This window comes from Streptomyces sp. SLBN-8D4 (assembly GCF_049739545.1).
Taxonomy (GTDB): Bacteria; Actinomycetota; Actinomycetes; order Streptomycetales; family Streptomycetaceae; genus Streptomyces; species Streptomyces canus_C.
The window spans coordinates 344,034-459,376 of the sequence record NZ_JBMGQC010000001.1 but is presented as its reverse complement, the minus strand read 5'-3'; the positions used below and the strand labels follow the sequence as shown (position 1 = coordinate 459,376).

Annotated in this window: 81 protein-coding genes and 5 pseudogenes (1 of these 86 only partly in view); 41 read left to right on the top strand and 45 right to left on the bottom strand. The window is 70.4% G+C overall.

Annotated features, from left to right (window positions below; genetic code table 11):
* A protein-coding gene (locus RKD20_RS01995) for a SulP family inorganic anion transporter (RefSeq protein ID WP_424876088.1) crosses the window boundary here: on the bottom strand, positions 1-1,232 show its 5' portion. It extends 481 nt beyond the left edge of the window; 1,232 of the gene's 1,713 nt are visible here — the first part of the coding sequence; the start codon lies at positions 1,230-1,232; its stop codon lies off the left edge, out of view.
* A gap of 235 nt (positions 1,233-1,467) precedes the next feature.
* Here RKD20_RS01995 and RKD20_RS01990 point away from each other — a divergent pair.
* Together RKD20_RS01990 and RKD20_RS01985 are read left to right on the top strand one after the other, a co-directional pair.
* A pseudogene (locus RKD20_RS01990) lies at positions 1,468-2,169 on the top strand (universal stress protein); the annotation flags it as partial.
* 29 nt (positions 2,170-2,198) lie between these two features.
* Positions 2,199-2,702, top strand: a complete 504-nt coding sequence (locus tag RKD20_RS01985) for a universal stress protein (RefSeq protein WP_424876087.1) — start codon at positions 2,199-2,201, stop codon at positions 2,700-2,702.
* On the opposite strand, the gene RKD20_RS01980 is transcribed toward RKD20_RS01985, so the two are convergent.
* Both RKD20_RS01980 and RKD20_RS01975 read right to left on the bottom strand, forming a co-directional pair.
* Complete coding sequence (locus RKD20_RS01980; RefSeq protein WP_424876086.1) at positions 2,587-3,420, bottom strand: PIG-L family deacetylase; 834 nt, start codon at positions 3,418-3,420, stop codon at positions 2,587-2,589. The two genes, RKD20_RS01985 and RKD20_RS01980, sit on opposite strands and share 116 nt — an antisense overlap.
* Before the next feature lie 349 nt (positions 3,421-3,769).
* A complete protein-coding gene (locus tag RKD20_RS01975) occupies positions 3,770-5,455 on the bottom strand; it encodes a ribonuclease J (RefSeq protein WP_424876085.1) in 1,686 nt (561 codons plus the stop codon).
* An 81-nt stretch (positions 5,456-5,536) separates the two neighbouring features.
* On the opposite strand from RKD20_RS01975, the gene RKD20_RS01970 reads away from it, so the two are divergent.
* The 4 genes from RKD20_RS01970 to RKD20_RS01955 all read left to right on the top strand — a co-directional run bounded on the left by RKD20_RS01970 (position 5,537) and on the right by RKD20_RS01955 (position 7,968).
* A complete protein-coding gene (locus RKD20_RS01970; protein WP_424876084.1) occupies positions 5,537-6,025 on the top strand; it encodes a GNAT family N-acetyltransferase in 489 nt (162 codons plus the stop codon).
* 367 nt (positions 6,026-6,392) lie between these two features.
* A complete protein-coding gene (locus tag RKD20_RS01965; RefSeq protein WP_424876083.1) occupies positions 6,393-7,016 on the top strand; it encodes an RNA polymerase sigma factor in 624 nt (207 codons plus the stop codon).
* Positions 7,013-7,684 (top strand): hypothetical protein, encoded by a 672-nt coding sequence (locus tag RKD20_RS01960; RefSeq protein ID WP_424876082.1) that lies wholly within the window; start codon positions 7,013-7,015, stop codon positions 7,682-7,684. Before RKD20_RS01965 ends, RKD20_RS01960 begins: the two co-directional genes overlap by 4 nt.
* Before the next feature lie 110 nt (positions 7,685-7,794).
* A complete protein-coding gene (locus RKD20_RS01955) occupies positions 7,795-7,968 on the top strand; it encodes a hypothetical protein (protein WP_424876081.1) in 174 nt (57 codons plus the stop codon).
* A gap of 52 nt (positions 7,969-8,020) precedes the next feature.
* On the opposite strand, the gene RKD20_RS01950 is transcribed toward RKD20_RS01955, so the two are convergent.
* Both RKD20_RS01950 and RKD20_RS01945 read right to left on the bottom strand, forming a co-directional pair.
* Positions 8,021-9,487, bottom strand: coding sequence for an APC family permease (locus tag RKD20_RS01950; RefSeq protein ID WP_424876080.1), 1,467 nt, complete (start codon positions 9,485-9,487; stop codon positions 8,021-8,023).
* Between the two features lie 77 nt (positions 9,488-9,564).
* A complete protein-coding gene (locus tag RKD20_RS01945; protein ID WP_424876079.1) occupies positions 9,565-10,299 on the bottom strand; it encodes a FadR/GntR family transcriptional regulator in 735 nt (244 codons plus the stop codon).
* A gap of 709 nt (positions 10,300-11,008) precedes the next feature.
* Between RKD20_RS01945 and RKD20_RS01940 the strand changes: the two genes are divergently transcribed.
* Positions 11,009-12,463, top strand: coding sequence for an amino acid permease (locus RKD20_RS01940; RefSeq protein ID WP_424876078.1), 1,455 nt, complete (start codon positions 11,009-11,011; stop codon positions 12,461-12,463).
* 259 nt (positions 12,464-12,722) lie between these two features.
* Here RKD20_RS01940 and RKD20_RS01935 read toward each other — a convergent pair whose 3' ends face one another.
* The 8 genes from RKD20_RS01935 to RKD20_RS01900 form a co-directional block, all read right to left on the bottom strand.
* Positions 12,723-13,430, bottom strand: coding sequence for a phosphotransferase (locus RKD20_RS01935; protein WP_424876077.1), 708 nt, complete (start codon positions 13,428-13,430; stop codon positions 12,723-12,725).
* 259 nt (positions 13,431-13,689) lie between these two features.
* The gene (locus RKD20_RS01930) at positions 13,690-14,589 is read right to left on the bottom strand and encodes an NAD-dependent protein deacetylase (RefSeq protein WP_424876076.1); all 900 of its coding nucleotides are present in this window, start codon (positions 14,587-14,589) and stop codon (positions 13,690-13,692) included.
* Positions 14,590-14,637: 48 nt separating this feature from the next.
* Positions 14,638-15,285, bottom strand: a complete 648-nt coding sequence (locus RKD20_RS01925) for an HAD family hydrolase (protein WP_424876075.1) — start codon at positions 15,283-15,285, stop codon at positions 14,638-14,640.
* Positions 15,286-15,471: 186 nt separating this feature from the next.
* A complete protein-coding gene (locus RKD20_RS01920) occupies positions 15,472-16,668 on the bottom strand; it encodes an MFS transporter (protein ID WP_424876074.1) in 1,197 nt (398 codons plus the stop codon).
* Between the two features lie 124 nt (positions 16,669-16,792).
* Positions 16,793-17,137, bottom strand: a complete 345-nt coding sequence (locus RKD20_RS01915) for a DJ-1/PfpI family protein (protein WP_424876073.1) — start codon at positions 17,135-17,137, stop codon at positions 16,793-16,795.
* Between the two features lie 336 nt (positions 17,138-17,473).
* The gene (locus tag RKD20_RS01910) at positions 17,474-18,691 is read right to left on the bottom strand and encodes a metallophosphoesterase (protein ID WP_424876072.1); all 1,218 of its coding nucleotides are present in this window, start codon (positions 18,689-18,691) and stop codon (positions 17,474-17,476) included.
* Positions 18,692-19,288: 597 nt separating this feature from the next.
* Positions 19,289-20,110 (bottom strand): MerR family transcriptional regulator, encoded by an 822-nt coding sequence (locus tag RKD20_RS01905; protein WP_424876071.1) that lies wholly within the window; start codon positions 20,108-20,110, stop codon positions 19,289-19,291.
* A 136-nt stretch (positions 20,111-20,246) separates the two neighbouring features.
* On the bottom strand, positions 20,247-20,369 hold the full coding sequence (locus RKD20_RS01900) for a hypothetical protein (protein WP_424876070.1): 123 nt from the start codon (positions 20,367-20,369) through the stop codon (positions 20,247-20,249).
* A 1,263-nt stretch (positions 20,370-21,632) separates the two neighbouring features.
* Here RKD20_RS01900 and RKD20_RS01895 point away from each other — a divergent pair.
* The 13 genes and pseudogenes from RKD20_RS01895 (at position 21,633) to RKD20_RS01835 (ending at position 42,281) form a co-directional block, all read left to right on the top strand.
* Entirely contained in the window at positions 21,633-23,048 is a 1,416-nt protein-coding gene (locus RKD20_RS01895) for an arabinofuranosidase catalytic domain-containing protein (RefSeq protein WP_424876069.1), read from the top strand.
* 197 nt (positions 23,049-23,245) lie between these two features.
* Entirely contained in the window at positions 23,246-25,693 is a 2,448-nt protein-coding gene (locus RKD20_RS01890) for an RICIN domain-containing protein (RefSeq protein WP_424876068.1), read from the top strand.
* A gap of 84 nt (positions 25,694-25,777) precedes the next feature.
* Positions 25,778-26,911, top strand: a complete 1,134-nt coding sequence (locus RKD20_RS01885) for a ricin-type beta-trefoil lectin domain protein (protein WP_424876067.1) — start codon at positions 25,778-25,780, stop codon at positions 26,909-26,911.
* 51 nt (positions 26,912-26,962) lie between these two features.
* A pseudogene (locus RKD20_RS01880) lies at positions 26,963-28,435 on the top strand (endo-1,4-beta-xylanase); the annotation flags it as partial.
* A gap of 358 nt (positions 28,436-28,793) precedes the next feature.
* Positions 28,794-30,236 (top strand): arabinofuranosidase catalytic domain-containing protein, encoded by a 1,443-nt coding sequence (locus RKD20_RS01875; RefSeq protein ID WP_424876066.1) that lies wholly within the window; start codon positions 28,794-28,796, stop codon positions 30,234-30,236.
* A gap of 52 nt (positions 30,237-30,288) precedes the next feature.
* Positions 30,289-31,890 (top strand): glycoside hydrolase family 27 protein, encoded by a 1,602-nt coding sequence (locus RKD20_RS01870; RefSeq protein WP_424876065.1) that lies wholly within the window; start codon positions 30,289-30,291, stop codon positions 31,888-31,890.
* 30 nt (positions 31,891-31,920) lie between these two features.
* Positions 31,921-33,450: an arabinofuranosidase catalytic domain-containing protein gene (locus RKD20_RS01865; protein ID WP_424876064.1), complete on the top strand. Its 1,530-nt coding sequence runs from the start codon at positions 31,921-31,923 to the stop codon at positions 33,448-33,450.
* Between the two features lie 29 nt (positions 33,451-33,479).
* Positions 33,480-35,312 carry an RICIN domain-containing protein gene (locus RKD20_RS01860; RefSeq protein WP_424876063.1) on the top strand — a complete coding sequence of 611 codons (1,833 nt, stop codon included), beginning with the start codon at positions 33,480-33,482 and terminating at the stop codon, positions 35,310-35,312.
* A 56-nt stretch (positions 35,313-35,368) separates the two neighbouring features.
* Positions 35,369-37,777, top strand: coding sequence for a ricin-type beta-trefoil lectin domain protein (locus RKD20_RS01855; RefSeq protein ID WP_424876062.1), 2,409 nt, complete (start codon positions 35,369-35,371; stop codon positions 37,775-37,777).
* A gap of 57 nt (positions 37,778-37,834) precedes the next feature.
* Positions 37,835-39,817 (top strand): alpha-L-fucosidase, encoded by a 1,983-nt coding sequence (locus RKD20_RS01850; protein WP_424876061.1) that lies wholly within the window; start codon positions 37,835-37,837, stop codon positions 39,815-39,817.
* 55 nt (positions 39,818-39,872) lie between these two features.
* A complete protein-coding gene (locus RKD20_RS01845; protein ID WP_424876060.1) occupies positions 39,873-41,159 on the top strand; it encodes a ricin-type beta-trefoil lectin domain protein in 1,287 nt (428 codons plus the stop codon).
* 63 nt (positions 41,160-41,222) lie between these two features.
* Positions 41,223-41,627, top strand: a complete 405-nt coding sequence (locus tag RKD20_RS01840) for a PaaI family thioesterase (protein ID WP_020121529.1) — start codon at positions 41,223-41,225, stop codon at positions 41,625-41,627.
* Positions 41,628-41,651: 24 nt separating this feature from the next.
* Positions 41,652-42,281 carry a TetR/AcrR family transcriptional regulator gene (locus tag RKD20_RS01835; protein ID WP_424876059.1) on the top strand — a complete coding sequence of 210 codons (630 nt, stop codon included), beginning with the start codon at positions 41,652-41,654 and terminating at the stop codon, positions 42,279-42,281.
* A 35-nt stretch (positions 42,282-42,316) separates the two neighbouring features.
* Here RKD20_RS01835 and RKD20_RS01830 read toward each other — a convergent pair whose 3' ends face one another.
* From RKD20_RS01830 to RKD20_RS01815, 4 genes are all read right to left on the bottom strand, one after another.
* Positions 42,317-44,068, bottom strand: a complete 1,752-nt coding sequence (locus tag RKD20_RS01830) for a cellulase family glycosylhydrolase (RefSeq protein WP_424876058.1) — start codon at positions 44,066-44,068, stop codon at positions 42,317-42,319.
* A 99-nt stretch (positions 44,069-44,167) separates the two neighbouring features.
* A complete protein-coding gene (locus RKD20_RS01825) occupies positions 44,168-45,676 on the bottom strand; it encodes a glycoside hydrolase family 43 protein (RefSeq protein ID WP_424876057.1) in 1,509 nt (502 codons plus the stop codon).
* Between the two features lie 18 nt (positions 45,677-45,694).
* Complete coding sequence (locus RKD20_RS01820; protein WP_424876056.1) at positions 45,695-47,830, bottom strand: alpha-galactosidase; 2,136 nt, start codon at positions 47,828-47,830, stop codon at positions 45,695-45,697.
* Positions 47,831-48,430: 600 nt separating this feature from the next.
* Positions 48,431-48,967 (bottom strand): cysteine hydrolase family protein, encoded by a 537-nt coding sequence (locus tag RKD20_RS01815; protein ID WP_424876055.1) that lies wholly within the window; start codon positions 48,965-48,967, stop codon positions 48,431-48,433.
* A 354-nt stretch (positions 48,968-49,321) separates the two neighbouring features.
* Here RKD20_RS01815 and RKD20_RS01810 point away from each other — a divergent pair, with 354 nt between their 5' ends.
* From RKD20_RS01810 to RKD20_RS01790, 5 genes are all read left to right on the top strand, one after another.
* Complete coding sequence (locus RKD20_RS01810; protein WP_424876054.1) at positions 49,322-51,589, top strand: M4 family metallopeptidase; 2,268 nt, start codon at positions 49,322-49,324, stop codon at positions 51,587-51,589.
* Between the two features lie 545 nt (positions 51,590-52,134).
* Positions 52,135-53,559, top strand: coding sequence for a non-reducing end alpha-L-arabinofuranosidase family hydrolase (locus RKD20_RS01805; protein ID WP_424876053.1), 1,425 nt, complete (start codon positions 52,135-52,137; stop codon positions 53,557-53,559).
* 132 nt (positions 53,560-53,691) lie between these two features.
* Positions 53,692-53,835 (top strand): hypothetical protein, encoded by a 144-nt coding sequence (locus RKD20_RS01800; protein WP_424876052.1) that lies wholly within the window; start codon positions 53,692-53,694, stop codon positions 53,833-53,835.
* 90 nt (positions 53,836-53,925) lie between these two features.
* Entirely contained in the window at positions 53,926-54,951 is a 1,026-nt protein-coding gene (locus RKD20_RS01795) for a DUF4232 domain-containing protein (protein WP_424876051.1), read from the top strand.
* Complete coding sequence (locus RKD20_RS01790) at positions 54,948-55,523, top strand: hypothetical protein (protein ID WP_424876050.1); 576 nt, start codon at positions 54,948-54,950, stop codon at positions 55,521-55,523. Before RKD20_RS01795 ends, RKD20_RS01790 begins: the two co-directional genes overlap by 4 nt.
* A gap of 31 nt (positions 55,524-55,554) precedes the next feature.
* Here RKD20_RS01790 and RKD20_RS01785 read toward each other — a convergent pair whose 3' ends face one another.
* The 3 genes from RKD20_RS01785 to RKD20_RS01775 form a co-directional block, all read right to left on the bottom strand.
* A complete protein-coding gene (locus RKD20_RS01785) occupies positions 55,555-56,445 on the bottom strand; it encodes an aminoglycoside phosphotransferase family protein (protein ID WP_424876049.1) in 891 nt (296 codons plus the stop codon).
* A 69-nt stretch (positions 56,446-56,514) separates the two neighbouring features.
* Positions 56,515-57,030 (bottom strand): DinB family protein, encoded by a 516-nt coding sequence (locus RKD20_RS01780; protein ID WP_424876048.1) that lies wholly within the window; start codon positions 57,028-57,030, stop codon positions 56,515-56,517.
* 108 nt (positions 57,031-57,138) lie between these two features.
* Positions 57,139-57,597: a MarR family winged helix-turn-helix transcriptional regulator gene (locus RKD20_RS01775; RefSeq protein ID WP_424876047.1), complete on the bottom strand. Its 459-nt coding sequence runs from the start codon at positions 57,595-57,597 to the stop codon at positions 57,139-57,141.
* Positions 57,598-57,660: 63 nt separating this feature from the next.
* On the opposite strand from RKD20_RS01775, the gene RKD20_RS01770 reads away from it, so the two are divergent.
* From RKD20_RS01770 to RKD20_RS01740, 7 genes are all read left to right on the top strand, one after another.
* On the top strand, positions 57,661-58,029 hold the full coding sequence (locus RKD20_RS01770) for a VOC family protein (protein WP_424876046.1): 369 nt from the start codon (positions 57,661-57,663) through the stop codon (positions 58,027-58,029).
* 91 nt (positions 58,030-58,120) lie between these two features.
* On the top strand, positions 58,121-58,867 hold the full coding sequence (locus RKD20_RS01765) for a phosphotransferase family protein (RefSeq protein ID WP_424876045.1): 747 nt from the start codon (positions 58,121-58,123) through the stop codon (positions 58,865-58,867).
* Between the two features lie 203 nt (positions 58,868-59,070).
* Positions 59,071-59,865 (top strand): alpha/beta hydrolase, encoded by a 795-nt coding sequence (locus RKD20_RS01760; protein ID WP_424876044.1) that lies wholly within the window; start codon positions 59,071-59,073, stop codon positions 59,863-59,865.
* A gap of 45 nt (positions 59,866-59,910) precedes the next feature.
* Entirely contained in the window at positions 59,911-60,075 is a 165-nt protein-coding gene (locus RKD20_RS01755) for a hypothetical protein (protein ID WP_424876043.1), read from the top strand.
* A gap of 454 nt (positions 60,076-60,529) precedes the next feature.
* Positions 60,530-61,027 carry a winged helix-turn-helix transcriptional regulator gene (locus RKD20_RS01750; protein WP_007379427.1) on the top strand — a complete coding sequence of 166 codons (498 nt, stop codon included), beginning with the start codon at positions 60,530-60,532 and terminating at the stop codon, positions 61,025-61,027.
* Between the two features lie 109 nt (positions 61,028-61,136).
* A complete protein-coding gene (locus RKD20_RS01745; RefSeq protein WP_424876042.1) occupies positions 61,137-61,661 on the top strand; it encodes an SRPBCC family protein in 525 nt (174 codons plus the stop codon).
* Positions 61,661-62,740, top strand: coding sequence for an LLM class flavin-dependent oxidoreductase (locus RKD20_RS01740; RefSeq protein WP_424876041.1), 1,080 nt, complete (start codon positions 61,661-61,663; stop codon positions 62,738-62,740). Before RKD20_RS01745 ends, RKD20_RS01740 begins: the two co-directional genes overlap by 1 nt.
* A 137-nt stretch (positions 62,741-62,877) precedes the next feature.
* Here the strand turns inward: RKD20_RS01740 and RKD20_RS01735 are convergent, their stop codons facing one another.
* A complete protein-coding gene (locus RKD20_RS01735) occupies positions 62,878-63,411 on the bottom strand; it encodes a MarR family winged helix-turn-helix transcriptional regulator (protein WP_424876040.1) in 534 nt (177 codons plus the stop codon).
* 246 nt (positions 63,412-63,657) lie between these two features.
* On the opposite strand from RKD20_RS01735, the gene RKD20_RS01730 reads away from it, so the two are divergent.
* Both RKD20_RS01730 and RKD20_RS01725 read left to right on the top strand, forming a co-directional pair.
* On the top strand, positions 63,658-66,762 hold the full coding sequence (locus RKD20_RS01730; RefSeq protein WP_424876039.1) for an FAD-binding and (Fe-S)-binding domain-containing protein: 3,105 nt from the start codon (positions 63,658-63,660) through the stop codon (positions 66,760-66,762).
* Between the two features lie 54 nt (positions 66,763-66,816).
* Positions 66,817-68,640, top strand: coding sequence for a thiamine pyrophosphate-requiring protein (locus RKD20_RS01725; RefSeq protein WP_424876038.1), 1,824 nt, complete (start codon positions 66,817-66,819; stop codon positions 68,638-68,640).
* 36 nt (positions 68,641-68,676) lie between these two features.
* Here the strand turns inward: RKD20_RS01725 and RKD20_RS01720 are convergent, their stop codons facing one another.
* From RKD20_RS01720 to RKD20_RS01685, 8 genes and pseudogenes are all read right to left on the bottom strand, one after another.
* Positions 68,677-69,120, bottom strand: coding sequence for an SRPBCC family protein (locus tag RKD20_RS01720; RefSeq protein ID WP_424876037.1), 444 nt, complete (start codon positions 69,118-69,120; stop codon positions 68,677-68,679).
* 14 nt (positions 69,121-69,134) lie between these two features.
* Positions 69,135-69,491, bottom strand: coding sequence for an ArsR/SmtB family transcription factor (locus tag RKD20_RS01715; protein ID WP_424876036.1), 357 nt, complete (start codon positions 69,489-69,491; stop codon positions 69,135-69,137).
* A complete protein-coding gene (locus RKD20_RS01710) occupies positions 69,488-69,955 on the bottom strand; it encodes an SRPBCC family protein (protein ID WP_424876035.1) in 468 nt (155 codons plus the stop codon). Before RKD20_RS01710 ends, RKD20_RS01715 begins: the two co-directional genes overlap by 4 nt.
* A gap of 200 nt (positions 69,956-70,155) precedes the next feature.
* Positions 70,156-71,403 (bottom strand): MFS transporter, encoded by a 1,248-nt coding sequence (locus RKD20_RS01705; protein ID WP_424876034.1) that lies wholly within the window; start codon positions 71,401-71,403, stop codon positions 70,156-70,158.
* 332 nt (positions 71,404-71,735) lie between these two features.
* Positions 71,736-72,080: pseudogene (locus RKD20_RS01700) on the bottom strand (NADPH:quinone reductase); the annotation flags it as partial.
* A 500-nt stretch (positions 72,081-72,580) separates the two neighbouring features.
* Complete coding sequence (locus RKD20_RS01695; protein WP_424876033.1) at positions 72,581-73,708, bottom strand: GH12 family glycosyl hydrolase domain-containing protein; 1,128 nt, start codon at positions 73,706-73,708, stop codon at positions 72,581-72,583.
* 191 nt (positions 73,709-73,899) lie between these two features.
* Positions 73,900-74,922 carry a LacI family DNA-binding transcriptional regulator gene (locus RKD20_RS01690; RefSeq protein ID WP_424876032.1) on the bottom strand — a complete coding sequence of 341 codons (1,023 nt, stop codon included), beginning with the start codon at positions 74,920-74,922 and terminating at the stop codon, positions 73,900-73,902.
* A 272-nt stretch (positions 74,923-75,194) separates the two neighbouring features.
* Complete coding sequence (locus RKD20_RS01685) at positions 75,195-75,503, bottom strand: hypothetical protein (RefSeq protein WP_424876031.1); 309 nt, start codon at positions 75,501-75,503, stop codon at positions 75,195-75,197.
* A 366-nt stretch (positions 75,504-75,869) separates the two neighbouring features.
* Here RKD20_RS01685 and RKD20_RS01680 point away from each other — a divergent pair, with 366 nt between their 5' ends.
* Positions 75,870-76,232 (top strand): ACT domain-containing protein, encoded by a 363-nt coding sequence (locus RKD20_RS01680; RefSeq protein ID WP_424876030.1) that lies wholly within the window; start codon positions 75,870-75,872, stop codon positions 76,230-76,232.
* Positions 76,233-76,899: 667 nt separating this feature from the next.
* Here RKD20_RS01680 and RKD20_RS01675 read toward each other — a convergent pair.
* The 9 genes and pseudogenes from RKD20_RS01675 to RKD20_RS01635 all read right to left on the bottom strand — a co-directional run bounded on the left by RKD20_RS01675 (position 76,900) and on the right by RKD20_RS01635 (position 100,876).
* Positions 76,900-79,515 carry a non-ribosomal peptide synthetase gene (locus RKD20_RS01675; protein ID WP_424876029.1) on the bottom strand — a complete coding sequence of 872 codons (2,616 nt, stop codon included), beginning with the start codon at positions 79,513-79,515 and terminating at the stop codon, positions 76,900-76,902.
* A gap of 40 nt (positions 79,516-79,555) precedes the next feature.
* The gene (locus tag RKD20_RS01670; RefSeq protein WP_424876028.1) at positions 79,556-80,380 is read right to left on the bottom strand and encodes an SDR family oxidoreductase; all 825 of its coding nucleotides are present in this window, start codon (positions 80,378-80,380) and stop codon (positions 79,556-79,558) included.
* 18 nt (positions 80,381-80,398) lie between these two features.
* Complete coding sequence (locus RKD20_RS01665; RefSeq protein WP_424876027.1) at positions 80,399-81,109, bottom strand: thioesterase II family protein; 711 nt, start codon at positions 81,107-81,109, stop codon at positions 80,399-80,401.
* A 38-nt stretch (positions 81,110-81,147) separates the two neighbouring features.
* Positions 81,148-81,360 carry an MbtH family protein gene (locus RKD20_RS01660; RefSeq protein ID WP_329257549.1) on the bottom strand — a complete coding sequence of 71 codons (213 nt, stop codon included), beginning with the start codon at positions 81,358-81,360 and terminating at the stop codon, positions 81,148-81,150.
* 42 nt (positions 81,361-81,402) lie between these two features.
* Positions 81,403-85,410, bottom strand: coding sequence for an amino acid adenylation domain-containing protein (locus RKD20_RS01655; RefSeq protein ID WP_424876026.1), 4,008 nt, complete (start codon positions 85,408-85,410; stop codon positions 81,403-81,405).
* Positions 85,411-85,448: 38 nt separating this feature from the next.
* The gene (locus RKD20_RS01650) at positions 85,449-87,830 is read right to left on the bottom strand and encodes a condensation domain-containing protein (RefSeq protein ID WP_424883122.1); all 2,382 of its coding nucleotides are present in this window, start codon (positions 87,828-87,830) and stop codon (positions 85,449-85,451) included.
* Between the two features lie 106 nt (positions 87,831-87,936).
* Positions 87,937-91,755: pseudogene (locus tag RKD20_RS01645) on the bottom strand (amino acid adenylation domain-containing protein); the annotation flags it as partial.
* 6 nt (positions 91,756-91,761) lie between these two features.
* Complete coding sequence (locus tag RKD20_RS01640) at positions 91,762-99,474, bottom strand: amino acid adenylation domain-containing protein (RefSeq protein ID WP_424876025.1); 7,713 nt, start codon at positions 99,472-99,474, stop codon at positions 91,762-91,764.
* A gap of 76 nt (positions 99,475-99,550) precedes the next feature.
* Positions 99,551-100,876, bottom strand: a complete 1,326-nt coding sequence (locus RKD20_RS01635; protein ID WP_424876024.1) for a cysteate synthase — start codon at positions 100,874-100,876, stop codon at positions 99,551-99,553.
* 279 nt (positions 100,877-101,155) lie between these two features.
* Here RKD20_RS01635 and RKD20_RS01630 point away from each other — a divergent pair, with 279 nt between their 5' ends.
* From RKD20_RS01630 to RKD20_RS01620, 3 genes and pseudogenes are all read left to right on the top strand, one after another.
* A complete protein-coding gene (locus RKD20_RS01630; protein ID WP_424883121.1) occupies positions 101,156-102,268 on the top strand; it encodes a thiamine pyrophosphate-dependent enzyme in 1,113 nt (370 codons plus the stop codon).
* Between the two features lie 130 nt (positions 102,269-102,398).
* Positions 102,399-103,346, top strand: a pseudogene (locus tag RKD20_RS01625) (alpha-ketoacid dehydrogenase subunit beta); the annotation flags it as partial.
* Complete coding sequence (locus RKD20_RS01620) at positions 103,326-104,429, top strand: dihydrolipoamide acetyltransferase family protein (RefSeq protein WP_424883120.1); 1,104 nt, start codon at positions 103,326-103,328, stop codon at positions 104,427-104,429. The pseudogene RKD20_RS01625 and the gene RKD20_RS01620, both read left to right, overlap by 21 nt.
* A 49-nt stretch (positions 104,430-104,478) precedes the next feature.
* Here RKD20_RS01620 and RKD20_RS01615 read toward each other — a convergent pair whose 3' ends face one another.
* On the bottom strand, positions 104,479-105,531 hold the full coding sequence (locus RKD20_RS01615; protein WP_424876023.1) for a hypothetical protein: 1,053 nt from the start codon (positions 105,529-105,531) through the stop codon (positions 104,479-104,481).
* A 285-nt stretch (positions 105,532-105,816) separates the two neighbouring features.
* Here RKD20_RS01615 and RKD20_RS01610 point away from each other — a divergent pair, with 285 nt between their 5' ends.
* Positions 105,817-106,545: a flavodoxin family protein gene (locus RKD20_RS01610; protein WP_424876022.1), complete on the top strand. Its 729-nt coding sequence runs from the start codon at positions 105,817-105,819 to the stop codon at positions 106,543-106,545.
* Between the two features lie 129 nt (positions 106,546-106,674).
* On the opposite strand, the gene RKD20_RS01605 is transcribed toward RKD20_RS01610, so the two are convergent.
* From RKD20_RS01605 to RKD20_RS01580, 6 genes are all read right to left on the bottom strand, one after another.
* Complete coding sequence (locus tag RKD20_RS01605) at positions 106,675-108,183, bottom strand: glycosyltransferase family 87 protein (protein WP_424876021.1); 1,509 nt, start codon at positions 108,181-108,183, stop codon at positions 106,675-106,677.
* Complete coding sequence (locus tag RKD20_RS01600; protein ID WP_424883119.1) at positions 108,180-109,022, bottom strand: class I SAM-dependent methyltransferase; 843 nt, start codon at positions 109,020-109,022, stop codon at positions 108,180-108,182. The genes RKD20_RS01605 and RKD20_RS01600 overlap by 4 nt, the downstream gene beginning before the upstream one ends.
* Positions 109,023-109,105: 83 nt before the next feature.
* On the bottom strand, positions 109,106-109,342 hold the full coding sequence (locus RKD20_RS01595) for a hypothetical protein (protein WP_424876020.1): 237 nt from the start codon (positions 109,340-109,342) through the stop codon (positions 109,106-109,108).
* Between the two features lie 588 nt (positions 109,343-109,930).
* Positions 109,931-110,524, bottom strand: coding sequence for a hypothetical protein (locus RKD20_RS01590; protein WP_424876019.1), 594 nt, complete (start codon positions 110,522-110,524; stop codon positions 109,931-109,933).
* A gap of 89 nt (positions 110,525-110,613) precedes the next feature.
* Positions 110,614-111,015, bottom strand: a complete 402-nt coding sequence (locus tag RKD20_RS01585) for a hypothetical protein (protein WP_424876018.1) — start codon at positions 111,013-111,015, stop codon at positions 110,614-110,616.
* Entirely contained in the window at positions 111,012-112,148 is a 1,137-nt protein-coding gene (locus RKD20_RS01580) for a molybdopterin-dependent oxidoreductase (RefSeq protein WP_424876017.1), read from the bottom strand. Before RKD20_RS01580 ends, RKD20_RS01585 begins: the two co-directional genes overlap by 4 nt.
* A 208-nt stretch (positions 112,149-112,356) precedes the next feature.
* Here RKD20_RS01580 and RKD20_RS01575 point away from each other — a divergent pair, with 208 nt between their 5' ends.
* A complete protein-coding gene (locus tag RKD20_RS01575) occupies positions 112,357-113,613 on the top strand; it encodes a lactonase family protein (RefSeq protein ID WP_424876016.1) in 1,257 nt (418 codons plus the stop codon).
* 506 nt (positions 113,614-114,119) lie between these two features.
* On the top strand, positions 114,120-115,226 hold the full coding sequence (locus tag RKD20_RS01570; RefSeq protein ID WP_424876015.1) for a trypsin-like serine peptidase: 1,107 nt from the start codon (positions 114,120-114,122) through the stop codon (positions 115,224-115,226).
* The last annotated feature ends 117 nt before the right edge of the window (positions 115,227-115,343 follow it).

Here is a 115,343-nt window from a genome sequence, read left to right as displayed (position 1 = left end):
ACGCCGTACAGGATGTCCAGGGCGAGAACGCCGGCCAGGCAGCCGAGCGCCAGCAGGAGTTCCCGGCGGCGGAAGAACGCAAGGCGCCGGAATCCCGCCAGGTCGATCATGCGGACGGCCGCGTAGACCACGAGCGCGCCCAGTACCGCCGTGGGGGTGCGCGCGAGCAGTGGGCTCAGGAAGAGCAGGACCGAGAGCACGACTGCGCCGGCCATCAAGGAGTACGCCTGGCTGCGCGCGCCCGCCGAGGAGGCCAGCGCGGTACGGCTGGCGCTGCTGCTGACCGGGAAGCCGTGCAGGGTGCCCGCGCCGAGGTTGGCCGCGCCCAGTGCGAGGAACTCCTGGTTGGCGTCGAGTCCGGTGCCCTCGTCGTCGCGCTTGGCGAAGGCCCGCGCGGTGAGGACGAAGTCCGTGTAGCCGACCAGGAGGACGCCCAGGGCGGGGAGCACCAGGTGTGGCAGCTCGGCCAGATGCGGCAAAGACACGGTGGGCAGGCCCGACGGGACCTCGCCGATCACCTTGATGCCGTACCGGTCGTCGAGGTCGAAGACGGAGACGGCCGCCGTGCCGAACACCACGACGAGCAGGGGACCGGGGACAGCGGGCAAGAAGTGGGCCACCGCGAAAAGGACCCCGAGCGCCACCACGGCGAACAACACCGTGGCCACGTGGATCTGCGACAGGTGCCGTACGAAGGACCACAGTTGAGGAAAGAAGGCCGAGCCTGTCGTATGGACACCGGTCAGCTTGGGAAGCTGGTCGGCGATCATGATCAGTGCCACGCCCGCCAGATACCCGATCAGTACCGGCCGGGACAGCAGATCCGCGAGGAAGCCGAGCCTCATCGCCCAGGCCACCACGCACAACAGGCCGACCGTGATCGCGAGCGCGGCCGCCAGCGTCGCGTAGTGCGTCGGATCCCCGGCGGCGAGCGGGCCGACCACCGTCGCTGTCATCAGCGCGGTCGTCGACTCGGGGCCGACGGAGAGCAGGCGGGAGGAACCCAGCAGGGCGTACAGGCCGAGCGCGGGCAGGATCGCCCACAGCCCGGCGACCGGGGGCAGACCGGCCACGCCCGCGTACGCCATCACCTGCGGCACGAGATACGCGGCCACCGTCACCCCGGCCAGGGTGTCGCCTCTCAGCCACGAGCGCCGGTAGCCGAGCAGTGCGTCGAGCCCGGGCAGCAGACGGCGCCACCGCGCAGGAGGGCCGACCGCGCTCTGGGACATCATCCTCCTTGGGGCTGAGGTTCACATGATCCTCCGGGCCCGGGACGGCCGCGAGATGCCGAAAGGCCCTGCCGTACATCGTCTGCCGCGCCCCGCATCGCGGGTCGCCGCGCTGTCGGTTTCTCCGTTCGCCGATGGGGCCTGTCGGCCCCGGACGGGGACCTGTGGTCTCTGCACGGTGTCGTTCCCCTGCCACCACTCTGGGATCAGAACACCGATTGTGGAGGTGGGCGCCATGTCCCGCACCGTTCCCGTGGGCGTCGACGGTGCGTCCGAGAGCCGTGCCGCCGCCGAGTGGGCGGCCCGAGAGGCGAAGCTCCTGGCCAAGGCGGCGGAGGACGCCGAACTGATGGTCCTCGGCCCCCGCGGGCTGAGCGGGATCGGAGGATTCCTGATCGGGTCCGTGGGCATGGCGGTGATCGCTCGCACCGAGACGCCCGTAGTCCTCGCGCGATCGGGCGAGCAGGCCGCCGACGAGCACGAGAAGGACTCCGCGGCCATCGCGTCCGCCGCCACGCATGCCGGCCCGTGGTGCTCGGCCTCGGCACCGGCCGCCCCGATGACGAGGTGATCGCCTTCGCCTTCGAGGAGGCCGGCCGCCGCAGCACGACGCCGAAGATCGTCCACGGCTGGAACCTGCCGCGGCACTACGCCTACGACCTGCCCGGGGACCCCGGGCTCCCCGCCGAAGTGGGCCGACAGGAGGCCGCCGCGCCGGCCGAGGTGCTGCGTCCGTGGCGGCAGAAAGGCCCGGACGTAGAGGTCGCCGAGGTGTCGCGCTGCGGCAGCCCGGCCAACGAGGTCATCGACGCCTCCCGTGGGGCATCGCTGGTCGTCATCGGCCGCCGGATCCGCGGCAGCCCGATCGGGGCCCACACGGAGCCGTCACGCCTGCGGTGCGGCACCACGCCACCGCACCGTCGCCGTCGTCGCGCACGGGCGAACGATCCCGGAGGAGCGGAGATCATGGGCACATCGGTCGAACGAGCCCTCGTCGATCCCGTCGTCGTGGGCGTGGACGGTTCCGAACCGAGCCTGCGTGCCGCCGACTGGGCGGCTGACGAGGCCGTGCCGCGCGGGGTGCCCCTGCGGGTGGTGTACGCCTCGCTGTGGGAGCGGCACGAGGGCACCTCGCTCGCCCGGGATGCGGGCGAGCAGTCCGAGCAGGTGATGGCCGAGGACAGCGTCGACGTGTCCGTGGTCGGCGTGGTCGGTGTGGTCGAGAACGGAACGCTCGCCGACGCGGGTCGCGGTGCCAGCGCCTGCCACCGCGTTCCCTCATGGCGCATCGTTCCGGGCACGACGGGGGTCACGCCACCGCCGGTTCGTCGCGGGTCCCGGTCAGCCGGCCGGGTCAGCGCAGGCCGGCGAAGAGATCGTTCTCGGGGACGTCCGCACCGGTGGTGTCCTGGACACGTACGAAGGTCTCCATGCCCATCAACTCGCCGAACCTCTCCTTGCCCATCTTGAGGAAGAAGATGTTCTCACTCTGACTGGCATGGGCGGCCAACGAGTCGAACTTCTGACCACTGAACGCGGTGGTGTCCACCCACGTGGTGATCTCCTCGTCGGGGAGGCCGATCGCGGCCATCGCGGCGGCCTCCGCAGGATCCGGCTCCGGCATGTCCGGATGAAACTCGCGCATGATCTCCCCGAACCGCTGCATCCCTGAGCGGGGCACCGTGGTCCAGTACACCTTCGGCGACAGCTCCGTCATCTCCAGCGCCGCCATCGTGATGCGGTGGGCCTGGATGTGGTCGGGATGGCCATAGAAGCCGTTCTCGTCGTAGGTGACGACCACATCAGGTCGGTAGTGCCGGATGAGTTCCGCCAGTCGGGCCGCGCCTTCCTCCACGGGGGTCTGCCAGAAGGATCCGGGGGCGTCGTTGGTCGGCCAGCCCGCCATCCCGGAGTCGGCGTAGTCCAGCATCTCCAGATCGCTGATCTTCAGGACCTCACAGCTCGCCTCAAGTTCTTGACGGCGCATCGAGGCGACTGCCGCCGGATCGTGCCCGGGGTCGCCCGGCTTGACACCCCCCGGCCCGTCACCGCAACCGCCGTCGGTACAGGTCACGAGAACCGTACGAATGCCTTCCGCCGCGTAGCGTGCGAGGACTCCTCCTGTTCCGGTGGCCTCGTCATCGGGGTGGGCGTGCACTGCCATGAGCGTCAAGGGCCGGCCAGTCATCTAACAGTCCTCCTGCATGAATATGTCCTGGTCAATATGTATGGGTTCGAGAACGTGCCCGTGCGGCGCCGGTCCCTTGGTCGGTGCAACCGCGCCGGGCGGTCCGGCTGTTCCCGGTGCCGTCGTCCGACCTTCCAGGCGTCGGCGTTTCCACGTGACCGGGGCGGAGGGCGCCGCGGTCATCTCTCCGACCAGGTCGACGCGAAGCAGCTTCCCGCCCTTCTGGTCGTGCCACGTGCGCAGACAGGCCAGGACACCGCCGTGCGCTGCACACGGTCGGTGTCCTGGAAAAACCGGTCTGCGTCGACACGCCCACGGACCAGCCCGGCTTGTGCTGCCGGGCTGAGGCTCAGGCGTCGATGATGACCGGGATGATGAGGGGCCTGCGGCGGTGGGTGCGGAACGCCCAGTTCGCCACGGCGCGGGCGAGGAGCTGTTCGAGCTGGCGCGCGTCCCCGACGCCTTCCTCGGCCGCGGTGGCCAGGGTCTTCTCGATGACGGGGACGACCGGCTCGAAGGTGGCATCGTCGTGGACGAAGCCGCGGGCCAGGAAGTCGGGTGCCTCGGCGAGGGCGCCGGTGTCCGCGTCGACGATCGCCACCACCGTGACCACGCCTTCCTCTGCGAGGGTGAGGCGGTCCTTGAGGGACGCCTCGGTGGCGCCGCCGACCTCCATGCCGTCCACGTAGACGTTGCCGCAGGGGACCTTGCCGGTGATGGACGCGCGGCCGTCGACGAGGTCGACGACGACGCCGTCCTCGGCGATGACGACATGGTCGGGGTCGACACCGGTGCGGATGGCGAGGTCGGCGTTGGCCCGCAGATGGCGCCATTCGCCGTGCACGGGCATGACGTTGCGCGGTTTGACGATGTTGTAGCAGTAGACGAGTTCGCCGGCGCTCGCGTGCCCGGAGACGTGCACCTTGGCGTTGCCCTTGTGGACCACGTGGGCGCCCCACCGGGTGAGTCCGTTGATCACCCGGTAGATGGCGTTCTCGTTGCCGGGGATGAGGGAGCTGGCGAGCAGGACGGTGTCGCCCTTGCCGATGCGGATCTGGTGGTCGCGGTTGGCCATCCGTGACAGCGCGGCCATCGGTTCGCCCTGAGAGCCGGTGCACACGAGAGTGATCTTGTGGTCCGGGAGCTTCTCCAGCTCCTTCGTGCTCACGACCAGACCGGACGGGACCTTCAGGTAGCCCAGGTCACGGGCGATGCCCATGTTGCGGACCATCGACCGGCCGACGAAGGCGACCTTGCGGCCGTGCTGGTGGGCGGCGTCCAGGACCTGCTGGATGCGGTGCACATGGCTGGCGAAGCTGGAGACGATGACCCGGCGTGGCGCGGTGCGCATCACCTGCTCGATCGCCGGGTTCAGCTCCCGCTCCGAGGTGGTGAAGCCGGGTACCTCGGCGTTGGTGGAGTCGGTGAGGAACAGGTCCACGCCCTCCTCGCCGAGCCGGGCGAAGGCGCGCAGGTCGGTGATGCGGTCGTCGAGGGGGAACTGGTCCATCTTGAAGTCGCCGGTGTGCAGCACCATCCCGGCGCCGGTGCGGATCGCGACCGCGAGGCTGTCCGGGATGGAGTGGTTGACCGCGACGAACTCCAGGTCGAAGGGCCCGAAGCCGCGCCGGTCGCCCTCCCGGACCCGTACCGTGCGCGGCCGGATGCCGTGTTCCTTGAGCTTGGCCTCCAGGAAGGCCAGCGTCAGCTTGGAGCCGACGACGGGAATGTCGGACCGCTCACGCAGCAGGTACGGCACACCGCCGATGTGATCCTCGTGGCCGTGGGTCAGTACCACGGCCACGATGTCGTCCAGCCGGTCCCGGATCGAGGTGAAGTCCGGCAGGATCACGTCGACGCCCGGCTGGTTCTCCTCGGGGAACAGCACACCGCAGTCGACGACGAGCAGTTTGCCCGCGTACTCGAAGACGGTCATGTTGCGGCCGATCTCACCAAGGCCGCCCAGGGCGATGACCCGCAGCCCCCCTTCGGGAAGAGGCGGAGCGGCGTTCAGTTCGGGGTGCGGATGACTCATGGCTTGACGGTACCCGGAGAGCGCAACGAGATGATCCATTGCCCCGGTGATCTGACCGCCCCGGTGCGAGATACTGCCCGGATGAGTTCACGCACTTCCCCGGTCAGCCGGCCGGTCACCATACGGAGGGCCGTCGCTCGGGATGCCAAGCGGCTCACGCGGCTCGTGCGTGGCTCAGGCGCCTACCAGGGGAAATACGCGGCCGCGGTGGCGGGCTACCGGGTCGGTCCTGATTACATCGAAGCCCACCGCACCTTCGTAGCCGTGGGCGCCGACGAACATGAAGGCCGGGTGCTCGGGTTCTACTCGCTCGTCCTCGCTCCACCGGAGCTCGATCTGCTGTTCGTCGCCGACGAAGCACAAGGACGTGGGATCGGGCGGCTGCTCGTCGAACACATGCGGTCCGAGGCCCGTGCCGCCGGGCTCGACCGTGTCAAGGTCGTGTCGCACCGTCCCGCCGAGGACTTCTACCACCGCGTCGGTGCCGTACGGACCGGGACCGCGCCCGCGAACCCGCCCGCCGTGCCGTGGGACCGTCCCGAATTCGAGTTTCGCCTTCCTCCCGTGTGACACCGTGTGCCGGTTCACGTGGGTGGCGCGGGCGCCGGGTCGATGTCGGCGTGCGAGGGGTGGCGGGTGGGGTGTGATGCAGAACACGGTGAGTGTGCGCATGCGTGTTCGGCGCGTACTTCGTGTGGGTTGGGCCTGGTCAGAGCGCTACGGAGGGTGACTAGCGGCGCTTGTTGAAGGCTGCACAGTGCCTGTTCGGGGGCACGTGGGGAGGCTTTTTCAAACGGGCGTGAGTGTTCCGCCGGGCAAATCACTTAGCTAGGTCCCAGGCCCAACGGCCTTTCGGCGCGTACGAGTTGGCGCCGGGTCCCTGCTTGCCTCGATGGAGAGGATCTTTGCTCATGTCCCCTGCCGACAGGAGCCGGTCGTGAGGTACGACGACGCCCCGGAGGGCGCCTCGCCGGCGGAGCACCACGCCGGGCTCTCGCAGTCCATGTTCGTCGCCCTGGACTTGGAAGTGGACTTCGAGGCCTTTTACCTCGGTCACCACGAGGTCTTCCACGCGTACGCGGAGGTGCACTTCGGCAACCGCGAGACCGCGGAGGAGGTCATCCACGAGGTCTTCCTGGAGATTCACGCCGGCTGGTCGCAGCTGCTGAGCGCGGGCAACCTCGAACAGGGCGCGTGGGCGATCGTGCGGCGCATCGTCCACAACCGCCTCGATGCTGAGGGGCGGGGGCCGGCATTCGTCATCAACGGCCCCATCGCCCAGGCCCTCGACACGGCGCTCGTCACGGCCCGCGACAAGCTCCAGAAGATGGAGTCCGCCACCGGGCTGTACGAGGCGATAGCGGACCTGCCCGACCGGCAGTTCGAGGTGATCGTGCTGCGCTACGTGCTCGGCTACCCGACCGCCAAGGTCGCCTGGTACATCGGCATAGACGACCGGACCGTCGGCCACCACCTGCGCCGCGCCAAGGAACGCCTGCGCCTCAAGCTCGGCCTGCCCGAGACCCCGAAGAAGTCCAAGCACAAGGGAGTGGGAGCGTGAGCACCACCGTCAACGACCTTCTGGAGAGCGTCCGCCTGCCGGTCGCCCCGCGCAGCGGAGCCGACGTCGCCGCGGGGCTGCGCCGGCTGGCCGCCGACGCCTCCCGCCGCACTCCCGCCACCGAGGTCACCCGCGCCGCCCAGGCCGGACAGCGCCTCGCCGTGGTGTGCCGGTGGGTCCTCAACGAGCCCGACGCCGCCGCCCACGTCGCGAAGATCGCCGAGGGCCCGGACCGCGGGCCGCTGACCGAGGAGGAACTCGACGTCGACGGCGCCCTCGTCTACGCCTGCCTGCTGTCGCTGACCGGACACCCGGAATCCGCGCAGTTCTGGTGGCAGCTCGCCGCCGGCGCCGGCAGCCGTGCCGCCGCCTACTGCCTGCACCTGCACCACCTGTGCCTTGGTGAATCCCGGCGGGCCCGGCACTGGTTCCACCAGCTCACCCACTCCATGGCCGACACCGCCCCGCCGGACGCCGCCTTCCTCGACGGCCTGGAGATCTTCGCCCGGTACGTACGCGCCAGTGGCTCCGGAGCCCACGCGCCCACCGGCCGCCTGGAGAGCGAGATCGACCGGCTCGCCGCCCGTACTCCCCACTCCTCCGTCATCGTCGCCCGGCCCGACGGTCAACTCGTGGCCCGGCTCCAGGAGTTCAACCAAGGACGCTGATCTTCTCCCGGTACGACAACGAGCAGGGGAGTCCGTCACCGGCCACCGGTACCGAGGCCGCAGCCGGGCGGGCTCCCCGCCAGGACGCCATCCAGAAAGGGACGTAAGCCATGGACCCCAGCCTCCCTCCACCTCGCACGGGTCGGGAACGGCTCATTGCCGTCCGGGAGTGGACCGTACGACGGCGGCGGATCGCCCTCGCGCAGCTGCTGCGCGGCGCCTGTTACGGCGCCGGCACCGGAGCCGTAGGCCTGATCTTCGTGTGGGTCGAGCACCGCATGTGATCAAACAGCGGCATGATCCACGCCCGGGCGGTCGGCGCCTGGTCGGTCGCGTTCAGTCCGCGTCGGCGACGATGGAGCCGACGCGCTCGGCCAGGACCGGATCGCGGCGGACCAGGATGGTCGCGTAGCCGACGGCGACGAGCAAGGTGGCGATCGCCGCGTAGGGGAACCAGCTGTACGGCGCGGGCTGTCCGGGCTTGGCAAGGTAGTACAGCGGAACCAGGATGGCCACCGTGCCGAGCGTGGGCAGGAGAAGGTGCCGGACGACCCGGAACTCCTGCGGGCGGTACCTGCGGTAGTACAGCGGCAGGGCGATGTTGGAAGCGAGGTAGACGAGCAGGATCAGGATGGCGCCGAGCGTCGAGGACTCGGTGAAGAAGACCACCGGGTTCATCGGGCCGCCGTCCGGGCCCAGCAGGTGGCCAAGGCCCCAGCCGCCGATGATCAGCAGGGCGATGGCCGTGAAGGTGACGATCGCGTTGTTCGGAGTACGGCGGACAGGGTGGACGTAGCCGAAGAAGGCGGGCAGCAGACCCTCGCGTCCGGCGTTGAAGACCAGGCGCGCCTGGGAGTTGATGCCCGCGATCAGCACGCCGAGGGTGGAGGTCAGACCGCCGAGGTAGGCGAGGAACGCCAGCACGCCGAGGGTGTCGTGGGCCACCTCGATGAAGGGGATCCGGGTGGCCCCGAGTCGGGCCACGTCGTAGCCGAAGCCCGTCACCGTGGCGTAGGCGAAGAGGATGTAACTCACCGTCATGATCGCGATGGAGGAGAACACGGCGCGGCCGACGTTGCGCCGCGGATTCTCCGTCTCCTCGGCGAGTGCCGCCGAGTTCTCCCATCCGATGAACAGGTACACCGCCAGCGGGAAGCCGGCTGCCAGACCGTTGAAACCGCCGCTGATGTGGCTGGGCAGGAACGGGTCGACGGACAGCCGGCCGTGGTGTTCCACCAGTGCGGCGACCGAGACCACGATCAGTACCAGCATCTCCGCGCCGAAGAAGTAGCCGGCCCACTTGGTGGAGACGACCACCCCGCGCAGCATCAGTACGACGGCCAGCCCGGTGAGCAGTAGCGTCCAGATGATCCACGGCAGGTCGATGCCCGTGTAGTACTGCAGGGTGATCTGCACGAACCCGCCGGAGATCGAGATGACACCGGCCATCGCGATGATGTAGCCCAGCGCCGCCAACAGCGCCGTCGTCACCGCGCTGACCGGTCCGAACGTCTTGCCGACGAAGGTGATGAAGCTGCCCGCCGAGGGGTGTGCCCGGGAGAACTCGGCGAGCGTGTTGCCGAGGAGCGCCACCGCGACACCCGCGGCCGCGATGGTCAGGGGCGAGGCGACGCCCGCGGTGGTGGCCAGGAAGGCGAAACCGAAGAAGAAGCTCATGGCCGGGCCGACGTTGGCCATCGTGGCGGCGGCGATGTCCGCCATGCCGAGGACGCCGCCGCGCAGTCGCTGCGGCCCGCCGACGGGGCCCGGGGGCGACAGCGGATCTGCTCCGGGGTGGGGCATGGCGGCAACTCCTCGTGCGGTGTGGCGGCGTGGTGGGTGCGCGGGCTGTCGAAGGGCGGACGGGAACGGTCCGGGCGTCAGCGGTGCCGGGAACGCTGGTGTGCCTTCACCGCCTGTACGGCCGGTTCGGTCGCACCCCGCCCGAGCTCGGTGAGCAGTTCGGCGTGACAGCGGTTGCGCGCCCGTACCGCCTCGGGCAGCGGTGCGGGCAGGAGCAGGCACAGCCGGCCGAGCAGATCGGCGGCGAACTCGCGGATTCCGGCGCCGCCGAGCGCCTCCGCGAGGGCCAGGTGGAAGCGGGTCTCCAGCTCCGCCATGTGTGCTGGGTCGTCGGTTCGGTCCAGGTCCTCGACCAGTGCGCGAAGTTGGTCCAGTCGCTCGGCCGGCACCTCTCCCGAACCGTGCGCCACGAGGCCGCATTCGAGCAGAAGGTGGAAGGCGTCCAGTGACGCCGCCTCCTCCGCGTCGTGCATCAGGGCGACGACGGTGTCCCAGCCCTGCGCGACGAAGGTTCCGCCCGCCCGGCCGCGTCGGCGGTCGAGCAGGCCGTCCTGGCACATGCCCTCCAGCGCGCGGCGCACGGTGATCTCCCCGATCCCCAGTTCCTCGGCGAGGACGCCTGCGTCCGGCAGTCGGTCCCCCGGCCGAACGGACTGCAGGCGTACCCGCAGGGCGATCCGTGACCGGACGAGATCGGATCCGCTCTGGCCGCCCAGAGGCAGCGCGCGGGCGTGGCCCACGCCGATGACCGAGGTCGTGGGAGCTGAGCCCGGCTGGTTGTACGGCCCGAACTTGCCCGCTGCATTCACCACGACGTCACCCTAACGGCCTGCTGATCGCGGTCGTGGCCCCGAACGGGACGTCGTACGGCGGACCGTGGCCGGCAGCGAGGGCTCGACATCACGCGGGTCGGCAGCACGCGGGTCGGCATCCGGCGCCGGCCCCCGGTCGTGCGCCGCGTCCGAGGCGGGCTCGTACTGAGCGAGAAGGGCGGCAGGCGGTTCCCGCGACGACGTCTCGGGGTGGTGCATGGGAGCTCCCAGGGGGCGGGGCGCGGGAGGAGAGGATCGCGATGGAGGAAAAATTAGAGCAAGGTGAACAGTTAAACAAGACCTCGCCTCGGCCGGTCCGTGGGCGCCGTGCGAGGGCCGGCGTGGCAGCCCGCGCGGTACGGCGCTGAGCAGGGGATTCGCGTCTCCCCGGGCTTGTCGGTGAGGACCCGTCGGTGTCGTGCCACAGAGGGCGTTCGAGGCGTGGACCGGGAGGGGAAGCGCGGTGGGCGGGTCACCGGACCCCTTGTTTTTTTGGATCGCCCTGAACTATTTTCCTGAGCGCCACCGGCGTGACCGGTCCCACAGGACCGGGCTCGGAGGCCGCGGTCCACCATGCCCGCTTCACGACCGTGATCGCCACCCGCCCTGCCGCAGAACCCCCGATGCTCCCTCCTGCGCAAGCCAGGCGGCCACCCCGCCCGACCGCGCAGGCATCGTCCCTCGTCCCCACCTGTCCTTGGATGTCGAGATGACCACACGTCCCCCTGTTTCCGCCCCCGAGCCGGTCACCACCACCAAGAACGACCCCGATGGATCCGGCCTGCAGGCCGGCCTCAAGAACCGTCACCTGTCGATGATCGCGATCGGCGGTGTCATCGGCGCCGGGCTGTTCGTCGGTTCCGGATCCGGCATCGCCGCCGCCGGCCCCGGCATTCTCGTCTCCTACGCCCTCGTCGGCGTTCTCGTCGTCCTCGTCATGCGGATGCTCGGCGAGATGGCCGCGGCCAATCCGACCTCCGGCTCCTTCTCCGCCTACGCCGACCGTGCGCTGGGCCGCTGGGCCGGCTTCACCATCGGCTGGCTGTACTGGTTCTTCTGGGTCGTGGTGCTCGCCGTGGAAGCCACCGCCGGGGCCAAGATCCTTGCCGGATGGATCCCGGCCGTCCCGCAATGGGGCTGGGCCCTCATCGTCATGGTCGTCCTGACCGCCACCAACCTGGTCTCGGTCAGCTCCTACGGCGAGTTCGAGTTCTGGTTCGCGGGCATCAAGGTCGTCGCCATCGCCGCGTTCATCGTGGTCGGCGCGCTCGCCATCTTCGGTCTGCTGCCGGGCTCGGACCACCCGGCGTCCGGCTTCTCCAACCTGACCGCGCACGGCGGGTTCCTGCCGAACGGCCCGGGAGCGATTCTCACGGGTGTGCTGATGGTGGTCTTCTCCTTCATGGGCAGCGAGATCGTCACCCTGGCGGCCGGTGAGACCGCGAACCCGCGGGCCGCGGTCACCAAGGCCACCAACAGCGTGATCTGGCGGATCGCGGTGTTCTACCTGGGCTCGATCCTGATCGTGGTGTCACTGCTGCGCTGGGACGACCCGGCGATCCTCAAGGACGGCTCGTACGTGGCCGCACTGAGCTCCGTCGGCATCCCGCACGCCGCCCAGATCATGAACGCCATCGTGCTGACCTCCGTGCTGTCCTGCCTCAACTCCGGCCTGTACACCGCGTCCCGCATGGCCTTCTCGCTGGGCCGCCGCAGTGACGCACCGGCCGCCTTCGGAAGGACGACAGGCCGCGGAGTGCCGCAGTCGGCCATCCTGGCCTCGGTGGTCTTCGGCTTCGTCGCGGTCGCCTTCAACTACCTGTGGCCGGACACGGTCTTCCAGTTCCTGCTCAACTCGTCCGGCGCCATCGCTCTGTTCGTCTGGCTGGTGATCTGCTTCTCCCAGCTGCGGATGCGCAAGATCATCCAGCGTGAGTCGCCGGAGAAGCTGGTCGTCAGGATGTGGCTGTACCCCTACCTGACCTGGGCCACCATCGCCCTGATCACGTTCGTACTGGGCTACATGCTGACCGACACCGCCGACGGCGGTGGCCGTGACCAGGTGGTCCTGTCCACCCTGGTGGCTCTGGCCGTGGTGGCCTTCGCGGTGGCCCGGGGACGGCTGGCACGGAAGGTCCGGCAGGACGAGACCATCCCTTCGTAGCACCCCGGGCCGATCCACGGCCCCTCTCCCGCCCGCCGGTGACGCGGCTCTCCCACCGCGTCACCGGCGGGCGGGATGTCCTGCCCGAAATGCGGGGCGATCTCCGGCAAGGCGAAGTCCTCGGTGGAACGCCCCGAGGAGACGATCTCCGCGTCCGGGCTGCCACTTTCGGCCCCGCGGCTGCGGAGGACGGGCGCCGCCCGCCCTCAGTGCACCGCAGGCCATGTCGGCGATCGGAATCCGGTGCTCAGCCTGCCGTTCAAGGCTGGGCGGGCGCCAGTTCGAGCACCAGCCTCATGGCGTCATCGAGAAGAGATGTCTCGCTCTCGCTCATGGACGGGTCGGCCGCCCGCCTATTCCTGGCTTCCGTGAGGTATCCGCGGTCGGTGTTCCCCGCAGTGACCGCGGGGTCGAGGTGGGTGAGCAATGAGGCGAGTACAGCGCGGGCCGGTGCCGCCAGGGCGGTGGTGTCGACGGCGACCTGCGCCAGGATCAGGGACGACATCCCCCGGTCCAGTCCGGGTGGCCCTTCCTCGGTGTTGCACCAGTCGATCACCATGGGGCCTCCCGCTGTGAGCACCACGTTGTCCGGGTGCAGGTCGAGGTGGAGGATGCGGTGGGCCGGATCGGTGGAGGCCCGTGCGGGAACGGAGTGCAGGCGGTGCAGCAGGCCGGCGAGCGCCGATCCCGCTTCCTCGGCCGTGATCGTGCCCAGCAGCAGCGCCTGCAGCATGGTCGGGCCGTGCAGCCGCTGCATCACCAGGTCGGTTCGCGGTGTCGTGCCCTGCCTGGCGCCCGCAGGGCCCCGGACCCGTGGCACGGGGTATCCGCGCTCCGCGAGGTAGGCCAGCACGGCGGCCTCGGTGGTGGCGTCGCCGCCGTCCCGGTAGCGGCGAAGGACCCAGTGGTCATCGATGGCGAACACGTCCGCGGTGCGGCCGGAACCCAGTAACTCACCCGTCTGCATGCCCGGACCCTACTCGTCGGAAAGGCCGCCTTCTCCCTGGCGGGGTCCGGGGCCGGACTGTCTGACGAGCGTGCAGCCGAGGGACCGGGGCTGAGTCCCTTCTCGGACCGACGCCGGGAACGACAAGCTCTGAGGAGGGGGCTCCCGGAGCCCGATGTGCGCACCGTTCCCCTCGACGCGGGCGCCGCGACCGAGGCGGTAGGCCCACCGCATCGCTGAGGCGCTCGACCGCTAGGAGAGGGCTGCCGAACCGCCCGCCTCAGGGGGACGTCCGCCAGTCATCGGAAAGGTTCAACGCGTCTGCGACATACGACAGGGCGGTTCCCAGGGGGAGGCTGACGCGGGTGTGGGCGAGCTGGTCGCCTCGGGTGGGATCCCGGTTGATGATGAGGACCCGTTTGTCCGCCTGAGCCGCCTGGCGGACGAATCTGAGTCCGGACATCACCGTGAGCGAGGAACCCAGGACCAGCAGCGACGTCGCCGTACGGACCAACCGGCGGCAGTGCTCGATCCGCGCCGCGGGCACGGTCTCGCCGAAGAAGACCACGTCGGGCTTGAGGATGCCGCCGCAGTCCGCGCAGGGCAGCACGCGGAAGTCGGCGACCTGTTCGTCGGAGAGGTCGGCGTCACCGTCGGGGTTGATTCCCGCGGCCACCGGTTCGAAGGCGGCGTTGGCCTCTTCCAGTCGTACGGCGAGATCCCGGCGCGAGGTGATGGCGTCGCAGGCCAGACACCGCACTCTCCCCAGACTCCCGTGCAGTTCCACGACGCCCTCGGCGCCGGCGGCCCGGTGCAGACCGTCGACGTTCTGGGTGATCGCGCCCGAGAGCAGACCGTGCCGGGCGAACGTGGCGACGGCCCGGTGCCCGGCATTGGGGCGGGCGCGGCCGAAGGTACGCCACCCGAGATGGCTGCGTGCCCAGTACCTTCGCCGTGCCTGCGGGCCGGCGGTGAAGTCCTGGTACGTCATCGGCGTGTGCCGACTCAGGCTTCCGCCCTCGCCTCGGTAGGCGGGGATGCCCGACTCCGTGGAGATGCCCGCCCCGGTCAGCACCAGCACACCACCGGCGCTCAGCGCGTCGACCACCGGCTGGAGGTCGGTGGTGCCCGGCGGCAGGTCCGGGGGAGGGGTCCAGTGAAGTGTGGGACGGGTCCGCATGCGTGCCAGGGTACGAAACCGGCGGCGGGCCGGGAGCCGCCTCCAGGGCTATGCCGAGCCCTGGTCGAGCAGGTAGCCGATGGCTTCGACGACGTCACCGACCGTGTGGTGCGGCGTCACCAGTCCGTCGGGCCAGGGGCGGCCGGTGACCCAGATGGTGCGCAGTCCCGCATCGTGGCCACCGACGATGTCGGTCTCGGGGTTGTCGCCGGTCATCCAGTCCCCGCGAGTGAGCTGCGTCCCGCATCGCGCGGCGGCGAGCTCGAAGAGCCGCGGATCGGGTTTGCGGATGTCGACGTCGCCGGACGCGGCGATCCCGTCGATCAGATCGGAGAGGCCGGTGGCCTGGATCTTGGCCCGCTGAATGTCGCTGGCGCCGTTCGTGGCGACACCGATGCTCCAGCCGGCCTCCTTGAGACGCTCCAGGCTGTTGAGGACGGCAGGACGGCAGTGCATGGAGGCCGCCATGCGGTCGATGTAGACCCGCCACAGGTGGTCGGCGCTCTCGCTGACGGGGAAGGCGGCGCGCAACCGGTCGAAGTCACCGCGCTCGCCGTGGTCGGCCAGCTCGGTCAGCAGCCACTGCTCGATCTCGGGGCCGTAGCCGTGGTCATGGCTCAGGGAGGTGATGGCATCGGCGAAGGCACCGGTGCGGTCGACCAGGGTGCCGTCCAGATCGAAGATCGCGAGTCTCACGATGACGGACCTTACTTGGCGCGGCGAGTGACCGGTATGGGCCCGTCCTGCTCCGACCGGTGCGCCGTGAGTTGGCCGGGGTCGGACGTCAAGGGAGCGAACAACTCGTACCGCGGCAGGAGATGACCGCACGGGACATCGGCCCTGGCGCCACCGAGGCCCCGGCCAGGCCTCGCCAGGCCGGCCTCAGACGTCCAGCGGAGCGGCGGCGCGGTCGCGGGTGTCGGCGGCGGGGGTGATCAGAACGGCGGAGGCGACGAACACCAGAACCGCGACCATGGCCGTACGCAGCCCGTAGTGATCCCCCAGGAAGCCGAGGGCCGGCGGCCCGACGAGGAAGGCGACGTAGCCGATGATCGCGACCAGGGAGACGCGCGCGGTCTGGTCGGGGCCCGAATCACCGGCCGCCGACAGGGCCACCGGGAAGCCGAGAGAGGCCCCGAGACCCCAGAAGAGAACGGAGGTCGCCGCGACGGCCACGTGTTCGGAGAAGATCACGAGGACAAGCCCGAGGGCACCGGAGAGGGCGCTCGCTCGCAGAACGGTGGCGCGCCCGAAACGGACGAGGAAGAACGTCCCGCAGAAGCGCCCGAGTGTCATCGCGGCGGCGAACCCGACGTAGACGAGTGAGCCGGCTGCGGGGTCCAGGCCGTGGCCGTCCACCATGAGCAGCGGCAGCCAGTCGTTGGCCGCTCCTTCAGCCAGGGCCATGGCCAGCACGATGGCGCCGATGAGGAGCAGTTTGCGGTCCCTCCAGACCTGCGGTCCCGGTGGCTTGGCCGGGCCGGAGGTCCGAAGCCGCGTACTGAGGCCGACGCCGGCCGGCAGGGCGCGTGAGGCGTGGATCAGCATCCCTGTGGCGGCGAGTGCGATCACGGCCAGATGCCAGGGGACAGGGATCCCGGCGGCCGTGGCGGTCATTCCGGCGAGGCCTCCGACCACCGTGCCCAGGCTGAAACAGCCGTGCAGGGTGGGAAGAACCGGTGTCCCGGTGATGCGCTCGACGTCGGCGCCGTCCACGTTGACCGCTACTTCGCCCGACCCCATGCCCGCGCCGAAGAGGAAGAGCCCGGTCGTCACCAGGGGAGCGGACGAAGCGGCGCTGCCCGCGCCGATGACGATCGTGGCCGAGACGATCAGGGAGGTGCCGAGAACGATCACCGGCCGGGTGCCGAGGCGTTCCACGAAGCGGCCGGAACACAGGATGCCGATCATGGATCCCACGGAGAGGCCGAACAGGATCAGCCCCATCTCCGCGGTGGACACCTCCAGTTGGTCCCGCACGTCGGGGGTGCGCGTGACCCAGGAGGACATGGCGATACCCGGGAGGAAGAAGAACAGGTACAGGGCTTGGCGGCGCCGACGCACGGCGGGGTCTGTCAAGAGGAGGCTCCGCGGGGCTCGGAAGAATGGGCGGGCAGGCGGCGGGCCCCGCATCCATCGGGTATGTACAAATGTACATAATCGCCGGGCGTGGGAGAAGGCGAGGAGGCGCCCTCAGACGATCTCAGGAGTAACCGCGGCTCTCGACTCCTTGGCGCCCAGGCAAGCGGGTGGCGAGTTCGCCGGCGATCTTCCAGTGCGTGGTCGCTCGTCTGCCGTCCAAAAGGCCCGTCGCGCCCAGGACGAAGGCGCCGGAGCACACGGATGCGACGCGGCCGGCGCGGGCTGCCAGGTTCCCGGTCGCTTCGGTCAGGTCGCGCGTGACCGGGGTCCTGGGATAGACGTCCCCGCCAGGCACCAGGAGCGTGTCGGGGTCCGGGTGCGTGGCGGCGCTGCCGTCGACGGCGATCCGCATGCCGATCGAGGAGGTGACGTCGGCACCCGTCGTCGACAGCAGGGCGATCGGCATGCGGCGCCGAGAAGGTTCGTCTCCCCGAACACCTCGGCCGGGCCCGCGATGTCCAGCAGTTTCACCGCGTCGCAGACGAGGATCGCCACGCGGTGCGGGTCGGAGCTCACGGGCCCACCCTGGGATGACCGGATTCGAGGGGTTCATGGCCGGACCGAGGCGGCGCCGCGGGCCGCGTGGTCGGCACTGTGGACACCGGGCGCACCGGGCGCAACGGGCGCACTCATCCTGCGCGTGCACGCCGCGGGCTGATCTAGACGGCGCTCGCAGGGAGTTGCCCGGCCGGTCGGCGCTCACGGGGACAGGCCATAGTCCACGGAGGCGGACTCGTCCTGGCTACCGAGACCGCTGATGCGGGGAGCGGAGCACGAGCAAGGTGATCTCGCTGGGGGCGAAGACGCGGAACGGCGGGCCCCAGAAGCCGGTGCCGCGGCTGGTGTAGAGGAGGGTGCGGGGGCCATGGTGACTTAGGCCGGCGAGGGCGGGCTGGTCGAGGCGGACCAGGTGGTGGAAAGGCCAGATCTGGCCGCCGTGGGTGTGGCCGGAGAGCTGGAGGTCGATACCGGCGGCTGCCGCCCGGTCGACGAACTTGGGCTGGTGTGCCAGGAGAAGGACGGGCAGGTCGGGGTCGGCGCCGCTCATGGCCCCGGCGAGGTGGGCGCGGTGGCCTGCCAGGCCGGAGGACTCGGCCGTGACGTCGTCGACGCCGGCGACCACGAGGGTGTCGCCTCCGCGCTCGAGCAGCAGATGGCGGTTGCGCAGCGGCTCCCAGCCCAGTTCGTCCATCAGGTCGACCCAGCCCTGGGCCTCGCTGTAGTACTCGTGGTTGCCGGTGACGTACACACGGGCCCGAGTTGCCCAAACGGTGCCGAGTGGGGCGGCCTGGGCGCGGCGGCGTTCGGCCGTGCCGTCCGCGATGTCGCCGGTGTGACAGACCAGGTCGGCTTCCAGGGCGTTCACCGTCTCGCACACCCGTGCCGACCAGCGGGCGCGATCGAGCGGGCCGTAGTGGGTGTCGGTGATGAGGACGACACGGAGACCGTCCAACCCGGCACCCAGTCGCGGGAGTTGCACGTCCAGTTGACGGACGCGTGGCACGCGGCGGGCCTCGGCGTACCCCCAGACGAGCAGTACGGCGGTCACGCCGAGGACGGTCCAGGTGACGATGCGGGCCCGGTCCTGACTCTCGCCGACGCCGGCCACGGTCAGGGCGAGCCGCAGGAAGACGCCGAGCAGAACGGACCAGGTGAACAGAACCCAGCTGGTGCCCAGCAGGGTGTCACCGATGATCGCCGCCCGGTCCTGCTGGCGCCGACCGTGGCCGCGCATCATCGCGAGCGGCATGCCGACGAGGCCGAGGGCGAACAGGGCGGTGCCGGCCAGTGTGACGGGCAGCGGCCAGTGCTGGCCGCCGTACAGGAGCACCCAGCAGGGCACGGTCCACAGCAGAACGGGGGCGATCAGGGGGAGGTAGCGCAGCAGGCGGTTCAGTCGGCTCTGCCGCGCGGCTCGCGTTTCACCCTCGGCGGGCCGGGTGTTGCTGATGTCGGTCACGCTTGTCCTCCCTGACCGGGCTGCCGTCTCGCGCACTGTATCCGGTCGTCCTCGGGCCGGCCGGACTGGCGTTCATGGGGGCGGACCCTTGGCGCGAAGGGGCCCTGTGCGGGGCGGCAGGACTTCACCGGGGACACCTTCCTCGGCGTGAGTCGTCACCAGGGCGCTGTCTGCGGGGGCGCGGTGTTCATGCAGGCCCCACCTCTACGGGTTGACCGGCGGGTGCGCCTTGCGGCATCCGGCGCCGACGTTCGGCACATGATCCGCAACGCAGCCTCCTTCCGTGCGAAAAGGAGGCTGCACGGGCTGTCTCAGGTGCAGGGCACTCCGCTCGCCGTCGCGGTGGTCTCGGCGAAGGCGCACGTCGGTTTGACGTTGAAGGCCTCGATCCGCGGCATACCCGCCGTCCGTTCCAGACGAGGACCGCGTCGGCGCCGCCCGCTCAGACTCCGCGCTGACAACGGCTACCGGCGAGTGGCCGGCCTTCCCGTCCTTCCGACCTGCGATGAGAAGCGCTCAAGACTGAGGTCGGGCAGCGGGAGACCGTCGTGTCTCCCGCTGCTCAAGGTGATCAACCGTCGGGCTGGGCGCGATGGATCAGGTCCGGGTCACCGGTGCCTGCAGCTCTGTCACCCAGTCGTCCCGGTTCTCGGGGCACTCCAGGTTGATCTCACGCGGATATCCGGTCGACTGGTAGCCGTTGGCGTCGATCCAGCGGGCCAGAGTCTGGGCCGTAGGGAGCACGGTGTCCATCGAGCCGCGGTGCACGATGGTCGCCGCCCGGTCGAGGGGCGGCAGGTCGAGGATGCGGAAGGGGCCGTCCTGGAGAGGGGCACCGACCTGGACGGCGGCGTGCACGCTGATCTTGCCGCCGCCCTCCGGGGCGTCCTCGTAGTAGGCCACACCGGGCCCCGTGGGGGTGACTCCCGCCGAGCCCAAGCGCTGGAACAGTTCGTCGTAGAGCGGCCCGATGACCGGGCCGATGTCCTCGGGCTCGTAACTCGCGGCAGTTGCGGTCAGCTCCGCCACCCTGACGGCGGGGACGCTCTTGATCACAACGTCGTTCGTGGGCATGTGACCCTCGCTCTCGATCGCTCGGAGCCTCGCCTCGACCTGGACCAGCCTTGCGCCTGCGGCGGCCATGGCGGTCTCCAGTTCAGCCCGCCGCAGCCGCAGCATGCCGCGCAGTTCCTTCGCGCTGACCTTCTCCTCCACGATGTCTCGGACCTGCTGGAGGGTGAATCCGAGGTCTTTGAGCGCGATGATCCGGTTGAGGCGGGCGAGCTGGGCGGCGCTGTAGTAGCGGTAGCCACTGGCTGGGTCGACGTGGGCCGGACGCAGCAGGCCGGTCGCGTCGTAGTGACGCAGCATCCGGACCGAGACGCGGCCGTGCCGGGCGAAGTCTCCGATGGTGAACATGATGTCTCCAAGCTGATCGCCTGACACGGTGTGAGGGTCAAGAAGCCACTCGGGTCGCACTACGCGCCGCATGGATGGGTCTGCGCATGCGGTCGAGCAACTCAGGGGAGATCCAGGCCTGTTGGGCGGCCGTCAGTCAGCGGTCAGCTGCGCGCAGCAGCGCGGCTATGCCTACCTGGGCCTCGACGAAGTACTGGTAGATGTCCGCTCCGTTTTCACCCTGCTGCCATGGGGGTGCCGCCTCCATGGACAGATGCATACGAATCGCCGCGCCGTCCCCGCTTCGATCTACGAGGCTGAAGGCCAGGACAAGCCCAGACGCCCTCTGGAGTCGTCACCGAGCACCTGTTACCAGCCAGTTGTCATCGTACGGGTCGCCGCGGACCGCGGAGAACTGATTCCGCAACGGCCAGAGCTCCACACTGCCCGCGTGATCACCCAAGAGCACTGCCAAAGCGTGTCACGGACCTTCTCCATGCTGCACAGGCCCTCGCGACACGTCAGCTCGACCCCAGCCTTGACCAGGAGTGCCTGAGCTCGACCGGATCGGGTGGAGGCACCCCGCAGAGTCGCCCGCTGCCACCGTCACTGCCGCTGCCACCGAGGGCTTGCCTGGCCCCGCGGACTCGTCACCTTTGCGCCGCAGTGCCGTAGGCCCCTACTGCCGCACCGAAGCGGCGCCGAAGCCGGACACCCCGAACGCCCGAACGCCCGACCGCCATGAGTACGCGAGGGAGCTACACGCCAGGCTGCCGGGCCTGTCACGCCCCCGCGCCTCACACCTCCCGTGGAGGCCGGAATCGAATCGGTTCCGCGCAAGCGCTTCGACGGGATGCTACGACCGGCGGAACATGGGGTCAATGGCGTGCCGCACAGCGAAGGCGGTGCCCGCGCACGGGGTGAAGGACCAGCGCATCAGCCGATTCGGTGCGCGCTGACTCCTCGTCAGCCATATTCGACGGCCGCCTTCCTGCTCAGCGGCGTTGCAGGGGTGCGCCCGAGTGAGCGGGGCCCGGCCGTCGACCGGACCCCCGCGACCCGCCGCGCCGCCCCGCCGACAGCGCGCACCACCGCTCGTCCACCCTCACGCCGAACCTGCCTGAGCGGCCCGGTGGAAGGGAATCCGGGAAGATCGGCGATCGAACCGATTCCGCGCACGAGTCGGACGGAGGATGTCCGGACCCTTGACAGCCCTACGGAATCGGGAGCACCGTCTCCCCCCGAAACCTCTCTGCAATCCCACTGCAAGAACGGCACCTTCAAGCGCTGCCGCATGTGTCAGCGCTCCCAGCACAGAACCCGACTGGATCCGCCGGCACGGTAGGGAGATCGGATGGGAACGACAGGTACCACAGGGACCGAACGCCACGTGCTGTTCGGGCGCGGTGGCGTCCAACGACTGCTCGCTGCGATACGGCGCCGCGGAAGGCCGGAAAATGGGCCGGACCAGGCATCTGTCCGTTCGTGGGAGCGCTCCCGCACCTCTCGGCCGAAAACATTCGCCCGGGCGGGGGCCGCGGCCGTGCTCGCCGTCGGCGCGCTGGCCGGTGCCACGGCCACGACCGGGACGGCCCGGGCCGCCACCTCCGGACCGTGTGATCTCTACGCGGTCGGCGGAACGCCCTGTGTGGCGGCCCACAGCACGACGCGCGCGCTGTACGCCGCGTACAACGGGCCGCTCTACCAGGTCAGGCGCGCCTCGGACAACACCACCCGCGACGTCGGCGTCCTGAGTGCGGGCGGGTACGCCGACGCCGCCGCGCAGGACTCGTTCTGCTCGGGGACGACCTGTCTGATCTCGATCATCTACGACCAGTCAGGTCGCGGGAACAACCTCACCCAGGCGCCCGGCGGCGGTGCCGCGGGTGGTCCCGACAACCTCGCGAACGCGACGGCCGCGCCCACCACGGTGGGCGGTCACAAGGCCTACGGCGTCTTCGTGGCACCCGGTACGGGATACCGCAACAACCACACCAACGGCATCGCGACCGGGGACAACCCCGAGGGCATGTACGCGATCTTCGACGGCACGCACTACAACGGCGGCTGCTGCTTCGACTACGGCAACGCCGAGACGGACAGCAACGACGACGGCAACGGCACCATGGAGGCCATCTACTTCGGCAACATCAAGGTCTGGGGCTACGGTGCGGGCAACGGCCCCTGGATCATGGCCGATCTGGAGAACGGCCTGTTCTCCGGGGTGAACCAGCACTACAACGCGAACGACCCGACCATCAACTACCGGTACACGACCGCCATCGTCAAAGGCGGCCCGAACCACTGGGCGATCCGCGGTGGCAACGCGCAGTCGGGCAGCCTGTCCACGTTCTACGACGGTCCGCGCCCCAACGTCGCGGGCTACAATCCGATGCGGAAGCAGGGCGCCATCATCCTGGGCATCGGTGGTGACAACAGCAAGGGCGCCCAAGGCACCTTCTACGAGGGCGTGATGACCTCCGGCTACCCGTCGGACGCCACCGAGAACGCGGTTCAGGCCAACATCACCGCGGCCGGATACAGCAATGCGACCGGCGGCACGGGCACCGGCGCGCTGCACGCGGTGGGTGCGGGCAAGTGCCTGGACGTGCCGAACTCGTCCACCACGGCCGGCACGCAGCTGCAGATCTGGGACTGCAGCGGTGGCGCCAACCAGAGCTGGACGCGCACCTCCTCCAACCAGTTGACCGTATACAGCGGCAGCAGCCAGCTGTGCCTGGACGCGTACAACAACCAGACCACCGCCGGCACCAAGGTGGTGACCTGGCCGTGCAACGGCGGCGCCAACCAGCAGTGGCAGCTGAACTCCGACGGCACCGTCACCGGCATCCAGTCCGGCCTCTGCCTCGACGTCACCGGCGCCTCCACGGCCAACGGTGCCCTGGCCGAACTGTGGACCTGCAACGGCGGTTCCAACCAGCGATGGAACCTCAGCTGAGGGGAACGGCTCCAGCCCGTGGCCGGGTTCACCGCCGGCCACGGGCCTTCACCGACCCGACGTCCATGACCGGCTCCCCTGGCCCCGCCCGGAGGGTGCAGGTCATGCAGACGGACCCCGGCGGCCCCAGCAGCCCCGGCGGCCGAACGACCACTGGGCCCCACACCAGGCGCCACCGCCCCCACTGGAGGATGACGATGTCCGGAGCCAGAGCGCTCCGCGGCCTCTGGGCCGCCCCCGTAGCTCTGTTCGCCTTACTCGCCGGGAGCCTGCCCATGGCCGGGGCCGCGTTCGCCGTACCGGCCGAGCGCCAGGCAGCGGCCGCCGACCTGTACGTGTCCCCGGACGCGGCTCCCGGCGGGAACGGCACCGCCGAGCAGCCGTTCGCGACGATCGACCAGGCGCGGCAGCCCGCGCACCGGCTCTCGGCGGATTCGGACGTCGTGGTCCACCTGGCCGGTGGCACCTACCGGCAGTCCAAGCCGCTGACCTTCGGCTCCGGCGACGGCGGCCAGAACGGCCACACGATCACCTACCAGGCCGTCTCCGGGCAGCAGCCGGTCGTGAGCGGCGCTCAGCAGATATCTGGTTGGCAGGTGCATGATCAGAGCAGCAACATCTGGTCGGCCCACGTCGGCACCGGCGTGAACACGCGGCAGTTGTACGTGAACGGCAAGCAGGCACCGCGCGCGGCGATCCAGGTGCCCCGCTCCGGCTTCACCTTCACCCAGACCGGCCTGACCGTCACCGACTCCTCCCTCGACTACCTGGCCGGCCTCTCGGACCAGAGCCACATGGAGGTCGAGAGCCTCAACTCCTTCACCGACCGCTACGCGCCGGTCCAGTCGATCAGCGGCAGGACCATCACCATGCAGCAGCCCGCCTGGAACAACAACTCCTGGGGCTACGACACCATCAACTCGCCGTTCGCCGGCGGGACCATGTACCTGGAGAACAACTACGCGTTCCTCAAGCAGGCCGGGCAGTGGTACCTCGACTCGTCCACCGGCGACCTCTACTACCGCGCCCAGGCGGGACAGAACCCGAACAGCCTCGACGTGGAACTGCCCCGGCTGCAGAGCCTGTTGGGCATCAGCGGCAGCTACGGCTCGCCAGCGACCGGCCTGGGATTCACCGGCATACGGTTCACCGGGACCTCCTGGCTCGGCCCGAGCGGACCCGACGGGTACGCGGACCAGCAGAGCGGCGCGCACATCACCGGCGCCTACGCGATGCCCGCCAACTGGCTGAGCACCTGCAAGTCGGGCTGCACACAGTTCGAGGCCACCCGGAACCACTGGGAGCAGATGCCCGCGGCCGTCCAGGTCTCCGCCGCCACCGGCATCACCTTCTCGGGCAACACGTTCTCCGAACTCGGGCAGGCCGGACTTGGCGTGGGCAACGACGGTGTCGCCACGGCCTCCGGCACCGGACTCGGCGCGAACGGTGTGACCATCACCGGCAACACGTTCACCGACATCGCCGGCAGCGGCATCCAGGTCGGGGGCATCCAGCCGGACGCTCACCACCCCGCCAACCCCCAGATGACCAACCAGAACATCACCATCAGCAACAACAAGGTCAGCGGGGTGGGCACCGACTACAAGGAGACCGCGGGAATCCTGTCCACCTACGTCACCAACGCGACGATCACCCACAACCAGTGCGACCACCTGCCCTACGACGGGATCGACATCGGCTGGGGCTGGGGGATGAACGACCCGGGCGGCAGCCAGGACTACGCCAACCGGGGCACGTACAACTACCAGCCGGTCTACAGCACCCCCACGACGCTGAAGAACAACACCGTCTCCCACAACCTGGTCTTCGACACCAAGAACGCGATGTTCGACGGCGGCAGCATCTACAGCCTGTCCGCGGCCCCCGGCTCGGTGATCTCCGACAACTACATGTACGACAACAACCGCACCACGGCGCTGTACCTGGACGAGGGCTCCCGGTACCTGAAGGTGTCCACCAACGTGGTGCAGGACGCGGGCAACTGGGCGCTCACCAACGCCAACGCGAACAACCACACCGACGACAGCACGTTCTCCGGCAACTGGTACAACGGCGGCAACACGTACGTGGCGACCGGCCCTCCGCACAACAACGTCCTCACCGGCAACGTTCTGGTCAGCGGCACCAACTGGCCTCAGGGCGCCAGAGACGTCATCCAGCAGGCGGGCATCCAGTCCTCGGGCGGCGGCGGCTTCCCCACGGGCTTCCACCAGATGGTGATCGGCAGCAACAGCCTGTGCCTGGACGTGTACGGCAACTCCACCAGCGCCGGCGCCGCGATCGACCAGTGGACCTGCAACGGGCAGGGCAACCAGCAGTTCGAGTTCGTGCCGGTCTCGGGCGGCTACGGGCAACTGCGCGCGCAGCACTCCGGACAGGTCGTGGCGGTGGCGGGCGGCTCCACCACCGCCGGTACGCCGAACATCGTTCAGCAGGCCGCGGGGGGAGCGTCCAGCGCTCTGTGGCTGCCGGTACCGCAGTCCGACGGCTCGTATTCCTTCAAGAACCAGAACAGCGGCCTCTGCCTGGACGTCTACGGCGGCGGCAGCAACCTGGGCCAGCAACTGGACCAGTGGCAGTGCAAGAACGCACCCGGCACCAACCAGGACTTCACCCCCCGCTGACCTGCTCGCGCCTCTGGAGCGCCTGCACGGACCGGCGGTTCGTTCACCCCCCACCCACTGTCCCGCACCCAGTGAGGAACGCTGATGAAGAAGTACTGGGCACCTTTGGCCGCGGCGCTGGCGGCCACCCTCGGAATGGGCGCCGCATGGCCTGCCGCGGCCACCGCCGCCGAAGCGCCGACCTCCGTCACGCGGGCCGCCGCGCCCACACCCCTGCGGCTGATGCCGTTGGGCGACTCGATCACCTGGGGCGTCGGCAGCCCCTCCGGGAACAGTTACCGGAGCTTTCTGGCGAACAGGCTGACGGCCGAGGGGCACACCCTGGACTTCGTCGGCTCGGGGCGCAACGGCACCATGTCCGACCCGGACAACGAAGGCCACTCCGGCTGGCGGATCGACCAGATCGCCGGCATCGCGGACTCCGTGCTGGCCCGCTACCGCCCCAACGTGGTCACCCTGGAGATCGGCACCAACGACCTCAACGGCAACTACCAGATCCCGACCGCGGCCGACCGGCTCCACGCGCTCATCGACCAGATCACCAGGGCCGCACCCGACGCGACCGTGCTCGTCGGCACCGTGATCATCTCCACCAGCGGCACCGAGGAGGCCAACCGGCCCGCGTTCAACGCCAAGTTGCCCGGGATCGTCCAGGCCGAGCAGGCTGCAGGCAAGCACGTACGTCTGGTGGACATGAGCGCCCTGACCGCCGCGGACCTGTCCGACGCCCTGCACCCCAACGACAGCGGCTTCGGCAAGATGGCGGACGCCTTCAACGCGGGGATCCAGGCCGCGGACGCGGCAGGCTGGATCAAGCCGCCGGATTCCGCGGCCGGGCAGGTGCGCTCCGGGATCGCGGGGAAGTGCCTGGGGGTCAACGGCGGCAACAGCGCCAACGGGACCGCCGCGGAGATCCGGTCCTGCGACGGCTCCGCCGCGCAGACGTGGTCCGCGCGCTCCGACGGCACCCTGAGGGCGCTCGGGAAGTGCCTTGACGTCACCGGTCGCGGTACCGCCAACGGCACCAAGATCGAGATCTGGGACTGCAACGGCGGCACCAACCAGCAATGGCAGACGTACAACGGCGGCTACCGCAACCCGGTCTCCGGCCGTTGCCTCGACGACCCCAACGCGTCCACCACCGACGGTACGCAACTGGTCCTGTGGGACTGCAACGGCGGAGCCCACCAGCAGTGGACCGCCCTGCCCGTGTCCTGACCCACCTCGTGACCCCACTCTCACGCACCCGCACAAGGAGGTTGATCCTTCATGTCCTGGCTCAACGACGAGCCTCTGCTCCGCAGGGCCCTGGTCTCGGCCACCGGCCTCTTGGCCGGCACGGCACTGGCCCTGACCGGACCGGCGAGCCTCACCGCGCACGCCGCTTCCGGCACGCTGGGCGCGGCGGCGGCGGACAGCGGCCGCTATTTCGGTACGGCCGTGGCTGCCGGAAAACTGGGCAACTCGACGTATTCCACGATTCTCGACCGGGAATTCAACATGATCACCCCGGAGAACGAGATGAAGTGGGACACCACCGAACCGTCTCGCGGCAACTTCAACTTCGGCCCGGCCGACCAGATCGTCAGCCATGCCACCGCGCACGGGCAGCGGATGCGCGGCCACACCCTGGTGTGGCACTCGCAGTTGCCCGGGTGGGTCAGCTCCATCGGTGACGCAGGCACCCTGCGCAGTGTGATGAACAACCACATCACGACCGAGATGAACCACTTCAAGGGCAAGATCTACGCCTGGGACGTGGTCAACGAGGCGTTCGCCGACGGCGGCAGCGGTCAGCACCGCAGCTCGGTCTTCCAGAACGTGCTCGGCAACGGCTTCATCGAGGAGGCCTTCCGCACCGCCCGGGCCGCCGACCCCTCGGCCAAGCTCTGCTACAACGACTACAACATCGAGAACTGGACCGACGCCAAGACCCAGGGCGTCTACAACATGGTCAGGGACTTCAAGGCGCGCGGTGTGCCCATCGACTGCGTCGGCCTCCAGAGCCACTTCGGCGCGGGCGGCCCGCCGTCGAGCTTCCAGACCACCCTGTCCAGCTTCGCCGCCCTCGGCGTCGACGTCCAGATCACCGAACTCGACATCGCCCAGGCCTCGGCGACCGCGTACGGGAACACGGTCCGGGCGTGCATGAACGTCGCCCGCTGCACCGGCATCACGGTGTGGGGGATCAGGGACAGCGACTCGTGGCGGACGGGGGAGAACCCGCTGCTGTTCGACAACAACGGCAACAAGAAGCCTGCCTACGACGCGGCCCTTTCCGCGCTCGGCGGAGGTACGGGGAATCCAGGCGGAGGCATCGTCTCGGGCCAGGTGTACTCGCTGACCGACGTGGCCGCGGGCCGGGTGCTGGACGTGCCGTCCGGACAGACGGCGAACGGCACGCCCGTGCAGGTCTGGGATGCCAACGGCAGTGCCGCGAACCAGCAGTGGCGGGCGAGCCAGAACAGTGACGGCTCCTACACGCTGACGAACATCGCCAGCGGGCGGGTCCTGGACGAGCCCGGCGGCCAGACGGGCAACGGCACCCGGATGGCGATCTGGGACGCCAACGGCGGTGCGAACCAGCACTGGCGGGCGAGCGTCAACGGCGACGGTTCGTACACCCTGATCAACGTCGCCTCGGGCCGGGCGCTGGAGATCCCCAGCGGGCAGACCGGCAACGGCGCCCCGGTCCAGATCTGGGACTCCAACGGCGGCGCCAACCAGCACTGGAACCTCAGGTGAGGTGACCCGGAACGAACACCCCGCGTCCGGTACGGCGGCCGTCGCCGGACGCGGGTTCCGCATGCCCTCATAACGGACTGACCAGGGGCGATACATGGGATGGATCTGTATCCGATTGGGAGTGCCGAGCGTATTGACTCGCTGATGGACCTGTGGAATCACTATGACATGGGATGTCTGAGGGCTTCCTGTGGGTGCTCTCGATTGCCCCGCCACCATCCCGTTCGGCCAGGCACAGGACTCTCTGTCACCTTCCCCCACATCCCAAAGGAACAGAATGCGGCCTTCATCCTTTTCCCGTCGGAGTCCTACGGCTCGCAGACCACGCTTACTCGCGTTCGTCGCCGTAGGTGTGATGGCGCTGCTGGCCATGATGTCGGCGACGGCGCAGACGTGGTCGGCGCCGGCACCCGATCCGGCATCGACGCCGGCGCCCTTGATGAGTTCGGCGTCCGGGCGGTGTCTGGACGTCAAGGGCAATGTCGACACGCCGGGGACGGCGCTGGACATCCAGGACTGCGACAACCAGGCGAACCAGGCGTTCGAGTTCACCTCGGCGGGCGAGCTGAGGACGATGAGCGGCACCCGCTGTGTGGACGCCTACGACAACCGGACCGCGCCGGGAACCCCGGTGATCATCTGGTCGTGCAACGGGCAGTCGAACCAGGCCTGGCGACAGAACTCCGACGGGTCCGTCACCGGTGTCCAGTCCGGCCTGTGCCTGGACGTCAACGGGGCGGGCACGGCCAACGGCACCGCGGTCATCCTGTGGACCTGCAACGGTCAGAGCAACCAGAAGTGGACCACGTCGACACCTCCGCCCGCGCCCGGCGGGTCGGGCCCGTGCGACCTCTACTCCGCGGGCGGCACTCCGTGCGTGGCCGCGCACAGCACCGTGCGGGCGCTCTACGGGTCGTACAGCGGCAGCCTCTACCAGGTCAGGCGCGCCTCGGACAACACGACCAGGAACATCGGTGTGCGGGCGGCCGGCGGCTTCGCCGACGCGGCGGCGCAGGACTCGTTCTGCGCGGGCACCTCCTGTGTGATCACGGTTGTCTACGACCAGTCCGGACGCGGCAACGACCTGTGGTACCAGGGATCGGCCCAGGTACCGGGGTCGAGTCAGAGCAGTCCCGCGAAGGCGACCTCGGAGTCACTGACCGCCGGGGGCACCAAGGCGTACTCGCTGTACATCAATCCCGGGAACAGCTACTGGCGGGACGGTCATCTGACGGGCGTGCCGACCGGCAGCGCACCGGAAGGGGCGTACATGGTGACCAGCGGCACCCACGTGAACAGCGGCTGCTGCTTCGACTACGGCAACAGCGAGACGACCCGGAAGGCCGACGCGGCCGGGGCGATGGACGCGATCAACTTCGGCACCCAGTGCTGGTTCGGCGGCTGCTCGGGCAGCGGTCCCTGGGTCCAGGCAGACCTCGAATGGGGCCTGTACTCCGGTGGCAGCCAGTCCTGGAACGGCAACCAGCGGGCCTTCCCCGTCAAGTTCGTCACCGCGATGCTGAAGAACAACGGGACGTCGAGGTTCGCCCTGAAGGGCGGCAACGCGCAGTCCGGCAGCCTGACCACCCTGTGGGACGGCGGGCTTCCCGGCGGATACAGCCCGATGAAGAAGCAGGGCGCCATTGTTCTCGGCAGCGGCGGTGACTGCTGCAAGCCCGGTGGCGGCGCCAACCTGAGCGCCGGCACCTTCTACGAGGGCGCCATCGTCGCCGGCTACCCCTCCGACGCGACCGACAACGCGGTGCAGGCCAACATCACCGCGGCCGGATACCGCTAGTCCTTCTGTCCCACGGCGTGTTCTGCCGCAACCCGGCCCAGGAGTCAATGACATGCACATGATTACCCGGACGTTGGCGTTCGCCTTCTCCATCGCGCTGTTCTGTGTGGGCGTACCCCTCGTCTCCCTCGGCACGGCGCAGCCCGCCGTCGCGCTGGGCAACGGGCTGGCGCTGACCCCGCAGATGGGCTTCAACGACTGGAACGCGTACGGCTGCAACGTCTCCGAGTCGCTGATCAAGTCCACCGCGCAGGCGATGCACACCAACGGCATGCAGGCAGCGGGCTACTCCTACGTCAACATCGACGACTGCTGGATGACCCACAACCGCGATTCCGGCGGCCGTCTGGTGCCGGACCCGGCCAAGTTCCCCGACGGCATCAAAGGCACCGCCGACTACGTGCATTCGCTGGGGCTGAAACTGGGGATCTACGAGGACGCGGGCACCGCGACCTGCGCCGGGTATCCGGGCAGCCTGGGGCACGAGAGCACGGACGCCCAGTCGTTCGCGTCGTGGGGCGTGGACTACCTGAAGTACGACAACTGCAACAACAACGGGGTGTCCGCGCAGAGCCGGTACACCGCGATGCGGGACGCCCTGGCGGCCACCGGCCGGCCGATCCTCTACAGCCTGTGCAACTGGGGTCAGGACAACGTGTGGACCTGGGGCGCGGGCGTGGGCAACAGCTGGCGCACCACCGGGGACATCAGCGCCAACTTCGCCAGCATGCTGTCCATCTTCCACAGCAACGTGGGACTGGCCTCCTACGCGGGACCGGGCCACTGGAACGACCCGGACATGCTGGAGGTCGGCAACGGCTCGATGACGGCCACCGAGAGCCGCAGCGAGTTCAGCCTGTGGGCGGAGATGGCCGCGCCGCTGATCGCGGGCACCAACATCCCCTCCGCCAGTGCGGAGACCCTGTCCACGCTGACCAACTCCCGGGTGATCGCGGTCGACCAGGACCCCCTCGGCAAGCAGGGCACCATGGTCTCCTCCTCGGGCGGCCGGGACGTGCTGGCCAAGCCTTTGGCCAACGGGGACGTGTCGGTGGCGCTGTTCAACGAGACGGGCTCGACAGCGACCATCTCCACCACCGCGGCCGCGATCGGCAAGACCGGAGCGTCCGCCTACACCCTGACCGACCTGTGGTCGGGGGCGTCCTCCACCACCTCGGGCACGATCAGCGCCTCGGTCCCGGCGCACGGCACCGTGATGTACCGGGTCGCGGGCGGCACCAGCGGCGGCGGCACCAGCGTGACCGGCGCGGTGCACGCGGTGGGATCCGGCAAGTGCCTGGACGTACCCAACTCGACCACGACCGCCGGTACCCAGGTGGAGATCTGGAGCTGCAACGGCGGCGCCAACCAGACATGGACGCACTCCGCGTCCAACCAGTTCACCGTCTACTCCGGCAGCGCCCAGATGTGCCTGGACGCCTACAACAACCAGACCACTCCGGGCACGAAGGTGGAGATCTGGTCGTGCAACGGCCAGAGCAACCAGCAGTGGACCCTGAACGCCAACGGCACCATCACCGGCGTCCAGTCGGGCCTGTGCCTGGACGTCGCCGGCGGGGCCACCGCCGACGGAACCCTCGCCGAGCTGCGGACCTGCAACGGCGGCAGCAGCCAGCGGTGGACGTTGGGATGACTCCGCATTCGAACCCCGGAGGAGGTCTCCATGCTCGAACCAGCCGTTGATCGCCGACGCAGGCGATGGAAGGCAGTGCTCCTTGTCGCCCTGGCGATGGCCGTGGCGGCGTTCGGCGCACCGGCGTTCGCCACATCGCCGGGGGCCGGTACGGCGGCCGTCGCCCGCCCGGCCGCCCACAGCGCGGCGGACGCGTCGCTCCCTTGCGACCTCTACGCCGCGGGCGGTACGCCGTGTGTGACGGCACACGCCACGACCAGGGCGCTCTTCGCCGCCTACAACGGGCCGCTGTACCAGATCCAGCGGGCCTCCGACCACAGCTACCGCGACATCGGAGTGCTCAGTGCCGGCGGATACGCGGACGGCGCGTCCCAGGTGTCGTTCTGCTCGGGCACGTCCTGCACGATCACGAAGATCTACGACCAGACCGCCCGGCACAACGACATGCCGATCTCGTGGGGCGGCTACTGGAAGGGGCCCGGACCCAACGGTTCCGACGTCGGCGCGGACGCCATGGCCCTGCCGGTGACCGCCGCCGGCCATCAGGTGTTCGGCGTCAAGGTCACCCCCGGCGTCGGCTACCGGCTCGACCACGCGAACGGCGTGCCCACCGGGGCGCAGCCCGAAGGCATCTACATGGTGACCTCGTCGAACTACACGAGCCAGTGGTGCTGCTTCGACTACGGCAGCGGTGAGAACTCCCACACCGACACCGGCAACGCCACCATGAACGCCATCTACTGGGGCACCGCCTGCTGGTTCGGCGGCTGCACCGGCAGCGGCCCGTGGGTCGAGGCCGACCTGGAGAACGGCATGTTCCACACCAACACCGGCTCCAACAAGGACCCGAACAACCAGGGCGTGCACTACCCGTTCGTCAGCGCGTGGCTGAAGAACAACGGCACCAGCAACTTCACTCTCAAATACGGCAATGGCACGAGCGGCGGCCTGACCACCACCTACTCCGGCCCCCTGCCGAACGGCTACTCACCGATGAAGGTCGACAGTTCGGTCCTGCTCGGCACCGGGGGCGACAACAGCCCCAACGGCGTCGGCGAGTTCTTCGAGGGCGCGATCACGGCGGGCTATCCCTCCGACGCCACCGAGAGCGCCGTCCAGGCCGCCATCACCGCGGCCGGCTACGGCACAGGGGGCGGTGGCGGTACGTCGACCGCGCTGCACGCGATCGGTGCGGGCAAGTGCCTTGAGGTGCCGGGTGCGTCCACGACCCCGGGTACGCAGACGCAGATCCGCGACTGCACCGGAGCGGCGAACCAGACCTGGTCCCGGACCGACTCCCGCCAGCTCACCGTGTACTCCGGCAACAGCCGGCTGTGCCTGGACGCCTCCGACCAGGGCACCAGCCCCGGCACCAAGGTCATCACCTGGACCTGCAACGGCCAGGCCAACCAGCAGTGGAACGTCAACGCCAACGGCACCGTCACCAGCGCCCAGTCCGGCCTGTGCCTGGACGTGACCGGCGCCGCCACCGCAAACGGCACCCCCGTCGAACTGTGGACCTGCAACGGCGGATCCAACCAGCAGTGGTCACTGAACTGACCCCGTGACACGTGACGCAGGAGGACCGAATGAGGACGAGAGCGAGACCCGGCCGTCTGGTACTGGCCGTCGGCATCGTCTTGGCGTTCGTGCTGCAGCTGTCGGCCACGGCCGAGAGCCGGGCCGTCTCGGGCGAGGCGCTGAGCGTGAACCTGGCGTCGACGCGGGGCCCGTCGACCGGCGTCGGTGAGGGGTTCCTCTACGGTTTCACGCAGGACGGCAGCCAGCCGGCGGACCAGTTCATCAAACCGCTGGGAATCAACGCGTTCCGCGGCGGCGGCTGGTTCTCCGGCGGCTGGATCAAGGACAACTACCAGTACGGATCGGCCACTCGGGCCGACCTCGACTCGATCGTCGCGCAGGCGAAACGGCTCACCCAGCCGCCGTACCACGCGCAGTACCAGGTACTGGTCAGCGACATCTACGGCGCCAACGGCGGGCAGCCGTCCAACACGAGGTACCCGTGCGACAACGGCGACTGCTCCAACTGGATCAGCTTCATCGACTCCACGGTGGGGGCACTGCAGGCATCGGGGCTGAAGTTCGCCTACGACATCTGGAACGAGCCGGACATCTCCGTCTTCTGGACCCGGGGTGTGAACAGCGCCCAGTACTTCCAGATGTGGGACACCGCCTACCGGGAGATCCGGCGCCTCGCCCCCTCGGCGCAGATCGTGGGACCGTCGCTCGCCTTCACCCCGCAGAGCAACCCGGGTGAATGGCGGACCTGGCTCGCGCACGTGAAGGCGGCCGGAACGGTACCCGACATGATCACCAACCACGACGAAGGGGATGTCGACGACCCGGTCACCGTCTCCCAGTCCCTCAACAGCGCCCTGACAACGGCGGGCATCGGCCCGCTGCCGCTGTCCGCGAACGAGTACCAGCCCGCCGACCGGCAGACCGCCGGGGTGACGGCCTGGTACCTGGCGCGGTTCGCGCAGTCCGGATACACCAACGCGATGCGCGGCAACTGGGTCTGCTGCGTCACCCCCAACCTGACAGGAGTCCTCACCCAGAGCGGCGGCACCTGGCAGCCGACCGGCAACTGGTGGGCGCTTCGCGACTACGCCGACATGACCGGCACCCTCGTCGACACCTCCGGCCAGGTCGGCTCCACCGCGATCTCGGCCTCCGAGGACCCCGCCAACAAGCGCGCGGTCGCGATCATCGGCGACGCGAACGGCAACTCCGGTACCGCGTCCGTCACCTTCAACGGACTGCCGTCCGTACCCTGGCTGACCAACGCCGGCAGCGTGCACGTCACCGTGCACCGCATCCCGGACCAGGCACCGCTCGCCGCGCCACAGACCGTCTACGACCAGAACCTGAGCGCCTCGGGCGGCTCAATCACCGTCCCGTTGACGTACCAGGGCGCGCACGACGCGTTCGCCGTCTACCTCACCCCGGCCTCCTCCGGCGGCGAGAGCTTCCCGGCCGGCTACCACCAGCTCGTCGTCGCCAACAACAACTTGTGCCTCGACGTGTACGGCGCTTCAAGCAGTGCGGGCGCCGCGATCGACCAGTGGACCTGCAACGGGCAGAGCAACCAGCAGTTCCAGTTCGTGCCGGTCTCGGGCGGCTACGGCGAACTGCGCGCCCAGAACTCCGGCCAGGACGTGGCGGTCGCCGGCAGCTCCACGACGGCAGGCACCCCGAATATCGTCCAACAGCCCCCCGGCACAGCGGCCAACGGCCTCTGGCTGCCCGTGCGCCAGTCCGACGGCTCCTACGCCTTCCAGAACCGCAACAGCGGTCTGTGCCTGGACGTCTACGGCGCCGGCAGCACCGCGGGCCAGCAACTCGACCAGTGGCAGTGCAAGAACGCACCCGGCACCAACCAGGACTTCTTCGTCCGCTGAACCGTCCGCCGACCGCACCGGCCGTGGACACCCCCCACCTGCGAAAGGAACCCACCGTGTCAGCAATCGCACGGCTGTTACGGCGCCTGCGTGTCCCGACGGCCGTGGTCGCGGGCCTCGTCCTGGCCGCCGGCGGCGTCGTGGGCACAGCCGCCGCTCCGGCTCGGGCGGCCACCTCCATCACCCTCAACGGCGCGTCCGGCGGACGGACCTTCGACGGCGTCGGCGCGATCAGCGGGGGAGGCGGCAACAGCAGACTCCTGATCGACTATCCCGAGCCGCAACGCGGCCAGGTCCTCGACTACCTCTTCCGGCCCGGCTACGGCGCCTCCCTGCAGATGCTGAAGGCCGAGATCGGCGGGGACACCAACTCCACCTCGGGAGCCGAGCCCAGCCACCAGCACACCCGCTCCGACCTGAACTGCGACCGGGGCTACGAATGGTGGCTGATGGAGCAGGCCAAAGCCCGCAACCCCGACATCAAGCTGTACGGGCTCGCCTGGGGCGCCCCGGGCTGGATCGGCAACGGGAACTTCTGGTCCACCGACATGGTCAACTACCTGGTCTCGTGGCTGGGCTGCGCCAAGCAGCACGGGCTGAGCATCGACTACCTCGGCGGATGGAACGAGCGGGGCTACAACGTCTCCTGGTACCAGCAGCTGCGGGGCGCGCTCAACAGCAACGGCTACGGCAGCGTCAAGATCGTCGCGGCCGACTCGGACTGGTCCGTGGCGAACGACGTCAACTCCAACCCGGCGTTCGCCTCCTCGGTGAGCGCCATCGGCACGCACTATCCCTGCGGCTACCGGTCGTCCCAGTCCACCTGCTCGGTGCCGGCGGCAGCCATGTCGTCCGGCAAGCCGCTGTGGGCGAGCGAGAACGGCTCCGACGACTACAACGGCGGAGCGCAGGCCATGGCCCGCGGCATCAACCGCGGATACATCGACGGACGGATGACCGCCTACCTCAACTGGCCGGTGGTCGCCGCGCTCACCCCCAACCTGCCGTATCCCACCATGGGTATGTCCGTGGCCGCGCAGCCGTGGTCCGGCTCGTACTCGATCGGCAAGAACACCTGGGTGATGGCGCACACCAGCCAGTTCACCAGCCCCGGATGGCACTATCTCGACGCCTCCAGCGGCTACATCGGCGGCAACCGCGCCAACGGAAGCTATGTCTCGCTCAAGTCCACGAACAACTCCGACTACTCCACGGTCATCGAGACCATGGACGCAGGCAGCGCGCAGACGCTGAACTTCAACGTCACCGGGGGACTGTCCGCCGGAACCGTCCACGTCTGGTCCACCGACGTCGGGTCCGCCAACCCGGCCGACCACTTCGTGCACACCACGGACCTCACCCCGTCCGGCGGCGGATTCAGCCTGACCGTCCAGCCCGGCCACCTGTACACCCTGACCACCACGACCGGACAGGGCAAGGGCACCGCCACCGGTCCCGCCCGGAGCACCCTGAAGCTGCCGTACAGCGACTCGTTCGACGGCTACACCACCGGCACCGAGGCGAAGTACCTCATGGACTGGCAGGGCGCCTTCGAGACGGTGGGCTGCGGCGGCGGCCGCAGCGGAAAGTGCGTGCGCCAGATGAGCCCGCAGAAGCCGATCACCTGGGACTCGCTGACCGATCCGCACGCCCTGCTCGGTGACGTGGGCTGGGGCAACTACACCCTCACGTCGGACGTGCTGCTGGAACAGCCCGGATACGCCGAGCTGATCGGCCGTGCGGGCGGGCACGACTACGACCGCACCGGCGGTCAGAACGCCTACCGCCTGCGGGTGAGTGACACCGGGGCCTGGTCGATCCTCAACTCGAACACCAACGGCAACGTCACCACCCTGGCCCGCGGCACGACCGCGGCGCTCGGCACCAACCGGTGGCACACCGCGGCCCTCACCTTCTCCGGCACCACCATCACCGCCGTCATCGACGGCGCCACGGTCGGTTCCGTGAACGACGGCACCTGGGCCGCCGGGCAGATCGGCTACGGGACCAGCCAGGGCGAGACGGCACAGTTCGACAACCTGTCCATCACGCCCGGCAGCGGCGGGAACGACGGCGGCACGACCGGCGCGATCGTCGGGGTCGGCTCCGGCCGGTGCGTGGACGTACCGAACCAGTCGCAGACGGCCGGCACCCAGGTGGCGCTGTGGGACTGCAACGGCGGCAGCAACCAGCAGTGGACGAACACCTCCGCCGGTGAGCTGCGGGTCTACGGCAGCGACTGCCTGGACGCCGCGGGCCAGGGCACCAGCCCCGGCACCAAGGTGGACATCTGGGGCTGCACCGGCGGCGGCAACCAGAAGTGGACGCTCCACGCCGACGGCACCATCACCGGCGACCAGTCCGGCCTGTGCCTGGACGCCGCCGGCGCCGGAACGGCCAACGGCACCCTGCTGCAGCTGTGGACCTGCAACGGCAGCAGCAACCAGAAGTGGACGCGCGACTGATCCCGTGACCGGCGGCCGGACTTCCTCAGCCTCCCCGATCCCTCCGAAAGGCCCCACATGACTTCCTCGTCCCTGCCGATCAGCCGGCGCCGACTGCTGGCGGCGGCCGGCGCGTCGACGGCCGTCGGCCTGCTGCGGTTCGCCCCCGAGGCCGCCGCGACCGACGGCCCCGGAAGCTACACCGCGAGCTGGTCCTCCGTGGACCAGCACCCCCCGGCCCCGGCCTGGTTCCAGGACGCCAAGTTCGGCATCTACTACCACTGGGGCGTCTTCAGCGTCCCCGCCTTCGGCAACGAGTGGTATCCGCGCAACATGTACATCGGCGGCTCGTCCGAGAACAACCACCACAAGGCCACCTACGGCGACCCCTCGGCCTGGCCGTACAGCAACTTCATCGACGGCGCCCGGGACAAGGCGGGCAACTTCGTTCAGTTCGCCCCGAAACTGGTATCCCAGGGCGGCAAGTTCGATCCGGACGCCTGGGCCCGGCTGTTCAAGGCCGCGGGCGCCCGGTTCGCCGGCCCGGTCGCCGAGCACCACGACGGCTTCTCCATGTGGAACAGCCGCGCCAACCCGTGGAACTCGGTCCAGCACGGCCCCAGACTGGACCTGGTGGGGCTGCACGCGCAGGCCATTCGCGCACAGGGGCTGAAGTTCATGGCCTCGCTGCACCACGCCTACCACTTCAACGGCTTCTACGACCACGTGCCGAACCAGTCGGACCCGACGCTCCGCATCCTGTACGGCCAGCAGGGCTCGGCCGCGGAGAACAAGCTCTGGTACGACAAGCTGGTCGAGGTCGTCGACGGCTACCAACCGGACCTGGTCTGGCAGGACTTCGACCTGAACCTCGTCCAGGAGTCCTACCGGCTCCAGTTCCTCGCGCACTACTACAACCAGGCCGTCGCGTGGAACAAGGACGTGGTCGCGACCTACAAGGACGGCCTCAACAACAAGGGCGAGGTCTTCGACTTCGAGCGCGGCGGCCCGGCAGGTCTGCTCACCCCCTACTGGCTGACCGACGACAGCATCTCCTCCTCCAGCTGGTGCTACACGGTGGGCATCGGCTACTACTCGACGCAGGCCATGCTCCACTCACTGATCGACCGGGTCAGCAAGGGCGGCAACATGCTGCTCAACATCGCCCCGATGGCCGACGGCACCATCCCCTCCGGGCAGCAGTCCATCCTGCTCGCCATGGGCGACTGGCTCGGCCGCTTCGGAGAGGCGGTCTACTCCACCCGCTCCTGGTCCAGTTACGGCGAAGGCCCCACCAAGATGGGCGGAGGCTCGTTCAGCGGACCGGTGGCCGGCAAACCGCAGGACATCCGCTTCACCCGCAGCCGGGACAACAAGGTCCTCTACGCCACCGCCCTGGGCTGGCAGGGCGGCACCATGACGATCACGACGCTGAACTCCAACCAGATCAACCTCAGCAGCCTGACCGGCGCCCAACTGCTCGACAACACCGCCGGCACCTACATCAACCTGCCCGCACCGACCCAGGACGCGTCCGGCCTGCACCTCACCATGCCCTCGTCCAACCCGCCGTTCAGCGCACTGGCGTACACGGTCAAGCTGACCTTCTCCGGCGAGATCCCCGTCCTGGGCGCGCCGGGCGGCTCCACGACCTGGGTCAGGATCGCCAACGTGACCAGCGGACTGGTGCTCGACAGCGGAGGCAACGTCGCCTCCGGTTCCAACCTCAAGCAGTGGAACTACGACGGCAGCACCAACCTGCAGTGGCAGCTGATCGACCTGGGCAACGGCTACTACCGCATCATGAACCGCACCAACGGCATGGCCGCCGACAGCTGGGGCAACGCCGCCAACGGCGCTCCCGCCCGCCAGGAGGCGTGGAACGGCGGCAACAACCAGCAGTGGTCGCTCAACAGCCTCGGCGACAACCGCTACCAGATCGTCAACCGGGGCACCGGCACCGCCCTCGACGGCAGCGGCAGCACCACGGCCGGCTCCACCACGGTGCTGTGGACGCCGAACTCCAGCACCAACAACGCGTGGACCATCACCGGCGTCTGAAGACGACTACGGAAGAAGGTGCGTATGAAACGCAAACCATTCTTAATGGCCCTCGTTGGCCGCGCTACTTCTCGTCCTGACCACTGCGGGCACCTCGTTCAGCAGCAGCCTCAGGGCACCCGCTGCGGCGAGCGCGGGCTGCGGCAAAGCCCCCACGCTGACCAGCGGCAACCACACGATTCAGAGCGGCGGCCAGAACCGCAGTTACATCCTGCGGGTCCCGGCCGGCTACGACAGCAACCACCCCTACCGGTTGGTCTTCGGCTTCCACTGGCGGGGCGGGACAGCCAATGACGTCGACTCGGGCGGAACGGACGGCTACAACTGGTCCTACTACGGCCTCCGGCGCCTGGCGGACAACGCGAACAACAGCACGATCTTCGTCGCCCCCCAGGGCAACGGAAACGGCTGGGCCAACCCCGGTGGCCAGGACGTGGCCTTCGTGGACGCCATGGTCAACCAGATCGAATCGGGCCTGTGCGTCGACACTACCCAGCTGTTCTCCGCCGGCTTCAGCTACGGCGGCGCGATGTCGTACGCCCTCGCCTGCTCCCGGGCGACGGTCTTCCGCGCGGTCGCGGTCTACTCCGGCGCGAACCTCAGCGGGTGCAACGGCGGCAACCAGCCCATCGCCTACATGGGACTGCACGGCCTCAGGGACAACGTGCTGCCCATCCAGTCGGGACGAGACCTGCGCGACACCTTCGTCCGGACGAACGGCTGCACTCCGCAGAACCCGCCCGAGCCGGCCAACGGAAGCCTGACGCACATCATCACCACCTACTCCGGATGCCGGTCCGGATACCCCGTCGTCTGGGCCGCGTTCGACGGAGCGGGCCACGACCCCGGTCCCATCGACGGCTCCACCGGTGACGGCTGGCGCACCTGGACGTCGGCGGCGGTGTGGCAGTTCTTCACCCAGTTCGGCTCGAACCAGCCGCCGCCCCCGCAGTCCGGCAACCAGGAGATCGTCGGCCAGCAGTCGGGACGCTGCCTCGACATCAACAACTCGACCACGGCGAACGGCACGCAGGCACAGCTGTGGGACTGCAACGGCGGCTCCAACCAGCGGTGGACCTATTCCGCCGGAAAGCAGCTGGTCGTCTACGGCAACAAGTGCCTGGGCGTCGGCCAGGGAGCGGGCAACGGCACCCCGGCGGCGATCTGGGACTGCAGCGGACAGCCGGACCAGCAATGGAACGTCAATGCCGACGGCACGATCACAGCAGCCCAGTCGGGGCTCTGCCTGGACGCCAACGGCCAGGCGACCGCCAACGGGACGAAAGTCCAGCTGTGGAGCTGCTCGGGCGGCGCCAACCAGCACTGGCGCCTGCAGAACTGAACGATTGACGTCCTGAGTTAACGACGATAACTTATCGTCGTTAACTCAGGACGGGAGCAGCTCGTGGTCACACTTGAAGCCGAAGAGGTCTACGCGCTCGCGCCGTACGCCAAGACGCTCGGGGTCGAGTTCGAGGAGATCGCGGCGGCCGGCGTCCGGGCCAGGCTGGCGCACGATCTCTCCCTTTCCACGGTGGGCGGCGGCCTCCACGGAGGGGCGCTGATGGGGCTCGCCGATGTGTGTGCCGCCGTGTGCGCCGCCCTCAACGGACCGGTCGGCGCCGCACCGGCCACCGTGGAGTCGAGCACGCATTTTCTTCGGCCCGCACGCACGAGCGTCGTCGCGACAGCCCGTCCCCTGCGCCTGGGGCGCAACACCGTCATCGAGGTCGACGTCCACGACGAGAAGGGCGAACTTTGCGCCCGGGTGACCCAAGTGGTCACCGCCGTCGTGCCGAAGGCACCCTGATACATGTCTGCGACCGCTTCCCGGATGCGCGCCGCCAAGGGCCAGGGCGGGCTGCTCCGAGACCAGCTCCTCGACATCGCCGATCAGCTGCTGGAGGACGGGGGCGCCGAGGCGCTGACGATTCGTGCCGTGGCGACAAGTGCGGGAGTCAGCCCGCCGGCCGTCTACCTCCACTTCGCCTCGAAGCGGGAACTCGTCCATGCGACGTGCCTGCGGGTATGGAGCTCCCTGCTCAGCGAGTTGGAAGCAGTGTCCCGGGACATCCCGGATCCCGTGACGGCGCTGTACGAGATCTGCGTCGCCTACATCGCGTTCGGACTTGATCATCCTTCTCAGTACCGGCTCGTGATGACGGGTGAGGCCACCGAGGCCAGCCGCCGGAACGAGGACGAATGCTTTCGCTATTTCCGCGACAAGGTCGCGGCCTGCGCTGATGCCGGGGTGCCTGTGACGAGCAGGACAGAGACCGCCAGAGTGTTGTGTGCCGGCGTGCACGGGGCGGTTTCCCTGCTCATCCACCAAGACCGTGACGCCTGGCCTCCGGACCGCGATCGCTACGTCGGACGGGCGGCGTCCTCTGCCGTCCACGGCGCGCTTCTCACCGCATCCCACACGTCCGGACCCTCGATGGCCGACGTGACGCGGTCGGGCTGACCCCGGGTGCCTCGACGGCACCCGGGGCGCTCGGATCAGACGACGGTACCGGTCACCGAACCGGCGTTCTTCGTCACGTGATAGGTCACGGTGGCGCCGCTCCAGAAGTGGAAGACGAGCGTGGCCTGCGTGTTGTCCCGGAGCGCGTTGAGGAAGTCGGAGGTGAGCAGGAGCCCGTTGCCGGAGTAGTCCGGGCTGAAGGACACGTTGAACTCCTGGTACGGACTCCAGTTGACGGGTCCGGCGTTGGAGCCGTCGGCGTAGGTGCCCTCCATGGTCGCCAGCTGGTCACCCCGGTACTGGGTGGGGATGGTGAGACCGCTGGTGGAGCCCGTCGCGTCGGAGAGCACCGGCCTGTCGTACGTGGTCACGTAGATCTGCCAGGGCAGTCCGCCGGAGTACCGGGCCTCGATGGTCGCGTTGGTCCCGTAGGCGCGGTTGCCCGCGAGTCTGGTGAGGGCGGCGGCCGTGAGGGTGAGCTGGTTGCCGGAGACGGTGTAGTCCTTGCCCTGCGCGAGTCGGGTGCTGCCCTGCCAAAGCCCCTGGAACGTGCGGCCGTTGGGGTTGAGGGTGAGGGTCCGGGCGGTGATCGCGCTCGACTTCGCCAGGAAGACCCGGTCCGAGGACGCGGTTCCCGAACGCGCGGTCCAGCTGGACCTGATCGCGGCGAACAGCGCCGGGTCGGACCATTGCAGGGTCGTGCGGTTCAGGAAAGCGAAGGTTCCGGGGTCCCACAGGGCCGTGGTGACGCGGGCGGTGCGGGCCTCGTAGCCGAACTGCTCGAAGAACTTCAGCGCCTCGCCCCGCTCGATCCGGGAGGGGTGGTTGGAGTCGGGGTAGGCCAGCAGCCCGTACTCACCGTTGTAGACGGGGATGCCCTTGGAGGTGAAGGTGGCGCGGATCCTGGCGAAGTGGTCGGTCATGTCCTTCTGCGAGGTGGCGTCGAACTGCGTGCCGCCTGCGACGTTCACGCTGAAGGGGTAGTAGCCGTAGTAGTGCACGGTGACCACGAGGTTGCTGTCGTTGAACGACTTCATGTTCGCGGCCAGGGCGTCCAGGAAGGCCTGGCCGGAGTTCGTGTGCAGCGTGGGCAGGACGAGCAGCCGGGTCGCGTTGTTGCCGCCGGACTGGCGTACGACGCTGTGGAACGCGGTGTTGAGCTCGTCGTTGTACTGGATGCCCTGGGCGTCGGTGGTGTTGTTGAACTGCGGCTCGTTGTTGCTCTCCAGGAGCAGGGAGCGCGGGGAGTCCTTGAACCTGGCGGCGATCTGGGTCCAGGTGGCCTTGAAGCGGGCCAGGACGCCGTCGTGGTCGGTGGGCATGGTGGCGATCCACTGCCACGAGTCGTGGTGGACGTTGAGCACGACGTACAGGCCGTCGGCCAGCGCCCAGTCGACGACCCGCTTGACGCGGTTCATCCAGGTCGCGTCGATCGTGTACGGAGCCGAGGACGACTGGTGGTCGGTCCAGGTGACGGGGATGCGGACGCTGCGGAAGCCCTGGCTCTTGATGGTGTCGAACAGGGCCTTGGTGGCCGCCGGGTTGCCCCAGGACGTCTCGTCGGGGATGGCGTCCAGGGTGTTGCCCATGTTCCAGCTGGGCTGCATCGCCGCCACCGTGTCCATGGGGCTCGCGGCGAGCGAAAGCCGTGCCGGGCCCTGGTGGGCGGGTGCGGCGAGGGCCGCGGTGCTGGTCACCCCGATCATGGTGACCAGCGCCAGCAGGAGACCCAGCACGCGGCCGGGACCGCGGCTGCGGCGGCCGGTGGGGTGGTGCGTTCCCGTCATCTCTGACCCTTCTGTGTCGGCCGAGCGGTGATTCCGCCCGTGGGGGGAAGTGCGTGCAGGTGGTCGAGGGAGGCGCGCCGGAGGGTGGGGGCTGGTCGGTCAGGGGCCGAGGGGGGTGTAGTCGTACCAGTCGAAGTGCACGGTGCCGGCCGAGGCGTACATGCCGATGACCCGGCCGGTGAAGCCGCCGGCCACCTCGGTCGACAGGTAACGGCCGTCGAGGGAGCCCAGTTCGGCGAACGTGCCGTCCGGCTCCTCGATGCCGAAGGTGAGGGTGTCCGGCCCGGTGCGGGGGCCCCGGGGCGGGGCGGGGGAGACCCGGACGCCGAGCACCACGGGGCCGGTGGGTACCGGCCGGGAGGCCAGGACGGTGCGCAGGGGCCCGACGCGGGCGTGCACCCGTACCTCTCCCTCGAACACCTCGATCTCGTAGTGGTGCTCCTCGTCCAGGCGGACGGCGAGCCCGCCGCGCCCCCGGCCCGCGTCGACCCTGGTGCGTGCCTCGCAGGCCAGGTGCCGCTGCCGGCGGCCGACGAACACGACGTCCGGTTGGTCCAGGGAGTCGCCGCGGGCACGCAGGGTCAGCCAGCCGGAACGTTCCTTCGTCGTGCAGTGCTCCGGGGAGCGGTCACGCGGGGAGATCCACTGCGGGCGCAGTTCGCCGAGGTCGAAGTCGTCCCGCGCGGGCTCGGCCGGTCCGGGGACCAACGGCCAGGCAGGTGCGGGCAGTTCGAGGGGAACCTCGCCCACGACCGGCCAGTCGTCCACCCACTCCACCGGCACCAGGAAGGTCTCGCGGCCCAGTACGTGCCAGCCCGGTGTGCCGCCCCCCGGCCGCACCGCCAGCAGCATCAACCACCACGAGCCGTCGGGAGCCTGGACGAGATCGGCGTGCCCGGTGTTCTGGACGGGCCGGTTGGTGCCCCGGTGAGTGAGGACCGGGTTGTGCGGGCAGGGCTCGAACGGTCCTGAGGGGGACGGCCCGCGGGCGATCGAGACGGCATGGCCGCGCTCGGTACCGCCTTCGGCGATGAGCAGATACCAGTAGGCGCCGATGCGGTACAGGTGCGGTGCCTCCGGGGCCATCGCGTCGGGGGCACCGGACCACACCTTGTGCGGCTCTCCGAGCGTCCTGCCCGTGTACGGGTCCAGGCGCACCTGGGAGACTCCGGCGACCGTGCACCAGGCGGTGCCGTCCTCGTCCCAGGCGAGATCCGGGTCGATGCCGGGCACCCCGGGCAGCCGTACCGGATCGGACCAGGGACCCGCGGGGTCGGTCGCCGTGAAGAGCATGTTGCCGTCACTGCTGACGTTGGTGACGATCAGCCAGAAGCGGCCGCCGTGATGGCGCAGGGTCGGCGCGTAGAGGCCTCCCGAGGAGGGCGAGTCCAGCGGCAGCCGCAGCTGGCTCGGCCGGTCCAGGGCGTTGCCGATCTGCGTCCAGTGCACCAGGTCGCGGCTGTGGAAGACGGGGATGCCGGGGAAGTACTCGAAGCTGGAGCACACGGCGTAGTAGTCCTCGCCCACCCGGCAGACGCTGGGGTCGGGGTGGAAGCCGGGGATCACGGGATTGGACACGGTGGCTGCCGCCCCCTGCTCGTCTGTCACCTGGTCAAAGCCTTTCACTCATCGTGTCGTTGGCGTGTGTTCGAGGCGGAGCAGCACCGCGGACGGGGCCGTGGGCAGCGTCAGCGTGAGGTCGGCGGTGTCGGGGTTCCAGTCGACGTCGGCCCCGCTCACGGTGGGGTGGAGCACCTCGACGCGGTCCGCGCGGCCGCGGAGGTGGGGCAGGGGGAGTGAGGTGGTGGGTTCGGTGCCGGGGCGGCGCCAGACGGTGAGGTAGGTGGTGTCGGGGGTGTGCAGGGCCAGGGCGATCCAGGGGTCGTCCCAGGCCGGAAGGCCGAGGGGCCAGGACGGGACGGCGTGCGCGAGGTCGGCGCGGATGGTCTTGTACGTGGCGACGGCCTCGTGGACCAGGGCCCGGGCTTCCGGGCGCAGGTCCGGCAGCCGACCGGAGAGATGGATCCGGCCCAGGAGGGCGTTGGCCAGGGTGAAGGCGACCTCGTCGAGTGAGTCCTCCGGCTGGGGGTAGGCCCAGACGGCTCCTTGTTCGGGGGTGACCGCGGTGGGCGCGGACGCGGCGATGGGTGCGTACAGCTGGAGGTTCTGCTGGTCGCTGGTGGACTGGAGCTGGAGCCGGGACAGCAGGGCGTGGTCCCAGCGCATTCCGCCTGAGGAGCAGTTCTCCACGACCAGGTGCGGGTATCGGTCGAGGATGCCGTCGAGCCAGTCGAGGTGGGCGCGGTTGTGGCCGAGCAGGCCCGCGCCCGGGGTCTCGCCCGGATGCGCGCTGGTGCCGGAGCCGGGGTCGATGTTGTGGTCGAGCTTGAGGTAGCCGATGCCCCACTCGCCGACCAGGCGGTCCACGACCTGGTCCAGGTGGGCTCGGGCGGCGGGGTGGCGCAGGTCCAGATGGTGGCGGCCGGTCTCCGTGACGCGGACGCCGTCGCGGCGGAAGAACGCCTCGTCGGGCAGGGACTTGGCCATGGGGCTGCGGACGCCGATCACCTCCGGCTCCAGCCACAGGCCGGGCACCATGCCACGCTGGCGGATGCGGTCGAGGACCTCGTGGATTCCGCGCTCCCCGGGGAAGCGCGAGGCCGCCGGCTCCCAGGCGCCCACACTGTCCCACCAGCCGCCGTTCTCGCCGTCGTACCAGCCGGCGTCGATGACGAAGTACTCCGCGCCCGCCTCGGCCGCCGCGTCGATCAGCGGCAGCAGCTTCTCCGTGGTGGGGTCGCCCATCAGGCAGTTCATGTAGTCGTTGAAGATGACGGGCAGCCGCTCGTGGTCGGTGTGCGGTCGGCGGGCGGCGCGGCGATAGCGAGTGAGCGCGGCGAACGCCTCGTCGGGGCCGCCGTCGTCACTGAAAGCGAGGGCCACGGGCACGGTGGTGAACCGTGCGCCTGCCTCCAGGGGATGCCGCCAGCCGTGGTGGGTGTCGGTCGGGCCGAACAGGGCCAGGTACGCGCGCGTGTCCCGTTCGCCGCACTCCCAGTGCCAGCCGCCGCCGTTGTGCTCGATCTGCCACACCCAGGTACGGCCGAGACGACGGTCCGTCAGGCCGCCCATGGGCAGCCGGCCGCAGCTGGACCACACGCCCCGACCGGTCTGGGTGAACTCACCCTTGCCGTTGTCGAAGACGACACGATCAGCGAGGACCGGAGAGGTCACGCGCATCGGCCGACGCTGCCAGCGGCACTCGGCGACCCAGTCGTTCTCGGCCCACAGCACGTCGGCGGCGTCGATGGCCTCCGGGCCGTCGGCGAGACAGCCCACGACGAGGGAGGAGACCGACTCCAGGTACAGGGTCGCCTCACCGTCGTTGCGCAGGGCCACCTCGGCACGCAGCACGGGCACACCGTCCGGTGAGCGGTAGGTGACCTCGGCGACGAGACCGGTCTCGGGGTCGTGGAGCTCGATGTGCAGCACGTGCCAGTCACCGTCGCGGCCGATGCGGTGGGCGCGGTAGCGGAGCCGCCCGCCGAGGGACGTGTCGATCAGGCGTCCGCCCGACCAGGCGCGGCCGTGGCCCGCGGCCGTCACCTCCACCAGCGGCAGCGGGGGCCAGTTCCGCCGCTCGGGCCGCGTCCCGCCGGGCAGGCCGATCCGCGTGAGCCGGGGAGTGCCGTCCTCCTCGACGCCGATTTCGACCTCAAGGGCCTGATGGCCCCACCGGAGGGTCTGCGGTGCGCTGGTCATGGGTGCCTTTCCGGGGAGGTGGGGGAGGTCAGGCGACGCGAGGCACGGCGCGGCCGAGCACGGGCGGAGCACCGGTTCGGCAACGTGCCTGATCAGGAAGCGCCATCAGCCGTCGCCCGGGGCGTGCAGGGCGACGGCCTCGGCCCGCGCGGGCGGACGAGGGCTGCGCGGTGCCACTCGTAGGTCATGGCGGCGGCCCTTCCCTTCACCGTTTCGAAGCGCTTCGCCTGGCCGGGAACGTTAATGGCACATTTCTCGGGCAACAAGGGGTGGCGCCGCCAAGAAGCTTTCTTTTACCGGCGACATCGACCGGGCTCTGGCCCCGATGGCGAAGTCGAAGCGCTTCAACAACGTGCCCAGAAAGTACGGCCAGACGGCGGACATCTGGCAGGCGACGGCGGCACCAGCACTCGGCGGGGGCGTCGAACGGTGTGCGACAGGTGGGAGTGCGGGTGGCAACCGGAGCCGCAGGGTGAGACGGAGGCGGGCAGGCAGCCTGTCAGAAACGCGACGGGACGGTTCCCTCCGCGGCACGGCCCGACCCCCTGCCGACAGGCCATGAGCAGCCGACGCCCCGTCCGAAGGGCAACGGCACGCGGCTCAGTCCCACAGTTCACCGCTGTCGCACACCCGCGCACCCATGTTGCGCTCCATCATGTGCAGTGCCGCGTCCGCGAGGTCGGAGTGGATGTGGGCGACCGCGTCGCGCGGGACGACGACCTCGAAGTGGCGGATGTGGGCGTCGAGGGCGGAGTAGAGCACACACTGCTCCGTCACCTGGCCGCACAGGACCAACCGTTCGATGTCCTGCTGGCGCAGCAGGTAGGACAGCGGCGTCTCGAAGAACACCGAGTGCCGTGCTTTGAGCACGAACAGCGACGAGCGGTCCGGTTTCACCGGTTCCACCAGGTCGGCGTGCGGCCCAGCGAGAGCCTGCTGCAGCAGCTCACCGTGATGAGAGCGCCACTCACCGAAGTTGTCATTGACGTAGATCACCGTGATGCCCCTCGACCGAGCTGTCTTCAGCAGGTCGGAGAGGACCGGAACCACCTTGCGAGCCGAGGGAAGCAGCAGCTCGGCGTCCTGGTGGTCGTAGGTGTTGATCATGTCGATGACGATCAGTGCGGTCTTGCTCATGACCCCCGGGTTCCCGGTGCAGGGGGTGTCAACAGGGACTGGGGCACTGTCTTGGCCGTAGAGCAGCCGCGACGGCTGAAAACCGGCGCCCCATGTGCCGATTTGCCGGGTGCGCAGGGTCAGTTCAAGCCGTTGTCTTGATGCTTACATGACAACGTTGGGCACGCAGTGCCACTCTTCTCCGAGAAATCACAGTTTCCTCACAGGTTCAACGCGCGAGACCAGTCGCGTTTCCGTCACCCCCCACCTCCTTCCACCCGCATGCCGTGCAGCGCTCCGGACCGGCGTACCCCGCCGATCCGCCTCCTCCACGGCCCCCACCACGGGCCGGCTCTCGTACCGAAGGAGAACCCGTTGTCCCTGACCCACCGCGCGCTCGTGCGACGCAGACGCGCAAGTGCCCTTGCCCTCACCGCCGTTGGCTCCCTGCTCGTGGTGGCCGCCCCCGGTCTGGCCGGTGCGGCCCCGGCGGACCCGGGGCGTGCGAAGATCACTGCCACCCCACGGGCCGGCGCGACCCAGACCTCCCTGACCCCCGCCCGCCGCACCGCCCTGGTCAAGAGCGCCCGGTCCGCGGCGGCCGACACGGCGCGGCGCATCGGTCTCGGCGCCAAGGAGAAGCTCGTCGTCAAGGACGTCATCGCCGATGCCGACGGCACCACGCACACCCGCTACGAGCGCACCTTCGCCGGCCTGCCGGTCCTGGGCGGCGACCTCGTCGTCCATGACAGCAGTGGCCGTACGACCGTCACCAAGGCGAACGCGGCACGCCTCTCGGTGCCCACGCTCAGCCCGAAGATCACGGCTGCCGGGGCCACCGACAAGGCTCTCGCGGCCTCGAAGAAGGATCACGTCAAGCGCGCTGAGGTGGAGAACTCCTCCCGGCGGGTGATCTGGGCCGGCACCGGCAAGCCCGTCCTGGCGTGGGAGACCCTGGTGAAGGGCGTCCAGCGGGACGGCACGCCCAGCGAGCTCCAGGTCGTCACCGATGCCGCCACCGGCAAGGAACTCCTGGCCGCCGAGAAGGTGCACACCGGCGAGGGCACCGGCCAGTACGTCGGGACGGTCCCGCTGGGCACCACGCCGTCCGGATCGACGTACCAGCTCGTCGACGCCGACCGCGCCGGACACAAGACGTACGACCTGAACCAGGGCACCTCGGGCACCGGCACCCTCTTCACGGACGACAACGATGTCTGGGGCACCGGCCTGCCGTCCAACCGTCAGACCGCGGGCGTCGACGTGGCCTTCGGAGCCGCGGCCACCTGGGACTTCTACAAGGAGGCCTACGGTCGCAACGGCATCCGCAACGACGGTGTCGCCGCCTACAGCCGTGCCCACTACGGCAGCAACTACGTCAACGCCTTCTGGCAGGACTCCTGCTTCTGCATGACCTACGGCGACGGCTCGGGCAACACGCACCCGCTCACCGCGCTCGACGTGGCCGCCCACGAGATGAGCCACGGTGTCACCGCCGCCACCGCGGGCCTGGTCTACTCGGGCGAGTCCGGCGGCCTGAACGAGGCGACCTCCGACATCTTCGCCGCCGCCGTCGAGTTCCACGAGAACCTCGCGGCCGACCCCGGCGACTACTTCGTCGGCGAGAAGATCGACATCAACGGCGACGGCACGCCGCTGCGTTACATGGACAAGCCCTCCAAGGACGGTGACTCCAGGGACAGTTGGAGCTCCGACCTGGGCGGCATCGACGTCCACTACTCGTCCGGCCCCGCGAACCACTTCTTCTACCTGCTCTCCGAGGGCAGCGGCGCCAAGACCGTCAACGGCGTCTCCTACGACAGCCCGACCTCCGACGGCCGTCCCGTCACCGGCATCGGCATCGAGAACGCCGCCGCGATCTGGTACCGCGCGCTGACGACGTACATGACCTCGACGACCAACTACGCCGGCGCTCGCACGGCCACCCTGTCCGCCGCCGCAGACCTGTTCGGCGCCTACAGTCCGACCTACCTCGCCGTCGCCGACTCCTGGGCGGCGATCAACGTCGGCAACCGCATCGCCCTCGGCGTCAACCTCGCCCCGGTCGCCGACCAGACCAGCGGCCTCAACCAGGCGGTCAGCCTCCAGCTGGACGCGTACACCACCAACACCGACGCCACCCTGACCTACGAGGCCACCGGCCTGCCCGACGGCCTGACCATCAGCCCGACCGGTCTGATCAGCGGCAGCCCGACCACCCTCGGCACCGGCGACGTCACCGTCAAGGTGACCGACAGCACCGGCGCGAGCGCCTCGGACACCTTCAGCTGGCACATCGCCTACGTCTACGCCAACGCCACCCGGGTGGACATCCCCGACAACGGGGCAGCCGTGGAGTCCCCGGTGACCATCACCGGCCGCGACGGCAACGCCTCCGCGACCACCACGGTCTACGTCAACATCGTCCACACCTACCGCGGTGACCTGACGGTCGACCTCGTCGGCCCCAACGGCACCGTCTACTCCCTGCTCAACCGCAGCGGCGGCTCCGCCGACAACGTCGACCAGACCTTCACGGTCGACGCCTCCGCACAACCGCTCAACGGCACCTGGAAGTTGCGCGTGCAGGACCGGGCGTCCATCGACGTCGGGTACATCGCGCGCTGGCAGTTGGCTCCCTGACCTGACAGCACCGCCCGCCGCCCGGATCCCTCAGGGATCCGGGCGGTTCCGTTCGAGGCCTGTGGAAGACCTTTGACCGAGATCGCGGCTGAAAGTCGGCGACGTCGACGGCGAGTTTCGGCCGACCGGGCGAACTCCTCTCGTCCGTCAGCACGTTCTGGTGACCCCTCTGGTGGCTCCTCGCCGCATCGAATGTTTCGGGATTCCCGGCGAATCATGCGAGAAGTATTGACGCAGTTCTGCGGTTCCCTATCATCCAGATTGCTCGATAGTTCGACTGTTGTTCGACATGACGAACAAGAGGGCCGCTCCACTCGCACACCAGGACGTCACCGCACACGTCTGCCGCACCGCCCGAGCCGCAAGGGGTATGCCGCACGATGTATATGTCATGGTCTTGTCAATCTCGCTTTCGCCGTCGCGCGCTGACGGCAGCCACCGGCCCTTCGCCGCCACGGACCGCTACGCACCGCACCACCTCGACAGTCCGGCCGGCCTCCAGGTGGGGCAGCCGGAACCGCTCACTCAAGGACAACGAGGTCCCCATGCGCAGACGTAGTTTCGACCGCGGACGTATGTCCGTGGTGCTCGCCGCCGTGGTTGCGGCCCTGGTCTCGTTGGCGGCGATGCTCGTCGCCAACCCGGCTCAGGCGGCCACCAGCGGCGCCTTGCGCGGTGTCGCCGCCGGCCGATGTCTCGATGTGCCGAACTCCAGCCAGACCGACGGCACGTACCTGCAGATCTGGGACTGCTCGGGCGGGACCAACCAGCAGTGGACAGCGACGGACAGCAACCAGCTGACCGTGTTCGGCAACAAGTGCCTCGATGTTCCGGGCCACGCCACCACGGCCGGTACCCGCGTGCAGATCTGGACCTGCAGCGGGGGTGCGAACCAGCAGTGGCGGGTGAACTCCGACGGTACGATCGTCGGCGTGGAGTCCGGACTGTGCCTGGACGTCACGGGCTCCGGTACGGCCAACGGCACGGCGGTGGAGATCTGGACGTGCAACGGCGCCGGCAACCAGAAGTGGACCGGCCTGTCCGGGACGACCCCGCCGGGCGGTGGCAACTGCACTCTGCCGTCCTCGTACCGGTGGACGTCGACGGGAGCGTTGGCGCAGCCGGCGAACGGGTGGGTCTCGCTGAAGGACTTCACCAACGTGACGTACAACGGCAAGCACCTGGTCTACGCGTCGAACGTGTCGGGATCGTCGTACGGCTCGATGGCGTTCGCTCCCTTCACGAACTGGTCCGACATGGCGTCGGCCCGCCAGACCGGCATGAGCCAGGCCACGGTGGCGCCCACGCTGTTCTACTTCGCGCCCAAGAACATCTGGGTGCTGGCCTACCAGTGGGGTGCGTGGCCCTTCATCTACCGCACGTCGAGCGACCCCACCAACCCCAACGGCTGGTCCGCACCTCAGCCCCTGTTCACCGGCAGCATCTCCGGCGCCGCCCCGATCGACCAGACCCTGATCGCCGACGACCAGAACATGTACCTGTTCTTCGCCGGTGACAACGGCAAGATCTACCGGGCGAGCATGCCGATCGGGAACTTCCCGGGCAACTTCGGATCGTCGTACACGACGGTCATGAGCGACACGGTGAAGAACCTGTTCGAAGCACCGGAGGTCTACAAGGTCCAGGGCCAGAACCAGTACCTGATGATCGTCGAGGCTCGGGGCGCGAACGAGCAGCGCTTCTTCCGCTCCTTCACGGCCTCCAGCCTGAACGGTTCGTGGACCCCGCAGGCCGCCACCGAGTCCAACCCCTTCGCGGGCAAGGCCAACAGCGGTGCCGGCTGGACCAACGACATCAGCCACGGTGACCTGGTCCGCAACAACCCCGACCAGACCAAGACCATCGACCCCTGCAACCTGCAGTTCCTCTACCAGGGCAAGTCCCCCAGCGCGAGCGGCCCCTACGACCAACTGCCGTGGCGGCCGGGCGTCCTCACCCTGCAACGCTGACCGTCGACCCATACTCATCGCGTCGAGGAACCCCAGCCGTGCGTCGGCTGGGGTTCCTTCGCAGGGCCGCCGATTGCGCTTCGCGTCGGGCCGAAGCCGGGGGCGCTGGAGGGCGCGGACTTCCACGAGTACATGAAGCTGGGCAGGACCTTCCCGGACGGCACCTGCAAGGGGCCGTCCAGCAAGCAGGTCGGCAACCTCGACTGCTCCGGCTGCACGCGAATCCCGCGCACGTCACGGCACGTCGCCGACTGCACGCGACGCCGGCTCCAGTGACGACGGGATCAAATGATCTGTGACACCGCTGTGACCGGAGGTGTGGGTTCCACCACAGCCACCAGGGCGTCCCCCTGGTGGGGTGGGCGGATGTCGACCGCCTCCCGTACTACACCCGCCGTCCTCGCCGCCGCCCTGCTGCTCGCCGCCTGCGGTTCTGAGAGCGCTTCGTCCGGAGGGGAGGTCGGAGAAGGTGACGGCGGTCCGGTCCGGGCCGAGGCACTGTGCCCGTCGGACGTCGCCCGGTACGGCAGCGCATCCTCGGAGCCGTCCGTTCGCCCCTCCGGCACGCCGACCGCGCTGCCCCTGCCCTCCGTGAACGGTGGGGCCGAGGACGGCGTCAAGATCACCGCGCTGTACGCCTGGGGCCTGGAGAGCGGCTGCGCGGGAGTCGACAACAGCGCGGACTTCGAGCTCACCAACCAGCAGACGGAGACCGCCACTTACACGCTGACCTTCGGGTTCCTCTCGCCCTCCGGAGGCGCGGTCGACAACGCGGAGCAGACCGTCGAGGCGGTCGGGCCGGGACGGACTGTCAAGGGCACCGTCGCCATGGGGGAGAGGGTCGGTGACGCCCCCGAGGTGACGGGAGTGAAGGTGATCAAGGTGCGGAGCGTTCCTCAAGCCGAGGCGTCGTCCGCCTCGGGAACGTGCCCGAAGTCGGGCATGCACCTTTACGCCGACGAGGGCGACGCGGCAATGGGGTTGCGCGCCGTCGGCCTGCACCTGGTCAACTGCGGTACCCGGCCCATTCGGCTCAACGGCTACCCGAGACTCACGATCCAGGACGAGGACCACCGCCCCGTGGACGGCGTACGGATTCTCCAGGGGACCGATCAGATCAGCACCGGTCTCGGAGGGGACAGGGGCCCCCAGCCGGTCGTCCTGCGTCCGGGTGAGGCTGCGGTGGCCGGGCTGGCCTGGCGCAACACCACCCAGGCCGGCGAACCGGTGAACGCGCCGTACGTCCGCGTCTGGGCCGAGCCCGCAGCCGATCCCGTGATGGTCGTGCCGGAACTCGACCTCGGGACGACCGGAAAGCTCGGCGTCGGTCCGTGGCGGAAGGACGAGACACACAGGGACTCCGCGGGCGGCACCGCGGCCGAGCGTCCGTGATCGCGCTCCTCGTCGTGATCGGGTGCGCGCTCGCCGTGTACTTCCTCGCGCATCCGCGTATCGCGTCCGGGCTCAAGGTGCTTCTCCTGACCGCGCCGCCGGTGGCCGGAGTCGTCTGGCTCCTGATCGAGGTGTACGAGAGGCGGTTCACCGCCGGGGTCGTCGTAGCGGTGTTCGTCGTCATACTGGTAGCGCTGATCGGGCTTCTCGCCCACCCCCGCCTGCCGACCTGGTCGAAGATGATCGTGTTCAGCACGGTTCCGGCGGCGGCGCTGACCTGGCTGCTGATCGTCACGGCGGACGACACGCTGAAGGACCCCGGCGAGGACCCGTGCTCCCGGTACTACGGCGGGGTCGGCGGCTCGAAGGCGTTTCCCCCGCAGGCGTACTGCCGCTACGAGGACGGCAGCACTCACGACCTCGCGACCGGCACCCAGTTCGTGTTCTGGGTCTGCTTCGCCATCAGTCTGGCGCTGCTGTCGCTCGGCCTGTGGCAGGCCGTACGGCACCCGAGGACGCTCGTGCGGCAGCTCCGCACCGAACTGGGCCCAGCCAGTCGGGGGACCCCATGACTGATCGAGATCCTCCGGGGTCGCGGCGACATCACTCCGTCGACTCCAGAATGCGGGCGAGTGTCCGGCGCCCCATTCTGCTCATCGTCGGATTGCTCTCGACGTAGTACCAGACCACACCCATCGCCTGTTGGAACGCCCATGCCTTGCCGCGCTCCCACTCCACGTCGTCACAGCCCAGCGTCCGCCGGAGCACGTCCCGCGGGCCTGGCCGCAACAGGTGCCAGGCGCTGACCAGATCCAGTGCGGGGTCGGCCGGGCCGAAGCCGCCGGTGTCGAGTACGCCGCCGAGCCGGTCTCCCGTGACCAGGACGTTGCCGGGAATCAGGTCACCATGGCTCATCACGTCGGCACCCGCGCGTGGCAACTCCCGGAGACGGCTCCACACTTGGCGCAGCCGGGGCACGTCGAGCAGCTCCTTGCTCTCCTCGAAGCACTTCGCCATCCAATCGTCGTGGTCGGCGAGAACGCCGCCACGACCCTCGCCGCTGAACATCCGCCCCCGCGTCTCGGCGCCCCGCAGGGCCGCGATGAAGGCCGCAAGGTCCTCGGCAAAGGCGTGCGACCCACTCGGGTCGGCGTCAGAGGCGACCGTTCCCGGCAGCCAGGTCTGGACCGACCACGGCATGGGGTAACCCGCTCCAGGCTTTCCCAGGGCGACGGGTGTGGGGGCGGGGAACCGAGACACCTGTGCCAGCTCCGCGCTCGCCTGGGCTTCCTGTTCCAGAACCGCCAGCGCCTCGGCGGCATCGACCAGACGGAGCGGGAAACGTGCGGAGAGGTCGTCCCCGATGCGGAAGATGGCGTTGACCGTCCCGGCCGACGACTGGGGCTGGATCGCCTTGCCGCTCCACTGAGGGAACTGTTCTTGGATCAAGGACGCAACGATTTCGGTGGTCACGTCCACTTGGTCATCGTGCATGGTCAATCTCGCGGGCCTTTCCAGTGGTCCCATGCGAAGCGCCGGATGCAGACCAAGGCTTCAACGGAGTCAGTAGTAGCCCTTTGTGCCATCCAGCAGCTCGCGGACGATGTCCGCGTGCCCCGCGTGCCGCCCCGTCTCCTCAATGAGATGGATCAGCATCCAGCGGAGGCCGGCGCTGCCGGAGCGGAAGCCGGTGTGGCGGCCGACGTCGTCAAGGGAGGCCGCGGCGACGATCGCGTTACTGCGGGCGCACTGGGCGTCGTACTCCGCTACGAGTTCGGCGACAGGGCGGCCTTCGGTGTGCCAGTCGGCGTCCTCGCGCGACTCGTCGAACGACGGGTTCTGCTTCTCGTCGCCGCCGAGGAACAGCACCTCGAGCCACGTGTGCTCGGTCCAGCGCATGTGGGAGATGAGACCGGCCATCGTCATGGCCGGCGAGGTCGGGATGACCGAGCGGTGCGCGTCGTCGTCGCTCAGCCCCTCGCATTTCCACCGAAGGATCTGCCGCTGCAGGTCCAACCATCCGATGAGCGCGGTGCGTTCGTCCGCCTGGAGCGGCGGGCGTGCCAGTTCCGATGCCATGTCGACGCACGCTACCGGGGGCGTGCACGGGAGGCACCTGGGTTTACGGGGTAGTTCGCCACCCTCGCGATCAAGAACGCTGCCGACGTGCGCCCGCTGGTCCCGCACCTACGCGCCCTCGTCGTCATCACGCAGGGAATGGATCATCCTCCGCAGGACCCGGAACGCCTCTGACTGCTCGGTATCATTCAGGCCTGCCAGCATTCTGGCCTCGACGGACCGCACGGCCGCGCTCGCCTTCCCGAGGCTTCGTCGGCCGCGAGACGTGAGCCGCGTGGGAAGCACCTTCCCGACGGGGGCCTCCGCAGGCCTGGTCACGTAGCCGTCTCGTTCCAGGGCCTGGAGCAGCACGTTCATCGTCTGCCGTGTCACGAACGCGCCCCGCGCCAGTTCGGAGTTGGACAAGCCCGGTCGTTGCGCCAGCAGTTCGAGGCAGGAGTAGTGCGTCACGCTCATCCCGAGCGGCCGCAGCACTTCCTCCATCGCCGCGCGGAGGGCGCTCGACGCTTCTTTGAGCAGGTAGCCCAGGGACGTCTCCAGGTCGACGCCGACACCTTCTTGACTCATGTCAGCATTCTGACATAGCTTCGTGCATGTCAGAAAACTGACAAGAAAACGAGGAGCGTCATCATGCCCGCCACCGGCCCCGACTTCATCTCGCTCCAAGTGCGCGACCTCGATGCTTCGCAGGCGTTCTACGAGCAGTACCTGGGCGTCGTCCGCTCGTCGGCCGGACCTCCGCACGCCGTCGTCTTCGAGACGAAGCCGATCGCGTTCGCGCTCCGCGACGTCCTTCCCGGCACCGACCTCGCATCCGTCGCGCAGCCCGGCATCGGAGTCGCGATCTGGCTCCACGCCACGGAGGTCCAGGCCATCCACGACGCGCTCGTCGCCGACGGTCACACCATCGTCTCCGCACCGATCGACGGCCCCTTCGGCCGGACCTTCACCTTCGCCGACCCGGACGGCTACCAGGTCACGCTCCACGACCGCGCCTGACCGACCGAGCCGTGTTGCTCGGTTCGGGCCGCGTCATCGCACGTCAGAAACCCGGCGACGTCGGCGGTCCTTCTCGGGATACTGGGCGTCCATGGATGAGGTCGAAGTCGTCGTCGCCCATTCCGAGCGCGCGACCCTGCGCGTCGGTGACGTGTTCGTGAAGGTGGACGCCGATCAGGCGCGCCTCGACGCCGAGGCCGAGGCGATGGCCCTCGCGCCGGTCCCGACCCCGGAGGTCCTGTGGCGCAAGCCGCACGTGCTCGCGATCGCCGCGCTCCCGGGGGCGACGCTCGGAAGCCTCGGCGGGCCGTCGACCGGGTCGCCGACGGCATGGGCCGTGGCGGGCGCCGCCATCCGGAAGTTGCACGACGCCCCGCTGCCGCCACGACCCGGCCAGGCCGGCCGGAGCGTCACCACGCTGGCGGCGGAACTCGACGACGAGTGCGAGCGGCTCGTGACGAACGGCATCCTGCCGGCGGACCTGGTCACCCGAAACCGCCAGGTCGCCGAGGCCGCGTTCCGGCCGTGGGCTCCGGCGTTCACTCACGGCGACCTGCAGATCGCGCACGTCTTCGTCGACGGCGACGAGGTCACGGGCATCATCGACTGGTCCGAGGCGGGCCAGGGTGATCCCTTGTACGACCTCGCCACCTTCACGCTCGGACACGAGGAGCGCCTGGCCGACGTCATCGCCGGCTACGGCACTGCCGTCGACCTCGACGTGATCCACGCGTGGTGGTCGTTGCGAAGCCTGCTGATAGTGCGCTGGCTGAGCGAGCACGGCTTCGACCCGTTCGCGCCGGGTTGCGAGGTCGACGTGCTGAGATCCCGCATGTGAGCTGCGCCCGGGCCGACCCGGCCCTGCTGCGAATGCGTTCTGACCGTGCACGTGGAGCAGCTTGGAATAGGCTCCATGTCGACGTGCCGGGGCCGAGTACCCCTGACCGGCTGCCCGGACATCGGCTTCAGCAGGAGGTAGTTGTGGCCCTGTCCCGGCACACGTATCAGGTTCTGCCTACCAGGCGGATGCAGGGGGCCGGTGTGCCCTGGCCGCATGACGTGCGCGTCGCGCTCCCTCCGTCGTACGAGCACGGTGACCGCGGCTATCCCGTCCTCTGGGTGACGGACGCGTCCCTCAGCTTCCCGCTCGCCGTCGGCCTGATGAACTGGCTCCACACCGTGCAGGAGGTCGCCGAGCTCATCGTGATCGGCGTCGGCGCTCCCGACGAGAGTGATCCCGCCGAGTTCGGTGCGCGTCGCACTCACGACTTCTATCCGATGCCGAGATGGGTCAACGCCGGGCTCGGTGGCGCGCGCATGGAAGCGCTGTCCAGCGAAGGGCCGACGGGCGGCGGCGGTGCCGATGCCATGCTGTCGTTCCTGGTCGACGACTTGCGCCCGCGGTTGGCGAGCGAGTTCCGGTTCGACGACGACCACGGTCTCGTGGGGTTCTCCGGCGGTGGACACTTCGTCGGCTTCGCTCTGCTCTCCCGGCCGGCGGCCTTCGGCCGCTATCTGGCCAGCAGCCCCGCCCTCAGCGGATGTGAGGATCTGCTGTTCACAATGGAGGCCGACTACGCCGCGACCCACGACGACCTGGCGGCGAGGGTGTTCCTCGGTGCGGGCGAGGCGGAGCTCGCCGATCCTTTCGTGGCCGCGGCCGACATCGTCGGGTCGATGACCCGCATGGCGCAGCTGCTGCGGCTGCGTGACTACCCCTCCCTGGAACTCACCGCCCGCCTGTACCCCAGGCAGACCCACGGATCGGCGCTGTCGTACGCGTTGAACGAGGGCCTTCGCACGCTGTACCCCTCCACGGACCGAAACCCTTCTTAGATCTCGGTCTTCCCTGTGGCCGGTGGGGGCCGTCAGCTCTTGGGCGTGAGAGTGCTTCCGGGGCGGAGCGTGCCGTCCTCGTCGAGGTCGTTCGACGGCGCCCGCCCGGCGACACGGATCCATGAGGCGGTGACCGCCGACGTTCGCCGCGCTGCCCAGCTCCTCGACGCCGGCCTCGCCTCCTTCGAAGGTGCCGCTCCGACCGGCTGACGTGCTTCACAGTTGCTCGCTGTGGGCCTTCGCAGCTGGAGGCGACAACCTTTCGGGCACGGTACGGGGGGAGTCAGCCACAGCACAGAGTCCCGAGGGGGCCGGCAGGCGCGGGCCGGGAGCCCCTGGAGGGGGGCGGTGGGGTACGCGGGCGGGCGATGGCGGGTCGGCCGGGCGATCGGATGGTTCCCGGCCATCAAGCCGCCGGTCGCCGACCGGCACGTGCGGCTGGACACGACGGGACTGCGCGGTGCGGTGGGCCGCTCCGGGCCTCGACGCCGACGGATCCGAAGCCGACGCTGCAGGCCGTAGGGCGCTCGCGGCGGCGGCGAGCGGCGCGGTCGCCGCGACGACCATCGGCGCCCTCCAGGCCACGGCGACATCGGCTTCACTCGCCTCTTCAATCCTCGCCGCCTGCTGGGTTTCTTTGTGAGACCAACCGTATGCTGCCGCCATGAGGCGCACATCCTTCGCACACTGGCCCTGCTCGATCGCCCGCACCATGGACCTGCTCGGCGACTGGTGGACGCCGCTGGTGCTGCGGGAGGCCTTCTACGGGATCAAGCGGTTCGACGGGTTCCAGGAGTCGCTCGGCATCGCACGCAACACGCTGACCGATCGCTTGCGGCGGCTTGTCGACGAAGGGCTGCTGGAGAAGCGGCCCTACCAGACAGAGCCGGTGCGCCACGACTACGTCCTCACCGAGAAGGGGCGCGACTTCTACGGCGTGCTGCTGGCGATGAACCGGTGGGGGGACAGGTGGCTGGCCGGTGAGGCGGGTCCGCCCGTGACGAGTTACCACGACGTCTGCGGCCAGGAGAGTCACGCCGAGGTGGTGTGCGCCGCCTGCGGCGAGCCCATGACCGCCGAGAACACCCATCCCAGGATGGGGCCTGGCTATCCGCCGCGCCTGGCCGAGCGACCGGACGTGAAGGAGCGGTTCGCCGGCTGACCGGCAGGTCCGACCGAAGTGCCGCACACGCTTGACAAGTGAGTCCATCTACACAACTTTGGTGGTCAGGCCTGGTTCTGGGTCTGCCTACTGATGGAGGAGGCCGGGCGTGGAGTGGACGGGCGCGTGCTACGCGGACAAGCCGACGGTGGAGGTGTCGATCTGGATCGCTGCCCCGCCCGAGCGGGTGTGGGAGCTGGTGTCCGACATCGAGTTGATGCCTCGCCTGAGCTCCGAGTTGGAGTCGGTGGAGTGGCTGGACAGAGGAAAGGGGCCTGTGCCGGGGGCCCGCTTTGTGGGCCGGAGCAGGCATGAGGCGTTCGGCGAGTGGGCCACGACCTCCCACATCGTCGAGTACGAGCCCCTGAAGGTGTTCGCGTGGGCGGTGGAGGATCCGCAGTTCCCGTCGGCGATCTGGCGGTTCACGCTGGAGCCGCGGGACGGTGGCACGCTGCTGCGGCAGTGGATGCAGATGGGGCCGGGCCGTTCGGGCCTGTCCGTCGCCATCGACCGTATGCCGGAGAAGGAGCAGAAGATCGTCTTCGTGCGCATGCGCGAGTTCGAGAGCAACATCGGCATCACGCTCGCGGCGATCAAGAAGCTGGCGGAAGAGCCCGGAAAGGCGCGTGTGTGATGCGTACGTCCACCACCATCGAGGCTTCCGCGAACTGGCCGGAGACGGTCGACTTCGTCGTGGAGGCGGAGAAACTCGGCATGGACATCTGCTGGGTCGCGGAGGCCTGGGGAGCGGAGGCGCCGTCGCCGCTGGGCTACCTCGCCGCCAAGACCGAGCGCATGCTGCTCGGTTCCGCCATCATTCAGCTCGCCACCCGTACGCCGATGGCCATCGCCCGGGCCGCGATCACGCTGTCCAACCTCTCCGAGGGTCGCTTCCTGCTGGGGCTGGGCCCGTCGGGACCGCAGGTGATCGAAGGTCTGCACGGGGTGCCGTTCGCCCGGCCGCTGTCCCGGATGCGCGAGACGGTCGAGATCGTGCGTCAGGCCGCGTCGGGCGAGAAAGTCTCCTACTCCGGGAGGGAGTTCCAGATCCCGCTGCCCGGCGGGGAGGGCAAGCCCATGCGTCTGGCGATGCGTGCGGAGCACGACCTCCCGATCCACCTGGCGACGCTCTCGCCGAAGATGCTGCGTCTGACAGGGGAGATCGCGGACGGCTGGCTCGGCACGAGCTTCGTTCCCGAGGGTGCCAAGGAGGCGTACTTCGACCACCTGGACGCGGGGCTCGCCGCTTCGGGACGTTCGCGTGCCGACCTCGACATCTGCCAGGGCGCTGAGGTGGCGTTCGCCGAGGACGCGGACGCGTTGCGGGTGATGGTGGCCGGCCGTAAGAAGGAGCTGGCGTTCAGTCTCGGCGGTATGGGCTCCGAGACGACGAACTTCTACAACAACGCCTACAGCCGCCAGGGTTGGGCCGAGGTCGCGGCCGAGGTCCGGGAGCGCTGGCAGGCCGGGGACCGGGATGGCGCGGCCGGTCTGGTCACCGACGACATGGTGCTGGCCACCACGCTGATCGGCACCGAGGACATGGTGCGGGAACGGCTGCGCGTATGGCGCGATGCCGGCGTCGACATCATCCGCTTCTACCCCGCGGGCGAGACGCTGGACGCGCGGCTCACCACCCTCGGCCGGGCCATCGACCTGGTCCGCGAGATCGAGGGCGAGACGGCACGCCGGCAGCCCGTTGACGGGCGCTGAGTCGAGCGTGAGTTCTGTGCAGCGACCAGAAGAGCGGTACGGTGCGAGTGTGGCCCTGCGGCATCCCCCGTCCGCAGGGCCACACCGCTGTTCGCGCACCGCAGAGTTCCTGAGGGCGCAGTCCCGGCAGCTCCGGCTCAGGTGTCAGATGCTGTTGTCCTTCGCCCGACGCCGTCCTCCCCGGGGGGCTCCGGCGGGGCCGGGCTGAGCGGGTCGTCGATCAGGCCCCCCATTCGATGCGTCTCGTCGAACGGATCTACTGCCATCTCAGGCGCCGCCTGGGTCAGCGCCTTCAGCGCGGGCACGAGTCCGGCCCGCGCCTCGGCGGGCAACTTCTCGACGAGCGTACGGATCCCGGTCCGCCGGTGCGCCAGGACCCGCGCCACGAGGTCCCGGCCGGACGGGGTGAGACGCAGGATGACTTCACGCCGGTTGTCAGGGTTGCTCCTGCGGCCGATGTGCCCGGCGGACTCAAGGCGTCCCACCATGCGCAGGGCGGTGGAGGGGGTGACTCTCAAAGTCGTGGCCAGAGCGGCGAGCTTCACCGGTCCGCAGGTGTCCAGTACCACGAGGGCGCGGAGCTGGGGCAGAGTGGGGGATTCGCCGGTGGAGGCGAGAGCGCGTGCGGAGATCGCTACGAGCAGCAACCTTGACGCAGACATGACCGCCATGGTGACCGCCTCGGCCTCCCGGTCGAGTTCCGAACGGGCAGGCGATTCGCCCGAGGGTCGCGGGGGAGGGGAGTCCTGGCGCGTCATCGCTGTCCGTTCCGCTCTCCGTCAAGTAATTCCAGGGTCTCTGCGGGCTGGTGTGTGGGCCTGTGTGGGCCCCAGATCATTGCGGAATGCAATGGTGGGTACCCGCGGGTCGGAGGCTCGCCGAGAGGCTCACGACCAGCCCAAGGAATGGTTTTCCCGATGACTCGTACATCGCGACATGGCAGCCGCGGCCCGAGCGGCGGGCGGCCGGCGTCGGTCGACGTGGTGGAACTGGAGGCCGCGCTGCGAGACGCGGTCGACGGCGAGGTCCGCTTCGACGCGGGCAGCAGAGGGGCGTACGCCACGGACGGCTCCAACTACCGTCAGGTACCCCTGGGCGTGGTGATTCCGCGCAGTGTGGACGCGGCCGTACGGGCGCTGGAGGTGTGCCGGCGGTTCAGGGCCCCGGTGCTCTCCCGGGGCGGCGGCACCAGCCTGGCGGGACAGGGGACCAACACCGCTGTCGTGATCGACTGGACCAAGTACAGCCACGCGTTGGTCTCCGTGGACCCCGACGCCCGCACCTGCGTGGTGGAGCCCGGAATCGTCCTGGACGAGCTCAACCGGCAGCTGTCGGGCCACCGTCTCCAGTTCGGGCCGAAGCCGTCCACGCACAGCCACTGCTCCCTGGGCGGCATGATCGGCAACAACTCGTGCGGGTCGTCGGCGCAGGCGTACGGCAAGACCGTGGACAACGTGCGCCGACTGGAGATCCTCACCTACGACGGCACCCGCATGTGGGTCGGGCCGACGGACGCGGGGGAGCGCGAGCGGGTCGTGGCCGAGGGCGGTCGCCGGGCCGAGATCCACACCGGCCTGGAGCGGATCGTCGCCGACTACCTGGCCGACATCCGGCAGGGCTACCCCAAGATCCCGCGCCGGGTCTCCGGCTACAACCTGGACTCCCTGCTGCCGGAGAACGGCTTCGACCTGGCCAAGGCCCTGGTCGGCAGCGAGGGCACCCTGGTGACGGTGCTGCGCGCCGAACTCGACCTCGTGCCGGTACCGGCCTGCCAGGCACTGCTGGTCCTCGGCTACGAAGACATCTGCCGCGCCGCCGACGACGTACCCGAACTCCTGCGGCACTGCTCGCCCGGCCAACTGGAAGCACTCGACGGCCGGATGGCGCAGCTCATGCGCGAGGAAGGCGCCTACCTCGACTCTCTCGACGCCCTCCCGGACGGCGACAGCTGGCTGATGCTCCAGTTCGTCGGCGACAGCCAGGACGACGTGGACGAGCAGGCGCACGCGCTGCTGCGCGCCCTGGGCCGCGGTGAGAAGGAGGCCACGGTGGCCTTCTCCGACGATCCGGAGCGCGAGCAGAAGATGCTCAGGGCCCGCGAGGCCGGGCTCGGAGTGACCGCGCGCCCGCCGGACGACCGGGAGACCTGGGAGGGATGGGAGGACTCCGCCGTACCGCCGGAGCGGCTGGGGGACTACCTGCGGGATCTTAAGCAGCTGTTCGCCGAGTTCGACTACGACCACCCGTCCCTGTACGGGCACTTCGGACAGGGCTGTGTGCACACCCGTATCCCGTTCGGGCTGAAGACCGCCGAAGGCGTCGCCGACTTCCGTCGCTTCCTGGAGCGCGCCGCCGACCTCGTGGCCTCCTACGGGGGCTCCCTGTCCGGCGAGCACGGGGACGGGCAGGCCCGCGGCGAACTGCTCACCCGTATGTTCGGTGAACGGCTCGTGACCGCGTTCGGCGAGGTGAAGGCCCTCTTCGACCCGGACAACCTGATGAACCCGGGCAAGGTCGTCGACCCCAACCCCGTCGACGGACAGCTGCGGCTCGGCCCCGCGTGGCGGCCGACCGTCTCCGACACGCACTTCGGGTACCCGGACGACGACCGCTCCTTCACCCGGGCGGTCATGCGCTGTGTCGGCATCGGCAACTGCCGCGGCCACCAGGGCGGCGTCATGTGCCCCTCCTACCGGGCCACGAAGGAGGAGGAGCACTCCACCCGCGGGCGCTCCCGCCTGCTGTTCGAGATGCTCGACGGACACGCCGACTCGGCCGTCACCGACGGCTGGCGCTCGACCGAGGTCCGCGACGCCCTCGACCTGTGCCTGGCCTGCAAGGGCTGCAAGTCCGACTGCCCGACGGGCGTCGACATGGCGACGTACAAAGCCGAGTTCCTGGCCCACCACTACCAGGGCCGCCCGCGGCCCGCGGCGCACTACTCCATGGGCTGGCTGCCGCTGTGGGCCCGCCTGTCACGGATCGCCCCGTCGCTGGTCAACAGCCTGCTGCAAGCCCCAGGACTGGCCCGCGTCGGCAAGTGGGTGGCCGGCGTGGACGACGCCCGGCAGGCACCGCTGTTCGCACCGCAGTCGTTCCTGGAGTGGTGGCGGGACCGGGGCGGTGACCAGCCGGATCCCGCCGACCCGCGCACCGTGGTGGTCTGGCCCGACACGTTCAGCACCTACTTCCATCCCTCGATCGCGATCTCGGCCGTACGCGTCCTGGAGGACGCCGGTTTCCGCGTCGCCGTGCCCACGGACGCCGTGTGCTGCGGACTGACCTGGATCTCCACCGGGCAGCTGACCGTCGCCAAGAAGGTCCTGCGCCGCACGCTCGACGTGCTGCGCCCCTACATCGAGGCCGGGACCCCGGTCATCGGGCTCGAACCGTCCTGCACCGCCGTGTTCCGCGCCGACGCGCCCGAGCTGATGCCCGACGAGCAGGACGTGCGGCGTCTGGCCGGCCAGTTCCGCACGTTGGCCGAACACCTCGTGCACCACGCGCCGAAGGACTGGCAGCCACCCGCGCTGACCCGGCAGGCCATGGTGCAGACCCACTGCCACCAGCACGCGATCATGAAGGACGACGCCGACCGTGAACTGATGCGCCGCGCCCACCTCGACGCCGACGTGCTGGACGAGGGCTGCTGCGGTCTGGCCGGGAACTTCGGTTTCGAGCGCGGCCACCACGAGGTCTCCATGGCCGTCGCCGAACAGGGCGTCCTGCCGGCGGTGCGCGCGGCGGCCCCCGACAGTCTGCTCCTCGCCGACGGCTTCAGCTGCCGTACCCAGATCGAACAGGGCGACACCGGCCGCCGGGCCCTGCACCTGGCCGAGGCACTGGCCCTGGGCCTCGACGGGAACCTGCCGAGCGAGCACCCCGAACGCCTGGCCCGCAGGCCGTCCGGGCCATCGCGAACCGCGCGCTGGGCGATCACCGCGGGCGCGGCCGTCCTGACGGCCGCCGCTGTCGCCGTGGCAGCCCGCAGCGCCGCACGAAGCCTCCGACGCCAGCCGTGACGCCACCAACCCCGCAACCACCGAACACACACGTCTCATCGGAAAGGTCAGCACATGTCGATGAAGGTCTCCGACCACATCCTCGAACGGCTGCGCGCCTGGGACGTCGAGCACGTCTTCGCCTACCCGGGTGACGGCATCAACGGACTGCTCGCCGCCTGGGGACGCGCCGACAACAAGCCCCAGTTCGTCCAGGCCCGGCACGAGGAGATGTCCGCCTTCGAAGCCGTCGGATACGCGAAGTTCTCCGGCAAGGTCGGCGTGTGCGCCGCCACCTCCGGCCCCGGCGCCATCCATCTCCTCAACGGGCTGTACGACGCGAAGCTGGACCACGTGCCCGTCGTCGCGATCGTCGGGCAGACCAACCGCAGCGCGATGGGCGGCTCCTACCAGCAGGAGATCGACCTGCTGAGTCTCTACAAGGACGTCGCCTCCGACTTCTGCGAGATGGTCACCGTCCCCGAGCAGTTGCCCAACGTCCTCGACCGCGCCATGCGCACCGCCATGGCACGCCGTTCGGTGACAGCCGTGATCGTCCCGGCCGACGTGCAGGAACTCGACTACTCGGCGCCCGAGCACGCCTTCAAGATGGTCCCCTCCAGTCTGGGCATGTCCCACTACGCCCCGGTGCCCGCCGACCCCGACGTCGAGCGCGCCGCCGAGGTCCTCAACGCCGGTGAGAAGGTCGCCGTTCTCATCGGCCAGGGCGCCCGCGGGGCCCGGCAGGAGGTCATGGAGGTCGCCGACCGGCTGGGCGCGGGCGTGGCCAAGGCCCTGCTCGGCAAGGACGCCCTCGACGACGACCTGCCCTATGTCACCGGTTCGATCGGCCTGCTGGGCACCCGTCCGTCGTACGAGCTGATGCAGGACTGCGACACGCTGCTGGTCATCGGATCCAGCTTTCCCTACACGCAGTTCCTGCCCGAGTTCGGCCAGGCGCGCGCCGTGCAGATCGACATCGACCCGCACATGGTCGGCCTGCGCTACCCGTTCGAGGTCAATCTCGTCGGCGACGCCCGCGCGACACTCCAGCGGCTGCTGCCGCACCTGCGGCCGACCGGGAACGACGCCTGGCGCAAGAAGATCGAGAAGAACACCGTCCGCTGGTGGGAGGTCATGGAGCGGCGCGCCGCGGTGGACGCCGACCCCATCAACCCCGAGTACGTGGCCCACGCCCTGAACGCCCTGCTGCCCGAGAACGTCATCCTGGCCGCGGACTCCGGGTCCGCCGCCAACTGGTACGCACGCCACCTGCGGCTGCGCGGCGACATGCGCGGCTCGCTGTCCGGCACGCTGGCCACCATGGGACCTGGCGTCCCCTACGTGATCGGCGCGAAGTTCGCACACGGAGACCGTCCGGCGATCGCGCTCGTGGGCGACGGGGCGATGCAGATGAACGGCCTCGCCGAGCTGATCACGATCGCCAAGTACTGGGAGCAGTGGGCCGATCCGCGCCTGGTGGTGGCCGTGCTCAACAACCAGGACCTCAACCAGGTCACCTGGGAGATGCGGGCCATGTCCGGCGCGCCGCAGTTCCTGCCCTCGCAGTCCCTGCCCGACGTCGCCTACGCCGATTTCGCCCGGTCGGTGGGCCTGGGCGGGATGCGGATCGAGAAGCCGCAGGACGTGCAGGGCGCCTGGGAGGCGGCGCTGGCAGCCGACCGGCCCTTCGTCCTGGACTTCCGCACCGACCCGGCCGTGCCGCCCATCCCGCCGCACGCCTCCTTGGACCAGATCGAGGCCGCGGCGCTGTCCGTGCTCAAGGGCGACAGCGACCGCGCCGCCATGGTCCGGCAGGGCTTCAAGGCCAAGGTCCAGGAAATGCTGCCCGGCCATCGGCACCGCGAGGACCGGCCCGGCACCGGCGAGGGGCGTTGACACGCAAGGAGGCGGTGGAACGGCTGGATCGACAGGTCAGTGCCAGTCGCTGATCTTCACGTCGCGCGGGTCGGGGGCACCTTCCCCGGTTTCGAGGAGTTGCTTGAGACTCAGCAAGAAGGTGGCCCACTTGGTGCTGCAGTGGTGCATGAACTCGACCGGCTCACGCCAGCCCTCGTGCTTGAACAGCACGATCGTGTAGTCGCCGTCCTGCCGGAGATCCCACTGCACGCTGGTGCCGATCCATTCCTGCGGTCCGTCCACGACGTCCCAGCGGACGAGCCGGCCCGGATCGAGCTCGGCGACCTTCATGTCGAACCCGCCAGGCCCGAACCGGAACTCGATCACGCCGCCCGGGTCGGTCCTTCCGGACGTCTTCTCGGTCCACCAGCCGGACAAGCCGTCCAGGGTGGTCAGTGCCTCGTACACCTGCTGCGGCGAGGAGTGCTCGACGCCGATGCGGTGAAGGATGTCTGCCATCTTCTTGTTCCTCTCTACTGTTTCTTGTCGGTCTCGTTGTCCGTGTCCTTGCCGCGCTGGATCGTCTCGGCGATGCGCTTGATGCGCTGGAGACGGGAGTCCCAGGCAGCGCCGACGTCGGCGAGCTGGGCGACGGCACGGGCGAGCTGGGCCTGATCGACACGGAACTGCTTCTCGCGGCCGGCGGTGATGGCGTGCACCAGGCCGACGCGGTCGAGGACGAGGAGGTGCTTGGCCACCGCCTGACGCGTCACCGGCAGCTGCTCGCTGAGGCTGGTCGCCGTCCCGCTGCCTTCGCTCAGCAACAGGTCCAGCATCCGGCGCCGGGTCGGGTCGCCGACCGCCGACCAGAGCTCGTCGTCCACCCTCACGCTTGACCACCAGCTCCGACCTTCGCGGCGTAAGCCGGCAGCCGCGGCAGGTAGAAGTCCCAGCCGGAGGCGTGCTCGGCGTATCTGGCGGCAATCTTCGCCTCGTCCCAGCCGCGCTCGCGGAAGCCGCTCTCGGTCATCCGCAGGAGCGTCCCGGACCCGGCGGGTGTGAGCTCGAAGACGACCAGGTTCGAATTGCCGGGGGCGGCCGACTCTCCCTCCTCGTGGGTCCAGCGGAAGGAGAAGAGCCGTGGCGGCACGGCGTCGACGACCGTGAACTGCACCCAGGTGCCGCCCTGCGAGCAGTCCCCGAAACCGATCCGCCCCGCTCCTCCGGGCACGGCCGGGAACTCCGCCTCGTCGGGCCACCACTCGCGCAGGTGCTCGGGACTGCTCACCACGTCGAAGACGACCTCGGGTGAGGCGTCGATGTGGATCTCCCGCTCGATTGTTCCGAATTCCATGCCCGCCACCTTCTGCAACGTTTGGTTGCACATCAAGCTAGCCGACTTGGAGGAGACGCGCAACCATTAGTTGCGTGAGGATGCGATCGGCTCGGGGCTCGTCGCAGGTGCCCGAGCCGTCTGTCATCCGCCGATCGTGGTCAGCCGGAGCCTGCTCTCCTCGATCGGGGCCTCTCGCCGGCACGGCCATCCGTGTGCGGTCACGCGGCCTCCTTGAGGGGCAGGTCCTCGGCGATGGGGAGCTGACGTCGCGGCATGAGCAGCAGGGTCCCCGCTGCCAGTGCGACGGTGACGCAGCACAGGTTCATCATCGTCACGACACCCAGCGCCTCACTCAGCAGTGAGCCGGCCAGCATGCCCGACAAGGAGGCCGCCGCCTGGAGGAATCCGTTGGTGGCGCTGACCCTGCCCAGTACGGCGTCAGGGGTGTGACGGGCGACGAACGTCCCGCTGGTGATCGTGAAACAGACCATGGGCGCCCCGATGGTAAGGAACAACACGAAGCTCCACCCGATCACGGGGGTGTTGAAGGTCGCCGCGAAGGCCACGGCGAGCGCTGCCAGGGAGCCCACCAGCACAGTCCTGTCGGCGAGCCTCGCGGTGAGTGCGCGGCTGAGTGGCACCCCGAGCAGGAGCCCCGCACCGAAAGCCCCGAAGAGCAGGCCGAGGATCTGGGGTGAGGCGTGCAGGACCCGGTCCATGTACGGAATGAGGCCGACGTTCACGGCGGACGTGGCGAGCGCGAACAGAGCACCGGATGCCGCCAGCGCCGCCAGCCACGGGTCGCGACGTATCCGCACGACTCCGTCGCGGACCTCGGCGACCAGCCTGCCTCGCTGCCCCCGCCCCGCCCCGGCGCTTCGGTGCGCGGTCGTCCGCGGCCGGTAGCGGACCATCGAGAGGCACAGCGCCGAACACGCGTAGCTGATCGTGTCGATGGCGACGACCGCTGTGAAGCCCAGGCCGCCGTACGCGGCCCCGCCCAACGGGCCGCCGACGAGCCGGATGGAGCCGGCGATCAGGGCGCTCAGGGAGTTCGCCGCGTGGAGGTCGCGCTCACGGCCGACCAGTTGCGGGAGCAGGGCGGCGGAGGCCGGGTTGAACAGCTGACTCAGGGTCGATTCCAGGACCAACGCGACGTAGATCAGCCACACTTCGTCCGGACTGTCCACCCACAGCATCAGCGAGACCGTCATCATGCGGGCCAGGTCTGCGACGATCATGACGCGCAGCCGGTTCCAGCGGTCGACGAGAGCCCCCGCCAGTGGACCGAGGACCAGTGCCGGGATCGTTCCCGCGGCAAGGGAAAAACCCGACGCCATGGCGGAGCCGGTCAGCTCCAGGACGTAGTACGGGACGGCGAGGAGCAGGAACCAGTCGCCAAGGCTGGACAGCAGTTGACCGGACGCCAGGAACCGGTAGTCCCGGATCCGCAGCACACTGAACACGAGTGTTCCTTCGGGATGGAGGTCGGGCCCGGGCCTGTGCCCGGTCACCGAAAGGCGGCCCAGTACCCCGTGGTCATGAGGTGGTCCGTGCCGTGCATCAGGTACGCCGTGGCGGAGTGCCTGTGATCGCCTCGTCGGAAGCGCTCCCAACGTAACGTACAGGATGTACAGAACGTAAGATGCGTGCATGGCTGTGAGAGTCGAGTGGTGCGAGCCTGGTTCGAGTCGGCGAAACTGACGGCCCTCGCGCTGCCTGCGCAGGGCTGTGCGGCGAGGCTACGGCATCAGCGCGAACCTGCCGAAGACCTCACCCGCGTCCGTCTTCCGGAGCCCGTCGCGCCGAGACGGCGCAGCCGCTCGCCGCGCTCGGCCGACGAGGTGGTGACCGCCACCGCGGCGATACCACGGCGGGCAGCGAGTTGCGCTGCCATGATCCCGATACTGCCGGCCGCGCCACGCGTCAACACGGTCTCCCCGGGAGCGAATTGGGCGCGGTGAAGCCCGGAGTGGGCCACCGCGCCGGAACTGCCGAGCGCCACCGCGGCAGCGGTGGACAGGCTGCTGGGCAGGGGAACAATCTGCTCGACCGGCGCGACGGCCTGTTCGGCGTAGCCCCCGCCGGTGCCGGTGAAGCCCCAGACCCGCCGACCGATCCACGACGCGTCGACACCGTCACCGTGAGAGACCCGCGCATGGCAACCCATCGATCGACTCGGCCATGGTGACCCGGTGTCGTCCGAAACCGGCCCGTGTACGTCAGTCGATCGCGGGACGGGTTCGAACGGACATCTGCCGTCCCGGAACTGGGGGGAGCTCGCACTGCGGCAGGGCCGCGAGGCGGACGTCGAGCTCACGGGCGACAGGTGCGACGGTAAGTCCGCCGGAGCGGGCCCGGGGCCGGAGATTCATGTCGGCATGGTTCGCCGCCCTCGTCTGACTCGGCTCCTGCGGGGGTCGGCCCCGCCGTGCACCTGCCGCCCGCCGGCTCCTCGGTCGTCTCCGGCACCCGGCAGCCTCTGTCACTTGCTGTGCGGGCAGGGATTCCAGGTCGCATCCACCGCATGGGGAGTGGAAAGTCGCCGGGATCGCGCAGCGCCCAACGGGCCGTGACACGTCCCCTGCTGCGGCGAGGCGGAGCATCGCATCGGGAGGCGTCGGCTCCGGAGGCGGAGGTGGATCACGCGGTCGTGCAGGCAGTGCCGTTCAGGCTGAAGGTTGAGGGCTTGGTGAACGTGCCGCTGGAGGTGCCCTGGAACCCGAAGGTCGCCTGGCCGCCGGCCGCCAGCTCGCCGTTGTGGCTCACGTTGCTCGCGGTGACTGCTCCTGAGGACCCGGAGAGGTTCGCGTTCCAGGCGTTGGTGATCTGCTGTCCGGAGGGGAGGGTGAACGCGAGCTTCCAGCCGCTGACCGGGGTGGCGCCGGTGTTGGTGATGGTGACGTCGGCGGTGAAGCCGCCCTGCCAGGCGTTCGTCGCGTACGCCACCTTGCAGGCCGTGGAGCCGCCGGGGGTGCCCGGGCCGGAAGAGCCCTTGTTGACGGTGGAGGAGAACGAGGTCACGGCGAGGCCCGCGCCGTTCTGCCAGGGCTCGAAGCCGGCCTGAACACTCGTCAGGTACCAGCTGTTCTGCGCGAGTCCACGGGAGACGGCCTGCCGGACGAAGTCCATGACGTCGAAGTTCCAGCTGCTCATCGCTGACGGTGCGACGAACGAGAGCACGTCGTTCGTGCCGTTGCCACCGGACCACACCTGCCAGTCGCGTCCGCCCACGGTGGTGTTGCCGACGGGGGAGCCGATGGGCTGGACGGAGCCGACCCTGTTGAACCAGATCATGATCTCGGTGCGGTTCACGCCGTCGGTGCGGGGTGCGGGGTCGAGCCAGATGTCGTACGCGGCGTCGTACACCGCGTTGTTGACATAGTTGAAGGAGATGCTCGAAGGGGCGGTGGAGATGCTGCTGAGCTGAGCGGGAAGGTTGGTGCCGGGCGAGCAGTTGGTGTAGTGGCAGCCGTTGAAGATGGACGGATACGACTTCGGAGCGCCGTTGGTGGGGACGGATCCGTCGGCCTGGGCGATCCTGAATCCCGAGTCGGTCGCGGTGACGCACTGGGTGGCGCTGGTGCCCCAGCGGTTGTTCTGGACCACGTAGCGACCCTGGACGGTCGTCGAACCGAAGGTGTCGCAGATCGTGGTGTCGGCCTGCGCGACAGGGGCGGTGGTCAGCAGTGCGGCGAGCGACACGAGCGAGGTGAGCAGCGCGCCGAGCAGGCCACGCGCGCGGCGGGCATGGTGCGGTGAAGGACGCATGCGGATCCTCTTCAGGGGTGGGGGAGGGACAGCGGAAAAGGGGCTCCCATGACCTGATGAATGGGAGCGCTCCCAATCCTGGTTTCGGCAGGACTGTAGGGATTTTTCAGGTTCATGACAAGGGTGACAGCAGGAACAGGTTGGGCCGATTTGGTAGACGCAGGTCAGGCGGGCGATTGGGCAGGCCGACCTCAGGTGGACTCGCGGATCACCAGCTCCGTGCGGAGGATGACATGACGCCAGGCCACGGCGCCCTCCTCCATCTCCTCCAGGAGCAGTCGGATCATGGCCCGTCCGACCTCCTCGATCGGCTGACGCACCGTAGTCAGCTGTGGTTCGGTTCGCCGAGCCAGCGGAAAGTCGTCGAAACCGATCACGGCGACATCCTCGGGCACCCTGCGTCCCGCCGCGCGCAGAGCCTCCAGAGCCCCCGCGGCCGTGGTGTCCGACGCCGCGAGGACGCCGTCGATGTCCGGATGCCGTTCGAGGAGTTCGGTCATGGCGCGGCGCCCGCTCTCCGCAGTGAAGTCGCTTTCGGCGACACGGGTCCGCTCGGCCTTCATGCCCGCCAGCGCGAGAGCCTCTTCGTAACCGCGCAGCCGGCACTGAGCGGCGTGCAGGTCGAGCGGCCCGGTGATGGTGGCGATGACCCTGCGGCCCCGCTGGACGAGGTGGGAGACGGCGCTGCGTGCTCCACCGACGTTGTCCATGTCGACGTAACTGACGTATTCGTCGCCCGAGCGGCGTCCCAGCAGCACGGTCGGCAGCCGGGCCTCGGCGAGCATGTCGGGCAGCGGATCGCCGGCGTGCACGGACATCAGCAGGACGCCGTCGACCCGGCCGCCGCGCGCGTATTCGAGGAAGCGCTGCCGTTCGGCGTCGGAGCGGACGAGGGTCAGCAGCAGCTGCATTCCGGTGTCGGTCAGGGCGTCCCCGAGCGAGGTGACTATCTCGGAGAAGAAGGGTTCCGCGAACTGCCGCCAGTCCGGCTCCGTCATGACCAGGGCGACGGCATCGGCCCCTCGTCCGGCCAGGGAGCGGGCCGCGAGATTGGGCACGTAGCCGAGTTCGTCAATGGCCCGCTGGACGGCCCGACGTGTCGACTCCTTCACGCCTGTGGCGTTGTTGATGACGCGGGAGACCGTGCCTCGTCCCACCCGCGCGTGGGCGGCCACTTCCTCCAGCGTCGGTGTCCCCGGGCGTCGCCTGCCCATGCCACCTCCCCCAAGAGATCACCGATCTTACCGGCCGGAGGGGGTCGCGCACACGACTTCACCGGGGGGTGCGTGACTGACGGTCGTCCTCCCCCCAATGATTGGGAGCGCTCCCGATCTGCGTGACGATACGGGGAGTTGGGCGGAGGGGGTGCCGCCTGTGGGTTCGGCTCGGCGTGTGGCAGGGGAGCACAGTCAGCGGGCCGGGCAAACGTGTGGCGCCACCCATCCGTCGAACGGGATGGGCAGCGCCACGCGTCGAAACCGGAAACCTATCCGGGGAACGGCTTGCTCGCGTCGTCGTCAGCCTTGATGCACGCGTCGAGCTTCTTCTGGAGGGCGGCCGCGTCGTTGAGCGCCTTCTTGGCCGCCGCGGTCTCCCCCAGCTGCTTCAGCTTCGCCGCCTTGGTCTTGAGGTTGGCGATCTGCTGGCGCAGCTGGCTCGTGTTGCAGGTGACGGAGGCCTTGACCGATACCCCGCCCCGGTCGGCCGACATGGCGGCGTGAGCGGGTACCGACGTGATGAAGAAGCCACCGACGATGGCCGCGGATACGGCGAGCGCGGAAAAGCGCTTGGTCATGAGTTGTTTCCCCCAGATTGGGTTTGCATGGGTCGGAGTGGATCTTACAAGGCATTGTGACTCGCCAGTAACCAGGTCTGGGGCCGAGAGGGAGGGCCTGCGTGCGCTCCTTCAGCGGCGAAAGGATGCTGTGCCGCCGTCACCAGGCGGCGGCAGTAGCCGGGCATACTGGCGATCACGCGGACAGACTGGTCCGATCGAGCCGATTCCCGCCGGTGTGACCCGTTGATGCCGGTACTCGGGATGGCTGTCACGCGACAGGAGGACTGGTGGATGGCTCATGACGGCGACGTCCAAGGCAATCGCTCGGATTCTGGTCCCACCTCCCCAGGTGAGTCGCGCCAGCGGAGCATGATTTCGACACCGGTGGCTCGAACTCAGAACCTGCGCGTGCTCAAGGGCCGCTTCGTTCTCGCGCGGGTGGCCGACAACCGCGCGGTCGCCGCCGATTCCAATCTGCTCGCGCTCGTGCTCGGTCCGGACGGAGGCGCGGCGATGCTCCGCGACGACACGGCAGAGGACGGATGGGCGGCGCTGTGGAACGGCGACGACGCGCACGACCCGGAGGCGACGGGGATGCTCAGCGCCGTCGTCGCGCCGCTCGCCGCCGCCGAGCTCCCGGTCTGGACAGCCGCGAGCTACGACGGCGACCTCGTGCTCGTCCCGGCCGACCGGCTTGAGGAAGCCATCGGCGTACTTCGCCGGGCCGGCCACCAGGTTGCCGTGTGACGGAGTCGGGACAGGACGAGCGGTGAAGCCTTCGCGCAGCGGCCACGTGCCGGTCGACGGTCTGAACCTCCATCACGAGGCGTACGGAGAGCTCGGCACGTCGCGAACGGCTCTCTTGCTGGGGCACGGCCGTACGCCGGACACGTCACGGGACCTGCCCCACCCGCATGTCCCGCCGTCAACAAACTGGTCACCCCGTCGGCCGCCTGTCGCCGGGACGGCAGGTATCCGTCGGTGGTGGAGTGCGTCGAGAGTTCAGGAGACAGCGGACAGTGGGCCGGTACGGCGGTCGAGAAGGCGTTCTTGAGGCACACGCCGGATGCCGGGGCGTCAGACGATGGACACGACGGATGCGGTCATGGTTGTCAGGGATGCCGTGACCACACAGGAACCGGACCCGGATCGAGCGAGCGCAACGGATCTTTCTCCTACGACTCGTCCGGGACGACCACGCCCACCACTGTGCGCCCTCAGCAACGTCCTGACCCGTGCCCCTGCCCGACCGAGGGGCGCCACCGACTGAACGCCCGGGCGCGTACTGCGTGCCGTGTTCCGAGGGCGGGCCGGCGAGCCGATCCGGATCACGGGGGCAGAGGAGCAGTGGCGCGCCACCTTGGACAATCGGCAGGTCCGTCGCACCCGGCGGACAGCTCATCAGCGTCCGGGATCAAGGCGACGCTTCACCGAGACTCGCAACGGTTCCTCGGACGGTGGGGCTTCGGTACAGCTCGCGCAGCCGGATGGACGGAAGGCCGCGGGCGCGCAGGGCGGCGGCGATGCGGACGGCGAACAGGGAGTTGCCGCCGAGCTCGAAGAAGTCGTCGTCGGGGCCGACGGGCACCCCCAGTACCTCGGTCCAGACCTTCGTCAGTGTCTCGGTGAGGTCGTCGTCGGCGTGGGCGGCCGGGGCGATGTCCCGGGCCGGCTGGTGGAGAGCGGTGGGTGCGGGGAGCTTCGTCCGGTCGAGCTTGCCATTGGTCGTCAGGGGGAGTGCCTCCAGCGTGGCCACGGACGCGGGGAGCATGTACTCGGGCAGGATGCCGGCGGCCCGTCGGCGGACCGCGCCGGGGTCGCCATGGCCGTCGGCAAGGACCACGTAGGCGTCGATCCGGGTGGTGGCGGCGTCGGTCGGATCGTCCTGGCGCACCACGACGGCCGCTGCCCGGACATCGGGGTCCTCCAGCAGGACGGAGCGGATTTCGTCGAGTTCGATGCGGAAGCCGCGGATCTTGACCTGGTTGTCGATGCGTCCGAGGTGTTCGAGGTGGCCGTCGGGTCGGAGGCGGCCGAGGTCGCCGCTGCGGTACATGGTGCCGCCGGTGAAGGGGTCGGGGACGAAGCGTCTGGCGGTGAGGTCCTTTCGGTCGAGGTAGCCGTGTGCGACCCCGGCGCCGCCGACGCGGATCTCGCCCGTGATGCCGGGTGGCAGCAGTCGGCCGGCCTGGTCGGTGACGTAGAGGTGCCAGCCGGGCAGGGCGCGGCCGACGGAGCGGGTGGATGCGAGGGCCAGTCGCCGGGTGAGTGTCTGCTGGGTGACGTGGACCGTGGTTTCGGTGATGCCGAACATGTTCACCATTCGGCAGACGGACTCGGGGTGCTGGTCGAACCAGGGGAGCAGCATGCGTGCGTCGAGTGGTTCGCCGCCGAAGACGACGAGACGGGCCGCGATCCGGGTGTGGTCGACGTCCAGCAACTGTGCGAAGGCGGAGGGGGTTTGGCTGATCACGGTGACGTTCTCGGACACCAGTAGGTCGCGGAAGCGGTCGGGTTCGCGGGAGACGTAGTGGGGCACCACGATCAGCCGTCCGCCGGTGAGCAGGCAGCCCCAGATCTCCCAGACCGAGAAGTCGAAGGCGCTGGAGTGGAACCAGGTCCATACGTCCTCGTCGCTGAAGCCGTACTCCTCGCGGGTCGCGTCGATCAGGGCGATTACGTTCTGGTGGGGTACCACGACGCCCTTGGGGCGGCCGGTGGAGCCGGACGTGTAGATCACATAGGCCGGATCGTCGGCGTGGGCGGTCGGCAGTGTCGACTCGGCGGGTGTGTGCAGGAGTTCGTCCGGTGTGACGGGCGTGCAGCCCGCGGTCTCGGGCAGCCGGGTGACCATCACGCCCAGCCCCGCGTCCTGTGCCGTATGGGCGATCCGGTCCGCCGGGTAGGCGGGGTCGATCGGCACATAGGTCGCGCCTGCCTTCAGCACGGCGAGCAGGGTGAAGACGAGTTCGGCCGAGCGTTCCAGACATACGCCCACCCGGTCGCCCGCCGCCACGCCACGTGCCCGCAGGCCGTGCGCCAACTGGTCGGACCGTGCGTCGAGTTCGCGGTACGTCAGGCCTACGCCGGAATCGGTCAGCGCGACGCGGTCGGGTGTGGCCGACGCGATCCGCGCGAACGCCTCGGGCAGGCTCACAGGCCCACTGGCGAGAGTGCTGGGTGAGCAGCCGAGGGCCACCACGCGGGCGGTCTCCCGGTCGTCGAGCAGTTCGACGTCCCCGAGCGGAGTGTTCGGGCGGTGCAGGACCTGCCGGTGTACGTGCACGAGGTGTCGTACGAACTGTGCGGCGATCTCGGTGGAGACGTGACTGCTCAGGTGGTCGCAGCGCAGCCGCAACCCGCTGGAGTCTCGGTGGATCGAAACGGTGAGCGGGAACGCCGGCTCGAGACAGGGCACGTACTCGGTCTCCGCCTCGATCCCGGCGGAGTGGTCCGCGTCGTCGAAGAGGAGACCCGCGAGCACGGCGCCCGTGGCCGCGACGGGCTTGGACTCGCCGAGTGTGGCGGCCACTTCGACGGTGAGGCTGCCCCGGTCGGTGCCGATGACCGGCGGGGTGTCCGGGTCGTAGCGGCGCAGGGTGACGGCGAGGGCGACGATCCAGCTCGCCTCGTCGCCGCCGTGCTCCAGCGGGACGTAGTGGGCCGTACCGGGGCCGTCGCCGCCCAGCCCCCAGGCGGGAGGCGGCGCTTGGGGGAACGACTCGGGGGTCGACGTGGCGTCCTGCGGTTCCGCGGGCTCCCCAACTACCAGTCGGGTGAGGGCCGTTCGACCGAGATGCCCGCGAGGTGCGACGACGATCAGGTCGGACAGGCCGTCGGCGTAGCGCAACAACACCGTGCGCGGTCGGTCAGCGGGGCGTGCGAGTTCGACGGCGCGTCGGCGTGCGGCGAGGGGGGCCGTCGCCGGCGCGGGGACGTCCTCGACCCACTGTCCCGGCCGGTCGGTCATGCCCGGGAGTCGGAGGCGCAGGGCGTGGCAGTGGGCCGCGGGCAGGAGCGGTCCTGACATCGGCGGGGTTCCTTGTCGTTCGGGGGACGGGGCGGGGCCTTCAGCGGGCGCTGAATCCGCCGTCCACGGTCAGGACTGATCCGGTGATCTGCCGGGACTCGTCGGAGGCGAGGAAGACGACCGCGGCGGCGACGTCCTCGGGTTCGATGAGCGTGTTCATGGGCTGGGCCTCGACGAAGGTCTTCTCGTGCTCGTCCACCGGTACCTCCAGTGCCCGTGCGATCTCGGCGAGCATGCGGCCCTCGGCGTGCGGGTCGTCGCGCACCGACCCGGGGCAGACGGCGTTGACCCGCACCTTCGTGGGTGCGTAGTCGAGTGCGGCGGCCTTGGTGAGCCCGATGACGGCGTGTTTGGCGGCGACGTATCCGGCGAAGTGCCGGTAACCCACGAGCCCTGCGGTGGAGGCGACGTTGACGATGCTTCCGGCGCGCCGGGTGCTCATGGCCTTGCCGACCTCGCGGATCACCCGCCAGGCACCGGAGAGGTCGACGTCGATCATCAGGGTCCACTCGGCTTCGTCGATCTCGTGGACGGGTTTGCCGGAGGGTGCGGCGATGCCCGCGTTGTTGACGGCCGCGTCGATCCGCCCGAACCGGTCCTGCGCGCCGGCCACGGCCTCGCGTACGGCCATGAGGTCGCGGATGTCCGCCGGCGCTGTCAGCACGGCGGCCCCTTTCTCCCGGCACAGCGCGGCGGTGTGTTCCAACTGGCCGGGTGTGCCCAGGGGATAGGGCACGCCGGGCAGGTCGGCGCAGATGTCGAGCAGCGTGAGGTCGGCGCCCTCAGCGGCGCAGGCGAGGGCGATGGCCCGGCCGAGTCCTCGGGCGGCGCCGGTGACGAGGACCGACTTGCCGTGCAGACGCATCGGGAACTCCTTACAGGGTCAGACCAGCTTCGAGACGATCACGCGGACCAGCTCGGGTGCGGCTTCGGTGAGATACATGTGACCGCCGGGAACCTCGACGTGGTCGAAGTCGCGGCTGGACACCTTGCTCCAGGACGCGGCCGCCTCGAAGCCGACCAGGTCGTCCTCCTCGCCCCGGACCACCGTGAGGGGCACGTCCAGTGGGAGCCGGGTGCTGCGCACGTAGGATTCGTGCATCTCCACGTCCGCGCGCAGGGTGGGCAGGAGCAGCTCGCGCATCTCCGGGTCGTCGAGTGCGGGATGGCTGTAGCCCGCGAGCTCGCCGACCCGGGCGAGGAAGTCCTCGTCGGACAGTCCGGTGGCTCGCCGGGCACGGCTGTGATCGGGCTCCGGCGCCCCACTGACGAACAGGTGGGCGACCTCCACACCTGGCTCGGCGACGAGTCGGTGGGCGAGTTCGTAGGCGAGCACGGCACCGAGACTGTGCCCGAAGAGGGCCACCCTGCCGCCTTCCCCACCGAGCCTGTCCCGCAGCTGGGCCAGCAGCCCGTCGACGGCACGGTGTGCGTCCCGGTACGGCTCCTCGTCGATCAGCCGTTCCCGGCCCGGCAGTTGGAGCGCCACGATCTCCAGGGCACCCCCGGCCAGGGCGGCCCAGGGGCGATAGAACGAGGCGCCCGCTCCGGCGTACGGAAGGCACACCAGCTTGGTCGTGTCGCGCGTGGTCATGGTGCGGGGGTCTCCTTGTGCGTCAGGTGTGCGGACCGTCACTCGCCCATGGCCTCGATCAGGCTCTTGGGGCGCATGTCGGTCCAGTGCTCGTTGACGTGGTCCAGGCAGGACGGGCGGCTCGCGGGGCCGTGGACGACGGTCCAACCGGCCGGAACCTCGGCGAAGGCCGGCCACAGGGAGTGCTGGCCCTCGTCGTTCACCAGGACCAGGTGCTCGATGGTGTCGTCGTCGAAGGGGTTGGTGGTCATGAGAACTTCCTCCATGGGTCGAGCGATCGGGGACCGGCCGGATCACGTCGCGAGGTGGCTGTCCAGCACCGCGCCCATCCGTTCCAGCGCCGCCGGCCTGGTCATCTCCCCGTGCGCGCACGGGATGTCGTGGTTGGTGATGCGGCCTCGGACGTACGGCTGCCAAGTGCCGTACCGGCCGGGGACCGCGTCCGGATCCTGAGCGGCGGTGAAGAACAGCAGGTCGCCGCGGTAGGTCGTGGGGGCGAACTCGCCCAGCAGACGCCGGTTGTTCGCTGTCACGCCGACCAGCGCCGCCAGTTCGGCGTCGCTCAGGCTGCCTGGCATGTCCGGCATGCCACGGACCAGTTCCGCGAACCGGGCGTCCGTCAGCGGCTCGGCCTCGGGTGGGGGGACCGGGCGGCCGAGGATGGCCAGGAGGCTGCCCAGCAGCGCCGGGCGGTCGGCCGGGGCGGGGCCCTGCCGGATCCAGCTGCCGGGAAAGGCGTCCAGCAGCGCGAGGAGGGCGATGTCTTCACCGGCCGCCTGGAGGCCGACGGCCACCTCGTACGCGACGAGTCCGCCCATGGAGTAGCCCAGCAGGTGGTACGGGCCGTGCGGCTGGGTCTCGCGGAGGAGAGCGGTGTGCTCGGCGACCGCCTCGGCCAGGGTGGCGACCGGCTCCTGACCTGGTACCAGACCCCGGGACTGAAGGCCGTACAGCGGGCGGCCGGGGGCGAGGTGGCGGACAAGGCCGGCGAAACCCCAGGACAGCCCGGAGGCCGGCGGGAGACAGAACAGCGGCTCGCGGTGCCCTCGGGGTCGGAGCCGAAGCAGCGGGCCGAGCGGAGCCGAGCTCTCGGTGCTCCCGTCCGCTCGGCGGGCCAGCGCTGCCACCGTCGGTGTGTCGAAGAGGGCGCGCAACGGCACGTCCCACCCGAGTACGCCGCGGATGCGGGAGGTCAGCCGGGGCGCCAGCAGGGAGTGGCCGCCGAGGTCGAAGAAGCTGTCGTGGACGCCGACCCGGGCCGGGTCCAGGCCGAGGACCTCGGCGAAGACACCGCACAGCGTCTCCTCGCGTCGGGTGCGCGGAGCGCAACGGGCGGTCCGCGCCCCGTCGGGGGCGGGCAGCGCCTTGCGGTCCAGCTTGCCGCTGGCGGTGTGGGGGAGCGTGTCGAGCGTGACGAACGCCGACGGGATCATGTGGGTGGGCAGGACAAGCGCGACGTGCTCGCGGAGGTCGTCGGCGGGTAGGGCGTCCGTCCCGGTCTCTGTGGGTTCGGCGGTCACGCCCGACGTTCCTGTACCCGGCCCGGCTGTCTGTCCTGCCTGTCCTGCCGTTTCGGCCGGGACGACGTAGGCGACGAGCTGTTTCTCGCCGCGGTCGTCCTGTCGTACGGTCGCCGCGGCCTTGGCGACCGCCGGGTGCGTGGCCAGTACGGCCTCGATCTCGCCCAGTTCGACACGGAACCCGCGGAGCTTGACCTGCTGGTCGGCCCGGCCGAGGAAACGCAGCATCCCGTCGGGCCCGCGCACCGCCAGGTCACCCGTGCGGTACAGGCGTTCCCCCGGTCCGCCGAATGGGTCGGCGACAAAGCGCTCGGCCGTCAGACCGGGCCTGCCGAGGTAGCCGCGGGCGGGGCCGCCGCCCGCCACGTACACCTCGCCGACGGCCCCGTCGGGCACGTGCCGCAAGCCGTGGTCGAGGAGGTGGACGTGGTTGCGGGCGAGCGGGCGGCCGATGGGCGGTCCGGCGCTGTCGCGGGGATCACCGCCGAAGGGGTCGACGCCGGACTGCCAGGCGGTGGCGTAGACGGTCGCCTCGGTGGGGCCGTAGAAGTTGACGATCCGCGCGCCGGGGAAGGCGGCCTCGATGTCCGAGCGCAGCCGTGCGGGGATCGGTTCACCGCCGAGAGCCACGGTGTGCGGTGCGAGGGCGGGTGGTTCGGCCAGTACGGCGGCCATGACCGTGGGGACTCCGCTGATCAGCCCGGCGTCCCGGGGAGTGCCGTCGGTGAGTGCGAGGAGGTTCTCGACGATCTCGACGCGGCCCCCGCACAGCAGAGGCGAGAAGATCTCGAACACCGAGACGTCGAAGTTGAGCGAGGTCGAGAACAGCACCTTGGCCAGCCGCTCGGAACCGAACGCGGTATGCGTCCACTCGACGAACTCGACGGCGTTGCGGTGTGTGGCCAGGACACCCTTGGGGCGACCGGTCGAGCCGGAGGTGTAGGTGATGTAGGCGAGATTGTCGGGTGTCGGCGGTGTCGTGCCGTGGATGCCGGTCAACACCTCAAGGGGATCCGCAGCTTGATGACCCGTCAATTCATGCTCGACGAGCAGCGTCGGTGTGTCCTCGGGCAGCGTCCCGGTCGTCTCGGCGTCGGCGAGGACGACGACCGGGCGGGCGTCGGCGACGATGTACGCCAGCCGGTCCGCCGGGTAGGCGGGGTCGAGCGGGAGATACGCGGCGCCGGACTTGAGGACGGCGAGGACGGCGACGACCAGCTCCGCCGTACGGGGCAGCGCGATGCCGACGACCTGCTCCGGGCCCGCGCCGAGGGCGGTGAGCCGGTGGGCCAACCGTGTTGCCCGGGCGTCCAGTTCGCCGTAGGTGAGGCGGCTGCCGCGGTCGAGGACGGCGTCGGCCTGCGGGGTGGCGGCGGCCTGCGCGGCCCAGAGTTCGGGGAGCGTGCGCGTCGGGGCAGGCGGCAACGGGCCGCGGCGGGGCAGTTCCTCGGGAGCCAGGAGTTCCAGCCGCCCTTGCGGGAGTTCCGGGGTGGCGGCCATCGCTTCCAGGATGCGCACCAGGCGGGCGAGCGTGGCGTCGGCCCAGTCGGCGGTGAACAGCCCGGTGCGGTAGGCGAGCCGGAAGCGGGGCCGGGGGCCGGGGAGGGCCACCAGGGTCACGGGGTAGTGGGTGGAGTCGCGACCACTTGAACCGACGAGCCGGATCCCGCCGTCGGCGTTGGAGTGCGCGCCACCGTCCCCCGTCGCCGCCGGATCCACCGGGTAGTTCTCGAAGACCACGAGGGTGTCGAAGAGTTCCGGGACACCGGCGGCCCGTTGGATGTCGGCCAGTCCGAGGTGATGGTGGTCCAGGAGGTGGACGTAGCCGTCCTGGACCTCCTGGAGCAGGCGGGTGACGGGGTCGGCGGGGCGCAGCCGGATCCGGGTCGGGACCGTGTTGATGAACAGGCCGACCATGGACTCGACGCCAGGGAGTTCGGCCGGGCGGCCGGAGACGGTGGTGCCGAAGACGACGTCGTCGCGTCCGGTCAGCCGGCCCAGGAGGATCGCCCAGGCGGACTGGACGAAGGTGTTCAGCGTGACGCCGAGGCTCCTGGCACGCGCGGTGAGCGCGGCTCCGGTCTCGGCCGACAGCTCGATCCGGGCCTGTGCCGGCTCGCCCGCGCTCAAGTCCGCCCCCGGCGCGAGCCGGGTCGGCTCCGTCACCCCGGCCAGCGCGTCCCGCCAGGCGGCCTCGGAGGCGCCGCGGTCCCGGCGGTCCAGCCAGTGGAGGAAGGTGCCGTACGGCGGCACGGGCGCGAGGGCGGCCGGGGCGTCCCCGGCGGCGTACAGCGCGAGCAGTTCCCGCAGGAGCACCGAGACCGACCAGCCGTCGAGCAGGATGTGGTGGTGGGTGACGAGCAGCCGGTGATGCCGCTCGGAGGTGCGGACCAGGGTGCAGCGCACCAGGGGTGGGGTGGCCGGGTCGAAGCCGCGCTCCCCGTCCCGGTCCAGCAGCTCTGTCCAGGCTTTCTCGGTGTCGATGCCCGGTTCGGTCAGATCGACTTCCGCCCACGGCAGTGCCGCCCGGTGCGGGACGACCTGCACGGGCTGGCCGCCACGCCGTCGCCGGAAGGCCGCCCGCAGGTTGGGGTGGCGTTCCAGCAGCGCCTGTGCGGCGGCGCGGAGACGGCCGGAGTCCAGTCGGCCTTCCAGTTCGAAGACCAGCTGTACGACGTACACGTCGGGGGCGTCCCGTTCGTGCGCGTGCAGGGCGTGGAAGAGCAGGCCCTCCTGGAGCGGGGTCAGGGGGAGTACGTCGGCCGGGGCGGGCTGTGTCATGTCGTCATCTCGTCTCGCTGTCTCTTCCCACTCGTCCCTCAGAAGTCCAGGCCCGCCGCGAGTTCGGCCAGTTCGTCCCGGGACATGCCGGCCACCGACATGCCCGCGACCGGCTGCGCGGCCGCGTCGCCGCTGCGGGACACGAGCGCGGTGAGCGCGGAGAACCAGGACTCGGCCAGCGTCCGCACCTCCGGCTCGGCGAGGACACCGTCGGGAAAGGACCAGTGGGCCAGCAGCTGGGGTCCGGTGTCGGTGTCGCGGACGACCGCGCCGACTTCGAGGACGTGCGCGGCGCCGAGAGCGGGGTCGGCACCGGTGCCGAGCGCCGCCGACTCGGGGGCGAAGGCCCACGGCACGGTGCCGGTGGGATCGGGGGCGGTGAACCGGCCGAGGTAGTTGAAGCCGATGGCCGGAGCGGGCACCTTGGCCAGCTCGGGTGCCGTGTCCGGGTTGAGGTGGCGGAGGAGGCCGTAGCCGACACCGTGGTCGGGCAGTTCCCGCAGGTGCTCGGTGACGCCGCTGACGGCAAGGTCGGTCGCGGGCCCGGCGGCCAGGGCGTCGGCCACGTCCACGCCGGTCAGGTCGAGGTGGACCGGGTACAGCGAGGTGAACCATCCCACGGTCCGGGACAGTGCCAGCCCCGGCGCCAGTTCCTCCCTGCCGTGGCCCTCGACGTCGACCACGACATGCGGGGAGCCGTACCGGTCGGCGAGGGCCAGGGCGAGGCCGGAGAGCAGGACGTCCTGGACACCGGCACGGAAGACGGACGGGACGGTGGTGAGCAGCGGGCCCGTGATGTCGGCCGGCAGGGTCAGCCGCAGTGAGCGCGTCGTGGCGGTGGTGTCCCGGTCGGGGTCCAGAGGGCGCGAGCCCAGAGGGAGATGCGGGGCGGCGGCGATCCGCTGCCACAGCTCGACCTCGGCGACCCGCGACGATGCGCGTGCCTCCTCCTGGAGCACCGTGGCCCAGCGCCGGAACGAGGTGCCGACGGCGGGCGGTTCGGGATGCCGTCCGGCCGTGAGCGCCTCCCAGGAGGCCTGGAGGTCGGGTACGAGGATGCGCCAGGACACCCCGTCCACGGCCAGGTGGTGGACGACCAGCAGCAGCCGCCCGGGCCGGTTCGGTCCGGCGTCGAACCACACGGCACGCACCATCGCGCCGGCAGCCGGATCGAGCAGTCCGACGGCCCGGTCGAACTCCTCGGCGACGGCCGGGTGAAGGTCGGCCGTGCCGGAGACGTCCCGCCGGTCGAGCAGGTCGGCAGCGCGAACCGTGCCGACGGGGCGGACGCGCAGGACGGGCGCGCTCTCCGCCTCCGGATCGGTGACGAGCCGGCCGGTGACGAGCTGTGAGCGCAGCATGGCGTGGTGGTCGAGCAGCGTTTCCAGGGCGTCGGTCAGCCGGTCCGGTCCGGCCTGGGCGGGCACTGTCAGCAGGACGGACTGGCTGAACCGGTCGATCGGGCCGCCGCGTTCGAGCAACCATCGCATGACCGGGGTGAGCGGGAGCGGCCCCACCGCGTCGTCTGCGGCGCCTGGTGAAGCTATGGACCCCGGGGCTGAGGCCATGGACCCTCGGGGTGAGGCGACGGACCCCCGGGCCACCGCCGCCAGTTCCCGCACCGTCTGGTGCTTGAACACGTCCCGGGCGCTGATCACGACCCCGGCCTCGGCCGCCCGGCTCACCAGCCGGATCGAGGAGACGCTGTCCCCGCCGAGAGCGAAGAAGTCCTCGTCGAGGGGGACGTGCGACAGGTTGAGCAGCTCACCGAAGAGCGCGGCGAGGACGCGCTCGGCCGGGGACGCCGGTTCCTGCGCCGCGGGCGCGGGCAGTGCCTCGGGCTCGGGCTCCGCGCGTTCGGGCTCCCGCATGGGCCGTCGTTCGTCGTCGCCCGCGAGGTCCACGTCCTCTATCCGCGCCCCGGGATCGGCGGCGACGGCGCCCAGGAAGCGCACCAGCGCTCGCGCCAGCCGCTCGGCCGTGGCCGCGTCGAAGAGGTCGGTGCTGTACTCGGCGACGCCGTCGATGCCCGCCGGGACGCCGTCGGCGTGGCGGCGCTCGCGCAGGTACAGGGACAGGTCGAAGCGGGCGGCCCCGGTCTCGACCGTCTCGACGCTCACCTCCAGTCCGGGCAGGTCCGGCTCGGGCTGCGTGCTGTGCCCGGTGAACGCCAGCACGACCTGGAAGAGCGGATGCCGGGCGAGGCTGCGCTTGGGTGTGAGGGCGTCCACGAGCACGTCGAACGGCACGTCCTGGTGGGCGTAGGCAGCGAGGTCGAACTCCCTCACCCGGTCCAACAGTTCGCGGAAGGTGGGGTTGCCCGAGGTGTCCGTGCGCAGGGTGAGGCTGTTGACGAAGAAGCCGACCAGGTCGTCCAGCCTGCTGTCGGCGCGTCCGGCGACCGGCGTGCCGAGGACGATGTCGGTGCCCGAGCCGAACCGGGTGAGCAGCGCGGCGAATCCCGCCCTGGAGGACCATGAAGAGCGTGACCCTGGAGTCGGCGGCGAGGCCGGCGAGCCGCGCGTGCAGGTCGGCGTCGACCGTGAGGGCGGCCCGGTCGCCGTCGCCGCTGGGCTCGGCGGGCCTGGAGCGGTCGGCCGGCAGGGGCAGTTCGTCCGGCGCGCCCGCCAGCGCCTCCCGCCAGAAGGCGATGTGCCGGCTCATCGGGCTCCCGGGCTCACCCGCGGAGCCCAGCAGCTCGCGCTGCCACTGCGCGAAGTCGGCGTACTGGACGACCAGTTGCGGCCGCTGAGGGGTGTGGCCCCCGGTCCGCGCCGCGTACGCGGCCGCCAGGTCGCGCATGAGCGGTGCCATGGACCAGCCGTCGACGGCGATGTGGTGGGCGAGCAGCAGCAGGACGTGGGTGTCGGCGCCGAGCGTGTACAGGGTGGCCCGCAGCGGGGTCTCGGTCGACAGGTCGAAGCGGTACCGCGCGGCGGCGGTGAGCAGCGCGGGGAGTTCGGCCTCGGTGGTCCGCACGACAGCAAGGTCCGGGCGGCCTGTCTCCGGGGTGAGGATCCGCTGGTACGGGGCGCCGTGGAAGTCGGGGTGGAGGGTGCGCAGCGGTTCGTGGCGTTCGACGAGGTCGGCGAGGGCAGCCCGCAGCGCCTCCGGGTCGACGGGGCCGGCCAGACGCAGGGCCCACGGGACGGTGTAGGTGGTGCCGCCGCCGTCGAGGCGACTCATGAACCACAGGCGTTGCTGGGCGTACGACAGCGGGATGGGCGCGTGCCCGCGTTCGTACGGGGCGAGTTCGGGCCGCCGTACGCCGTCGGTCTCGCGCAGCAGCTCGGCCAGCCCGGCGGGCGTCGGCGTCTCGAAGACCGACCGGACGGGCAGCGCGGTGCCGAGCGCGGCCCGGATCCGGTCGGCGAGACGCATGGCGAGCAGGGAGTCGCCGCCGAGGTCGAAGAAGGCGTCGTCGGCTCCCACCCGGTGGGCCGGCACACCGAGCACGTCGGCGAACAGACCGCACAGGATCTCCTCCTGCGGGGTGCGCGGGGCCCGGCCCCCGCTCTGTGCCGACGGGGCCGGCAGGGCGGCGCGGTCGAGCTTGCCGTTGGCGGTCAGCGGCAGCCGGTCCAGTCGTACGACGGCGGTGGGGACCATGTGCTCCGGGAGCGTGCGTCCCGCGTGGCGGCGCAGCGCGTCGGCATCCACGGCCGCTGCGACGACATAGGCGACGAGCCGCCCGTCCCGTACGAGGACGACCGCCCGTGACACGTCCGGGTGGCCGGCGAGCGCCGCCTCGACCTCGCCCGGTTCGATGCGGAAGCCGCGGATCTTGACCTGGTCGTCGGCACGGCCCGCGTACTCCAGCTCCCCGTCCGCCGACCGGCGCGCCAGGTCGCCCGTGCGGTACATGCGAGTCCCGGGCGCCCCGAACGGATCGGCCACGAACCGTCCGGCCGTCAGCCCCGGCCGCCCCAGGTATCCGCGCGCCAGGCCCGCTCCGGCGATGTACAACTCGCCGGTCGTGCCCGGCGGTACGAGCCGAAGGCCCGCGTCCAGGACGTACGCGCGCAGGTCGGGGAGGGGGTGCCCGATGCTGCTCCTGCCCTCGCGCGCCGGCTCCTTGGTGAGCGGCAGGCCGGTGACGTGGACGGTCGTCTCGGTGATGCCGTACATGTTGACCAGGACGGGTGCGTCCTGCGGGTGCCGCGTGTGCCACTCGGCGACCCGTGCCGTGTCCAGGGCCTCACCGCCGAAGACCACGTACCGCAGGGCGAGCCGGTTCCCGGTGTCGGGCAGGGCGCCATCCGCGCGCAGGAGTTCACCGAAGGCCGACGGCGTCTGGTTGAGCACCGTGACCCGTTCGCGCACGAGCAGCCGCAGGAACTCCTCCGGGTCACGGCTCACCGCGAACGGCACGATCACGAGCGTGCCGCCGTGCAGCAGGGCTCCCCACAGTTCCCAGACCGAGAAGTCGAAGGCATAGGAGTGGAAGAGGGTCCACACGTCGTCGGGCCCGAAGTCGAACCAGTGACGCGTGGAGGCGAAGAGCCGCACGACGTTGCGGTGCGGTACCGCGACGCCCTTGGGGCGGCCGGTGGAGCCCGAGGTGTAGATCACGTACGCGGTGCCGGCCGGGTCCGGGAGCGGCAGCCGCGGTGGGGTCGACGGCTGATGCCGCGACGCGGCGACCGTGACCACGGGGATGGCGCACTCGATCGGCGCCGTCGCGTCCGCAGCGACGAGCAGCACCGGCTCCGCGTCGGCCAGCATGAAGGCCAGCCGCTCCGCCGGGTACTCGCGGTCCATCGGCACATAGGCGGCACCGGTCTTCAGCACCGCGAGGACGGCCACCACCAGGTCCGGTGTGCGGGGCAGCGCCAGCGCGACCAGGCGCTCGGGACCGGCGCCGTGGTCGGCGAGCAGGTGGGCCAGACGGTTGGACCGCTCGTCGAGTTCGGCGTAGGTGAGGCGGGTGCCGTCGTGCACCACGGCCGTGGCGTCAGGGGTACGGGCCGCCTGCCGGGCGAACAGCTGGGGGAGCGTGTCCTGCGGTGGCGCGGCCGCGATGCCCGGCTGCGCCAGCAGCTGCTCGCGCTCGCCCGGCAGCAGCGCCTCGATCTCACCGACCGGCCGTGAAGGGTCGGCGGACAGCGCCGCCAGGACGGTGGCGAAACGGTCCAGCAGAGTGCGGGCGCCGGTCTCGTCGTACAGGTCGGGCCGATAGGACAGGCGCAGGGCCAGCCGGCGGCCCGGCAGCACGGCGAGGGTCAGCGGGTAGTGGGTGGCGTCGCGGCCGTCCAGCAGGGTGACCTGTGACGTGCCGGCGGCGGCGGGTTGGTTCTCGAAGGCCAGCAGGGTGTCGAAGAGGTCGCCTGCGCCGGTGGTGCGCCGGATGTCGGCGAGACCGAGGTACTGGTGCGGGAGCAGGGCCGCCTGTCGGGCCTGCAAGCCGGTGAGGAACCGGGCGACGGTGTCGCCGTCGTCCCAGCGGACGTGGAGGGGAACGGTGTTGATGCAGAAGCCCACCAGTGAGGTCACGTTCGGCAGCTCGGGCGGGCGGACCGTGACGGTCTGGCCGAACACCGCGTCGCCGCGGCCGGTGAGCCGTCCCAGCAGTAGGCCCCAGGCGCCCTGCACCAGGGTGTTGAGGGTGACGCCGACCGCCCGCGCGGCCGCTTCGGCGCGGGTGGTCTGTTCCGCGGGCAGTTCCACGATCAGTTCGTGCGGAAGCACCGGCGCGGCCGATGCCCCGGGGGCCAGCAGGGTAGGTGCGCTCAGTTCGGCGAGAGCGTCCTGCCAGGCCGCTTCGGCAGCGGCACGGTCCTGCCGGGCCAGCCAGGCCAGGTAGTCGCGGTACGACGGCGGGGGCGGGAGCGCGGCCGGGTGCTCGCCCGTGTAGAGGGCGCCGAACTCACGGAAGAGCAGGTGCTTGGACCAGCCGTCCAGCAGGATGTGGTGATTGGTCATCACCAGCCGGTAGCGGTCCGGTGCCCACCGCACGAGCAGGTGGCGCAGCAGAGGCGGCCGGGCGAGGTCGAAGCGGCGGACCCGCTCCTGGTCGAGCAGCCGCTGCCAGGCGGCCTCCCGCCCGTCCTCGTCGTACGCGGACAAGTCCGCCTCGGCCCAGGGGAGTTCGAGGTCCGTGGGCACGATCTGGATGGGCGCGCCGGTATCACGGCGGCGGAAACAGGCGCGGAGGTTGGGGTGCCGGTCGAGCAGCGCCTGTCCGGCGGCGCGTACGGCTGCGGGGTCGACGGCGCCCGTCAGCTCCAGCACCTGCTGGGCGGCGTAGACGTCGGGTGCTTGCTCGTCGTCGTACTGGGCGTGGAAGAGCAGCCCCTCCTGCAACGGCGACAGGGGCAGGACGTCGGAGATTCCGGACCGGGTCACCGTGGGTTACCTCCACTCGCTTCCGAACTCGGCTTCGAGTTCGTCGATCTCGGCTTGGGACAGCGACACCAGCGGCAGGTCGGACGGGGTGTGTCCGCCCGCCGGGGTGGCGTGGGCAAGGTCGGCCAGGGCGTCGAACCACAGCCCGGCGAGGGCGTTCACCTCGTCCTCGGACCAGATGCCGGGCACCCAGGACCAGGTGGCGCGCAGCCCGCTCTCGCCGGCCGTGGCGGTGATCTCCAGGCCGTGGGCGACGCGCAGGGCGGGATCGTGGGCGGCGCCGAGGGCGAGCGCGCCGGGCAGTTCCTCGGGGGCGACCGACCAGTCGCCGGACCGCTCGCCGGCGGTGCGGCCCAGGTAGTTGAAGCCGATCTCCGGCGTCGGGAGGGCGGCGAGGACCGGGCCGGTCTCCGGGTTCAGGTGGCGCAGCAGCCCGTGCCCGATGCCGTGGTCGGGGACGGCACGCAGCTGCTCCTTCACACCGCGCAGGATCTGCGCGGGATCCTTGAGGTCGAGCCCCGTGAGGTCGAGGCGGGCCGGGACGACGCTGGTGAACCAGCCCACCGTGCGGGAGAGGTCCACGCCCTCGGCCAAGTCCTCCCGCCCGTGCCGCTCGACGTCCACCAGCAGCGCCGGGTGCTCCCGCCCGCGGGCGAAGGCGAGGGCGAGGGCGGCGAGCAGGACGTCCTCGGGGCCCGCGTGGAAGGCGGCGGGGACCGTGGTCAGCAGGTCGGCGGTGGGTGCGGGAGCCAGGCTGCGGGTGAGATGGCGCAGGGTGCCGACGACGTCCCGCGTCGGATCGGGGCGCCGTACGCCCGGCGTCGGGGCGTCGCCCTCCAACATCCTTCGCCAGAGTTCCAGTTCGGGCCCGCGCGCTTCGGCTTGACGCTCCAGCAGTCGCGCCCAGTGCCTGAACGGGGTTCCGGGCGGCGGCAGTTCGTCACCCCGCCAGGCGGCGGCCAGGTCGGCTCGGAGGATGCCCCAGGACACGGCGTCCACGGCCAGGTGATGGATCGTCAGCAGCAGTCGGCCCGGGCGGTCGGGCCCGGCGTCGTACCAGACCGCGCATACCAACTCACCCCGGTCCGGTCGCAGTCGGGGTGCGGACGGTTCGAGTACGGCCTTGAAGTCGCCGTCCGGCACACCGACCCGCTCCAGCGGGGTCGGCGGGCCCTCGGCCGGCGGGATGCGCGCCGCCCAGTCGCCCTCCGTCGCCACCCGAAGCCGCAGCACGTCATGGTGGTCCAGTACCGCTTTCAGAACGGCGGCCAGCCCCTTCTCGTCGGCCCCCGCCGGGGTGACGACGAGCAGCGACTGGCTGAACGACCCGACGGGGCCGCCGCGTTCACGCAGCCGGTGCATGGCCGGAGTCAACGGCAGATCACCGACCGCCGCCTCCCGCGCGGGTCCCGGTGATGCGGACGGCCGGGTCGCGGCCAGCGCGGCGAGACCGGCGATCGTACGGTGCTCGAACACGTCCCTCGGGGTCAGCCGCAGCCCGGCCGCGAGGGCCCGGCTGACGAGGTGGATGGAGGCGATGCTGTCCCCGCCGAGGTCGAAGAAGGCGTCGTCCGCGCCCATGCCGTGCGGGTCACGCCCGAGCACCTCGGCGAACAGGTCGCGCAGGATCTCCTCGTACGCGGTGCGCGGGGCCCGGCTCCCGCCCCGAACCTCCGGGGCGGGCAGGGCGGCGCGGTCCAGTTTGCCGTTGGGTGTCATCGGCAGGGCGCCCAGCACCACGAACGCCTCCGGCACCATGTGGTCGGGCAGCTGCCGGACCACGTACGCCCGTACGGTCGTGACGTCGACCTCGGCCGCCCCCACCAGGTATCCGACCAGCCGCCGTGTCCCGGGCGGGTCCTCGCGCACCACCACCACCGCGGCCTGCTCGACCGCGCCGTGGGCGGTGAGCACGCCCTCGATCTCGCCCGGCTCGATCCGCAGGCCCCGGATCTTCAGCTGGCCGTCGGCCCGGCCACGCAGCACCAGGGAGCCGTCGGCGCGGCGCACGGCCAGGTCACCGGTGCGGTACATCCGGGTGCCCGGCGGGCCGTACGGGTCGGCGACGAACCGCTCGGCGGTCAGTCCTGGCCGGTTGCGGTACCCGCGGGCCACCAGGTCGCCGGACACGTACAACTCGCCCTCGACACCGACCGGGACGGGGTTCAGCCACGCGTCCAGGACGTGCACGCGGGTGTTCCACATGGGGCGCCCGATGGGCACCGGGCCTGTCGGCAGATCGTCGCCGGGCTCGATGCGGTGGTCGGTGCAGCCGACCGTGACCTCCGTCGGGCCGTAGTGGTTGATCAACCGCACACCGGGATGGTCCCGGCGCCAGGCGCGCAGGGCCTCGCCCACCAGGGCCTCGCCGCCCAGCATGAACTCCTTGGTGGGCGAGATGTCGTACGGCAGGGCGGGCAGCAGCGCCAGATGGCTGGGCGTGGCCTTGAGGAACGTCCAGGGGTCGGGCGGCGGTTCGGAGCCCGCCTCGTGCACGGCCGCGATGTGTACCCGGCCACCCGCCGCGAGCGCGCCGTGCAGGGTCGTGACCGTGGCGTCGAAGGTCATGGTCGCGTGCAGCAGCGACGAGCCGCGCAGGCTCGGGTACGCCTCGACGCAACGGGCCACGTACGTCGTGAGGTTGCGGTGTTCGACGACGACACCCTTGGGGCGCCCGGTGGTGCCGGAGGTGTAGATGAGGTAGGCCGGATCGGCGGGACGGGCTGGCGCCAACCCGCCCTCGAAGCCAGGAGCTTCCGCCTCGGGACTCACGACCGGACAGCCGACGTCCAGCGGCTCCCGGGCGATGACACACACCGGGTCGGCGTCGGAGAGCAGATACGCGGAGCGCTCGGCGGGATGCTCCGGGTCAAGCGGCAGATAGGCCGCGCCTGCCTTGAGCACGGCCAGTACGGCCACCGCGATGTCGACGGACCGGGGCAGCGCGAACGCGACGACGGCGCCCGGCCCGGCGCCGTACGAGGCCAGTGCCCGCGCCAATCGGGTGGCTCGCAGATCGAGTTGACGGTACGTCAGGCAGGTTCGGGGGTCCGACACGGCCACCGCGTCCGGCCGCTCGGCCGCGCGTGCCTCGAACATCCGCGGGAAGGTCGTCTCGGGCACGTCCCGCGCGGTGTCGTTGTACCCGACGAGCAGGCGCTGCCGTTCGTCCGTGCTCAGGATGTCCAGCGTCCCCACGGGCCGGGGGGGATCATCGAGGGCGGCCCGCAGCAAGCGCTCCAGTCGTGCGGCGATGTCCTCGGCCGTACCGCGGTCGAAGAGGTCGGCACTGTACTGGAGGATGCCCCCGATGCCGTCCGGGGAGCCGTCTCGGGTGAGGTGCTCGCCGAGGTTGAAGGTGAGGTCGATCTTGGTCGCGCCCGTCTCCACGGGGACCGACTCGGCGGTGAGACCCGGCAGTTCGAGGCGGGGTTCGGTGCTGCCGGGGCGGAAGGCGAGCATCACCTGGAAGAGGGGGTGCCGGGCCGTCGAGCGAGGCGGGTTGAGGGCCTCGACCAGCTGCTCGAACGGCAGGTCCTGGTGGGCGTAGGCCGCGAGATCGGTCTCCCGGACGCGGCCGAGGAGCTCCCGGAAGGTGGGGGCGCCGGAGGTGTCGGTGCGCAGGACGAGGGTGTTGAGGAAACAGCCGACCAGGTCGTCCAGTACCTCGTCGGCGCGGCCCGCGACCGGCGTGCCCACCGGGATGTCGGTGCCGGCGCCGAGGCGGGTCAGCAGGGCGGCGAGCGCTGCCTGGACGACCATGAACGGTGTCGTCCCGGTGTCCGCGGCGAGTGCGCGCAGCCGCCCGTGCAGCGCCGGGTCAAGTCGTACGGGGACGTCGCCGCCCCGGTGGGTGGCGCGGGCCGGGCGGGGGCGGTCGACGGGGAGCGCGAGTTCGTCGGGGAGACCGGTCAAACGCCGGCGCCAGTAGGTGAGTTGAGCTGCCAGTGTGGTGTCGTCGAGCAGGTGCTGTCGCTGCCAGACAGCGAAGTCGGCGTATTGCACGGGCAGCGGTGCCCAGTCGGGCTTCCGGCCTTCGCGCCGGGCCCGGTAGGCGGTCGACAGATCGCGGACCAGAGGCTCCAGGGAGCGGCCGTCGGCGGCTATGTGGTGCAGGACCAGCAGCAGGACGTGGTCTTCGGGGCCGAGGGTGAGAAGGCGGGCGCGGATCGGGATGCCGTGGGCCAGCCGGAACTCCTGGCTCGTCAACTCCGCCAGTCGCACGGGCAGTTCGTGCGCCTCGACTCGCTCGGTGCGGAGCCGGAGCCCGAGCCGGGCCGTCGCCGGGTCCAGCAGTCGCTGACGCGGGATGCCGTCGACGTCCGGGTAGACGGTGCGCAGGATCTCGTGCCGGGTGACCAGGTCGGCCAGGGCCCCGGTCAACGCGTCCGGATCGAGGCCGGCGCCCCTCAGCCGCACGGCGAGCGGGACGTGATAGGCCGCGCCCGCCCCCTCCAGCCGGTCGAGGAACCACAGGCGCCGCTGGGCGGACGACAGCGGCGCCTGGTCGGGGACGGCTCCCGGCACCGGCCGCGAGACCGGCCGTACGACGGCAGCCGGATCGACCGCGTCGGCCAGCGCCGCCGGCGTGGGCGCCCCGAAGACGTGTCGCAGCGTCAGCTCCGCGCCCAGCGTGTCGCGGATGCGGCTGATCAGGCGCAGGGCGAGCAACGAGTGTCCGCCGAGGGCGAAGAAGCTGTCGTCGGGACCGACGGCCGGGAGCCCCAGGACCCCGGCGAAGAGACCGCAGAGGGTCTCCTCCAGCGGGGTGCGCGGGGCACGGCTCCCGCCGCTCTGTACGAAGGGGGCCGGCAGGGCGGCGCGATCCAGCTTCCCGTTGGCGGTCAGCGGCAGCCGGTCCAGTCGTACGACGGCGGAGGGGACCATGTAGTCGGGCAGGCGCTCGGCCAGGTGGGTGCGCAGGGCGTCCGAGTCCGTGCTCCGGGCTGGGTGGGTGCGCGGGGCGTCCGAGTCCGTGCCGCGGGCTGGTTGGGTGTGCGGGGCGTCCGGGGCCGTGCTGTCGGTCGGCACCGCGTAGCCGATCAGGCGGTCCTCCCGGACCAGCACGACGGCCTGGGCGACCGCGGGGTGCGCGGTCAGGACCGACTCGATCTCACCGGGCTCGATGCGGAAGCCACGCAGCTTGACCTGGCCGTCGGCCCGCCCGTGGAACTCCAGCTCGCCCTCGTCGGTCAGCCGGACGCGGTCACCGGTGCGGTACATGCGGGCGCCGGGCGGGCCGTACGGGTCGGCGGTGAAGCGCTCGGCGGTGGCGTCGGGACGGCCGAGGTAGCCGCGGGCCACGCCGGGCCCGGCGACGTACAGCTCACCGACCGTGCCGCGCGGAACCGGTCGCAGGCCGTCCCCGAGGACGTAGCAGCGCATGCCGTCCAGCGGGCGCCCGATCGGTAGCGCGTCGGGCACCGCCCTCGCGTCGGTACAGGGGCGGCAGGTGGCGAACGTGGTCGTCTCGGTCGGGCCGTAGCCGTTGGTGACGGTCAGCCCGGGGCATGCGGCCAGCACCCTGCGCACCGAGGCCGCGGGGACGGCCTCGCCACCGGCCCACACCTGGCGCAGTCCGGCGAAGCAGCCAGGGTCCTGTTCGGCGGCGAGCCGGAACAGCCCGGCGGTCAGCCACAGCGCCGTCACTCCGTGCCGCGCCGTCAGCCGGGCCACTGCTGCAGCGTCCACGTCCTCGTCCGGGCCTGCGACCACGGCGGCTCCCCCGCCCAGCAGCGGGACCCACATCTCGTATGTCGACGCGTCGAACGCCGTCGGCGAGTGGACGAGGACCCGGGCCTGCGCGCCGCCGCCGAACGCCGAGTCGGCGGCCAGGGCGGTGATGTCCCGGTGGGTGACGGCGACGCCCTTGGGCGTACCGGTGGAGCCGGACGTGAAACTGACGTACGCCAGCTGGTCCGGGTGCACGGGCACACCGGGGTCGGTGTCCGGCTCGCCGGTGAGTGAGGGGTCGGTGGCGGAGACGACGTGCAGGCCGTCGTACGCCTCGCCGTCACCGTCGGTCAACAGCACCGCCGCGCCGGTCTGCGTGAGGGTCCGCCGGGTACGCACCCCCGGGGCGCGCGGGTCGAGGCCGACGTACGCGCCGCCCGCCTTGAGGACGGCCAGCAGGGCCGCGACGAGGTGGTCGGAGCGGCGCATCAGGACCGCGACCCGGTCCTCCGGACGGACGCCGAGCCGCAGCAGCCGATGCGCGAGCCGGTTGGCGCGTGCGTCGAGCTGCCGGCAGGTGGTCGTGCGGTCGCCGTGGACGACGGCAGCGCTGTCGGGATCGGCGGCCACGCGGGCGGCGAAGAGCGCGGGAACCCCGGCTCCGCGCATGACCGGAGGCGGGCCGTCGAGCCGCGACTCCTCGCCGGGCAGGGCTGTTTCAACCCTTCCCACCACCGTGCCGGATTCGACGGCCGCCGCAGCGAACCGTTCCAGGAAGCGGGTGAAACGGCGATGGTGCGCGGTGAGTTCGGTGGCGGAGTAGTGCGCGGGGCTGGCGTCGAGGTCCACACGGATGCCGTCGCCGTCCCCGCGGTCGTAGACATTGACCGCCAGGTCCTCGACCGGGCCCGTGGACAGGTTGTGACGGGTCGTCGGGTGCCCGGTGAAGCGCAACTCCGGTCCGAAGGCCATGATGTTGACGACCGGTCCGAAGAAACGGCGCCCGTCCTGCGGCCAGTTGAGTTCCCGGCGCAGGTCCTCGCCCCGGAAGCGCTGGTGCGCGAGAAGGTCGCGGGTGGCGCGGGCGGCCTGGCGCACGAGGTCGGCGGCGGTGGTGTCCGGGCGTACGGACAGCCGCAGCGGAAGCACGTTGGACGCCATGCCCGGGGTGGCGAGTTCGACCTCGCTCTCCCGGCCGGTGACCGCGAGGCCCAGCACCACGTCCCTGGTTCCGGTGAGTCCGTGCAGGTAGGCGGCGGTGGCCGCGAGGACCACCCGGGACCAGCGGGTGCGGGCGCGTTCGGCGGCTGCGTGCACCAAGTCGCCCGCCGGAGCGGGGAGATGACCCGTGCGGCGCAGGAAGCGCTCGGCGACCTGCGGAGGACGGGCGGTCAGGCCGACGGGGTCGGGGCGGTCGGCGAGCGCGCGGGTCCAGTACTCCCGGTCCCGCTCGTGCCACCCGTCCGCACGGTACGTCGCGTCGGCGGCGGCCAGTGGGGCGAGGGGCGCGGTCGGCGGGAGGGATCCCCTCTGATCGAGGGAAGCCGGAAGCCCGGGGGAGTCCGGTACGTCCTCGGCCAGCGCGGTGTACGCGTCCGCCACCCTGCGGGCGATCAGGGAGCAGCTGAAGCCGTCGACGGCGATGTGGTGGTACGCCTGGTACCAGATCCAGTGGTCGTCGGCGAGCCGTAGGAGGGCGTAGCGGAACAGGGGGCCCCGCTCCAGATCGAAGGGCGCGGCGAAGTCGTCCGCCATCCACCGCCCTGCGGTCTCGGCGTCCGACATGTCGACCACGGGCATCGACCAGGCGGGTTCGGCATCGACGAGCAGCCGTACGTCGTCGTCGGCGGCCGCGAAGCGCGAGCGCAGCGTCTCCGTGGCGTCCACCACTCGTCCTACGGCCGCGCGCAGCAGGTCAGGCTCGACGGGGCCGTGGATCTCCGTGTACTCGCCGACGTTGTAGGCGGCGCCGGCCCCGTCGAGCCGCTCGCCGAACCACATCGAACGCTGGGCGGCGGACGGTTCGAGACGTCGGAGTGCGGTCATCGGCGGGCTCCGGTGGGGGTGGTGGGAGTGATGGGTGCCGAGGCCGGCCGGCTGATCGGGCGGAGGTGCTGGGGCCTCAACGGGCCGCTTCCACGCCGGCGGGGGCGTACGACAGCCGCTGGCTCACCTGCTCGGCGACCCTGCGGGGACCGTCGCCGTCCTCGGGCCACGGGACGCGCAGCCAGGGTTCGGCGGCAACGAGCGGGATCTCGCGGGCCTGCCGGGCCCGGCCGCCGCCGGTGATGTTGAGCAGGACCAGCTCGTCGCGGTCGACGTGTCCGGCGCGTATTGCGTCGGCAAGGGCGGCCAGTGCCACGCCTGCGCCGGGTTCGATGTCGATGCCTTCGGTCTCCTCGAACAGCGCCATCGCGGCCAGTGCGGCACCGTTGTCGACGGACAGGACGTCGCCGCCGCTCTCGTCGAGAGCCTCGCGTACTCCACCGCGGACGGCGAACGGCGGGCGGCGGTTGGTCAGTTCGCGGGCCAGGGGTTCGCGCTCACGGTGGGCCGGTGCCGGGCCGCCGCGGTGCCAGGCCTCGAACAGCGGTGCGAAGGGAGCGTTCTGACACATCAGCAGGCGCGGCAACGTTTCGCCGCCCGAGCGGATCCGGCGTGCCGCCTCATGGGCCCCGATGGCCCCCGTGCCGCTGCCGACCGCCTGGACGTACGTCTGCGGAAGGTGCCCGAGGGCTTCGGCCGCGGCGAGCATCACGGTGCCGAGGCCGTCGCGGCGACCGACGTTGCGTGCGCCGCCCTCCGCCTGGTGGCCGGGGAGCCGCGCCAGCAGGTCGGCGCAGGCGATGGCGTCGCTGTAGGTGGCGCCCCCGTTGAGGACGACGATGCGTACGCACGGCGCGAGCGGTCCGGGGAAGCGCATGCCGTCCAGGGCCGGGGCGGGCACGACGATCAGACAGGGCACCTGATGGCGGGTCGCGGCCCAGGCGAAGGCGGCGGCGGTGTTGCCCGCCGAGGGGATCACCAGGACGGGCGGGTCGGCGGGCAGCCGACCCAGCACCGTGTACGCCTCCAGGTCCTTGAACGTGCAGGTCGGCAGCAGCGCTCCGCGTTCGGGCCAGTGACCGTTGAAGGCGACCCACAGCCGGTTGAGTCCGATCTGCCTCCCGAGCCGGTCGGCGCGGTGCACGACCGGGCCGGGAGCATCGGGGAAGGCCCTGGCCACGGGCAGCAGCTGGGCGTGCCGGAACAGTCCGGTCGTGGTGCGTGGGGCCTGGGACAGGGGCTGGGTCCGGGGGCTGTCGTAGTCGGTGCGTAGGAACGCCGGCTCGTGGAGGCCGGGGCAGTCGAGGATGAGGCCGTCGTCCTCGTGGCGGGCGCCGCAGGAGGAACAGACGATCGAGTAGTGACGGTTTCCCGCGTGTACTTGGGGGGGTACTCGGGACATTCCATTGCCTTCCGCAGGGCCTTGCTTCGCAGGTCAATTGCATCCGGGAATGCCTGAATAACGGGTGGGTCGAAGGTTACGTCTGCCTCAACTGTCGGTTGACATTCCGCCCTGAACTGTAGATTGGTCCATACCAATGGAGTGTTCAGTTCCGCTTCATCTCGCCTTCCCTCGCGTGAGCATGACGGCATGTTAGGCCTGTTCGCGCACCTCGGAGCGCATGCTCTTTGACGAGAGGACGTCGGGGAATTGAGCGAGAATCCTACGCATGAAGCGATACTGGAGCGGGCAGAAAAAGCATTTGCCGCTTCCCCTTCGTCATGGCTTCCATCCCGGCTTCCGGTCCGCCTTCTCAAAGATGAAGCAAAGCCCTGGCAATCAATCCGGGACGGCGAATACCGACTGCCGGAACCCGAACTGCTGCTCACGGCGTACCGGAAAATGGTCGTCGGCCGTCGCTTCGACGCCCAGGCCACCACGCTCGCCCGCCAGGGCCGGCTGGCGGTGCACCCGTCCAGCCTCGGCCAGGAGGCCTGCCAGATCGGCGCGGCGCTCGCCCTGCGCCCGTCCGACTGGCTGTTCCCCACCTACCGCGACTGCACAGCGCTGGTGAGCCGGGACATCGACCCGGTCGAGGCACTGACCCTGCTGCGTGGCGACGGCCACTGCGGTTACGACCCCATGAGCCATCGCACGGCACCGCAGTGCACCCCGCTGGCCACGCATGCCGCGCACGCCACCGGCCTCGCCCACGGCGAGCGACTCAAGGGCACGGACACGGTCGCCCTCGCACTTGTCGGCGACGGCGCCACGAGCGAGGGGGACTTCCACGAAGCCCTCGGCCTCGCGGGCGTCCTGCGGGCACCGGTGGTCTTCCTCGTGCAGAACAACCGCTACGCCATCTCCGTCCCCTTCGCCGCCCAGAGCGCGGCACCGAGCCTGGCGTACAAGGGCATCGGCTACGGCGTGCGCTCGGAGCAGGTGGACGGGAACGACGCGGCGGCCGTACTCGCGGTCCTGACCAAGGCGGTCGAGGACGCCCGCGCGGGCGGCGGCCCCTGGCTGGTCGAGGCACACACCTACCGCATGGCCCCGCACACCAGCGCCGACGACCCGTCCCGCTACCGGCCGGCCGAGGAGGCCGACCAGTGGCGCGGGCGCGATCCGATCGACCGCCTGGAGTCCTGGCTGCGCGAGCGCGGCCTGCTCACCGAGGACGACATCGCTGCCGTCGCGGCCGAGGCCGAGGCGTACTCGGCCGAGGTGCGCACCCGGTTCGCCGAGGACCCGGACCTGGATCCGCTCGGCCTGTTCGATCACGTGTTCAGCGCCCCTACACCCCAACTGACCGAGCAACGCGACCAGCTGCAGGCCGAGTTGGAGAAGAGCTGAGATGACCGAGGCGATGGCGACGACGAACGTGACGGAGGCGACGGACGTGACCAAGGCGGCTGGGCCGGCCGAGGCGACGGAGACGTGGGGCGCGGCAGGGACAACCGGGACGCCGGGCACCACTATCACCATGGCGAAGGCGCTGAACACCGCGCTGAGGGACGCGCTCCATGCAGACGAACGGGTCCTCGTGTTCGGCGAGGACGTCGGCCGCCTCGGCGGTGTCTTCCGGATCACCGACGGCCTCACGGACACCTTCGGTGAACGCCGCTGCTTCGACACCCCGGTCGCCGAGGCGGGCATCGTCGGCCTCGCGGTCGGCCTGGCGATGGCCGGGTTCCGCCCCGTGGTGGAGATGCAGTTCGACGCCTTCGCCTACCCGGCGTTCGAACAGATCGCCTCCCACGTGGCCAAGCTCCGCAACCGCACCCGCGGCGCCCTCACCCTGCCGATGGTGATCCGTGTCCCGTACGGCGGCGGCATCGGCGGAGTCGAGCACCACAGCGACTCCAGCGAGGCGTACTACGCCCACACCGCCGGCCTCAAGGTCGTGACCCCCGCCACGGTCGCCGACGCGTACTCGCTCCTGCGGGAGGCGATCGACGACCCGGACCCGGTGGTGTTCCTCGAACCCAAACGGCACTACTGGTCCAGGGAAGACGTCGAACTACCGCTGCGCACCCAGCCGTTCGGCACAGCGGCGGTACGCCGTCCGGGAGCCGACGCCACCCTCGTCACCTACGGCCCTGCCCTCGACGTGGCCCTGGAGGCGGCACGGGAAGCGGCGGCCGAAGGCCTGGACGTGGAGGTGCTCGACCTGCGCACCCTCGTCCCCTTCGACGATCACACGCTCACCGCGTCGGTACGGCGCACCGGCCGATGCCTGGTGCTGCACGAGGCACAGGGGTTCGCCGGCGTCGGCGCCGAGATCGCGGCACGGGTGCAGGAACGCTGCTTCGACGCACTGCGCGCGCCGGTGCTGCGCGTCACGGGCCCGGACATCCCTTATCCGCCGCCGCTGTTGGAGAGCGCCCACCTGCCGGATGTGGCCAGAGTACTGGCCGCCCTGCGCCGACTGGCGCCCACCGGCGGACCGGCAACCCGACGTCCGATCCCCGCTCCCGACGACCGGTCGGAGACCGCACACGGAGCCGTCCGGATCTTCCGACTGCCCGATCTGGGTGAGGGACTGACGGAGGCGGAGGTGCTGGAGTGGAAGGTCGCCGTCGGTGATCACCTCGCCCACGACCAGACTGTCGCCGAGGTCGAGACGGCCAAGTCCGCCGTCGACCTGCCGAGCCCGTTCGCCGGAACCGTGACCGCCCTGCACTGCCGCGCAGGTGAGAGCGTGCAGGTCGGGGCGCCGCTGCTGTCGGTGACGGAGGCAGGCCCGGAGGCCGGATCGGGCGCGGTGCTCACCGGGTACGGGACGGGCGGGGCCCGGAGAGGTCTCGTACAGACCCCGAAGCCGACCGGGGCTCCCCGAACCGATGACGGGGAAACCGACGAGCGAGTTGTGACCCGCGTCCCCCTCGACGCCGCCGCCGGGAAGTTCCTCACCACCCAACGCGACGTTCCCGCCGTCACCATCTGGGCCGACGCCGAGGCCACCGGCCTGCTCGCGGCCCGGGACGCCCGGGGCGTGGGACTGCTCCCGCTGCTGGCCCAGTTCTGCCTCGCCGGACTCGCCGCCTTCCCCGAGCTGAACTCCCGCGTGGACACGGGGAGTTCGGAGATCGTACGGCTGCCGAGCGTGCACCTCGGCTTCGCTGCCCAGACCAATCGCGGCCTGGTCGTCCCCGTCGTACGGGACGCCGACCGGTTGCCACTCGACGACCTGGCCGCCGAACTGCGTCGCCTCACCGCACTGGCCCGGAGCGGCACACTCCCCGTCGAACACCGCACCGGCGGCACCTTCACCCTCAACAACTACGGTCCGCTGGACGTCGACGGAGCCACCCCGCTCCTCAACCACCCCCAGACCGCCATGCTCGGTGTCGGCCGCCTTCTCGACCGCCCCTGGGCCGTGAACGGCCGCGTGGAGGTACGCACGATCCTTCACCTGTCCCTGACGTTCGACCACCGGGTCTGCGACGGCGGGACCGCCGCCGGATTCCTCCGCCACATCGTCGAGGGCGTCACGGGCCCGAGCACTCGATGACCGGCTGTCGTCAACCGGTAGGAGTGGGTCGGTGGTCGTGGAACGCCGATCAGTCGCCGCCCCCGCCGTCGCCGCCCCCGCCGTCGCTCCCACCGGTATCCCCGCCGTCGCCGTCCCAGCCCCAGCCGTCGGCGCCACCGGGCCCGTTGTCATTGCCGCCGCTCCCGAGGTTGCTGAACCACGGCCGGTCCCACGTCGCGCCGGTGGCGAACGGCTCGCCCCCGGCCGTCGCCGGACGCCGTTCCGGCCGGAATCTCGCGATGCCCGTCGCGTCGCCGAGTCCGAAAGCGACGGCGAAGACGTGCGCCATGACGGCATCCAGCGGGTCGGTGCTCTCGTACGGCACCTCGGCCAGCGGCCGGAGCAGCGTGCCCGGTGGGAGCACCGGGCGGCGCGGGGGACACGTCAGCAGGGCGACCGGCCGCTCACCGCACAGCAGCCGCGATGTGAGCGGGCTCTCCCGCCGCAGGACCCAATGCCGGTCGGGCAGCCGCACCTCCACGGAACTCCTGGACCTGCGCAGCTTCTTCTTGAAGCTGAGCTGCGCCGGAACATCCCCGACGGTCAGCCGCACGCCCTTGGACGGGTCGGCGGCATCGGGCTGGAAACCGTGCGGCGCCCGGATCCGTACCACGGGTGCCTGCGGCCCCCACACGTCCACGCGCCCCAGCCGCCGGTCGAGGGCGACAGTGAGCGGCCCGGCGGGCCCCGGCGTGTGCCGCCGCGCGATCCACAGCGGTACACCCTCGGCCTGGGCCCGGGCTGCCAGGGCGGCCACCTGCTGGGTCCCGCCGCACTGCCGTACCGCCATCGCGCCCAACTCGCGCGCGAACTGCGCGGATTGCCGCACCCGTACCGGCCTGGCGGTCCCGGTGACACGGGTCACGGGGACGACCCCGGCACCCTCAGGCAGCCGCTGCAGCGGCCGCTCGGTCCCACCGCCCCCGAGCCAGCACCCACGCTGGAAAGCCTCGGCCATGGCACCGAGGTTCAACTCGCTCAATGCCATGGTCCAGCCGCCCACCCGCAGCCCGTCCTCGGTCAGCTCCACGGTCCGTGCCAGCGGATTCCACGACCGCTCGCTGTACAGCACCTGGCCCATCACAGATCCCCGTACTTCCCCGGCTCAGCCCAGTCCACCGCCGCTGACGCCGCCAGACGGCGCCGCCCCACCCTCACACATCCACCGCTCCTCTCGTCGCCGAGATTCTGACCTGGGCCGGGTGAGACGCCTCAGCGTCGGGGCCAAGTCCGCTGGGCCCTAGCAGCCACCGACGCCGGACCCCCGTCGACGCCAAGGCTTGGCCGCCCGTACGTCATGACTCCGTAAGGCGTGCGGGCCGTGCCGAAGCGGGACAAACCCGAAATCGTGCGGGACGCTGCCCCTATGACAGAACCCTCAACGACCGCCCCGCCCCGCTTCGACGACCTCACCGCCCTGTACATCAACTGCACCCTCAAACCGTCCCCGCAGCTGAGCCACACCCAGGGTTTGATCGACAAGAGCGCGGAGATCATGGGGTCGTGCGGGATCACCGTGTCCGAGATCCGCGCCGTCGACCACGACATCGCCCCCGGCGTCTACCCGGACATGACCGAACACGGCTTCGCCACCGACGAGTGGCCCGCCCTCTACGAGCGGGTGATGGCCGCGGACATCCTGGTCGTCGCCGGACCGATCTGGCTCGGCGACAACAGCTCGGTGACGAAGAAGGTGATCGAGCGCCTCTACGCCTGCTCCAGCCTCCTCAACGCGCAGGGACAGTACGCCTATTACGGCCGCGTCGGCGGCTGCCTGATCACCGGCAACGAGGACGGTGTGAAGCACTGCGCGATGAACGTCCTCTACAGCCTCCAGCACCTCGGCTACACGATCCCGCCACAGGCCGACGCCGGCTGGATCGGCCCGGCCGGGCCAGGGCCGTCGTACCTCGACGCGGGCTCGGGCGGACCGGAGAACGACTTCACCAACCGCAACACGAGCTTCATGACCTGGAACCTCATGCACCTTGCCGCCCTGCTCAAGCGGGCGGGCGGTATCCCCGCGTACGGCAACCAGCGCTCTCAGTGGGACGCGGGCTGCCGCCCCGGAGCGGACAACCCGGAACACCGGTGACCGGTGGTGGGTTGTGCGACGCCCGAGTGCCGCACAACCCACCGCTTGGAAAGGCCCGGTCGGCGTACACCCCCCCGGCGTCGAGGGGTTCCCGGCGAGCGCGGTGGCTCCCGACGCTGGTCCGGGGCCCTACCCGCCCTCACCGGCGTGGTTCGGCGCCGGGCCTCTCGCGCGCACCGCGGAGCCCTGGTGTCGCTTCAGCCGTTCCTGTACCGGACGGGAGCGCAGGCAGGCACCGGCCGTGACGGCCAGAGCCGCCGCACCGTACGTCCACGCCTGGAGAGGGAAGCCGGGCAGGAGCCGGCCGGCGAGGTAGAGGGCGGTGCCGGCGAGGGTGACGGAGAGCCACTCCCAGCGGCCGTCCAGGGCCACGAGGGCGATGACGAGCAGCGAGTACCAGGGGTACCTGGGCGAGAAGAGAAGCAGCGCGGTGCCGGCCAGGAGGAGGGCGCCGTGCCAGGGGCGGGCGGGGTCTCCGCGCCACCACACGTACAGAGCGGTGAGCGCGAGCAGCACCGCGGCGGTCGCTGCCGCGGCGGTGTCCGGCAGGAGCAGTCGCAGCAGGGCGAAGCGGCGTACGTGCCCTGATTCGTAGCCCTCCTCGTGCAGGTATCCGGGCAGGTATCCCAGGACGCCGGCGCCGGAGGTGATGACGTACGGCAGATAGGCGAGCGCGACAGCGGCGACGGCGGAGGCCGCGACGCGCAGGACGCGTGCCGGACCGCGCTGTCCCGACAGGGCGCCGGGCAGGACCAGCACGGGCAGGATCTTCACGGCGATCGCGGCGCCGAGCAGCGCACCGCGTCGGGCGCCGACGGTGCCGGTGCCGAGCGCGAGCACGACGAACAGGACGCCGAGGGTGTCGATGTGGGCGTTGTTGACGGCTTCGAAGGCGACAGCCGGGCACCACGCCCACAGCGCGGCCCGCGCCGGGGCCCGGCCGGGATCGCCGCGTCGGCGCAGGACGACCAGCAGCGCCACGGTGGTGCCGAACGCCAGGGCCGCGCCGCCGACCTGGAGCGGCTTGTGGCGGCTGTCGGGCGGGGAGACGGCGTGCACGGCCAGGTACCAGCCTTCGGCAACGGGCGGATAGATGGTGGGCACGCCGGGGCGGTTCATGCGGACGCACAGGCCGCTGCCGGTGTGTGTCAGACCCCAGCCCGTGCAGGCTCTTTCGGTGGGGAAGAGCCAGCCGTCGCGCAGCGCGGCCAGTTCGGGCGAGGCGGGCGGGTAGGCGTACGGGGAGATTCCGGCGGCCTGGACGCGGCCGTCCCAGGCGTACCGGTACATGTCGTCGCTGGTGCGGGGCGGTGAGGAGAGACCGGCCACCGCGACGGCGGCGGCACCCAGCAGGACCAGGACGGTCGCGGCCCGCACCGGCACCCTGCGCACCGTCCACACCGCGGCGGCGAACAGCGCCCAGGCGACGGCGTATCCGGCGAGCAGCCGTGCGGGGGCACTGTGGTTGTCGCCCGCGTGAAGTGTGTCGACGACGGCGGCGGTGAGCGCGGCGAGGAGTACCGCGGTGGCGGTGACGGCGAGCCGGGCCTTCCGGCGGTTGGACTGGACCGCGGGGAGCGCGGGTGGTGACGCGGTGGATCCGGAGTCCTGTGGACGGGTGGTGGCGGTGTCGGTCATGGCCGCGGCCTGCCCACTGGGAGTGAGGTGGCGGCGCTCTCGTCTTCGGGGCCGGCGGGGCTCGCCTCTTCCGGCCTGGCGGCGCTCCTGTCCTCGCCTCCGGCGTGCTCCTTGAGCGGCCTGCCGTGCCGGTCCGGTCCGGCATTCGGGCGGTGGAGTTCCACGAAGGGACGGTTGTCCGCGGTCCAGCGGCCGGTGACGATCCAGCCGGTGACGGAGGCGGTGTGCAGCAGAGCCGTCACGCCGACCCGCGCCCAGGGGAAGGGCCGGCCGTGGCGACCGTGGGCGTCCTCGACGCGGACGGTGAGGCGTTCGTCCACGTCGTCGGCGACTGCCTCGGCCAGCAGGCGGCCACCGGGGCGGACCAGGTCGCGCAGGCGGGCGAGCAGGGGCACCGGGTCGCCGCCGATGCCCACATTGCCGTCCATGAGCAGGACGGTGCCCCACCGGCGCTCTCTCGGCAGACGCTCGAAGACGGAGCGGCGCAGGGCGCTGCCGCCCAGTCGCCGGGTCCGGGCAACGGCGGCCGGGCTGACGTCCACGCCCAGGGCCGGGATGCCGCGGGCGGCCAGGGCGGCCACCAGGCGCCCGGGTCCGCATCCGACGTCCAGCACGGGGCCGCCGCAGCGGCGCAGCACGTCGGTGTCGACGGCGTCGGCGGCGGCGCACCACCGCTCCACGTCCAGCGGCAGCAACTCCATCGCCGTTGCGCCGCCCGGTGTCAGACGGCGCAGATACAGCGGGCCGCGGCCGGTGCGCACGGCTTGGGCGTAGGGGTCGTCCGCCCATGCTTCACCGGGTTCCGCATCTGTGAGTGGCTCGGCGGAGCACCCCGGCACGACGTGGCGAGCGGCCAACGGGCCGGCGTATCGCAGCTGGGGTCCGAGCGCTGTCGGCTCGGTACCTCTGGTCGCGGTGCCGGTCACCGGGCAACCTCCGAGAAAGACGCCAGTACGCCAGGGAAGTGTGATCCGGGCGGGCAGAGGCCCACCACCGAGGCGGCGTCCGCCGCGGTGTCGGCCTCGCGCAGGAGCGGCAGGTCACGGACCGACAGGCCCGCTTCGACGGGCCTGCGGCGCTGGACGGGGCCGGCCACCCTGGACGGCAAAGCGGGCTCCAGGCAGGCGTCGCGGTCGCGGCGGCGGACGTCTGTGGCCACGGCGGGCAACCGGCCCGGGTGGCGGGCGGTGCCGAACCCGCGCCGGCTGGGTGGGATTCGATCCAGCACCCGGGGCAGGGCCTCGGCTTCGTCGAGGCAGGGCGGCGCAACGTCCACAGGGGGAGAGGGAGTTTCGATCACCCCACTCACCCTACGAACGCGAAGCGGACATAAGGGACTTGGTGTTCTTACGGAACGCTGACGTCGCCGATCCTCACGGGTCTCTGACGAGCTCGGCCGACCCCCGGTGACAGGACGGGGCCGTGGTGTGAAAGGTGTGCTCGTCGCGGACGACGACCCCACGCTCTCCGAGGTCGTCGCCGGATGTCCGGGCCGGCTTCGCCGTGCCCGGTGACGGTCCCACCACTGTGACCGCGTCCGACCACCCGACCTGGAGACTGTCACCGACGGCGGTGCGCAACGTTCCGGGAGGCTGCCGTTCCGAGGGTCACTTGGCCGCTACGGTCTGAGGCGAGAAAGGGCGAGCGCGTCAGCCACGCGCGCTTCGTGACCCGCGCTGTCGGGGCGGTGCAGGTGCGAGTCGATGACGTGCGAGCCGATGAGGCCCCGCACCTCCGGCGACCATGGTCAACGGCCCTCTTCCCGCCGCAAGGTCGCCACCGTCAACAAGGTGAAGGCCACGGCGAATCCGAGCATGGTGAGCACCCCGCGGGGCCAGAAGATGTGGCTGTCGACGAACGACCAGCAGGCGGCGAGCAGCACCACCGCACCCGGCAGCACCCGGACCCCGTGCCGCCGGTACAGCACCGCGCACGTCGCGACGCCGGCCACGGCCAGGGCGTAGACCCCCGTCCGGCCCAGGTCGTCGCCGACCGCGAACAGTCGTCCGGCCGCGCCGTGCACCCCGTGGTCCACCACCGTGCCCGCGGATATCCCCGCGACGGCGTCGAGACCCGAGTAGTACGCCGCGTAGCCGAGGCATCCCGCCCAGGCGAGCACCGTCAGGGCTCCCTCGGCGTCGCGGCGCGGCCTGCCCCACAACGGGACGATCAGACCGAGCACCAGGAAGGGGAACACCGGCAGCAGAGCGATGTGCAGCCCGGCCCAGGCACCGGCCGTCGCCGCCGTCAGGTGCCGGGGATGGACCAGACCGGCAACAGCCAGCAACAGAGGGGCCGCCGTCACCAGCGCTGTCGTACGCAGAGCACGCAAGGATCGCATCCCGTCACCGTAGGAGGCCGCGCCGGCTCCGCCGTACCCCTGCGTGGGACACGTAAGACACCGGTAATACCGGTGCGGCCGCCGTCTTCTCAGGACGGTGACCGCCGACGGCGGGTGAGGGCCCGGACGGCCGGCACGAGCGCCGTCACCGTGGCCACGACCGCCAGCGCGATCAGCCAGTTGCGCGGATAGTCCAAAGGGAGCACCGAGGCGTTCGCGCGCCGCCCCGGCCGCAACAGCACCGGCAAAGCCACCACGGTCAACGCGCCCATGACCACCAGCGCCCCACGCACCGGACCGCGCGCCCGGCCGCGCACGAGCACCAGCCCGGCCAGCAGCACCAGCGGTGCGAGCAGCACGTCGTGCAGGGCGACCGCCCCGCCCAGCCAGACCAGAACACCGGCCGGGTCACGGACGTCCGTCAGCAGCGACGCACCGAAGCCCATGAACGCGACCCCCACCGCGCCGACGAGAACACGCGTCATCTTCACGACAGCACCTCCAGCCGTCCCACCCATTTGGTCTGCAGTACGCCGGGCCGGTTCGGGGCGATGAGCCGCGCCGGATAACCGTGGTCGGGGTCGAGCTCCTCCCCGTTGAGGCGGAGTGCGAGCAGGGTCAGCGGGTCGCGGGCGTGTGCACGCCCCAGCTCCGAAACCCGGTAGCCGCCGCGCAGTTGCAGCGACACCACCCTCACCCGCGCGTCCGCCGGCGCCCCCGACCGCTCCAGCAGATCCACCACCCGTACGCCCGTCCAGTGCGCCGACCTGCTCCAGCCCTCCACACAGGCGATCGGCAGTTCCACCTCGTGCTGCGGCAGGGTGCGCAGCTCGTCCAACGTGAGGGTGTACGGCCGCGGACCGGCCACCACCAGGCGGTACTGCTCGTCGGCGACCCGGCCGACCCCGGCCGCCACGGCGGTCCGGTTGACGGGCAGGGACTGCGGGCCGTGGTCGGGATGGCGCGGCGCGAACAGGATGAGGTCCTTCAGCGGGGTCACGGACTGACCCACCGTGGTGAGGGTGACGGCTCCGACGGCCGCGCCCACCGCCGTCAGCAACGACCGCCGGTCGGCGCCGTCCTGGGCCGGCAGGGCGAGCGTCCCGGGGGACCGCCGGCTCCAATGCGCCCGGATCTCCGGGGCCTTGACCGCGATGTGCACCACCAGGGCCCCCGTCACCAGCCACGCCACCGCGTAGTGCACCGGCACGAACGAGAACGGCCACGGGTACCACTGGGCCGTGTTCAGCAGCCCGGTCGCCAGCTCGAAGACGGCCCCGGCCACCAGAACCGCGACCGACAGCCGTTCCAGCGCGTGCCGCGCCGACCGCAGGGGCGGCCACTCGAACAACCGTGGATACACCGTCCACAACTTGGCGAGCAGAAGCGGAACCGCCGCGATCCCGGAAGCGACGTGCAGGCCCTGGGTGACCCGGTAACCCCACGACGGGCGACTCGGGATGTGGTCGGCCAGCCAGTTGGGCGGATGCTGCATGAAGTGGCTGACGAGGCCGGTGACGAAGCACAGGGCGAACGCCGGCCCCAGCCAGCGGCCGATCGAGGTCGCCGTGCGGGCGTCATGCAACCTGCCCCTGAACACCGGCGGAGAGACATGCAGTTTCATGCCCCGATCCCACTCGGTTCCCGCCCGTTCCGGTACGTCCGGGCGCCTTACGGAACAGTGACGGCCCCTGATCGCCCGGCGAACTGCTTACGAGAGTCTGACGCGCCCCTCATTCCCCTCTCATCCCCCTGCCACCACCGACCACTCTTGTCCCGTCCGCGACCACAAGCGGACGCACGAACCCCACGAGGAATCGAAGGAGCGGGACATGAGCATGTACGGCGAGCGAAGTGAAGACCGTCCGAGCCGCCAGAGGGACGGAGGACGTCGCGGTCACCGGGCCAAGTCCAGGCGGCGGCGCATCGTGATCGGCGGCAGCGCCCTCGCCACCGTGGCGGCGGCCACCGTGGCCGTGTCCCTGGCCTCGGCGAGCCAGTACGGGGCGTCCGGAGCCGCAGCCGACCATGCCGTGTTCGTGCAGGGCAACGAGCTGAACGGCAACACCGTCCACGTCTTCGCACGGGACGACCAGGGCAAGCTGAAACCCGCCGGCAGCTACGCCACGGGCGGCAAGGGCGGCGACCAGGTCGACGCGCCCACCGACTCCCTCGCCTCCCAGGGCTCCCTGGTCTACGACGACGCCTCCGGCATGCTGCTGGCGGTCAACGCGGGCAGCGGCACGCTGACCTCCTTCCGCGTCGAGGGAACGAAACTGAAGCACCGTCAAGTTATCGACACCGGCGGCGAGTTCCCGTCCAGCATCGCGGTGCGCGGCAAGATCGCGTACGTCATGAACGCGGGCGGCAAGGGCAGCGTCCAGGGCTTCCGGATCACCGGAAAGGGGCTCGTGCCGATGCGAGGGTCCCTCCGGTCCCTGGGGCTGGCCAACGAGGACGTACCGCGGTTCGACACCTCGCCCGGCGAGGTCGAGATAACCCCGGACGGGCGCAACGTGGTGGTCACCACCAAGGGGAGCAACACCGTCGAGGTCTTCCCGCTGAAGAAGAACGGCCTGCCCGCCGTCGCCGAGCCGGTCGTCAACAAGTCCGCCGGCAACGTGCCGTTCGCGATCAGCTTCGACAGGACCGGCAACCGGATGCTGGTCGCCGAGGCCGCGAAGTCCACGGTGACCGTCTACCAGGTCCACCACAACGGCAAGTTGAAGGTCCTCCAGCAGCCGCTCGCCAACGGCCAGGAGGTCCTGTGCTGGCTGGAGCGCGCGGGCGACTTCTTCTACGGCGGCAACACCGGCAACTCCACCGTCGCCGGGTACCGCATGGACAAGCACGGACGCCTCGCCCTGACCAACGAGGTCGGCCTCGCCACCCCGCCCTCCTCGAAATCGCAGGGCGTGATCGACATCGCCGTGACCAAGGACGCCAAGTTCGTCTACGTCCAGAACGCCACCTCCGGAACGATCGACGGTTTCCGCGTCGAGAAGAACGGCTCCCTCACCAAGGTCACCACCGCCGCCGGCCTGCCCGCGTTCGCCGAGTCCGGCATGGAGGGGATCGCCGCGATGTGAATGGGGCGGTGTCGGTCGGCACCGCGGGTGGACCCCGAGAAGCCCGCCGTATTCACCGGTCCGAAGAAATCCGCGGCCGGCTCCAGCACTTCGAACGCGCCCCGCCCACCGGCACGAAGGCGTACGAGGTCCCTGCCGGTGAGGCCGAGCCCCGCCTGACCGCGTCGGCCGGGCGGACCGCCAAGGCACCGACGGGCCTCGGCAGTCGGGTCACGGCCGGTCGGGCGGTCACCTTCCCCGGTGACCGCCCGGGAGCGCGACAAGGAGCAGAACGGCGAGTCACCGCCAGGACGAGTCACTGCCAGTACAGGCGTCGGACGACGGCGGCAGGACCCGGAAGAGGACCGACGCCAGAAGCAGCAACATCAGCGTCGAGAACCCGGCGAATGGTGGCCAACGGGTCGTGGGAAGCCAGCGACGGCAAGGTCATGTTCGCGATGAGCTGCAGACACCGCCTGCACAACTTTCTGACCGCCTCCTGACATGGCGCACCTAGTGTCTCGCGCATGCATACCCCTTCTCACCGCCCGTGCGGTCATCGGATCCGCACCCGTAGGTCCCTCCGCCACGCGATCGGCGCCACGGTCGCAGCGTCGGCGGCCGTAGTCGCACTGGTCGCGCCGGCCGTGGCCGCCGATGCCGTGCAGCGGAACCGGTCGACCGGCGGGAGCGGCGCCGTGGAACCGGCCACCACCACCCACGCCGGCGCCACGACCGCACAGGAGCGCAACCGGATCAACGCGTACTGGACCCCCGAGCGGATGAAGCTGGCAGGAGCTCTGGTTCCCGAGATCACCCCCGTGCCCCAGGACGACAACACGCCGGACGACCCCCGGCCCCTTCCCACGAACACGCCGGACTCCGGGGCCGTATGGACGCACAACGGGGCGGTGGAGAAGAACGTCGGCCGCCTCTTCTTCACCTTCTCCGACGGCTACGACGGCAGTTGCACCGCGACAGTCGTCACCAGCGCCAACCGCAGTACCGTCGTCACGGCGGCACACTGCCTGCGGGGTGTCGGATCGCCTTCCGCCGACGACACCTGGAACCACAACTTCTACTTCGTGCCCGGCTATCGCAACGGAACGAAGCCCCTCGGCGGCTTCACCGTCAGGACCATGGCCACCTCTTCCCGTTGGAACACCGATCCGGACACCACGGCGTCGTCGGACATCGCCGTGGCCGGGTACGACACGGCATTCCTGGTGGCGAATCCCGCTGCGGGAGGGCGCCCCGTCGCAGACGTCACCGGGAGCCAGCGGATCGGCTTCAGCCAGCCGGTCGAAGGCGAGTTTGTCCACGCCTTCGGATACCCGAACTACGGACTCAACGATCCCGGTGACAAGTACGTCGGATCACGCGTGATCCACTGCGCCGGTACGACCCACCCCGGCCCCGTGGCGCCCCTGCTGTGGGGCGAGACCTGCGACATGTCGCCCGGGTCGAGCGGTGGCCCTCACCTGACCCACTTCGACACCCGCACCGGTACTGGCACCGTCGTGGGCGTCACCACCACCGACGAGGAACTCGCGGGCGGACAGGCCCCCATGCTCTACGCCACGCGCTTCGGTGACAGCGCTCACCATCTCTACGACTGGGCGCAGTCGCGCTAAGCCTGGCTCACCCCAGTTCCTGCTGCGTCGCAAACCCCCCGACTCGGCAGAGGTGCGCGAGGTGCAGCGTGCCCGAGCCGGGGCAGTCCACGCACACCTTCTCTCGACCGGCGGTGT

Excerpts from the sequence above, each read along its gene's own strand:
- RKD20_RS01985 (WP_424876087.1), top strand. The coding sequence starts at position 2,199 with ATGGGCACATCGGTCGAACGAGCCCTCGTCGATCCCGTCGTCGTGGGC.
- RKD20_RS01980 (WP_424876086.1), bottom strand. The coding sequence starts at position 3,420 with ATGACTGGCCGGCCCTTGACGCTCATGGCAGTGCACGCCCACCCCGAT.
- RKD20_RS01975 (WP_424876085.1), bottom strand. The coding sequence starts at position 5,455 with ATGAGTCATCCGCACCCCGAACTGAACGCCGCTCCGCCTCTTCCCGAA.
- RKD20_RS01970 (WP_424876084.1), top strand. The coding sequence starts at position 5,537 with ATGAGTTCACGCACTTCCCCGGTCAGCCGGCCGGTCACCATACGGAGG.
- RKD20_RS01955 (WP_424876081.1), top strand. The coding sequence starts at position 7,795 with ATGGACCCCAGCCTCCCTCCACCTCGCACGGGTCGGGAACGGCTCATT.
- RKD20_RS01950 (WP_424876080.1), bottom strand. The coding sequence starts at position 9,487 with ATGCCCCACCCCGGAGCAGATCCGCTGTCGCCCCCGGGCCCCGTCGGC.
- RKD20_RS01940 (WP_424876078.1), top strand. The coding sequence starts at position 11,009 with ATGACCACACGTCCCCCTGTTTCCGCCCCCGAGCCGGTCACCACCACC.
- RKD20_RS01935 (WP_424876077.1), bottom strand. The coding sequence starts at position 13,430 with ATGCAGACGGGTGAGTTACTGGGTTCCGGCCGCACCGCGGACGTGTTC.
- RKD20_RS01930 (WP_424876076.1), bottom strand. The coding sequence starts at position 14,589 with ATGCGGACCCGTCCCACACTTCACTGGACCCCTCCCCCGGACCTGCCG.
- RKD20_RS01915 (WP_424876073.1), bottom strand. The coding sequence starts at position 17,137 with ATGCCGATCGCCCTGCTGTCGACGACGGGTGCCGACGTCACCTCCTCG.
- RKD20_RS01905 (WP_424876071.1), bottom strand. The coding sequence starts at position 20,110 with ATGTTCACCATCGGAGACTTCGCCCGGCACGGCCGCGTCTCGGTCCGG.
- RKD20_RS01900 (WP_424876070.1), bottom strand. The coding sequence starts at position 20,369 with ATGCATCTGTCCATGGAGGCGGCACCCCCATGGCAGCAGGGTGAAAAC.
- RKD20_RS01890 (WP_424876068.1), top strand. The coding sequence starts at position 23,246 with ATGTCCGGAGCCAGAGCGCTCCGCGGCCTCTGGGCCGCCCCCGTAGCT.
- RKD20_RS01885 (WP_424876067.1), top strand. The coding sequence starts at position 25,778 with ATGAAGAAGTACTGGGCACCTTTGGCCGCGGCGCTGGCGGCCACCCTC.
- RKD20_RS01875 (WP_424876066.1), top strand. The coding sequence starts at position 28,794 with ATGGCGCTGCTGGCCATGATGTCGGCGACGGCGCAGACGTGGTCGGCG.
- RKD20_RS01870 (WP_424876065.1), top strand. The coding sequence starts at position 30,289 with ATGCACATGATTACCCGGACGTTGGCGTTCGCCTTCTCCATCGCGCTG.
- RKD20_RS01865 (WP_424876064.1), top strand. The coding sequence starts at position 31,921 with ATGCTCGAACCAGCCGTTGATCGCCGACGCAGGCGATGGAAGGCAGTG.
- RKD20_RS01860 (WP_424876063.1), top strand. The coding sequence starts at position 33,480 with ATGAGGACGAGAGCGAGACCCGGCCGTCTGGTACTGGCCGTCGGCATC.
- RKD20_RS01850 (WP_424876061.1), top strand. The coding sequence starts at position 37,835 with ATGACTTCCTCGTCCCTGCCGATCAGCCGGCGCCGACTGCTGGCGGCG.
- RKD20_RS01835 (WP_424876059.1), top strand. The coding sequence starts at position 41,652 with ATGCGCGCCGCCAAGGGCCAGGGCGGGCTGCTCCGAGACCAGCTCCTC.
- RKD20_RS01830 (WP_424876058.1), bottom strand. The coding sequence starts at position 44,068 with ATGACGGGAACGCACCACCCCACCGGCCGCCGCAGCCGCGGTCCCGGC.
- RKD20_RS01820 (WP_424876056.1), bottom strand. The coding sequence starts at position 47,830 with ATGACCAGCGCACCGCAGACCCTCCGGTGGGGCCATCAGGCCCTTGAG.
- RKD20_RS01815 (WP_424876055.1), bottom strand. The coding sequence starts at position 48,967 with ATGAGCAAGACCGCACTGATCGTCATCGACATGATCAACACCTACGAC.
- RKD20_RS01805 (WP_424876053.1), top strand. The coding sequence starts at position 52,135 with ATGCGCAGACGTAGTTTCGACCGCGGACGTATGTCCGTGGTGCTCGCC.
- RKD20_RS01800 (WP_424876052.1), top strand. The coding sequence starts at position 53,692 with ATGAAGCTGGGCAGGACCTTCCCGGACGGCACCTGCAAGGGGCCGTCC.
- RKD20_RS01795 (WP_424876051.1), top strand. The coding sequence starts at position 53,926 with ATGTCGACCGCCTCCCGTACTACACCCGCCGTCCTCGCCGCCGCCCTG.
- RKD20_RS01785 (WP_424876049.1), bottom strand. The coding sequence starts at position 56,445 with ATGCACGATGACCAAGTGGACGTGACCACCGAAATCGTTGCGTCCTTG.
- RKD20_RS01780 (WP_424876048.1), bottom strand. The coding sequence starts at position 57,030 with ATGGCATCGGAACTGGCACGCCCGCCGCTCCAGGCGGACGAACGCACC.
- RKD20_RS01775 (WP_424876047.1), bottom strand. The coding sequence starts at position 57,597 with ATGAGTCAAGAAGGTGTCGGCGTCGACCTGGAGACGTCCCTGGGCTAC.
- RKD20_RS01770 (WP_424876046.1), top strand. The coding sequence starts at position 57,661 with ATGCCCGCCACCGGCCCCGACTTCATCTCGCTCCAAGTGCGCGACCTC.
- RKD20_RS01765 (WP_424876045.1), top strand. The coding sequence starts at position 58,121 with ATGGATGAGGTCGAAGTCGTCGTCGCCCATTCCGAGCGCGCGACCCTG.
- RKD20_RS01750 (WP_007379427.1), top strand. The coding sequence starts at position 60,530 with ATGAGGCGCACATCCTTCGCACACTGGCCCTGCTCGATCGCCCGCACC.
- RKD20_RS01740 (WP_424876041.1), top strand. The coding sequence starts at position 61,661 with ATGCGTACGTCCACCACCATCGAGGCTTCCGCGAACTGGCCGGAGACG.
- RKD20_RS01735 (WP_424876040.1), bottom strand. The coding sequence starts at position 63,411 with ATGGCGGTCATGTCTGCGTCAAGGTTGCTGCTCGTAGCGATCTCCGCA.
- RKD20_RS01730 (WP_424876039.1), top strand. The coding sequence starts at position 63,658 with ATGACTCGTACATCGCGACATGGCAGCCGCGGCCCGAGCGGCGGGCGG.
- RKD20_RS01725 (WP_424876038.1), top strand. The coding sequence starts at position 66,817 with ATGTCGATGAAGGTCTCCGACCACATCCTCGAACGGCTGCGCGCCTGG.
- RKD20_RS01720 (WP_424876037.1), bottom strand. The coding sequence starts at position 69,120 with ATGGCAGACATCCTTCACCGCATCGGCGTCGAGCACTCCTCGCCGCAG.
- RKD20_RS01710 (WP_424876035.1), bottom strand. The coding sequence starts at position 69,955 with ATGGAATTCGGAACAATCGAGCGGGAGATCCACATCGACGCCTCACCC.
- RKD20_RS01695 (WP_424876033.1), bottom strand. The coding sequence starts at position 73,708 with ATGCGTCCTTCACCGCACCATGCCCGCCGCGCGCGTGGCCTGCTCGGC.
- RKD20_RS01690 (WP_424876032.1), bottom strand. The coding sequence starts at position 74,922 with ATGGGCAGGCGACGCCCGGGGACACCGACGCTGGAGGAAGTGGCCGCC.
- RKD20_RS01685 (WP_424876031.1), bottom strand. The coding sequence starts at position 75,503 with ATGACCAAGCGCTTTTCCGCGCTCGCCGTATCCGCGGCCATCGTCGGT.
- RKD20_RS01675 (WP_424876029.1), bottom strand. The coding sequence starts at position 79,515 with ATGTCAGGACCGCTCCTGCCCGCGGCCCACTGCCACGCCCTGCGCCTC.
- RKD20_RS01670 (WP_424876028.1), bottom strand. The coding sequence starts at position 80,380 with ATGCGTCTGCACGGCAAGTCGGTCCTCGTCACCGGCGCCGCCCGAGGA.
- RKD20_RS01665 (WP_424876027.1), bottom strand. The coding sequence starts at position 81,109 with ATGACCACGCGCGACACGACCAAGCTGGTGTGCCTTCCGTACGCCGGA.
- RKD20_RS01660 (WP_329257549.1), bottom strand. The coding sequence starts at position 81,360 with ATGACCACCAACCCCTTCGACGACGACACCATCGAGCACCTGGTCCTG.
- RKD20_RS01655 (WP_424876026.1), bottom strand. The coding sequence starts at position 85,410 with ATGACACAGCCCGCCCCGGCCGACGTACTCCCCCTGACCCCGCTCCAG.
- RKD20_RS01640 (WP_424876025.1), bottom strand. The coding sequence starts at position 99,474 with ATGACCGCACTCCGACGTCTCGAACCGTCCGCCGCCCAGCGTTCGATG.
- RKD20_RS01635 (WP_424876024.1), bottom strand. The coding sequence starts at position 100,876 with ATGTCCCGAGTACCCCCCCAAGTACACGCGGGAAACCGTCACTACTCG.
- RKD20_RS01615 (WP_424876023.1), bottom strand. The coding sequence starts at position 105,531 with ATGGGCCAGGTGCTGTACAGCGAGCGGTCGTGGAATCCGCTGGCACGG.
- RKD20_RS01610 (WP_424876022.1), top strand. The coding sequence starts at position 105,817 with ATGACAGAACCCTCAACGACCGCCCCGCCCCGCTTCGACGACCTCACC.
- RKD20_RS01605 (WP_424876021.1), bottom strand. The coding sequence starts at position 108,183 with ATGACCGACACCGCCACCACCCGTCCACAGGACTCCGGATCCACCGCG.
- RKD20_RS01590 (WP_424876019.1), bottom strand. The coding sequence starts at position 110,524 with ATGCGATCCTTGCGTGCTCTGCGTACGACAGCGCTGGTGACGGCGGCC.
- RKD20_RS01580 (WP_424876017.1), bottom strand. The coding sequence starts at position 112,148 with ATGAAACTGCATGTCTCTCCGCCGGTGTTCAGGGGCAGGTTGCATGAC.
- RKD20_RS01575 (WP_424876016.1), top strand. The coding sequence starts at position 112,357 with ATGAGCATGTACGGCGAGCGAAGTGAAGACCGTCCGAGCCGCCAGAGG.
- RKD20_RS01570 (WP_424876015.1), top strand. The coding sequence starts at position 114,120 with ATGCATACCCCTTCTCACCGCCCGTGCGGTCATCGGATCCGCACCCGT.